Here is a 115,343-nt window from a genome sequence, read left to right as displayed (position 1 = left end):
TGACTATCTTCAAGAATAGTGTTATGATTGCCCGTCATATCTATTTGGTAAATAGCAGTATAACAACTCTCTCGACGAGCATCCACAATTGGCACAATGGCTACTTTCTTGTCGGACGGCTCAACGCTTAAAGCCATTACAGCTAGACTCGAAACAGGATAAACGGGTATATTTTGACTAACTGCCCACATTTTAGCTGCTGTAACACCTATTCTTAAGCCTGTATAAGACCCCGGTCCCATTCCAATAATAATGCCATCAATCTCTTTTGCCGTCACTTGATTGCTTGCTAAAAGCTCTTTAATTTTGGGTAATAATAATACGCCATGTTGCATTTGTGATTGATTGTTTTCAAATGCTATAATGTTTTGATTGTTAAACAAGGCTAAACTAAGTAAATTTGAAGATGTATCAATGGCTAATAAACGCATATGATCGCCCCTTTCATTTGTCTATCTTATCATAAGCACGCCTATATTTCACTTAATATTTTTTCGTTCATATCGCTCATTTAATAAAAAAACATTGCCAATGCTTTGCACTCTTAACTGCATTTCCTGAAAATACCTGTGTATTTTAGGGTAACAGTCCGTTTGCTTGCATTGACAATGCTACTAAACTTTGTAAACTATCGTTCCATCACTTGACCTTTGATGGCATCCACTAACATTGAACCTGTTTGACCTTCAGAACGTTGATAAACGACATTCCAAACTGGAAGGTAAATATTTATCTCGTCCCATTCTTTATATTTGATATAACATAAAGTCACATGAATAATGGTTGAATTAGACGGCAAGTTCGTCTGAATACGCGTATCGAGTACTTCAATTGCCTCACGTGCTGTGATTAATTTATAAGGTTTATCCTCATCTAAAGTCACAAAATTATGCTGATACGTTTGAGTGTAGGACGCAATATTATAGTTTTCATCTAATTGTAATTTAATCTCAGCACTCCCATCTACAATGGGGGTATTATTAATAGCTGTCATCCAAAAAACAATGGTTCGATTGGTTGGTAAATACCAATATTGCGTATAAGCCCCACCTTCAATAAATAACTCATCATTCAATAAATATTGATCACGAATAAATTTTGCCACTTCGCTTGGTAAAGTGCTTGTTTCAGGCGTTATTTGCCCTTCCATATTTAACGGTTCATCAAAAGTAGCTGTTAATACATTTTCGTCTGAAAAATTCACTTGCTGATGGGTTAATTGATTCAATCCATCACGTAATACGCTATTCTCTTCAGTTTTAATTAAGGTGCCCTCAACTTCTTCTTCATTTAGTGGTGACAACAAAGTGATATCACGAGCTTGAAGTCTCTGTTCAATGCTTTGTTGCTGAAAATCACTTTGACGAATGGTAGTAGATTGAACTTGTTGATAGACTCTAAACCCTAGATAAATATCAAAGATTAAAAAAAACAAGGTTAACATTAACATAATTCGTTTAAAATCCATTGTTTGTCACCTACCTTCTTGTAAAATAGTGACGACTATCACTAATATTCCCCATGGCTTCGAGCTCACCTTCACGAATTTGATCAATTGAATAATAAACATTATTGATTTCAAAAAACCATTTAGGAACAAAGTTCACTTTTTGAAATTCAGACATATTATCTTGCCATTCATAGCCAATCACTACATTGGTAAAATCACTAACAGAATATCCCGCCATATTCAATTCATATGTCAATTCATCCACACTCATCAATTCATATGATCTACTTTGATCGGCGACATGCGCTTCCAAGTAAACCATCGGTAATGCTAAGCGCGTAATAGAAGTAGTCAAATTACCACCACGGAAATAAACACGACTACTAGCATAATGATTAACCGTCGAACTAGAAAAGGTAGGATAACCATCAAGATAACGTTGATAGACAATGGTTGTGCCATTTGACTGGGTTCCAATACGTATCCCGTTTTTCCAATATTCAAACTGACGCATTTGACTATAACTTTGCTCAATTCGTTGTCTATATGTTTTAGCTTCAAACTGATTGGTATTTTTGTAATTAATTCCAAGCATTTGAGCAAAAGGATTAATCTGAAGCTCCATATTTGAGTTGTAATACATAATGGTCCCACTGCTACTGTCTTCATTGGTAGAAACAGAACGCCATGAACGGACATTTCCAAATAAAGAATCAATCACATTAGTTTCAGGAACTAAATTTAAAGTATAAAGTTGACTTGGCATCGTCATGGTTTTTAACGGTAAATAAACATGATTGCCATTACTTAAATTATAGCGTTCAGCAACAATCCATTTCCCTTTTGAAACTCGCGCTATTTTAAAATAATCGTCCGTTGTGTTCCCTTCTGGCAATTTAGCCTTCATATATACTTGTTCAAAAGTATTTAATAAGTAGGCGGTATACTTTTCATTTTTAGGAAAAATAATACGGTTAAATTCAAATTCCGTTTCTTCACTTTCATTTTTAATAAAATTATCCACTAGTTCAAATGGTAAGGCTGTTGAAAATTCAAACTCGACTCTTTCCTGTGATATTAATTCGATATATTGCTCTTCTGGAGGTACCACGATTTTCTCAACTAAGGAGATACGCTTTTGACTTAAACTCGATGCCAGTGAACGTAATCCCGAATAATCATTCAATAAATAGGCATTATCGCCTTCAGAAATAATCACATTGGTCGGATAGATGATTTCTGCTAATTTTACATTAGCCAATTGATAGTAGTCAGAAACTTTATTATTACTATCAATTTGAATATTGACTTGTGCTGTTTCCTGATTAGAAGAGAAACGGGATAATAAAGCATTATTATCAAAAATCAAAATATAACTTAGTAACAAACTCACCACAATTGAGAGCGTTAAAAAGAACGTTTGAAAGGAAAATTTTCTCACGCTTCATCCCACCCTTCTTCATCTGAAAACTCTAGTTCAAATGGCTCATATGGTAATTCTACAAAGAAAGTTGAACCATGATTTTCTTTACTTTCAACCCAAATTTTACCTCCATGCAACTCTATCACTTCTTTAGAGATGGCTAAACCTAGACCGGTTCCCCCTTGGTCTCTTGAACGAGCTTTATCCACTCGATAAAAACGTTCAAACAGATGTGGTAAATCTTTTTGTGGAATGCCTAATCCTTCATCGGTAATACTTAACACAACCGTATGAGGATTATCAACAATTTTAACAATTACTTCCCCACCATCAGGAGAATATTTAATCGCATTGCTCATAATATTATCAATGACCTGTGTCATGCGATCTTGATCAATTTCTAAATATATTTCTCTTGGCGTAAATTGACGTTTAATCGTATATTTTTTCTCCTGTGAATCCAAAGTAAATTCAAAACGATCAACAATATGGTTGACAATCCGTTTAAAGTCAATTAATTCCATTTGAGGCTTAATTTGACCTCCATCAATTTTCGATAAATCCAGTAAGTTGCCAATCATCCGAATCATCCGATTCGTTTCTGATTGAATCACTTCAATAAATTGCGGAGCAATATTTTCATCTTGCCAAGCGCCGTCTGCCAATGCTTCCGTATAACTTTTAACGCTAGTTAATGGTGTTCGTAATTCATGGGAAACATTCGAAACAAATTCTCTTCTTTCTCGATCTGTTTTCTCCTGCTCTGTCACATCGGTCAAAACACAAACGAGTCCGGTTACAAACCCTGTCTCACGACGTATGATTGAGATTTCTCCCTTAAGGATCGTGTCATCTTCACGCTCAATCATTACTTCTTTTTCTCCAGCAAGCAATTCTTTGATGCGATGCGTTTGCTGAATACCTAATAACTCAATAATTGAAATGCCTAAAGCATCTTGTTGATGAATACTCAATAACTCTAATGCACGTTCATTAATTAGCAAAACATTACCACGACGGTCAGTTCCAATAACACCATCTGTCATATGTCTTAAAATCCCGTCTAAACGCTGGCGTTCGGATTCAATGGATTCTTGTCCATCTTTAACTTTAATAGCCAATTCATTAACGGTATTAGCTAATTCACCCAGTTCATCTTTGCCATTGACGGTGGCTGGATAATTATATATCCCATCAGAAATACGCATCGCTTGTTGTCTAATTTGCTCAATAGGATTGGTAATCGCTTGGGAAAGGAATAATGCAATCACGAAAGCGACCCCAATTGCGATAATTGCGGATTGCACAAAAATAACCATAACCGAACGAGTTTGATTGTAAATATTATTCATACTCGCTTCCACCATTACGACCCCTAATAGTTGATTATTATCTTGAGACATGACAGGACGTATTAATAAATAACTACGGTTATTACGTACATAATCATGATACTCTTGGGCATAAGCTTGTCTTGATGTTATAACGGCTAGAGCATTATCATTATCCACTCTTTGCCCCACCGTATTAGCCAGTCCACTTTGATTAATTGCCCTAACATAGCCCTCATTATCCAATATTTGAATTTTCGTTGCTTCGTCGGCCGTAAAAGTAGCTAAGGTCTGAGTTAGCTGTAACTCAATAGTAGTCGTCTGGTTAGGATCACCAGACGACTCTAAAATAGGTCTAACATTATTAATTAAAAAATTCGACTGTGTATTCCACGTTTCTTTAAAAGTTGTGACCGATTGTGATTGTAATTGGTCGATAAAAAAGACCCCAATAAACTGAAATGAAATCAGTAAAATAAAAATAAACAACATCGGTATTTTAAAGTAAATGGATTGAAAAAAACTAAATCCTTGCTTCATACAATTAGTCCTGATCCGGATTCTTTAAGAAATATCCTACACCTCTTCGAGTCACGATATATACCGGATGGCTAGGTGCATCTTCAATTTTTTCTCTTAAACGACGAATAGTCACGTCCACCGTACGCACATCCCCAAAATAGTCATATCCCCAAACGGTTTCTAAGAGATGTTCACGCGTCATCACTTGACCAATATGTTTGGCTAAATAATGCAATAATTCAAATTCACGATGAGTCAATTCAATTTCCTCACCACGTTTAGAAATAATATACGCATCTTGATGAACAATTAAATCTCCGACTACGATTTCATTAGCATTACCAGCCGCATTATCACTTTGTTCACGAGCGCTATGACGTCGTAAGTTGGCTTTTACACGTGCTACTAATTCGCGATTAGAGAACGGCTTAGTTACATAATCATCCGCGCCTAATTCTAAGCCTAGAACTTTATCAATTTCGGAGTCTTTGGCCGTTAGCATAATAATCGGTACACTACTCTCTTTTCTGATTTCACGGCAAACTTCCAAACCATCAATTTTGGGTAACATCAAATCTAAGACAATCAAATCTGGAGATTCATCATGAAACTTCTGTAGTGCTTCTTCACCATCATGGGCAACTTTAATTTCAAAGCCTTCCTTCTCTAAATTAAAAACGATGATATCTGATATTGTTTTTTCATCGTCAACAACGAGAACTTTTTTCATTATCATATCCTCCTCGTAGGATTTAAATTTACTACAATTCCTTTAATTGTTCTTTCATTAAAGGGTTTTATCTCTGTCCATTATAACAACAATTCTTTTTTTTATCTAGATGCATGAATTTTTACCTTTTGAAAAGTGGGTGTATTTTAAATTTTATCTTTGTAAGCTACTTACCCTTGAGTTTAAGAGTGCTCTAATAGACTCTAAAATAAAGAAACACGCAACATAGTCGCATAGCTATGTCACGTGTTATTTACTTATTTAATTAGAATATAATGACCGGTGTTCCTACTTCCACAGTATTGAAAACTTGTACCATCACATCAGGTGGCGTGTTAATACATCCTAAAGATCCGGCTGTTAAGTAAGCATCCCCACCAAAAGAAGCTTGCCAGTTTGCATCGTGAATTCCTTGACCGGTGTCATCAAATGGCATCCAATAAGAAACGGGTTGGACATAATCTTTTTGAGTATGGACATTATATCCCTTTAATTCAGTATCCTTTTCTTTATTCCAAACAGCATAAGCACCAGGTACAGTATCTGCTGTTCCGGTTCTACCCGTCACAACTGGTGTCGAAATAACTTGAGTGCCGTCTACGTAAACAAACATCATTTGATTGGCGATATCAATCTCAACATAAGTACTACCGATGTCATTTGTACCATCTGTTGAATATCCTGACCCTACGATTGCCGGTGTTCTGGTTACTTCTTGACCTGCAGCTAAATCAGCAGCAATTTGCGCAGCTTCTGATTCACTGTCAATCGACCAACCTAAAGTACCCGGTTGCACGGTGACGGTTCCACTTAATGTACTTGCGAACTCACGCGGTTTATTAAAAGTCGCATATTTATCATTAAGCGTTGACACATATTCTTGAACTAATGCTTGGTCTACGACAATTTGGTTACTTTGATCGAAATAAATCCATTTAATAATTTCTTCTTTCGGGATCGTAACGGTATCTCCCGCAATTTCTAAATTGATTTTAGTCTCAATATAAGAATTGATTTGATCCATAAAGCTCGTGATTTTTTCACTCTCACTAGTTATATCTGGTTGTAAATAAGCAGTATTCAATTCAACAGTCGTTTGTCCTGACTGTAATCCTTCAACGACCATTTGTTTTACTAAGTCTAAATCAAGTTGATTACCTACCGTTTCAGGCTCAACATAATAGCCTCTTGCATCGGTATATTCAATATATGCATCAGTAGAAGCCGTACGTTCACTATTGTTTAAGCCAATTGCAGCCAAAGCTTCGGTTAAAGCAGCGTCATCAATTTTTACATTATTCATTAATAAATTATCGTATTCCACCGATGAGAAATATCCTGCTAACCATTGTGATGGATCTTGAGCTTGATAAGCAGCGGTTAACACTTCATCGGCATTAATTTGCCCATTTAATTGTGCTAAGGTAAATTTACCTAATTCTTGACCATTTTCAGTTAATGTAATTTCCTTTTTACTTAAATCATCAGATATTTTTTGCTTTGCTTCTTCTAATGTTAAGTTACTAATATCAACCGAGCCAAATGTGGTATTCGCTTGGAACTTCTCAGCATAATAGCCAATTCCAGCCCCATAACCAATTCCCAACAATAAGACTAAAGCGATACTCGTAAAAAGTAGCTTTTTCATATCGTTGCCTCTTTTCTTTCTTGTTTCATTTTAAATAATAGCATAGAAATGTGAAAATATTTTGAATTTTATCGTAAGTATTCAAATATATATTAGAATAACTTACGAAGAGCTGCTGCTACTCCACCTTCATTATTACTCGCCGTTTCATATAAGCAAAGTTCTTTTATCGCCGGCGAAGCATTGCCCATCGCAACCGAATGTTTAACCCATTTTAACATTTCAACATCGTTTTGTTCATCACCTATGGCCATTATTTCAGTTCTAGTAATACCAAGGTCTTCGCTCAAAGCTTTTAACGCTGTCGCTTTATTCGTATCATTTGATAAAAATTCAATAATGATTGGTTGACTACGAACGACATCGAAAGCTGCTTTTATTTCTTGGGTAAGTAACTCATTCCAGGCATCAAGGTCTGCTTTTGGTCCTAAGACCATCATTTTAAAAATACCTTCCACTTGGTCAAAATCTGCTTGAGAAATAAATGTAATAGGCGTTGCCAATGTTTCAGCATCTTTTTGTACAAATTCACTTGGAGTTTGATCACCAATTAAAAAAAGATTTTCTTGATCAAATGCTACTAATTGCAATGTATCAAAGCGACTTTCAAAGAAAAATCGCACTAATTTTTGGCGGCTCTCAACGGATTGATAAGTGGCCGCCACGACATCATATCCTGGTAAACGATGTGTCGCCGCACCATTTTGAATGATTGCATACTCATTCTCATGTCCAAAATCAATTTGATCGATAAAGCGTCGGGTTCCTGGTAACGTACGTCCAGTACAAATGACCACTTTAATCCCCTTATCCATAATATGATGAACCGCTTCGATATTAGCGGCGGGAATTTCTTTCGTATCTGTTAAAAAAGTACCATCTAAATCAATTGCCACTAACTTAATATTATCCATTATACTTCCGCTTCCTTTCTAACCATCAATAAGCCATCTCCTAAAGGAACTAAACATGAACGATGTGTTTGATCGGATAAAACGGTATCCAGTAATTCATTTAATTTACGATGAATTTTACGAACACGTTTTGGTATGTCTGCTTCGTCATCTAAAATAGTGCCACCTTGGAAGACATCATCGATAATTAAGACGCCGCCCATTTTTAATAGGCGCATGCATTCAGGATAAAATTCAATATATTTCGCTTTAGCACTGTCCATAAAAATTAAATCATAAGAACCTTCTAAAGTTGGTAACACATCATTCGCATCACCTTCGATTAAAGTAATGCGGTCACTCAATCCAATTTTTTTGAAATTTTCTTTGGCTCTTTCATACATTAATTCATAGCGATCGATGGTTGTTAAATGCCCATCTGCTTGTAAGTGTCTAGCCATTAGACTGCCTGAAAAACCAATCGCTGTTCCGATTTCTAAAATATCTTTTGGTTGAATGGTTGCACAAAAAAAGTCGATAAATTTCGCTGTTTCATGAGGAATCACCGGGATACCTCTTTCGTTTGCATATTTTTCAATTTCACCTAACTTACCTTCAAATGGTAATTGAGCACTTCGCATATAATCAACCAGTTCTTTCATGACTACTGGTCGATGCATCATTTCGTTTAACATTCGTTGCCTCTTTCTTTATTTATTCATCTATATTGTACACTCCCTAGAATAAGATGTAAAATAAGGTTCCGTTTTCAAGACAAAAGAAATTGGGAGTGGATTAGAAGTAGAACATCGATGAATTCTGCCTCCAGGTGACCACCCCCATAATGGGTTTCATTTAATATTAATAAAGGATAGATGATTGATATACAGTATTAGGAGCTAATGCACCCATACTGCCAGTTACTATCTCATCACTTTTCTTTGGCTACTTCAGCCTTTTGCATGTCAATCATTTGATTTAATTGTTCTAAATCTGACACTGCAATTTCAACGGAAAACCCTACTTTACCTGCACTAAATACAATCGACGTATGATTATCTATCGATTGGTCAAAAGTCGTAAAAAAAGACTTCTTCATGCCAATCGGTGAACAACCGCCATGAACATATCCCGTTAAAGGTAAGAGTTCTTTTTCTTTAATCATTTCGATTGACTTCTCATTGACTGCTTTAGCTGCCTTTTTTAAATCTAGTTCATGCGTTACGGGTACGACAAACACATAGTGTGCTTTTGATTTCGCAACCGTCACCAGTGTTTTATAAATTGGTAATTCACTGGCTGCTTTTTTATTAGTAAATTCATGAGGTTGATAAGCTATTTGATGTTGCTCTAACAATCTCATCACATTGGTTTTATGTTGTTTTGACAAATTTAACCCTTCTTACTACTTTTCTTATTGGACGACATCGCGTTTAAAAAAGCTGTCAATTGTTGAAAGGCTACTTCATTATTATCTGTTCTTTCCAGCAATTCAATTACTTGTTGTGTATATTGTAAAACATCTTCACCCATTAAATTGCGTAATTTCCAAATATGTTGTAATTTTTCTTCAGACATTAAAAGTTCTTCTTTACGTGTACCAGAACGCAAGATATCCACCGCAGGAAAAATTCTTCTTTCTGCCCATTGACGCGATAGATGTAATTCCATATTACCGGTCCCTTTAAACTCTTCATAAATAACATCGTCCATTCGGCTACCAGTGTCAACTAATGCGGTTGCTAAGATCGTTAACGAGCCACCGTTTTCAACATTACGCGCAGCTCCAAAGAAGCGTTTAGGTAGATAAAATGCCGCAGGATCTACCCCACCACTTAAAGTACGACCACTTGGTTTGACTACTAAATTATAAGCTCGTGCCAAGCGAGTAATACTATCCATCAAGATCACGACATCACGTCCATCTTCGACTAAACGCATAGCTCTTTCTAACACGAGTTCACTAATCCGAACATGATTTTCTGGTAATTGATCAAAGGTTGAAGATACTACTTCTCCTTCAACACTGCGTTCAATATCCGTTACTTCTTCAGGTCGTTCATCAATTAAAAGAACAATTAATTCTGTATCGGGATAATTGCTTGTAATCCCATTCGCAATTTCCTTCAAAACGGTTGTTTTACCTGCTTTGGGTGGCGAAACAATAATACCACGTTGCCCAAAACCAATAGGCGCTATAATATCAATCATTCGATTAGCAATCCATTTAGAACCACTTTCTAATTTTATTTGATGATCCGGGTAGATGGCTGTTAAACTTGGAAAATGATCGCGATTTTTAGCCTCTTCAGGATTTTTACCATTCACTGAACTTACTTGCATTAAGCCAGGATAACGTTCATTAGATTTTGGTGGACGTGCTGGTCCTGCTACTTTATCTCCATTTCTTAAATCAAAACGTCTTATTTGAGAACTAGAGATATAAATATCTTCTTGACTGGGAGAAAAATTGATAGGTCTAATAAAGCCAAAGCCATCGCCGCCTACAATATCCAAGACCCCTTCAACTTGATAAAAACCTTGTTTTTCTTCTTGTGTACGCATAACTGCGAGTGCAAGTTCTTTCTTACTAAGTTGACTGTAGTTCGGTATCTCTAATTCTTTCGCATAAACATATAACTGCTTTACTTCCGCAGCTATTAATGTTTTTAGTGAAAATGCATCTGACACTATTTTTCCTACTTTCTTAATCTTCAATCATTTGAATATCTGCGCCTAATGCTTGTAGCTTACCAACAATATTGGTATAACCTCTTAAGATATTATCCACTCCTGTGATAATGGTTTCACCTTCTGCTATTAAGCCCGCAATAACTAAACTTGCTCCCGCTCTTAAGTCACTAGCTTTCACTTGAGCGCCAGTTAATTTACTTGGTCCTTCAAGGCGAATCATATCCCCGTCAACGCGAACATTTGCTCCCATACGGTTTAATTCAGGAATGTGTTTGACTCGTGCTGGGTAAATAGTATCCATAATCGTACCATGACCATTGGTAATCGCCATTAACGGTGTAATTGGTTGTTGTAAGTCCGTAGCAAAACCAGGATAAGGTAATGTTTTTAAACTCACCATTTTTAAATCTTTTGAAGGATGAACGTAAATGCTATCTTCAAAAATATCTAATTTTACGCCCATCTCAATTAACTTCGCAATAAAACTTTCTAAATGTTCATAAATAACATTGTTTATTTTAATTCCTTCGCCCATTGCGACTGCTGCCGCCATATAGGTACCTGCTTCAATTCGGTCAGGAATAATGGTATGAGTCACACCATTTAACTCTTCTACTCCATCAATTCGGATTTCACTCGTACCTGCTCCACGAATTTTAGCACCCATTTTATTTAATAAAGTAACCACATCAATAATTTCTGGTTCTCTGGCTGCATTTTCAATAATGGTGCGCCCTTGTGCTCTAACCGAAGCCAAAATAGCATTGATAGTTGCACCCACTGATACAACATCCATATAAATTCGAGCACCATTTAAGCCTTCTGGTGTGGATAAGGTTACGACACCATATTCATCATTAACATCTGCTCCTAAAGAACGAAATGCTTTAATATGTTGATCGATCGGACGTGGTCCTAAAAAACATCCCCCTGGTAATCCAATCACCCCTTCACCAAAACGTGATAAAGTAGCGCCCATAAAATAGTAGGATGCGCGTAAACTTTGAATTTTTCCAGTAGGCATTGGAATTGAAACAATATCAGTCGGGTCTATTTTTAAAACATTATTTTCAAAATGCGTTTTAACGTTAAAATCATTTAAAATTTCTATTAATGAGTGTACATCTTGAATATCTGGAACGCCTTCTAATGTCACTTCAGAATTAGCCATAATAGCAGCTGGAATTAAAGCTACTACACTATTTTTTGCTCCATTGATTGTAATTTCACCTTTTAAAGGTTTTCCTCCATGAATGACTAGCTTTTTCATTGATTGTGCTCCTCTTTTAGTTCTTTTCCTTTGTTTGTTGTAATAGTAAAGTAATTTGTTGTTTTATTTGTTCAATAATGGTTCTTTGTAACGGATGAGTTAGTCCTACTTCATCATATAAATCTAATAACACTTGATGAACTTGCAATGGTGTCCGTTGTATACGATCCACAAAGAATTGTTGATTAACGGTTAATACTTCATGGGCAACTAGATTTCTTAAATACTTTTCAATCTTACGCATCGTAGAGGCCAGTTCAATTAAGTGCTCATTTGATGAATTAGCTTCGATTAATTTCATTAAATGACTAGAACTCACATAGTGGTCATAATTGAAATAGTTCCCGTAATACTTTTTCCAAGTATCAGCAATAATATTAGGATGACTTTCAATTTTATTTTGTGACCATTGAAGCCCTCGATACAGATGTGCACCACTAGTTGTCTCTTTTTTTATTGGTTGAATATATTCCGCAAGATTTGGTAAAAAATCACGTTCAATTGCAATCCGAAAAACATCGACCAATAATGGAGTCAGTCCTCTTAAGTAATCACCGTACTCCTGTCGCTTCAATTGCAAGGTCAGTGTTTGTAAGTAATAATAGGTTTTACGTTCTAATTGGGATGCATCTAAAACACCTTGAAACGGAGTGTTTTGTGCAAGTTTTTTTACATTTTCATTGTCCACTTGTAAAATAGCATTGGCTAACTGGACTAATAATAAAATCTCGTCTTTACCATCAAAAGCCAACTGCTTTATTTCAAGTTCTAACGCTTGAAAATGATCATATTTTAAGAGGGCCAACAATACATCGTGATGATGTCTTTGTTTTTGTGTTATTTCATCCATTTGGATGCCTCCTAATTCGTATTTATTTTAGTTTATCATAAGTCTAAAAACATTCATACTTTTTGATTTTATCAAAAATAATCTTGCTTGTATAGGCTAAAGACAGGCAAAAAGGGGTTAGCAAAAAAGTCTAACCCCTTTTTAATCATTTACACATTAATTGTTTAAGAACGCCCTTTTTTAAAATAAATCCAAATACGATTAAATAACGACACAATGACAAAAGCTGCCACAAACATCAAGGTAATAGAGGCACCCGGAGGTGTATCCCACTGATAAGATAAGGTAATACCTGAGAAAACACCAATAACATTAATAACAATCGCAATGATAATCGTTTTTAAAAATGAATTGGATACTTTAATCGCTGTCGCAGAAGGAATCACGATTAAAGCAGATACTAATAGACTGCCTACAATCGGCATCATGATACTAATTGCTACCCCTGTAATCACAGAAAATAGAATTGAAATTAATTTAACAGGCAAACCGGATGTTTGTGCAGTCGCCTCATCAAATGTTAAAACATAGAGTGGGCGTCTAAAAATAGTATATAGTATCACTAACCCAATGGCTAAACCAATTAATAATTTTACTTCTTGATCGGTAATTAAAATAATCGATCCAAATAAGTATTGCTCAATACTAAAAGAAGCGGCATCAGGATTTAAATTGACTAGTACTAAAGCTACTGCCATCCCAGTCGCTGTCATTAAAGCCACCGAAACTTCTGAAAAATCACGATATGCCATTCTTAAATATTCAATCAGAACGGACGCTATCACCACCACAATTAAAGTAGTATAAGTCGGTGCTACTTTAAGCAATAGACCTAACGCTACTCCTGCTAAAGAGATATGGGCCAAGGTATCAGCTAATAAAGACTGACGTCGTAGAATTAATAATAATCCTAGTATGGGCGTAATCAATGAAATAGCGGCACCTGCTAGAAATGCTCTTTGGATGAAGTCATACTGAAACATCTCCATGGTGATGTCCCCTCCCCTCTAATTAATCGTATTTCGCGATCAAAATAACCTTCAATTTCTTTATCAGCATGCGTCACCATCAATATCGCTTTGCCATGCGCTTTACAACTATGTTGTAATAATTGATAAAAAGAGCGTCTCGATTCGACGTCCATTCCGGTCGTCGGTTCATCTAATACAAAAAAATCAGGGTCTGTTGCAAAAACACGCGCCAAATTAATTCTTTGTTTTTGTCCTCCTGATAATTCGCCAACTTTTTTATTAGCTAAATGAGCCATCCCAACTGCATTCAAAGCTTTTTCTACATGTTCTAAATCATTGGCATCTAATTTTTTAAACCAGCGATTTTTACTATAACGTCCTGATTCAACTAACTTTTGAACGGTCGAAGGAAAGCCAGCATTAAAAGCGGCCACATTTTGGGGAACATAGCCAATCGATAATTTTTCACCTTCGGCATTGACATCAGACAATTCAATGGTTCCAGTGGCGGGTTTCAATAAACCTAAAATATTTTTAATTAAAGTGGATTTGGCTGCCCCATTTTCACCGGTTAATATTACGAATTCTCCTGCATCAACATGAAAATTCACATTATGGAGGACTTTTTCTTGATCATAGTAAAAAGATAATTCTTTTACCGTTAATAGTCTCATTGCTTGCTCCTATCTTATATTAATCTTTTTGCGAAAATTTGTAACTATTACTTTTAACAGATATATGATAAGAGTTCTTCTTATGAATGTCAAGAATAATCTTTGATTTAATTCACCATCTAGTAGTAGTATCGATCCATCAATGATGCAGAAATAACGTTCAAACTGATACTACTTTAGATATTGAAGGCTCTTATATTCATTAAACTCAAATACAATTTATGATATCACTCCGGGAGTGGACAAGAAGTAGAAAATAAAACCATGCGTAACCGAAATTACACATGGTCTAATCTTTTTTATTTGGCGAGCTACTTAATAATCATAATTCAAATTAAGTTGCTACCCGATTCGATTTTGCAAACATTATAATAGATTAAAAGATTATTCTGCTGCAGTCGTTTCTTCTACAGTTTCATCTGTCGCAGTTTCTTCTGCTGCAGATTCGTCTGTTGCAGATTCGTCAGTTCCTGATTCAGCATTTTCATCCATTGCTGATTCTTCGGCTGATTCTAAATCTTCACCTAAATCTTCTAATTCATCGGCAGCTTCTTCTGGTGAAGAAGGTTGTTGTACTTCTACTGCTAATGCTTCCTCTGGTACTGTTACTTCTTGCGGAACATTATGCTCACTAAAGTTCAACTCTACATGAACTGAGAAGCTTTGTGGCATTCCACTTTCTGCATTTTCAGCAAGCTCTTCTTCGCCCATGAAGTCTTGCATATTAACTGTTAGATCCATTAGAAGTTTTGAAATGAATTTCGTTTCTTTATTGTATGAAACTTCAATAACAGGTTTCATTTGTAAGAATTTTGCTAATGATTCACTATTGAACGATTTATCTAATTGAGCACGTGATTCTTCGTCAAGTGCTTCACCAGATTGTTCCTCCATATTAGCAATCGTATCTTCTTTAACTTTCTCTAAGTCAACTAATGCATCCATATCATTCCACATTTCTTCTGCATTAATGTCTTGTTTTAATGTATAAACATAATCGGTGTCTGTTTCGGTTACGTCCATATATTTGCTAGTAAACTCTGTTGTTTTTTGTGGGTCTACATTACTTGATTGGCTATAAGCATCTTGGAAACTCTTAATCATATCGGCTTCTAATGTTGTGAAATCATAAGCAGTCCAATTAATTCCAGATCCTGCTTCACCTTCCATTGTTCCGATATAAGCAGTACTATTTTGATAAAATGCTTTTAGACCAATTTCTTGTCCACCTAAAAACAGACTTGAAACATTTCCTTCAAAACTACCTTGTAAAGGAATACCATTAAAGGTACCGTTAAAATTTAATTGCCCCATATCAGCTGTTTGATTATCAGAAACTGCCGATACTTTAATAAAGCCATCCCATTTTACAGATTCAAAGTGTTTATTAGCTTCTTGAATTTCAGTTAAAACATTTTCATCAATTGTTGTTTGCGCCATAGTTGTTGTAGCAACTGGCCCAGTGAATAATAACGTCGAAGCGGCTAATGCAAAAAATTTCTTCATTGTTTTCTTCATCTTAAATTCCTCCTTAGAAATTCTAACCTAAGTATAGCATAAGTTTTTTGCTATCTTCTACTAATAACACTTGAGATACTATGATTATTCACTAAAAACAGCAAAAAAGAGGCTGGGCAAAAGCTTTTTAAATTCTGTTCAGCCATATCTATTTAATTCAAAGCGCAGTGGTTGAGTGGTCTCAAATGGCGTCTAAACGACTTGTTTGAGACCTACTCAACTGTGCGGGGGTGGGCAGACGAAGCGAAAATTATTTAATTTTCTACTTCTTGCCCACTCCCTATTTCTTAAATCTTTATTCAATAATTTGGATTTTTTCCTGGTAATCTTGCCAACTTGGTGGTATCATCGCTTCTTCTTCATCGACACCTTTAGCACTTACTTTATCAAATAAAATTTTGATTGTTTGAAATAACAATTTAAAATCGAATGCTAATGAATAATTTTTGATATAAAGTAAATCAAAGTTCAGTTTATTATTGAAGTCTGTACTGTACTTACCGTAGACTTGTGCATACCCTGTAATTCCTGCTCGTACATGATGACGTAGAGCATAGTAAGGGTTAGCCTCTTTAAATTGGTCTACAAAGAATGGTCGTTCAGGACGAGGGCCAACTAAAGACATATCGCCTTTTAAAACATTTAATAATTGTGGTAATTCATCAATTCGCGTACTGCGAATAAATTGTCCCACTTTTGTCACACGACTATCATTCGATGTTGCTAAAACAGGGCCTGAATCTTTTTCAGCCGCTGCATTCATCGAACGGAATTTTAAAATATTAAACGTTCGGTGATCCATTGTGATACGTTCTTGCTTGTAAAATATTGGTCCCGGTGAATCTAGTTTGATTGCAATCATCGTAATCAACATAATCGGCGCTGTCACAGCAATTAACACTAAGGAAACAGCAATATCAATCATCCGCTTTACAAATGCTTCTTCAGCCGGTATGGTAAACGGTGAAACTTCGATGATACTTTCATCTTCAAAATTCATAATATTAGGATTAACCATCATTAAGTTCTCAAATTCAGTACTAATAAATAATTGTTTATTTTCTTTCATTAAGTACTCAAAAATTTTTAAGCGTTCTTTTTCATCAATATGTCCCGTTACATATACAATATCGACTTCATCAGCTAATCTTTTTACATTTTGATAATAATTAGATAAAGCTACATGGGTTACTTTATGACGAGGACTATCCATTAAATCAAAATTATGAACCGCTTCTAAAACCCGTTCATTCTTCCCTACTATTAGAATTCTTTTTTGTCCTCTTAACTTATGATATAACAAATAGACACCGTAGTTATAAAGAAACATCACAATCGAACCGATTAATAAGTTCCATAAAACAACGGAACGAGGAAAAGTTAACCAACTTCCTGCATAAGTCAAGGCCATTAAATAAACAGTTAACATAATTTGACTTAAAATTGTAAAAAATAATATGTCAATTTTGGATTTATTATAAAATATATAGGTACCAAATAATATATTAATGATGATAAAACCGATAACAATCCAAGGATAACTGCTTTCAAATGCTAAAAAGTTACGCGCAGGAATTTTCCCCATGAATTTAATATAAAAGGAAATGTAGATAGCGATTAGGCTTACTAAAGAACCCACCGTTACCGCACCAAATTTGATTAGCGTATTCCATTCATAGCGGCTTTTCATAAAATCATCCTTTCTTTCTTTTTCTATCTGTCTTATTATAACGATATTAGATAAAATTATCTAGTAGTTGTTATTTTAATCAAAAAAGCTGAGTTATTGCTATATCTTCCATCATTCATCTAGACAAATAATGAAAGTTTATAGAATAACTCAACTATACAAGTGATTAATCCGTCAACTCTTCTAATACCTCTTTCATTGGAACATACGCTTCCGTTTCTTCATCATATAAATTATAAAGCGTTTCTACGGTAAGATCTGGATCTAATTGCACTAGTACACCACGAATACGACCATTTTCAACATGACTTGTCGTTAATACGTACTCATTAGCACGTACTGAAACTTTTTCATCATCTTCTGGCACATAACCAATTTCATAAATAATCGAACCGGCAATTGTGTCCACTTCTTCATCACTTAAACTTTGATTAAAGTAATTATTAAATTTATCAATCGATAAGCCACCATTAATATAATAATTTTGGTCATCTATTTTGCGGATATCTCCAGCATTCCCCATATCGGTCTCGTCTTCAATTTCTCCAACGATTTCTTCTAGTAAATCCTCTAAGGTCACAATTCCTTCGACTCCTCCATATTCGTCTCGTAAAATAGCCATATGGGTTTGTTCACGTTTAAATTCAACAAGTAAATCATCAATATAAATCGTTGACGGAACGAATAGTGGTTCGCTGGCGATCTCTCTAAATTCAATATTATCAAAACCGACTTCACGGGCTGCCTTCATCACATTTTTCATATGAATAACTCCGATAACATTATCCTTTTCAGTTTCGTATAATGGAATACGGGAGAACGGACTAGATAATAAAGTGTTTAAAATATCTTCTTTAGAATCTTCAATATCTACCATTTGTGTATCGGTTCTAGGCACCATTACTTCACGGGCTAACTTACTATCTAAAGATAAGACACCTTCTAACATCGTCAATTCAGTAGCATCTATCGTTCCTTCTAAACGACTTTCGGCCAAGATTGCTCGCATCTCATCTCGCGTATATTTTTCTTCTTCTTTTGAAAAATCAATCGGTGTCACGCTTCTAAGTAATCCTGTTGAAGCAGACAATAAGCTTACAAATGGTTTAAATACTGTTTGAACGAATTGAATGGTCCCTGCGGTCCACATCGCAATTTTCTCGGGCATTTGCAGCGCCACTTGTTTTGGAAATAGTTCTCCAAAGACTAATGTAATATAAGATAAAAGTATCGTCACTAAAACAATTGCCAGTGTATTAACACCCGGAAATTGCGGTATCCACTGAGCAATATATTTAGCAAAACTTGTCGCAGCCGAAGCAGATGATAAGAATCCTGCTAAGGTAATTGCTACTTGTATCGTCGCTAAAAAATCTTCTGATTTATCTAATAATGCTTGCACTTTAACTGCACGTTTGTTACCTTCTTCAACTAAATTATCGATTTTTTTACGATTCAATGAAACAAAAGCCATTTCACTAGCGGCAAAAAATGCGTTTATTGCAGTCAGTATCAGAATAGTTAATATCTGACTAAATAATGAATTCCCCGAGGGGTCCATATTTGTTCTCTCCTTTGTGTATTAAAATATATAATATAAAACAATAATAATCTTTTTTTATTGAAAAATCAATTTTTTTAAAGAGAGTGGATATTAAAAATAAAATGTTATGATATTCGTTTCAATTACCCACTCTAACAGTGTTTGATAGATACCAAATTTGTCTTTAAAAGATGTTATTAATACGATTCTGCCATTACGTGGATGTCATATTTTTGTTGGCAGATAATGAGTCAGTTTCTAAACACAATTCTTTTAATTTTAATATGCTCTTGCTAACCATACCGTATGTTTTGCAGGTTGGCCTGTTACGATACAGGTCGTTTTTTCCTCAACTTGACCTGCAAATGGAATATTACGGGTGGTAAATCCGGTTAACTCTTTAATTTTAGCTTCACTTTCTTCAGTACCATCCCAGCCAGCTAATACCCAGCCTGGCAATTCTCCAGCTGCGCGTTTTGTTTCAATATGTTCGACTAATTCATCAAGCGTATTAATATTTGTATGATAATTTGCTTGATTCATCGCCCGCGCTGTTGTTAACAAACGTGTTTGCATGGTTGTTAATTCACTTTCAATCGTCTCAATAAAGTCAGCGAAGGGGACAACTTTTTTATCACTCTCATCACGTAATTTAATGATTACTTGCTCATTTTGTAAGTCTCTTGGCCCACACTCAATACGTAAAGGCACTCCTCTTAATTCCCATTCATTAAATTTATAACCTGGTGAATTATCAGTATCGTCTATTTTAGTACGAATCCCTTTAGCTTTTAACTGAGTATTCAATTCCTCAATTTTTTCTAAAATTGCGGGATTTTTTTGCCATGGTCCAACTGGTACTAATACAACTTGAATTGGCGCCACTTTTGGTGGTAACACTAATCCTTGATCATCACTATGCGTCATAATCATAGCACCAATTAAACGGGTTGAAACACCCCAAGAAGTAGTATAAGCATAAACGTGTTCATTATCGGTATTTAAATAACGAATATCAAACGCTTCTGCGAATTTTGTTCCCATATAATGAGAGGTACCTGCTTGAACAGCTTTTCCATCTTGCATCATTGCTTCGATTGAATAAGTATTTTCAGCACCGGCAAAACGTTCTGAAGGCGTCTTTTCACCTGCCACTACTGGAACCGCTAATAACTCTTCGACAACTTCACGATAAATAGTTAACATTCTCATTGTACGATTTTTTGCTTCTTCAGCTGTCGCATGTGCAGTATGTCCTTCTTGCCATAAAAACTCAGACGTACGTAAAAACGGTAAAGTTTTCTTTTCCCAACGAAACACATTGGCCCATTGGTTAATTTGCATTGGCAAATCACGATAAGATTGAATCCAATTACTATAGGCATCGCCAATAATCGTTTCGGATGTTGGTCTTAAAGCTAAACGTTCTTCTAAAGGTTCCCCTGCAGCTTCCGTTACCCAAGGTAATTCCGGACTAAATCCTTCGATATGATCTTTTTCCTTACTAAAGAAAGTTTCAGGAATTAGCATTGGGAAATAAGCATTGCGAACACCCTCTTCTTTAAAGCGAGCATTAAAAGCGGCTTGAATATGTTCCCAAATTTCGAAACCATCCGGTTTAAAAATCATACATCCTCTAACCGGTGAATAATCCATTAAATCTGCTTGTTGAATTGTTTGTAAATACCATTTTGAAAAATCTTCTTTACGTGTTACCATTTTTTTGCTCCTTTTTTAAAATATAAAAATAGCTGTTTCATCCTGTGTTAAGGACGAAGAACAGCTACTCCGCGGTACCACCTTATTTGCTATAAAGCCAACTCTTTGCCGATAAGGGGGCGACCCAAATACACATTATAGTAGGTTCTTTTAGGGGACATTAGTTGCTTGCAGCCGGGACAACCTCTCTTAAAATGCCGAAACTAAAATACTAGTCTATATCACCTTTATTATAGCTACAAACTTACTAAAAAACAAGAACATAATATTACTTCGAGCAGAAGGAAGTGGACCGGCAGTAGAAAAGCAATTGGTTTTCGCTTCGTCTGTCCACCCTCGAAAAAAATGAGTAGGTCTCAAACAAGTTCATATGACGCAGTTTGAGACCACTCAACCACTGCGCTATAAATAAAAGAGTTTGATTGAAACAAAATTATTATATTTTTCCCAGTCTCCTAAACAATTCAAGTAATGCGTGCTATGCATCCTCATGCCGCTTTTTAAAAACAACTTTTATTGTTTACTCGCTTTTATTTGATTTATTCTTTCGGACTCATTGCGTTCACTAACGATTGATAATCGCATCGCCAGTATCGTTAAGTTTATAAGTATCCAGTAAGCCCATCTTATTTAGTGGCCAATAAATAACATTGGCTTCACCAACAACACTCTCAATGTCGACAAAGCCAAAATCACGTCCGTCTATTGATTTTTGACGATTGTCTCCCATTACAAATATTTTTCCTTCTGGTACTGTTGTTGAACCTGTGATTTGTTCCAAAGTAAAGTCACTGGTAAAGTTGCCGTTAAATTCATCTTGTTTCGCCTTTAAATAAGGTTCATCTAAAGCTTTCCCATTAAGAATCAATTGATCATTATTCACTTCAACAGTATCACCTGGCAAGCCGATAACACGCTTAACATACATTTTTTCTGGATTGTTTGGCGCGTTGATTATGACCACATCAAATCGATCAACTTCTCCTAACTTCCACATAAATAATCGTTCTCTATCAGCTAAAGTATAATCCATCGAAGGTCCATCGACCATGAACGGTTGTAAAGCCACTTGTTGGACTCCCCACACAATCGCAAAAACAATGGCAAAGGTATATAAAGTACTCACAATTTCACGTAATATTACTTTTATATCCATCTTAATACCTCAAATCTAAATTAGTTTCTATATTTTTTAACTTGATTATGAGTTAAAATCAATCCAACTATTGTTTACTCGCTTTTATTTGATGTATTCTTTCGAACTCATTGCGTTCACTAACGATTGATAATCGCATCGCCAGTATCGTTAAGTTTATAGGTATCCAGTAAGCCCATTTTATTTAGTGGCCAATAAATAACATTGGCTTCACCAACAACACTCTCAATGTCGACAAAGCCAAAATCACGTCCGTCTAATGAATTTTGACGATTGTCTCCCATTACAAATATTTTTCCTTCTGGTACTGTTGTTGAACCAGTGATTTGTTCTAAAGTAAAATCACTGGTAAAGTTGCCGTTAAATTCATCTTGTTTCGCCTTTAAATAAGGTTCATCTAAAGCTTTCCCATTAAGAATCAATTGATCATTATTCACTTCAACAGTATCACCTGGCAAGCCGATAACACGCTTAACATACATTTTTTCTGGATTGTTCGGTGCGTTGATTATGACCACATCAAAGCGATCAACTTCTCCTAACTTCCACATAAATAATCGTTCTCTATCAGCTAAAGTATAATCCATCGAATGTCCATCGACCATGAACGGTTGTAAAGCCACTTGTTGGACTCCCCATACAATCGCAAAAACAATGGCAAAGGTAAATAAGGTACTCACAATTTCACGTAAGATTACTTTTATATCCATCTTAATTCCTCAAATCTAAATTAGTTTCTATATTATTTTAACTTGATTATGAGTTAAAATCAATCCAACTTATGACCGACTAATACTGTACAATCGAGCGTTATTTGATTAGACAACGATTGCACAAGCTGTTCCTTTTGTTCTTCACTCAGTTGCCACGCTAATGGTGTCATTTTTAATAAAGCTTGCTTATCTTGATAAGAAAGATGAACTTTATCATGAATGAGATAGCGGTGACAATCAGGAAAATGGTGTGTAAATACTTCTAAGACTTTGGAATTATCATAAACCGTCGGCTCTACTAAATGATATTGTGCTAGTGCTTCGCGCACTTCCACTAAATAATTCGTATTGGGAATGACTTTAATAACTAGGCCATGTGGCTTCAAAATTCGTTTGAATTCTTGATAATTAGCTGGCGAAAGTATTGAAAAAATAATCTCTGCTGTTTCATCTTGAATCGGTAAATTAGCTAAATCAGCAATTATTGAAAAAATCGCTCCGTTATACTCTGTTGCCAATTGAATACCATCTTTCGCTAAATCTACCCCGATGAATGCGGTACTCTTAGGCAGATATTGTCGCATACGCATCAAATGACTCCCTTCACCACTTCCAGCATCTATTACTAATGTTGGTGCTTTAGTCAATTGAGTTGAAATAATCGTGTCAAATTGACGATGCAGCGCATCATATAAGGCAGTATTTTGAATGATGTGTCTTCTAGCGTTAAATAATTCCTTATCATACTTTGTTGGTGATAATTTCGTTTTTGATAAGTAATAATAACCTTGCTTAGCGCCGTCAAAGCGATGGTGATGAGGGCAAACAAAACTACTATCCTCTTGATGAAGAGGTAAACCGCAGTGAATGCAAGCACCCCAATCTTCAATTGGCCAACTGTGTAACCATTGTGTTGTTAATTGTTTTTTTGATAATTTCATTTGTTTTTCCTATCTTTATGTATGAAAAAGGGCCGGGACTCCCAGTCCTAGCCGTTTTTTCAACTATCTAATTTAGTCTTCTAAACCACGAACTTCACGAATAACATCCGCAATACGATGAACATAATTAGCACTTTTTTCATCGGTAGAAGCTTCTGCCATTACCCGTAACAATGGTTCTGTTCCACTAGGACGAACTAAAATACGACCATCACCGTTCATTTCCGCTTCCACTTCTTCAATCACTGCTTTGACAGCTGGTTCATCCATTACGGTATGCTTGTCACGCACACGAACATTCACTAATAATTGAGGAAAAATCGTTACTTCAGCAGCCAGTTCAGATAATGATTTACCTGTTTCTTTCATTACATATAGTAATTGAATGGCAGAAAGTAAGCCATCACCGGTAGTATTTAAATCTAAAAATACAATATGTCCAGATTGTTCCCCACCTAATGTATAGCCACCATTACGCATTTCTTCCACTACATAACGGTCACCCACAGCTGTTTTTAAAGCAACCATGCCGGCTTCTTCAACTGCTTTATGGAACCCAATATTACTCATAACAGTTGAAACAATGGTATCATGAGCTAAACGTCCTTTAGCTTTTAAGTGTTTACCACAGATGTACATAATTTTATCGCCATCCACAATCTCACCATTTTCATCAACAGCAATTAAACGGTCACCGTCCCCATCAAATGCTAAACCAACCATCGCTTTTTTCTCTTTAACAAAGTTTTGTAAAGCTTCTGGATGAGTAGAACCTACACCATCATTAATGTTAACACCATTTGGACGATCACCCATGGTATAAAATTCTGTTTCTAAATCAGCAAATAATTGACTGATTAATGGTGAAGTCGCACCATGAGCAGCATCAATACATACTGTAATCCCCGATAAGTCATTAGGAATTGTTGTTTGTAAAAATTGAATATATTTGCTTGATGCTTCATTAAATTCTTCTAAAGTTCCTAAGCCATCGCGACTTGGACGTGGCAAGGTATCTTCATCCGCATCTAATAAGGCTTCAATTTCTAACTCTTGATCATCTGATAATTTAAAACCATCCGCACCAAAGAATTTAATGCCATTATCTTGTGCGGGGTTATGAGAAGCACTAATCATAACACCTGCCACCGCACCTTGTGTACGAGTTAAGTATGCAACCGCTGGCGTTGGTACGACTCCTAATTGCATTACCTCAATTCCAATTGATAATAATCCTGCAATTAAAGCATTTTCTAGTAATTGTCCTGAAATTCTTGTATCGCGCGCTACTAATACACGTGGATGCTCAATATTATCTGCGTGTTGACGTAATACATATCCACCAAAACGTCCTAATTTAAATGCTAATTCCGGTGTTAATTCCTCATTTGCGACACCGCGTACCCCATCAGTACCAAAATATTTTCCCATTATATTGCTCCTTTTATCGCTATTATTCTATTTTATTCATTATTTGTACGATTACTTTGCGTTGTTTCTTCTTCTGTTACTGTCGTTTGTTCATTCGTTGGTGATGTTTCAACGGGTGCTGTTGTTTCTTCCGCTGAAGATGGTTGTGAAACAGTTGTTTCATTAGACTCTACATCGGTCTCCGTCTGCAGATTATTGACTGTGACGGTTACATCGACCGTCTCGGGTGAAACACTAATGCCATCTATTAGCTCAATGACACCTAACACATTACCACTCGTTACTAAGTCTGAAACATCTACAATCACATTCAAACTGTCAATATTTGCTATATTATTCCCGCTAATCGATACTGTCTGGAGATTCGATAGTGTATAGTGATATTGAAAGCTTTCATTTTCACCAACCGGTACAATGTTTAACCCTACCGTTTTGGTTTTTTCTCTTAAATTGACCGTTGCTGTAATTTCCGTTTCTGATGGATTAACATCCAATGGATTACCATCCTTATCTAAAATTTGAACCCGATAATTTTTTGTAAAGGAGGTACTTTGTGGTTTATCCGCAAAAATTTGAATTAAAACGCGTGCTACCTTATTGATTTCATCGGCTGAACCCGACAAGGTTACTTCATTAATATTTAATTCAACGCTATCTATTTCAAAACCTGCTGCCAAAGTCCCATCAGCAATTTCATACTCAACTGGTTGCGTTAAAGTCTCTTTCGTAGAAATCGTGCCATAAAATAAATCGGGTGTCACTTTATAAACAATTGAATCGGGTAAACCAATTACTTCAAAACGAATTGATGAGACTCCTGCTTTTTTGCCAACTAAAGATTCTGTTTGAACGGTTATATCTTCTTCAGAAATTTGATTAATGATATTTTTAGGACCACTTAATCGCACAGATACGGTTTCAGGCATCCCGCTAACAAAAGTCCCTTCATCATGTTCACCTAAATGCACCGGTACGTTCGAGATGGTTACTATTGAATCGATACTCGCTGAATTATTATTCAATGCCAGAGAGGATAGTGAGTTATTTTCGTTCGCTACCGATACAAATAATACTAAGGCAAAGAATAATGAAATTAAGCCTACCATCCAATTATTATCAAATAAACTATTTTTCATTATTGATCACCCCTTTGAGAAAAACCATTCAGAAAGAACTCTTTGATTAGCATAGGTAGAGATTTTTCTTCATCATCTTCGTCATCAACGGTTAAATATTGGGTTAATAATTGATGCAGTTCCTCATTCGACACATCTCGATGGAGATGGTCTCGTTTGACCAATGAAATAGACCCTGTTTCTTCTGATACAATTAAAGTCAACGCATCGGTCACTTCCCCTAATCCTATCGCTGCACGATGCCGCGTCCCTAATTCTTTGGGTATTAATGTACTCTCTGAGAGAGGTAAATAACTTGAAGCTGATGCCACTCGATAATCAGATATGATTACCGCCCCATCATGTAAAGGGGTATTTGGAATAAAAATATTAATCAGCAATTGATTACTTACATAGGAATCCATTTCAATTCCGGTATTAATATACTCTTCCAAACTATCTTCTGCTTCAATCGATATTAACGCCCCGATTTTACGTTTTGACATATATTGCACTGATTTTTCTAAATCTGTGATTAACTTATCACTAGGATTTTGCATACTTTTACGATTACGGAATAAGTTTTTCCCTAAGCTTTCCAACGCTTTTCTAATTTCAGGTTGGAATAAAATAATCAAGGCTACTACTCCCCATGAAATTATTTGATTTAATAACCAGTCTATGGTCTGCAACCCCATCAATGAACTGAATGCTTTCGCAATAAAAACGATGGCTATTCCTTTTAATAAATTCATCATGCGAGTTCCTCGCGCCCATAAGAGAACTTGGTATATTAGAAACCAGACAATGACAATATCTAAAATCTTAGCCAATGTTTGATTTCCCATATAACGTACTATCCAATCTATCAATCGCGTCACCGCCCCCTTAATTCTCGTTTAATTATATCACAAATCATTTCTTTGTGTGAAAATTTGTGTAAAAAAAAAGACCGGTCAGTATCATTTTGAGCAGACTCCCAAGGTTAGACCAAAACCTAAGACCTTTGGGCATCACTTCAATTCTGTCCCGTCTTATATTATTAGCATATGACACATCAATAAATGACAATTTCTTAAACTTGTTGAGAAGCCAACTATACTACAATCGCCATCCGAAGAGACGATCTATCTGTGGTCTATTTCTTAATTAATCCCTTAGGTTAATGGTGATGATGCGAAGGATTGCGACGTAAAGAAAAATGCTCTGGTACTTCATCTCTACCGCCTTTGACAAACGGATGGCACCTTAAAATTCGAGCAATCCCCATCATAAGCCCTTTGAAAGCACCATGTTTTTCTACCGCTTGTAACATATAACTGGAGCAAGTGGGATAATAACGACAAGAAGGTGGCTTCATAGGTGAAAGGTAAGTTTGATAGAATTGTACTAATTTAATAATGATTCGTTTCAATTATAATCGACTCCTAACCCCATAATGTGCTTGCAAAGCGAATAATTTCAGCCCAGGCATAAGTAAATACAAATAATGAAATAGGTCGACATAATAATACTAGTATGAAAAATCGTTTAAAAGTTAATTTCGACATTCCTGAAATCATACAGAATATATCATCAGGAAAAACTGGTAAAATAAACCCAATAATTATCAACCGCTCGAAAGCTTTGCTATCGCCAATTTTGCTGATATATTTTTCATATTGTTCATCAGAAATAAAGGCTTTAACTACCGATTCACCAAAACGTCTCCCTAGATAAAAATTGATGCAAGATCCTATTAACATTCCGGTAACATTACATAAAAAACCTAGCCAGGTTCCGAAAACCAAATTCCCGATGACGTTCGTTAACCCCATCGGAATGATTGGATAAATTGTTTGCGTAATTTGTAGGAAAATAAACACGATAGGTCCAATAATCCCTAACTTTTCTAATAATTCATTAAATCCGCCGCCTGGCTTAAAAAAAGAAGACTGTGCAATAAAAAAGGAGGCGATAACGGTAAAAATAATGCCCACAATTGTCGTATATCGAATTAATGAGCGCTTTTTTTTAAGTGAAATTAATGACATGCTGTACCCCTTATATTCAGTGTTAACGTAAGTATATCAATAAAAACCAGATGATGTTATCCGTCTCTAGTCTCAAATATTTTAGTTTTAAGACCCTTCGACTTTTAAACAATGAATGTTCCCCTTTTTTGTATTATAATAATCTTTATAATAAAAAAGGAGGAATCCCTATGCTTCATTATACACGCATTGAGAGCTTGATGAAAGCTATAAAAGAAAATCATTACACTGATTTAATAATTAGTAATCCCACGACGATTGCCTACTTAACAACTTATCAAAACCTTGATCCCGGTGAGCGGTTATTTATTCTACACCTGAATGAGAAAGGATCTATCACTCTTTACCTCAATCGACTATTTCCAGAGCCACCATCTCTTGCTTTTGATTGTAATATCATTTGGTACCGTGATGGCGAAAACATTATTGAAGAAATGGTCAAACATTTAAATAACAATGGCAAAATTGGTGTCGATAAAGATTGGCCGAGTCATTTCTTATTAAGCTTAATGGAACAAATGCCTCACGCTCAATTTAAGAATGGGAGTCCATTAAGTGATCGGCTACGTTCTATTAAATCGAATGAGGAGCAAGAAATGATGGCTGAAGCTTCTCGTTTGAACGACCAAGCAATGGAGTATCTCATTCAATTGGTTGCAAAAAGATTACCCGAGACTGAAATGGTTACTTTATTAAAACAAAAATACCAGGAACTTAATTGTGATGGTTTTTCATTTGAACCTATTATTGCCTATGGTGCCAATGGCGCTGATCCTCATCACACCACGAATAATGACCAACCTAAAATTGGCGATAGTGTCGTCATTGATATTGGAAGCTTTTATCAAGGCTATGCTAGTGATATGACTCGTACTGTTTTTTATGGCGAACCAAGTAAAAAAGCTCGTGAAATTTATGAACTAGTTAAAAAAGCCAACCTAGCGGCCATCAACCAAGTTAAACCTGGCGTCACTTTCGCCTCTATTGACCAGGCGGCCCGTAAAGTCATTGAAGAAGCAGGCTATGGTCAATACTTTACCCATCGAACTGGCCATAGTATCGGAATCGAAGTCCACGAACCGGGTGATGTGGGGGCTTTTAATCAAGATATAGTTGAAGTAGGCAATGTTTTCTCAATCGAGCCTGGTATCTATCTTCCCGGCGAATTAGGGGTTAGGATAGAAGACTTGGTCATTGTCACTGAAGAGGGTTGCCGTGTAATAAACAAAGTCACTAAAGACCTGATCAGCTGTCAACCTTCACTCCCTTAATCTCTTATAAATAAGTAACGCTAAAATACTTAAATAAAATTATAACTTATGCGCTTGATAACGGATTGTTTAATCGATACTTTTATTTAAACAATGACAACTTTATTGTCTATCGCTACAATCCTGCTTACCCAAGCGAGTTTTTTTATTGTTTTTATGTCACCTTTTATATTTATTAGGTTGACACAAAAGGTGTTTTCGATTATTCTATCGTTATTAAGACAAAAAAGGAGTGAACCTCAATGTCAACACGACAAAAAGTGTTAGATTTTCTAATGGAGGCCGCACCTGAACCTATCTCTGGACAGCTTATGGCTGATCATTTAGCCTGTTCTCGAAATGCAATATGGAAAGCGATTGAACAATTACGCTCTGATGGCTATCAAATTGATCAGCAAGGCCGAAAAGGATATGTTCTCGTTGATAGTGTCAATCACTTAGAATTAACTCAGCTAAAGCAACGTTTGGCGACGATTTGGCCAGAGTTAGCCATCACCTTTGAAGAAAAGGTGAGTTCAACTAATGACTTAGCTAAAATTCATGCCACTCAATCTCCCTCTATACCTGGATTATTTATTGCCACAGAACAGACAAAGGGGCGCGGGCGACACGGGCGTAGTTTTATGTCTTCGTTAGATCATGGTCTATATTTATCCTTAGTTTTTAACCCCAAAGTAGATTCTTTAAATGATATTACTTTATATACCACGCTAGCGGCAGCGGCTATGACTAAAGCTATCAGTCATTATACTGCTAGTCCCCTTGAAATCAAATGGGTCAATGACTTATTTTATCAAAATAAAAAAGTGGCAGGAATTCTATGTGAGTCGATGATTGATTTAGAGTCACACCAAGTAAGTTCTATTATTATAGGAATTGGTTTGAATTTAGCCGGCAATTTCGAAAAAGAATCTGAAGAAATCAAACAAGTTGCCGGAACAATTTTCGGTGATGCTATCCCACCAAATTTTAATTATAATCAGATGTTATCTCTGTTTATTGAGTCCTTTTGTGAATATGAACAAAACATTGATAAACGAGAACATCTTAACTATTATCAAGAACGTTTGTTAGGATTGAACCAGAAAGTATCTTACCTTCAAAACGGTCAAATACAAAGCGCGATTATTCGTGGAATCGATAAAGATGGACATTTATTAGTCGAACATGATAATCACAACATTGAAGCACTAATCGGTTCTGAAGTTCATTTTTCTAGTTCACAATTTAGTAAGTAAAAAGGAGTTATTTTATGAAAACAAGAGATATTACTTTAATGGCAGTTATGTTGGCACTATTAATTATTTGTTCCCAAATCGCGGTTCCCATGTGGCCAGTAGCCATCACTTTACAAACATTCGCCGTATTATTAATCGGCATGCTTTTAAATCCTAAACAAGCTTTAATTGTAACGACATTTTATATGATTCTAGGATTAGTTGGGTTACCAGTTTTTAGTGGTTTTTCGGGTGGTTTTAATAGCTTTTTATCACCATCATTTGGCTTTATTATCAGTTTTATCCCAGCTTCGTTTGTCACTTCATTGCTATCACGTAAATCAAACAGTTCATTAAAACAATTCATCATTGCTGGCATTGTGGCGACGATTGTTATTTATGCGATTGGGGTACCTTACTTAGGCTTTATCCTCAATCAAGTTCTTAATTTATCTAAATCTGTTGCTCAAATTATGCAAATCGGTATGACGCCATTTTTAATCGGGGATTCAATTAAATTAGTGTTCGCTAGTTTAGTCGCTGTAAGATTAACTAAAATCGTCAGATTAAATTATAAACCACTATAATCCGACCATTTTTATTGGCATTCAAATTGAACCTTCTTCATCGTACGATGGCGAAGGTTTTTTATGATACAATAATTGAAAATAATGGCTCTTTGTCAAATGGTGTAAGAGGCTGGACATAAACTTGATAAATTCAGTCAAAATTATTGTTCGTTAATTAACAGCGCAGTGGTTGAGTGGCATCAAACTGCGTCTTAATGTAGCGATATTAATCTTGAAAAATTCAATCGAATTAATGCACGTTAATTTATAGCGCAGTGGTTGAGTGGCCTCAAACTGCGTCTTTCGACTTGTTTGAGACCTATTCAACTGTGCGGGGGTAGGCCAACGAAGCGAAAATCATTCGATTTTCTACTTCTTGCCTACTCCCCCACACCAAAAAATATAGAGCCAAAATAATTCACGATGAGGAGAATTATATGAAAAACATTATATGCTGGTTTTGTTGGACCTGGTCCATGCTATTATTCTTTCCAGTAACTATTGATGCAACCAATGACGATTTAGTTGCTTGGGTCATTACGGACTTACACTATTTATCTGAGAGCCTGCATGATGAGGACGGTGAAGCTTATCAACATATAAAAAACACGGGTGCCAGAAAAGACTTTGATTATGGTGCTGAACGCATGCAAGCTCTAACCCAAGAAATTGCCCAAGAAAAACCGGATGTCCTAATTGTTTCTGGTGATCTCACCTTAAATGGGGAGTACCAAAGTATGCTAGACCTAGCCGAATATTTTAAAAATATAGAAGCATTAGGTACCGATGTGTTTATCATTCCTGGCAATCATGATATCGCAAGTGGTTGGGCTCGTGAATTTAAAGGAGAGACTTTTATCAAAACGAATCAAGTCTTGGCTCACGAATTTGCGACAATATTTAATGAGTTTGGCTATCAAAAAGCTATTAGCCGAGATCCAGATAGCCTAAGCTATGTAGCTACTATTAACCATAACTACTGGTTACTGATGCTTGATAGTAATCTATATAGTGATGTTCACGGCGTTGGCGCTCCTAAAGTCAACGGATTACTTAGCCAAACGACGCTCCAATGGATTGATAATATTTTTCAACTAGCACAAAAGAAAAATAAGCGCATCATTCCCGTGATTCATCATAATACCGTTACACATTATCAAGCTTTAGAAGCTAACTATACTTTAGACAATGCTGATGAATTACGTGACATCTTATTTAAATATGGTACTCCCTTTACATTAAGTGGCCATATTCATGCTCAACATTATGCGACGATAGAGTCCGCTAATCATAAACTAATGACCGACATTGTAACGGGGGCATTTGCTTCATATCCATCCTATATCTCGAAAATATCCTTTACAGATAATGCGATTACTTACCAAGCAGAACCCTTAGCGATGACTGATAATGCTATTACCAACTCCATTATCAACCCGCAATTACGAGATTATTCAAACTACATGAAACATTTATTCGACGATAGTAGTCACAAAATGGTCTATGGCGAAATGATTGAAGGCGGTTGGTATCAAGAAAATGATCCACTATTAGAAGAAGTGGCACAATATGTCGCAGCACTTAATTTAGCTTTTTTTGCAGGAAAACCAATCAATATTTTGGATTTACAAGACATTCCAAACATCGAAAAAATTCAACAGCTTATCGATGATAATGCAACAACTTTTTTCAAAGACTATCTTAAAATGATTCTCGATAATCAAACGGACTACACCGAATTACGTAATATACATTGGTAATCAACAGATACATTTTTGAAATTTGCTAAACGATCACAATTCAATTCTCACAATATTGAATCAATATTAGGTAAACGGTATAATAACATTGTAGGTAAAAAATTTTAGGAGGCTGCATATGCAATTTAACATTTCATGCGTCATCCGATCTTTTGTCAATAACGCAATTGAACAAGGTTGGATTGATTCTTTAGACCGGATATACACCACTAATCGTCTTATGTCTCTCATTCAAATCAATGAATTAGAAGAAGGTGTAAGTGATTCTAATGACTTACTTTCCTTAATGGATCAATTAACTCAGTATGCCATTGAGAAGGGAATCATCGAAAATATCGGCTATCAACGAGAACAATTTGAAGCAGCTGTAATGGATTTATTGACACCCTCTCCTTCACAACTAAACAATAAGTTTTGGGCGTTATATCAAAATAATCCTGCGGATGCAACGGATTATTTTTATAAACTCTCTAAAAGTAATGACTATATTAAAACTCGAAACATTGCCAAGAATATCCAATTTAACGCACCATACAAAAATTATGGCAATTTAGATATTACCATTAACCTTTCGAAACCAGAGAAAGATCCAAAAGAAATTGCTTTAGCAAAAAATGCTAAACAATCTAATTATCCTTTATGTTTACTTTGTATGGAAAATGAAGGGTATCAAGGACGAAATAATCACCCAGCCAGACAGCAACATCGTCTTGTTCGCTTAAATTTGAATAATCGTCACTATGGAATGCAATACTCGCCTTATGTTTATTACAATGAACATAGTATTTTTTTAAGTGAAGAGCATACCCCTATGAAAATCGACCGCAAAGCGATGGACAATTTATTAGCGATTGTTGAACAGTTACCACACTATTTCGCTGGTTCAAATGCTGATTTACCAATTGTAGGGGGATCAATTTTAGCCCATGACCATTATCAAGGGGGCCGTTATACCTTCCCTATGGAAAAAGCGAATGCCTATCAAACAATTAAATTGAACGCTTTTCCTTCCCTAAAAGTGGAATTAGTTGAATGGCCAATGTCCGTTATTCGTCTAAATGGTGCTAATCGCGATGAAGTCGCAACTGCTGGGGAAGCATTACTTAACTTTTGGCGAAATTATTCTGATGAATCAGTAGATGTTCTTGCTTATACAGACGATACACCTCATAACACTGTAACACCTGTGGCTCGTCGTCGTAATAATAATTTCGAATTGGATATTGTCTTACGTAATAATCGAACTAACGAAGCACATCCGGATGGAATCTTCCACCCACATCAAGACGTCCAACATATCAAGAAAGAAAACATCGGACTAATAGAAGTGATGGGCTTAGCGATATTACCACCTCGTTTAGTCAATGAAATCGATAGTATCAAAGCTTATTTATTAGACCAGGCAGACTTGAATCAAGTGGCTGAATATCACCAAACATGGGCAAAAGAATTAAAAAGCAAAGAATATGATGAAACCACGATTGACCGCTTTATCGAACAAGCAATCACCAACAAATTTGGACGTGTGCTTGAAGATGCAGGTGTCTTTAAACAAGATGAATCTGGGCGTCAAGCCATGCTACGTTTTATCGATGCCTTTAATCAACAATAATTACCACTAAAATAAGACGCATACTATTAAGAATGCTTTAAGCCAGTATCTTTTTATCTAGCTTATCAACTCAAAATAGCATGCGTCTTTTGCTTTTAAATTATATTAGAACGGCGCGCTATCTGGATGAGTCGCACCACTCATTCCAGCAAGATTTTGTAATACTAAGGCATCTTCTTCAGAAATCTCAATGCCTTCTAATTCGAGATTTGATTGAATATTTTTGGGATTAGTCGATCGTGGTAAAGGAATACAATCGCGGTCAATCACCCAACGTAAGGCTAATTGCGCTGCCGTACAATCATATTTTTTAGCCATTTCGAGCACTGTTTCATTGCTAAATAGTTCGCCCGCACCTAATGGACTATAAGCTTCTAATTCTATCACATGTTGACGACAATAGTGAATTAATGCCTCAGGATAGATAGTGTCAAATTATTGTTGGTTTTCCTCTACCATACTTTTTCCTATTTCTCTGAACCCAATTTTATGGATTCCATATTTTAACCGATAACCTTGATAGCGAGTCTCCAGCGGCATGGTACTTGCGTCTAGCGAGACTGGATTGGCTATAGGGGATGTGCCTTCCTAAAGACCTCCAAATCCTCCCATGCCGCCGGAGGCTCGCTATCAAGCACTCACTTCATTACCTTTAGCTGTCATTATGAAGACAGGCTTCACTCTATTGAATATTAATAACCAGCGATGGTCCCAAAAGCCTGGCGACTGCGTGTGTTATTGGAATAGTGTAAGATGGCTACTTTACCACTCCAATCATACTGACGAACGTATTTCCGCCCCACACGGCCATCTAATTTCTCTACTCTTCTTTTTCTTTCTTTTGTTTTAATTTGATTTGTTACCCAAGTTTTTAAATCGCCACCATTTAAGTCATAAGCTCGGGCTTTAGCGATGTTTTCTGCTCCTGTTGTACTCCATCCTAGCGGTCGCGAACTTAAACGAGCACTTAACCAATGGCTGACGTGACCTTCGGCACTACAACCGATATATTGAGGGTCCCTTTGTCTTTGAATAGAATCCCAATTGCCTATCAGATAGCGACGGATCGCTGAGTCGCACTTCGAAGTAGTCCTGTAAATAGCCTTTTTCACCTGTATAAAGCCAACGATGTAAAGTGGCGTATAAATGATCATTACTGATACCAACACATGCCTGACGAAGGTATTTAACCGTATGATAAGGGTCAAGAACAAAGCGTGTTTGAGTCGGTAGATAGTCCAACCCTTTCTTAATCCAGTGAGCCCCGTCTCCACTTAAATAAAGGGTCGGACAGGCTGCTAAATCGTATTGTTGGTCGAGGTAGTAATAAACATCTTCCCACAATTCCTCGCTATCTTCGTATAATCCTGTGAAGATGCGACTAATATTTAATTCTTTTCGGTCACTTGAACCTAAATTTTCTTTATATCCTTCGTGAACATAAGCCAAGCGCATTTCCCGATTCTTCCCATCTTGATAAGCTACATGGTCTTCATCGGCTTCAATATAGAGACAGTCTACCTGACGTTTTGCTTCCACCGGCAATGCAACAGAATCCGGGCGATACTTATGCACAATATTCTTGACTGTCTGGCTACTATAAATCCCGATATGTTCGAAGCTATCAATGGCCTCTTGATAAGAATGCTTGCTAGCCTTCTCGTAAATGGATGCTTCTAGATTGACATCCATGCGCTGATGAGGTGTGAGCGATAAGAAATCATCCAATAAATAACAGAACTCACCCGTTTGTTTATCTTTGTAATAACGTCTTGAAAGTTTAATGTCACCAATCAGTGTGGAGATTGTTTTCTCATCATCGCTACGATGAACGCTGTATCTTGCTTTTCTTCCAGGACTTTCAAAGATTGATTCCTCAATTGTTTTACAGAGATCTTCGGCTAAATCAACTGAGAGTTGACGCATCGTATCGCTAATAGTTTTGATGCATGTTGAAAAGTCTACTTCACCTTGAATCGCATTATTATATAAATCTGCCATCATTTCATTAATTTCTTGCATAATTTGTGTTATAATACTCATGGATAATCCTCTACCTTTCTGTGTTTTTTTCCTACTTACAGTATAGCAGAGGATTATCTTTTTTCTTTTAGCTGACCAACAGTTATTTTACACTAAGCTCAGGATAACAACCTGGCGCAATTTTAATTTGGTTTAATACCGGCTTAATACGAGCTGTTTTCAATAATTCTTCAATATGGTGCTCTAAGAAGTTAGAGATACCAATTGAACGAATTTTACCTGCCTCTACTAAATCTTCTAAAGCACGCCAAGTTTCAGCGTTTGCTTCTTTCCATGCATTCTCACCTTTATCGCGAACAGATTGTGGATTTGGCCAATGAATTAAAACTAAATCTAGATAATCCATTTTTAACTTTTCCAAAGACTCGTCAATGCAACGCATGGTATTATCGTAGCCTCTTACAGTATTGACTACTTTTGTGGTTACATATAATTGCTGACGATCAATGCCACTATCTAAAATAGCTTGCCCGACACTTGATTCATTTTGATAACCTTGTGCTGTGTCAATATGACGATAACCTACTTCTAAAGCATATTTGACAGCATTGTACGCTTGTTCGCCTTCTTCTAAGCGCCAAGTTCCAAAGCCAATCATCGGAATCTTTGTCCCATTGTTTAAAGATAATTCTTTTTTCATCTGAACCCTCCTAAAAATTAACGTTGTTAACCATATCATACAATAGATATTCTCTAAATGACAATATTTTATCTTCTTTTATTCATTTGAAATCTTATACTCATTATGATAAATTAGATATTAATTAAAAAAATATGAGAGTGTATTTATTTTACACTTTTTAGAAAGAAGAATGTGTGTGGAATTATCTGAAATAACCCGTCCAGGTGTTGGACAATATATCAGTCAACCGGGAGCTTTAACTTTTTTAGACAGCTCCATTCAAATGTTTAAACAACCTTTAATTATTACTGGTGCGAAAGCTTACCATGCTTTTAATAAATTTTATCCTCAAGGTCGTCGCTATCCTGTTTTATTCTATGATCAGAGTGCTTCCCATGAAAATATTGACAATTTAGTAAACAATGCCCCTCCAGGCACCGATTTAATTATTGGAATCGGGGGTGGTAAAGCACTTGATACGGCAAAAGGCGTTGCTAACAAACTTCAAGTGGAATCTGTGATGATTCCAACTGTACTTGGAACGTGTTCAGCCTGTACACCATTAAGTGTCATTTATCATCCTGATCATACCTTTAAAACCGTTGACTATTATCCCAAAGCTGCTTTCTTAACCATTGTCGATACAAATTTATTAGTAGAATCACCACTAAAATATTTACAAAGTGGCATCGGCGATACCCTCGCAAAATGGTATGAAGCCATTGCTTTAGCAGAAAATTTACCATTACCTTGGCCTACAAACATTTCCCTTGGTCTAAGCAGTGCTCAATTATCAAGGGAAACTCTGTTAAATGATGGTGCTAAAGCGATCGAAAGTTTACAATCTAATCAAATATCAGATGCGTTTCAACGAATTGCAGATACTATATTTTTAATCGCTGCTAGTGTAGGTGGCTTTGCTGGATCATATGGACGAATCGCGGGGGCTCATGCTGTTCATAATGGGCTCACACTCCTACCTGAAACGGCTTCAATTGAACACGGAGTCAAAGTAGCTTATGGTATTTTGGTACAAATTGCTACATTAGGTAATCACGAAGAACTGAATACCCTCTTACCATTTTACCAAGCCAATCATTTTCCAACTACCTTAAAACAACTTGGTGTGATGGAAGATTTACCTAACAAAATACATCAAGTTGCTACATATGCAGCGGCAAATAATGAGAGTTTTATTTTAGCTAAACAAGACCTGACAGCAGACGATATTATCAAGGGGATGACCTATTTAGAAAATTTAGCGTATCATTCATAAATACAATCATTATAATCGCTAAAATCAAAAATGGACTTAACCAACACAGTCTTAGTAACCCTAGCAAAAGTATTTAACTTGTGCTCGTTTGTTACTTCGACTCATGATTAAGTCCCTCTTTATTAATGTTTTTCAATTAACAGTTCTAATTCACCAATACTCTCAACAAAATGAATCTTTTGCCGTTCTTCAACGGTCATGAACCCTTCCTTAACCATCGTATCAAAAAATATTTCTAAATGATTGTAGTAACCATGAATATTCATTAAATAGCACTCTTTGTTAATAAGGTTTAAACGAATTAAACTGATGACCTCGGTAATTTCTTCAAGTGTGCCAGGTCCTCCCGGTAAAGCAACGAAAGCTTCTCCTAATTCAATCATCTTTATTTTTCTTTCAGACATGGTGTCTACTTCAATAAATTCGGTCAAATTAATATTGGCTACTTCTTTATTGATTCTTGGATAGTAAAATTAAGCTAGAAAAATAAATAGGCCATTTGTATGGTATCCTAAACATAAAATCACATGCTAAGGAAGGAGTACATACAAATGGCTTATACACATCTTACCATGAAAGAATTGATTTGGATAGAAAATTATTACGATAGCGGTAAAAAAGTAACGGATATCGCTAAAAAATTAAATCGGGCCATCCAAACCATTTATAACGTCGTTAATTTTCTTAAAAATAGTGGTAATATTCAGGAATACTACGATCAATATAAAGAGAATAAATCACGCTGTGGTGCCAAAAAGAAGGTCTTTAACACTAAACAAATCACATATATTAAGAAAAAAGTGGACCAGGGGTGGTCTCCTGACGTCATCATTGGTCGGAATGAACTCCCATTAGGATGTACAGCTCGAACACTTTATCGTCGTTTTAAAGACTCGGAACTCTTTGATCCCTCAACTTTACCGATGAAAGGTAAGAGAAAACCTAATGGGTATCAGGAAAAAAGAGGTAAACAACACTTTAGACGCACCATCGAAGATCGTCAAAAAGAAAATCCACAATATGAGAAAGAATTTGGACATCTAGAAGGTGACACGATTGTCGGAAAAGACCATAAGAGTGCAGTCCTAACACTGGTCGAAAGAATCAGTAAACTCATCATCCCGATAAAAATTAACAGTCGCAAAGCAAGTGATGTGCGAATCGCTTGTGATAACTGGTTTGCTTATTTACCGAGAAATTTATTTAAATCCATTACGTTTGATTGTGGAAAAGAATTTTCTGATTGGCAAGCCATTTCAAATGTCAATGACATCAATATTTACTTTGCTGATCCCGGTTGTCCGTCACAACGCGGCTTAAATGAACACTCTAATGGACTACTTCGAAGAGATGGGTTATCTAAGGGGATGGATTTTACCGATATATCGCAGGAAATACTCAGCCAAACAGCTCATTTCCGCAATGAAATTCCACGAAAATCATTAGGTTATCGAACGCCAATTGAAGTTTTTATCGATTGTTGTAAGGAACTTGGATGGATAGATGCTTTCTAATGCACACAATGTGTTTGTTAAGACAGTGAATCCATTGCGTAAGGCACCTGATTGTTAGAGCTTGACTTGGTGCCTAGCCCGGCATGATGATTTGGGGATGCTTTTTGGGTCTCCTACCCAAACCCTTTCCCCAACTCGCTATTCGCGAGTATCATACCGGAGCATCCAAGTAAAGCTCTAACGATTTAATGCATCAATTTGACTCACTACACTTGCCACAAATCTGACTTTGTGGAAACCTTAAAGTTAGTGGATAATTTATACTTGAACTTTCGAACAAGCATTTTAATTATCAATTAAACAAAAAGCAAACGTATTATGTGTTAGGTAAAAATTCTAGCTTAATTTGACAATCAAAAATTAGAAAACTGGGCATGATTCCGATTGCTCGACCACCAGTGTTGATAACGCTATTCGCTAGTACTCCCATCAATCCTTTATTGCCTCCACCATAAATTAATTGATGTTGATGCATGGCAATAAAACGCCCCAAGTCACGAGCAAATTCTTCATAAATTGACTGATTACCAAAATTAGAGCCACAGTACACTGTAATATTCATCGCGATTAATTTCCTTCCAAAAATTCAATTTGTTGATCTTCTAAAGAGCCGATACGACAAACTGAAAAGACCTCTAAACCTTTATCCATTAATTTTTGACGTCCATTTTGGAATGATTTTTCGATACAAATACCAACGCCAGCTACTTGGGCCCCCGCTTGCTCTACTAAATCAACTAAACCAAGCGCTGCTTCGCCATTCGCAAGGAAATCATCAATAATCAATACGCGATCATTTTCGTTAATATATTTTTTTGAGATGATGACACGATTGGTCACATTTTTGGTATAGCTATAAACATTGGTCTCATAAAAATCTTTATTTCCTAATGTTGATGGCTGTGTTTTTTTTGCGAATAACATTGGAACTTTAAAGTGTGCAGCCGTAATAATAGCCGGTGCAATACCAGAAGCTTCAATTGTTAGTACTTTGGTGATACCTTCTTGACGAAAATGATAATAGAAATCAATCGCAATTTCTTGCATGATTTCCGGATCGATTTGATGATTCATAAACGAATCCACTTTAATTACATTATTTGGTAAAATAATGCCATCTTTTAAGATGCGTTCTTTTAAATAACTCATTAATAACCCTCCATTTTTTAACATATCTATTATACCGAACCTTATCAAAGTTGCTATCATTTTTCAAAATTTTTAATATAAAAAAAGAGGAACGTTCGTCCTCTTCAAAATTCAAAGTTCTGATTATCATTGCCTCTTAAATGGATCCTCTTGATACTCTACTCGCATCATATAGAGTCCTTGTGGTGGAGCTGTCGGTCCTGCTTGATTTCGATCTTTAACTGAAAGTAATCTTTGTAATTCGTCTACCGGTTTCAAACCATCACCAATTTGTAATAAGGTGCCCACTAAAATACGAATCATATTATATAAGAAGCCATCTCCGTAAAAGCGAAAAACCAGTTCATTTTGCTTTGTATCTAAATTTACTTCCGCTTCATAAATCGTTCTAACTTTATATTCTTTATCTGTTTTAGTTGAACAAAAACTCGTAAAGTCATGTTTTCCGACAATTGTTCGAATTGCTTCTTGCATCACATCTAAATTAAATCGATAGGGATGGTGAGTGGTGTACAGGCGTTTAAATGGATCGGGGAAACGATTAATATCTACGCGATAACAATATTCTTTCGCCGTTGCCATATAGCGAACATGAAAGTCTTCTGCCACCTGACTGGCATCAATCACACGAATAGAATCGTCTAAAATACTATTCAATGCCCGGATGAGCGCATCAGGTGCGATATTAGCTGGATAATCGAAAGAAACGACTTGTCCAAGTGCATGTACGCCAGCATCTGTTCGACCAGCGCTAGATGTAGGAATATGCTCTCCCTTCGGCAATTTCGCCATTAATCTCAACGCTTTTTCTAATTCCTCTTGAATCGTATTGCCATTCGGCTGAATTTGATAACCAGCATAACCGGTCCCATCATATTGAATTTTAATGATATATTTCGGCATGCTAATCCCCTATAGATAAATTCTAATCAAGAATAATAGCGCAGTAACCACGATAAATGCCAATACTGCAATCAGATCATTACGCGTATACTCTAAATGACGGAATTTCGTTCGACCTTCACCACCACGATATCCTCTCGCTTCCATCGCAATCGCCATTTCCTCTGCACGATTAAATGCAGAAACAAATAGTGGAACCAAAATAGGTATAATCGCCTTCATGCGATCGACAAATCCACCTTGATCAAATTCTACCCCTCTTGATCGTTGAGCATTCATAATTTTTTGAGCTTCATCAATTAAAGTAGGCACATATCTTAAAGCAATCGATAACATAAGCGCAATCTCATGTGATGGAAAACCAAAGCGGGATAAAGGTCTTAACAAATGCTCAATACCGTCGGTCAATTCAAGCGGTGCCGTCGTTAAAGTCAAAATCGTCGACATCATAATAATGAGCACTAGACGCATAAAGATATAAAACGAATTTAATAAGCCCAAAGAGGTGACCGTGAAAGGTCCCCATTTGAAATAAACTTCTCCACCAGTTGTAAAAATCATTTGAAATATTACTGTAAATACAATAATCCACAACATTGGTTTTACCCCATTAATAAAAACGGATAATTTAATCCCAGTTAACGATATGGTTAATAATGTAAACAATAATAACAATAAGTAGCCCCAAATATTGTTGGCCAGGAAAATAATGGCAATAAAATAAAAACTTCCTAAAAGTTTCGTTCTAGGATCTAAACGATGAATCCAGGAATCGGATTGAATATATCTCCCTAATAATAATTTATCAAGCATCTTTATTCTCCGCCTCCTTCATCTTAATTAAAACATCCACTAATTCCTCCACACTTAAAGGATGAACCTCATAATCAACCCCTAAATGTTCCTCAATTTTTTTAATAAACGACAAAGTTTGAGGCAACCCCAATTGAAATTCATCTAACCAAGCTTCATCTTCAAATATTTCTCTTGGCGTTCCTTGACGAATGACATGCCCCTTATTTAAAACAATCACATGCTCAGCATATTTTACAACATCTTCCATATGATGCGTGACCATCACCATGGTTAAAGACTGTTCTTTTTGCAAACTAACAAACATCTCGAGCATATCGAAATGCCCTTGTGGATCTAGTCCTGCGGTCGGTTCATCTAACACCAGAATTTCCGGCTCTAATGCTAGCACACCCGCAATGGCAACACGACGCATTTGTCCTCCAGACAAATCGAATGGCGAGCGATCAAATAAATTTTCATTTAAACCGACTAATGCCAATTTTTCACGAGCAATCGACTCAGCTTCTGCCTCTGTAGCACCAAAATTTAAGGGACCGAACATCACGTCCTTTAAGACGGTCTCCTCAAAAAGTTGTGCTTCCGGAAATTGAAAAACAACACCCACTTTTTTACGTAAGGCTTTTAATGATTGATGTTTCGAATCAGCTGTTACTCGTTCACCTGCAACTGTCACTGCCCCTTCTGTTGGTCTAACTAGAACATTCAAATGTTGCAATAAGGTAGACTTTCCAGAACCTGTATGTCCAACAATAGCCGTAATTTTATTGGCTGGAATTTCTAAACTAATATTGTGTAATGCCTTGTATTCAAATGGCGTATTAGCATTATAGGTATAACTTACTTGGTCAAATACGATGTTGTTAGCCATTCAAATAACTCCTCTTCTGATAAATACTCTTTTGGCACTTCAATTCCTCTTCGTTCTAACTCCATATGAATTTTTTGAGCAAAAGGAATATCTAAGCCCATTTTGATAAGCTCATCACCTAAAATAAAAATATTATATGGATCATCTTGACGAACTAGTTTTCCTTGGTTCATAACAATAATACGATCGGCATTACTTGCCTCATCGATATCATGCGTTATCGAAATTACCGTTAAATTATATTTCTCTTTAATAGCTTTCACTGCTTCAATGACTTCTTTGCGACCTACAGGATCTAACATTGCTGTCGCTTCATCTAATATAATAACCTCTGGTCTTAAAGCTAATACTCCTGCAATGGCGACTCTTTGTTTTTGTCCACCTGAAAGGCGAGCAGGTTCGCTTTTTTTATACTCTGTCATTCGAACTTGTTCTAAAGCCTCTTCGATACGTGCAATCATTTCATCACGTTCTACTCCATGATTTTCTAGCCCGAATGCAACATCATCTTCAACAGTTGCCCCAACAAATTGATTATCTGGATTTTGAAATACCATTCCTACTAATCTTCTAATATCCCAAACTGATTCTTCGTTTAATAAAAGCGAATTGATATAAACTTCCCCAGCTTCAGGAACTAACAATCCATTAATTACTTTAGCAAGTGTAGATTTCCCTGAACCATTTGGTCCAATGATAGCTACCCATTCATTTTTATTGATAGATAAAGAAACATTGTTTAGAGCGAGTTGTTCACTTTCAAAATATCGAAAAGTTAAATCTTTTACTTCGATAGCCTTTTCTGTCATATTTGTTGCTCCTTTACTTTGTCATTTTCATAATGCCTATTATATCATAGAATGATTATCCTTAGGGAATTTTGGACTTTTTTATCAGAAAAAGGTAAAAAAAATGCGGAAAAATCCGCAAAAAAAAAGCTTTTACGATGAATAGCACTCGGCTAGGAAAATTTATCCTAGCCATATATAATACATTTGTATTATGTGCTACAGAGCTAGACCAATGAATGATTCATCAATCATAACGCTCCCCATCATAAAAGTTATCTACATAAAGCTTGTTATTAAACTAATTCTAAAATAACAACTGGTGCGCCATCTCCACGACGAGGTCCTTTTTTAAGGATGCGTGTGTAACCACCATTACGATCTTCATAGCGAGTAGCATATGTGTCGAATAAACGTTGTAATACGCGTTCAACCACTACTTCTTCATCTTCAATACGTGCGTCTGCAATTTCATTACGTAAGAAAGCAGCTGCTTGACGACGAGATGCTAAATCACCACGTTTAGCTAAAGTAATCATTTTATCAACAAATTTACGAACTTCTTTAGCACGTGCTTCAGTTGTTTCGATACGTTCGTTAATTAAAACATCTGTAGTTAAATCACGTAATAAAGCTTTACGTTGAGCACTTTTACGTCCTAATTTACGGTATGCCATACTTGGTCTCCTCCTTTACATTATCAAAATTCTAGTCATCTTGACGTAGACTTAAATCTAAATTCTCAAGTTTTTGTTTTACTTCTTCTAATGATTTACGTCCTAAATTACGAACTTTAATCATTTCAGCTTCTGTCTTGTTAGTTAACTCTTGAATTGTATTAATTCCTGCACGTTTTAAACAATTATATGAACGAACAGATAAATCTAATTCTTCAATCGTCATGACTAACATTTTTTCTTTCTCAGCTTCTTCTTTTTCAACCATGATTTCAGTTTGGCGTGCTTCATCATTTAAGTTAACAAAGATATTTAAATGCTCAGTTAAAATTTTCGCAGCAAGACTTAATGATTTTTCAGGACTAATTGAACCATCGGTCCAAATATCCATCGTTAATTTATCATAGATATTTTTTTGTCCAATACGAGTATTTTCAACTTGATAATTCACTTTTTGAATTGGTGTGTAAATTGAATCAATTGGCAATACTCCAATTGGCATATCTTCACGTTTATTATGTTCTCCACGAACATATCCACGTCCAGTCGATACATTGATTTGCATGTTTAATTCGGCACCTTCAGCTAAAGTACAAATATATAAATCTGGGTTTAAAATTTGCACTTCATTATCATGGATAATATCAGCAGCTGTAACAGTTTTAGGGCCCACAACATTCAATTCAACAATTTTTGGTTCGTCTGAATGTAGTTTTAATGCTAACTGTTTTAAGTGAAGAATCATCGTTGGGACGTCTTCTACAACGCCATTAACGGTAGCAAACTCATGTAATACTCCATCAATTTGGATGCTTGTAACAGCAGCTCCTGGTAACGAAGATAACAAAATACGACGTAATGAGTTCCCAAGGGTAGTTCCATATCCACGTTCTAGTGGCTCAATCACGATCTTACCAAATTTGGAATCGTCACTGACTTCAATCGTTCTAATTTCTGGCTTTTCAATCTCGATCATTGGTTAATATATCCCCTTTCAAAACGTTCAAATTGTAATGATAAATCGTAGCATTACATGTAGCTTAATGAGCTAACTCATTATACACGGCGGCGTTTTGGAGGACGGCAACCGTTATGAGGAATTGGTGTTACATCACGAATAGCAGTAACATCTAATCCAGTAGCTTGTAATGAACGAATCGCTGATTCACGACCAGCACCTGGGCCTTTAACAGTTACTTCAACTGTCTTCATACCATGTTCCATAGCTCCTTTAGCTGCTACTTCTGATGCCATTTGAGCTGCGAATGGAGTAGATTTTCTTGAACCACGGAATCCTAATGACCCAGCTGAAGACCAAGAAATTGCATTACCATTAACGTCAGTAATCATTACAATAGTGTTGTTAAATGTTGAACGGATGTGTGCTACACCTTTTTCAATATTTTTTCTCACACGACGACGGCGACGAACTTGTTGTTTCTTTGCCATGAACTATTTACCTCCTTCTTACTAAATTTTATTAGTTACTTTTTCCTGTGACCATTTTCTTAGGTCCTTTACGAGTACGTGCATTATTTTTGGTGTTTTGTCCACGAACTGGTAAATTACGACGATGACGGAAACCACGGTATGAACCAATCTCTTGTAAACGTTTGATGTTTAAAGAAACTTCACGACGTAAATCTCCTTCGACTTTAATTCCGTCAACTATAGCACGGATACGATCTAATTCATCGTTTGTTAAATCTTTAACACGAGTATCAACTGAAACATTCGCTTCAGCTAAAATTTTCTCTGCAGTATTTTTTCCAATACCATAAATATAAGTTAAAGAAATAACTACACGTTTTTCACGCGGAATATCTACTCCTGCAATACGAGCCATATTTAAGTATACCTCCTTTTCTTAACCTTGACGTTGTTTGTGTTTTGGATTTTCGCAAATTACCATAACTTTTCCATTACGTTTGATAACTTTACATTTTTCACAAATTGGTTTTACTGATGCTCTTACTTTCATATTAATTTCCCTCCTTAAATTTTAACCTAATGGTTATTTAAAGCGGTATGTAATTCGACCACGTGTCAAATCATATGGAGAAAGTTCAATCGTAACTTTATCCCCCGGTAAGATTCGGATGTAGTTCATACGAATTTTACCTGAAACGTGGGCTAGAATTTCATGCCCATTCTCTAATTCAACCTTAAACATTGCATTCGGTAAAGTTTCAATGACTGTACCTTCAACTTCAATTACATCATCTTTAGCCATTCATACTTCCTCCTCTTACCTTTAATTGATACTGATAATTATTATAACAAACTCTCTATTTTTCTAAAATAGTACGAACTTCACGATAAACATCTTCAATAGCTTGAGCACCGTTAATGGTATATAAAATTCCACGTTGGTTATAATAATCAAGTATTGGTCGAATTGATTCCATTTGGAGATTTATACGATGAGCAACCTTTTCAGGTTTGTCATCTTCTCTTTGATAGAAATCTGTTGAACCACATTGATCACAGATACCTGCTTCTTTAGGCGGATTATATAGCTTATGATATGTAGCACCGCATTTACGGCAAATGATTCTACCACTCAAACGATCTTTTAATACTTCTTGATCCACATCGATATAGATGACGGCATCGATTTGAGTATTTAATTCTTCTAAGTTAGTATCTAAAGCTTCTGCTTGAGCACTTGTTCTTGGATAACCATCTAACATGAAACCATTTTTGGTTACATCAGATTGAGTTAATCTTTCACGAACAATAGCATTTGTAATATCATCTGGAACTAAATTTCCATGATCTGTATATGATTTTGCTTTTAAACCCAATGGGGTTTCATTTTTAATTGCTTCACGGAATATATCTCCTGTTGCAATATGAATCATATCATAGTCTCGAGAAATATATTCACTTTGAGTTCCTTTACCAGCACCTGGTAAACCCATTAATAAAATATTCATTGATTTTATGCACCCTTTTTTATAATTGTAAAAATCCAGTGTAACGACGTTTAGCCATTCGACCTTCAATTTGTTTTGCTGTTTCGATTGCAACACCCACTACGATAAGTAAACTTGTTCCACTTAAGGCAATATTACTTGGAATGTTCCATAAAAATCCACCAACAATTGGTAAGACAGCAATTAATGTTAAGTATAATGATCCTAAACCACTCAATCTATTGATTGTTCTTGTAAGGTAATTTTCAGTATCATGTCCTGGACGAATACTTGGAATATAACCACCTGATTTTTGTAAGTTTTCAGCTACTTTTTCAGGATTAACTTGAACTAATGAATAGAAATACGAAAATACAATTAATAAGAACGTATAGAAGATTGCTCCATATACATGTTGTAAGTTAAATAAATTATAGACAACTTCTTTCCATCCACCATCATTGGCAAAATTTAGATAGTTCATAATTGTTGCCGGAGTGGTCAGAACAGATGATGCAAAGATTACTGGAATTACCCCAGCAGAATTAATTTTTAATGGTAAGTGTGCGGTTTGTTTAGCTCCTGAAGCTTTCTTTGAGTAGTGAATTGGAATACGTAATTGAGCACGTTCCATTATAACTACAATAACAATTAAAATGATAAAGACTAAAATTAACAATCCTAATAACATTAAGTTACGGTTTAATTCTTTTCCTGCCCCTTTTAAATAAGTTTGGAAATAAGAGATAAACTGTTGTGGAACCTCTGCTACGATACCGGCAAAAATAATCATTGAGACCCCATTACCAATACCATTGCGAGTTATTTGTTCTCCTAACCACACTAGAAACATGGTTCCAGCTGTTAAAACTAAAGCGATTGTCAAATATGTAGTCATTGTAGCATTTTTTACTAGGCCCAAGCCAGATAATTGGTTAAATCCAGCGGATAAACCAAAGGCTTGAATAAAGCCAAGAACAATTCCTGTGTAGGTTGTTGCTTGATTCAATTTACGACGACCGACTTCACCTTGTTTTGCCCATTCAGTAAATTTCGGGACAATATCCATTTGCAATAATTGAATAATAATTGACGCAGTGATATAAGGAGAGACACCTAAAGCGAAAATTGAATAACGTTTAAGCGCTCCTCCACCAAAAGTATTAAGTAAACCTAATACTCCGGTTGACGCTATTTGTTGAATGGCCGAAGCATCCACACCAGGAACTGGAATATGAGAACCTAATCTGAATACTGCAAAAATGAAAAGCGTGAAAAGAATTCTACTACGAATTTCTTTGCTCGCAAATGCATTTTTTAAGTTTGTAAACATATTAGATCACCTCGATAAATCCACCAGCTGCAGTGATTGCTTGTTCTGCACTTTTGGAGAATTTAGCTGCATGTACAGTTAATTTTCTTTCCAGTTGTCCTTCACCTAAAATTTTAACACCTGATAATTCATTCTTAATGATTCCTGATTCAATTAATAATGCTGGTGTTACTGTTGTGCCATCTTCAAAGCGGTTTAATGTTTCAACGTTAACAATCGCATATTCTTTACGATTAATGTTTGTGAATCCACGTTTTGGTAAACGACGGAATAATGGTTGTTGTCCACCTTCGAATCCTAAACGTACCCCACCACCTGAACGTTGTTTTTGTCCTTTTTGACCACGTCCAGCTGTTTTACCGTTACCAGAACCTTGTCCACGACCAACACGATTACGTTCTTTACGTGATCCAGCTACAGGTTGTAATGTATGTAGTTGCATTCTTGGGCACCTCCTTATTTTAAATTATATAATTAAGCTTCTTTAACTTCTACTAAATGACTAATTGTACTAATCATTCCACGAACTGCCTCATTGTCAGGTTTAACAACTGTTTTATAAGTTTTAGTTAATCCTAATGCTTTTGCAGTAGCGATATGATTTTTAGGACGTCCAATTAGGCTACGTTTTAATGTAATTTCAATATTCGCCATTAAATTGTCCTCCTAACCTAATATTTCTTCAACAGATTTCCCACGTAATGCGGCAACTTCTTCTGCAACTTTTAATTGTTTTAATCCTTCAATAGTTGCAGAGATCATGTTAATAGGTGTATTAGAACCCAATGATTTAGATGTTACATCGGCAACCCCTGCTAATTCAATTACGGCACGTACTGGACCACCAGCAGCAACCCCAGAACCGGCAGTAGCAGGTTTTAATAACACTTTACCACCACAGAATTCACCAATAACTTCGTGAGGAATTGTAGTTCCAACAGTCGGAACTTCGATTAAATTCTTTTTAGCATCTTCGACAGCTTTACGGATAGCTTCTGGAACTTCTTGAGCTTTACCAGTACCAAATCCTACATGTCCGTTACGGTCACCAACAACTACTAATGCAGAGAAACGTAAACGACGTCCACCTTTTACTACTTTAGTAACACGGTTAATCGTAACTAAACGTTCTTCTAAATTTTCTAAGTTAGCTGGATTAATAAATACCATGAATCGATATCCTCCTTCTTTTAAAATTCTAAGCCGTTTTCACGTGCAGCTTCAGCTAAAGCTTTAACACGACCATGGTAAATATATCCTCCACGATCAAATACGACAGCTTTAAGTCCTTTTTCTGCTCCGCGTTCAGCAATTAATTTTCCAACTGCAGTAGCTTGTTCTACTTTAGTTCCTGAAATTGATTCTTCATTACTAGAGGCACTTGCTAGCGTCACACCCGCTACGTCATCAATTAATTGAGCGTAGATGTGTGTATTCGAACGGAATACATTCAAGCGTGGGCACTCAGCAGTACCAGAGATACGGTTTCTTACACGAGCGTGGCGTTTTTTACGCAACTTATTTTTATCTGGTTTAGTAATCACAATTTTCACCTCTTATTAAAATATATGAATAAATGATATGTAAGACAGGCTTATTATTTACCTGTTTTACCTTCTTTACGACGTACAAACTCGTCAACATAACGGATACCTTTACCTTTATATGGTTCAGGTGGACGTACGCCACGAATGTTGGCTGCTAATTCGCCAACTTTTTCTTTATTGAATCCTTGTACAATAATCGTTGTATTGTTTGGTACTTCGAATCCAACACCTTCAGATTCTTCGAACTCAACTGGATGTGATAAACCTACGTTTAAAGATAATTTCTTACCAGATTTTTGAGCACGGTACCCAACACCGATTAATTGTAATTCTTTTTTGAAGCCTTCAGAAACACCAACGATCATATTGTTTACGATAGAACGTGTTGTTCCGTGTAATGAACGATTAGTTTTTGAATCATTTGGACGAGTGAAAACTACTTCATTTTCTTTAACTTCTACTTGGATATTTGGTACTAAATCGCGAGTTAATTCGCCTTTAGGACCTTTTACAGTCACTGTATGACCTTTTACTTCAACGGTTACGCCTGCTGGAATTGCTACTGGTTTATTACCGATACGACTCACAGGGCTGCACCTCCTTTTATTTTATAATTAATTTTTTAAAATTACCAAACATACGCTAATACTTCGCCACCGATACCTTCTTTACGAGCTTGTTTGTCTGTTACAAGTCCGTTTGAAGTCGATACGATAGCAATACCTAAACCATTTAATACTTTAGGTAAATCTTCATTTTTAGCATATACACGTAAACCTGGTTTAGAAATACGTTTAATACCTGTAATAACTTTTTCATTATTACGACCGTATTTTAATTGGATTTTTAATTCGTTTTGTTTGCCATCTTCGATTACTTCGTATCCTTTGATAAAACCTTCATTTTTTAAGATTTCAGCAATGGCAACTTTCATGTTTGAAGATGGAGCAGAAACAGTTTTATGACCCACACGATTCGCATTACGAATACGGGTTAAAAAATCTGCAATTGGATCTGTCATAACCATAATTTGTTTACCTCCTATATTAACTTTTAAAAATTACCAGCTAGCTTTTTTAACGCCAGGAATTTGACCTTTATAAGCAAGTTCACGGAAGCAAATACGGCAAAGTTTGAATTTACGGTAAACTGAGTGTGGACGTCCACAACGTTCGCAACGTGTATACTCTTGCACTTTAAACTTAGGTGTACGTTTGTTCTTTTGAACCATTGATGTTTTAGCCAATTAAATTCGCCTCCTTAATTATTTTTTAAATGGCATGCCTAATTCTTTTAATAAAGCATGACTTTCTTCATCTGTTTGAGCGGTAGTTACAATAACAATATCCATACCACGCACTTTATCTACATTATCATAATTAACTTCTGGGAAAATTAATTGTTCTTTAACACCTAAAGTATAGTTTCCACGACCATCAAAGGCTTTATTTGAGATACCTTGGAAGTCACGTACTCGAGGTAAAGAAACAGTGATTAATTTATCTAAGAAGTCATACATTCTTTCGCCACGTAAAGTAACTTTTGCACCAATCGGCATACCTGCACGTAAACGGAAACCAGCGATAGATTTTTTCGCTTTTGTAACAATTGGTTTTTGACCTGTTAATAAGGTTAATTCGTCAACAGCTTTTTCTAAGTTTTTAGCATTAGAAACAGCGTCACCAACACCCATGTTAACAACGATTTTTTCAACTTTTGGAACTTGCATTACTGATGTATAACCAAATTGTTCAACTAATTTTGGTGTTACTTCTTCAGTAAATTTAGTTTTTAAACGATTTACCATAAATTATTTTTCCTCCCTTCTTAGATTAGTTAATTGTTTCGTTTGATTTTTTAGAATAACGAACTTTTTTACCATCTTCGAAGCGGTATCCAACACGAGTAGCCTCTCCTTTAGAGTCTACTAATTTAACATTAGATACGTGAATTGGTGCTGGGAATTCTTCGATTCCGCCTGTACCAGTCTGTGATGGTTTAACATGTTTTTTAGCAAGATTTAAGCCTTCAACTACAACTTGATCTTTCTTTGGTAAAGTTTTTAATACTGTACCTTGTTTACCTTTATCTTTACCAGTTATAATTTGAACTTTATCGCCTGTTTTGATACGCATAATTTGGTTTCCTCCTTCGTTTAGTATTACAGAACTTCTGGAGCTAGTGAAACAATCTTCATGTAGTTGTTATCACGTAATTCACGTGCAACTGGACCAAAGATACGAGTACCACGAGGGCTCTTATCATCACGAATAATTACACAAGCATTTTCGTCAAACTTGATATAAGAACCATCTTTACGACGTGCTCCTGATTTAGAACGAACGATTACAGCTTTAACAATGTCACCTTTCTTAACAACTCCACCGGGTGTTGCATGTTTTACCGACGCAACAATTACGTCACCGATATTAGCTGTTTTACGACCAGATCCACCTAAAACTTTTATTGTTAAAACTTCACGTGCACCTGAGTTGTCGGCAACTTTTAATCGACTTTCTGTTTGAATCATTTTCGATTTCCTCCTTCCAGATTAACTGTATATTAGATGATTACTGCTTCTTCAACAATCTCTAATAAACGGAAGCGTTTCGTAGCAGATAATGGACGAGTTTCCATGATACGTACGATGTCGCCTTCTTTTGCACTGTTTAATTCATCATGTGCTTTATATTTTTTAGAGTATTTTACACGTTTACCATATTTAGGGTGTGTTTTACGAGTATCTACTTGAACTGTGATGGTTTTATCCATTTTGTCAGATACGACACGACCTTGGTATACTTTACGTTGATTGCGTGTTTCAGTCATTGTTTATGTGCCTCCTTTTGCCTGTGGTTACTTAGACAACTCTTGCTCACGCAAGACTGTTTTGATACGAGCAATAGATTTACGTACTTGACGTAAACGGGCAGTGTTTTCTAATTGTCCTGTAGCTAATTGGAATCGAAGGTTGAATAATTCTTTTTTGAATTCTTGTTCTTTCGCTACCATTTCAGCAGTGGATAATTCTCTAATTTCTTTAATTTGCATTCGATTCACCACCATATTCTTCACGTTTTACGAATTTTGTTTTGACAGGTAATTTGTGAGACGCTAAACGGAATGCTTCACGTGCAACTTCTTCACTTACCCCAGCAATTTCAAATAAGATTTTGCCACGTTTAACTGGTGCAACCCATCCTTCGGGTGCCCCTTTACCAGAACCCATACGAACTCCGATAGGTTTAGATGTATAAGATTTGTGAGGGAAGATTTTGATCCATACTTTCCCACCACGTTTCATAAATCTTGTCATCGCGATACGTGCTGCTTCAATTTGACGGTTGGTAATCCATGAAGATTCTGTTGCACGTAATCCATATTGACCAAAGTCTACATTTTTTCCACCTTTTGCTTCTCCGCGCATTTTCCCACGGAACTCACGACGGTGTTTTACACGTTTTGGTACTAACATTGATTAGTTCCCTCCTTTCTCAGAATTGCGTTGTGGTAAGATTTCACCACGGCAAATCCATACTTTAACTCCTAATTTTCCATATGTTGTATCTGCTTCTTCCCAAGCATAGTCGATATCTGAACGTAATGTATGTAAAGGAACAGTTCCTTCAGAATACATTTCTGTACGGGCCATATCTGCTCCGTTTAAACGTCCTGAAACCATTGTTTTAACTCCTTGTGCTCCAGCTTTCATAACACGTTGGATTGCTTGTTTTTGTGCACGACGGAATGCAACACGGTTTTCTAATTGTTTTGCGATATCTTCTGCAACTAATTTTGCATCTAACTCAGGTTTTTTAATTTCAACAATGTTAATGTGAACTTTTTTGCCTGTTAATTTATTTAATTCAGCACGAATTGCATCGACTTCTGAACCACCTTTACCGATAACCATACCTGGTTTAGCAGTATGAATTGAAACAACTACACGATTAGATGCGCGTTCAATTTGGATAGTTGATACAGAGGCCTCTGATAATTTGCTTAATAAGAATTCGCGGATGCGTAAATCTTCGTGTAAGAAGTCTGCATATTGCTTATCTGCATACCATTTAGCATCCCAATCACGGATTACGCCTACACGCATACCAATTGGATGTACTTTTTGACCCATTAATTAAGCCTCCTCTTTTTCTGATACCACGATTGTAATGTGGCTTGTACGTTTGTTAATTGGTGAAGCTGATCCTTTTGCACGAGGACGGAAACGTTTCATAGTTGGTCCTTCGTTTACATAAGCTTCACTTACATATAAGTTTTCTAAATCTAAATCATAATTATGTTCAGCGTTCGCGATTGCAGATTTTAAAACTTTTTCAACTACAGGAGATGCTGATTTTGGGGTATATTTTAAAATAGCCATTGCTTCTCCAATTTTTTTACCTCTGATAAGATCGACTACTAAACGAACTTTACGAGGCGCAATACGAACTGTTTTTGCGATTGCTTTTGCAGATGTAATTTGTTCTGACATCTTAGTTCCTCCTTAATTAACGTTTCTTAGTCTTTTTGTCATCGGCAGCATGACCTCTATATGTACGTGTTGGTACGAATTCGCCTAATTTATGACCAACCATATCTTCTTGTACATACACTGGTACATGTTTGCGTCCATCGTATACTGCAATAGTTAACCCAATAAAATTAGGGAAGATTGTAGAACGACGAGACCATGTCTTGATTACTTGTTTTTTACTGCTTTCGTTTTGCTCTTCAACTTTTTTCATTAAATGGGCATCAACGAAAGGTCCTTTTTTCAAACTACGACTCACAGTGTGTAGCCTCCCTTCGATTTTTTCGAAACTGTCTATTTATTATTTTTTACGACCACGAATGATTAACTTGCTAGATTTTTTCTTAGCATCACGAGTTTTCATACCAAGAGCTTTTTTACCCCAAGGAGTTAATGGTGCTGGACGACCGATTGGCGCACGACCTTCACCACCACCGTGTGGGTGATCATTAGGGTTCATTACAGATCCACGTACTTCTGGACGTTTAGATAACCAACGAGAACGACCTGCTTTACCAATGTTAATTAATTCGTGTTGTTCATTTCCTACTGTACCTACTGTTGCACGACAAGTAGATAAAATCATACGTACTTCACCTGAATTTAAACGAACTAAAGTATATTTTCCTTCATGTCCTAATACTTGTGCGCTTGTACCAGCTGAACGAATTAATTGTCCACCTTTACCAGGTTTTAATTCGATGTTATGAACAACTGTACCTACTGGAATGTTTGCTAATGTTAAAGCGTTACCGATTACGATATCCGCATCGTCTCCAGATTGGATTTTTTGTCCTACTTTAAGACCTTTTGGAGCAAGAATATAAGTCTTCACTCCATCTTCATAATGGATTAAAGCGATGTTTGCTGAACGGTTTGGATCGTATTCGATTGTTGCAACTGTACCAACAACACCGTCTTTATTACGCTTGAAGTCAATAACACGGTATGCACGTTTGTTACCGCCACCGTGGTGACGAACAGTGATTTTACCTTGACTGTTACGACCAGCTTTTTGTTTTTGACTAGTTAATAAAGATTTCTCTGGTTTTGAAGTTGTGATTTCTGAGAAATCGTAGCCTGTCATATTACGACGACCATTAGAGGTTGGTTTGTAATGTTTAATAGCCACTTAAATGCCCTCCTATTTTACTATATTTACTAATTATTATTCAGCTTCTGAGCCAAATAATTCGATTGTTTTTGAATCAGGTGTTAATGTTACGATAGCTTTTTTATACTTACGAGTGAAGCCTTGGTAGCGGCCCATACGTTTTAATTTACCATCAACATTAACAGTGTTTACTTTAGCAACTTTAACTCCTTCGAACATTGCTTCAACCGCTTGTTTAATATAAGTTTTGTCTGCACGGCGATCAACTTCGAAAGTATATTTATTTTCATCCATTAAGCGCATTGATTGCTCAGTAATAACTGGACGTAAAATCACTTCTGATAATTGCATTATGCTAAAGCCTCCTCTACTGTAGAAAGTGCAGCTTGTGTAAGAATTACTGTATCGTAATTCATGACATCTAATACGTTAACGTTATTGTCGTCAATGACTTTAACAGTATTGATGTTACGAGCTGAATAAAACGCATTAGTGTTTTCTCCTTCTAAAACTAATAAAGTTTTAGAATCAACATTAATGTTATTTAAGAATTGTTTGAACTCTTTTGTTTTTGGTGCGTCAAATTGTAATGAATCAACTACAATTAATTTGCCGTCTAATACTTTTTGTGATAACACAGATTGTAAAGCTAAACGACGAACTTTTCTTGGTAATTTATAACTATATGAACGAGGTGTTGGACCAAATACAGTTCCTCCACCAACCCATTGTGGTGAGCGAATAGAACCTTGGCGCGCACGACCAGTCCCTTTTTGTCTCCATGGTTTACGTCCTCCACCACGCACTGCACTTCTATTTTTCACAGCGTGTGTTCCTTGACGTAATGATGCACGTTGCATGATAACCGCATCGAACATAACTCCTTCGTTTGGTTCGATACCGAAGACAGCTTCGTTTAATTCGATTTCTCCCGCTGTAGAACCATCTTGTTTAAATAATGTAACTTTTGGCATTTTATCTCGTTCCTCCTTCCTCGATATTATTTAACTGATTTAATAGCTTGTTTAACTTCTACTAAAGATTTTTTAGCTCCTGGAACATTACCTTTAATTAAGATAACATTGTTTTCAACGTCAACTGAAACAATTTCTAAGTTTTGAATTGTTACACGATCGCCACCAGTTTGTCCAGGTAATTTTTTACCTTTAAATACTTTAGAAGCATCTGACGCCATACCCATTGATCCAGGACGACGGTGGAAACGAGAACCATGTGCCATTGGTCCACGACTTTGGCCGTGACGTTTAATTACACCTTGGAAACCTTTCCCTTTAGATGTTCCTGTTACATCGACGATGTCACCCACCGCGAATGTTTCTACTGTGATTTCTTGCCCTACTTCATATTCTCCAAGCTCAACATCACGAAATTCGCGAATGAAGCGCTTAGGAGTAGCATTTGCTTTTGCTACATGACCTTTAGCAGGTTTGTTTGTTAATACTTCACGTAAATCGCCATATCCTAATTGGACAGCTTCGTATCCGTCAGTTTCTACTGTTTTTACTTGTAAAACTACGTTTGGAGCAGCTTCAACAACAGTTACTGGAATTAATTCACCATTTTCAGTGAAGAATTGAGTCATTCCTACTTTTGTTCCTAAGATTCCTTTGGTCATGAGTACACCTCCGTTTTATTTTATTTTTATAATTTAATTTCTACATCCACACCACTTGGTAAGTCTAATTTCATTAAAGCATCTACTGTTTTAGCAGTTGGCTCAATAATGTCGATTAAACGTTTGTGTGTACGCATTTCAAATTGCTCACGAGAATCTTTGTATTTATGTGTCGCACGAATAACAGTATATAAAGAACGTTCAGTTGGTAATGGAATTGGTCCAGCTGTTTTCGCTCCTGTTCTTTGTGCTGATTCTACGATTTTGTTCGCTGATACGTCTAAAGCTCTATGTTCATAAGCTTTTAAACGAATACGGATTTTTTGTTTTGCCATTTTGTTTCCTCCTTCGTCAAATTTAATTAATATGACTTGCTCCACAAGAATTTCTGACTAACTAAGCCGTGGCAACTCACCCTAGTGTGTCACAACCTCTCGCTTCATTGCCGTCTCCCCTCTTAAATAGGGGGCCTGTTTTAGAGCATAATAATCCCTATAAATAGGCACAGCTATTATTATACGGAAAACAATGTATAATAGCAAGGCCTTTTTTAAACTTTTTTTGTGATTTCGTTTTCAATTTTAATCAAATAAAATAAGCCTTTTACATGGCTTATTTTATTTGATTTATTCACTTTTTTCATTTAGATCTGTTTCATTATTTAAAGCCCGATCTGCTTTTTCAAGTTGTTTGGCAGCAAAGTCTCTTCCACCCAATCCAAAGGCTAAAGCAAATGCAACTGCAAATGCACCAAGCAACATAGTAAAACTAGTATTGACAATCGTTTGTGCAAATTTTAATTGATCCAAGGTCATGAAAACAGCAAAAATAATAACCCCGTATCGAATGAATTCTCCAAACAGTTTACTGCCCGATACTTTCGCTAAAAATGTAGCCAATACATTTCCTCCAATAATCCCTACTGCTAAGATAATAACTGAGCTCACAACAGCCGGCAAGTAGGCAATAATCGAATTACCAATTGAGTTTAATACATCTAATTGTAGAACCGAAATGGCTTCAACTAGGAAAAATATCATCAATACCGCTTGAATAATTTGAGCCGATACATTTGAAATCAAAATACTCGTTTCGCCTTTAAAGTTTAAATATTGAGAATATTTATCAATACCTGAAGTTTTCAACATACTCTCAATTAAGTCAGCGACCAATTTAGCAATAAAATTACCAATGATTACAAGAACTACCGCAGCCAATACATTCGGTATGACACTCACAATTTGATTCAGAACAGATACAATGGGATCTGAGATTGTTGATACTCCTAATATTTGTAAAGCTACCGTAATGATAGGGATGTAAATTAAAACATATATAATAGAAGATAAAACATCAGCTAACCGAGTTTCTGTTACAAATTCTGCTGTTTCCTGCTGTCCGATTAACTTTCTATACCAACGATCAACGTCAATTCCTTCGAATAAATTGCGACTTAATTTTTTGATGAATTTACATAAATAGGATCCGATGATAATAATCATCACGGATACTAGTAAATTAGGGATAAAATCCCAAAATTTATCTAACATAATAATAACAGGGTCCGCTACACCAGATAAATTCAAGCCAGTAAATATGAATGGTGTAAATAATAGAATGGTCACAAAATATACCAGAGAACCGATTGTTTCAATAAAGATGTTCGATTCCTCGTCATTCTTCGCCATTCCCCATTTTTGCAATTTGCTATCAAACTCTACTTTATCCAATCCCTTTGTAGTTAATTTTTTTGCTAAAAAAGCCATAAATAAGGCTATGACCAACAGTAGAGCAGCGCCTAAAAGACCTGGTAATGCAGAATATATCTTATTAAATAGTTCATTTATTTTCATATAGGTGCTCCTTTCTAACTTCAACAATTATACCAATACTAACAATAAATTGCTAGTCGTCACGAGGCAAGCATAAACTTTTTAAATTCTGTTTAATCATTGCTCGGTACTTTAAAGCCCAGGGGTTGAATAATCAGGGTCACTTATGTTACCCATACCCTTTGACAAAGAGCCATTTTTTGTATCGATAGAGAAAGTGCCTCCTCATTACAGAGAGATTCAACTTTAAGCGAAAAAAAGGTGATTGACCTAAATCAATCACCTAAACAATTTAATTAAAATTATTGAACAACTTTAGTAACAGTACCAGCACCAACAGTACGTCCACCTTCACGGATAGAGAAACGAGTTCCATCTTCAATCGCGATTGGGTGAATTAATTCAACTGTCATTGATACGTTATCTCCAGGCATTACCATTTCTGTACCTTCTGGTAATTCTACAACACCTGTAACGTCAGTTGTACGGAAGTAGAATTGAGGACGGTAGTTAGCGAAGAATGGAGTATGACGTCCACCTTCTTCTTTTGATAATACGTAAACTTCCGCCTCGAATTTAGTATGAGGTGTAATTGTTCCTGGTTTTGCTAATACTTGACCACGTTGGATTTGTTCACGTGTAACACCACGTAATAACGCACCAATGTTATCTCCAGCTTCAGCGTAATCTAATAATTTACGGAACATTTCAACACCAGTTACAGTTGTTTTGCTAATTTCTTCAGCAATACCAACGATTTCAACTTCGTCACCAACTTTAACTTGTCCACGTTCAACACGTCCAGTAGCAACTGTACCACGACCTGTGATTGAGAACACATCTTCAACTGGCATCATGAATGGTTTTTCAGTATCACGAACTGGTTCTGGAATGTATGTATCTACAGCTTCCATTAATTCTAATACTTTTGCTTCATATTGTTCTTCGCCTTCTAAAGCTTTTAAAGCTGAACCAGCGATTACTGGAACGTCGTCTCCAGGGAATTCGTATTCAGATAATAAATCACGAACTTCCATTTCAACTAATTCTAATAATTCTTCATCGTCAACCATGTCAACTTTGTTTAAGAAGACAACCATGTAAGGAACACCTACTTGACGTGATAATAAGATATGTTCACGTGTTTGAGGCATTGGACCATCAGCTGCAGAAACTACTAAGATTGCGCCGTCCATTTGAGCAGCACCAGTGATCATGTTTTTAACGTAGTCCGCGTGTCCTGGGCAGTCAACGTGAGCGTAGTGACGGTTAGCTGTTTCATACTCGATATGAGAAGTGTTGATTGTGATTCCACGTTCTTTTTCTTCTGGAGCGTTATCGATTTGGTCATAAGCTTGAGCTTGTCCGAATCCTTGTTTTGCTAACACTGTTGCGATAGCTGCTGATAATGTTGTTTTACCGTGGTCAACGTGTCCTAATGTACCGACGTTAACGTGTGGTTTTGAGCGGTCAAATTTTTCTTTTGCCATTTTAGTTAATTCCTCCTAAGAATGAGTTCTATTTTTATAGATGATTAATCTATCATAATTATTATACCTAGAAAGGACTATAATTTCAATAATACAGTCCTTCTAGATTTTAGTGTGCTAATTCAGGCTTATTCAGCTGATTTAGTACCGTATTTTGCAATGATTTCTTCAGCAATAGATTTAGGAACATCTTCATAGTGATCAAATGTCATTGAGAATGTACCACGTCCTTGAGTTGCTGAACGCAATGTAGTTGCATATCCAAACATTTCTGCTAAAGGAATCATCCCTTTAACAACTTGTGCGTTACCACGTACTTCTGAACCTTCAACACGTCCACGACGAGCGTTGATGTGACCCATTACATCACCGAAGTATTCTTCAGGAACCGTAATTTCTACGGCCATCATTGGTTCTAAAATAGATGGATTAGCTTTTTTCGCAGCTGCTTTCAATGCCATTGATGCTGCTACTTTAAAGGCTGTTTCTGATGAATCGACATCGTGGTATGATCCATCATACAATTTAGCTTTAATGTCAACTAATGGGAAACCAGCTAACACACCGTTTTCCATTGCATCTTTCAAGCCGGCTTCGACTGCAGGAATATATTCACGAGGAACAACCCCACCAACAATCGCGTTTTCGAATTCGAATCCTTTACCTTCTTCATTTGGTGTAAATTCAATCCATACGTGACCGTATTGTCCTTTACCACCTGATTGACGAACGAATTTACCTTCTGCTTGAGTAGTACCACGGAAAGTTTCACGATATGAAACTTGTGGAGCACCTACAGTTGCTTCAACTTTAAATTCACGTTTCAAACGGTCAACGATAATATCTAAGTGTAACTCACCCATACCAGCGATGATTGTTTGTCCAGTTTCATGGTTAGTTGATGCACGGAATGTTGGATCTTCTTCAGATAGTTTTTGTAATGCAATCCCCATTTTATCTTGATCTGCTTTTGAGTTTGGTTCAATTGCAACTTCAATAACTGGTTCTGGGAATTCCATTGATTCTAAGATAACTTCTTCTTTTTCATCACATAAAGTGTCACCAGTACCTGTATCTTTTAATCCTACTGCTGCAGCAATGTCTCCAGAGAATACTTCTGCAATCTCTTGACGAGAGTTAGCGTGCATTTGTAAGATACGTCCTACACGTTCACGTTTTCCTTTAGTAGAGTTCTTAACGTATGAACCTGCTTCTAAAGTTCCAGAGTAAACACGGAAGAATGTTAAACGACCAACGAATGGGTCTGTCATAACTTTAAATGCTAATGCTGAGAAAGGTTCTGAGTCATCTGCATGACGTTCTACTTCTTCACCTGTATCAGGTAACGTTCCTTTAATTGAAGGAATATCGATTGGTGCAGGTAAATAATCAATTACACCATCAAGTAATAATTGAACCCCTTTGTTTTTGAAAGCTGAACCACAGAATACTGGATAAAATTCTGCTGCTACTGTTGCTTTACGAATAGCTGCTTTTAATGTTGGTACATCAATTTCTTCACCTTCAAGGTAAGCCATCATTAAATCTTCATCTGTTTCAGCAACAGCTTCAACTAATTTACCACGCCATTCTTCAGCTAATTCTTGGTATTCTTCAGGAATATCAATTTCTTCGATATCAGTACCTAAATCATTATTATATAAGTAAGCTCTCATATTTAATAAATCAATGATACCTCTGAAGTTATCTTCAGCACCAATAGGTAATTGAACAGGGTGAGCATTCGCTTGTAATCGGCTATGGATTGTCCCTACTGAATATAAGAAGTCAGCACCGGTTTTATCCATCTTGTTAACGAATACAACACGAGGAACATTATATGCACTCGCTTGACGCCAAACTGTTTCAGTTTGAGGTTCTACACCTGATTGTCCGTCTAATAATGCGACCGCACCGTCCAATACACGTAATGAACGTTCTACTTCGACAGTAAAGTCCACGTGTCCTGGAGTATCGATAATGTTTACACGATGGTTGTTCCATTGAGCTGTTGTTGCAGCTGAAGTAATGGTAATACCACGTTCCTGTTCTTGTTCCATCCAGTCCATTTGAGCTCCACCCTCATGAGTTTCACCAATTTTATGGATACGACCAGTATAGTACAAGATACGTTCTGTCGTTGTTGTCTTACCAGCATCGATGTGAGCCATGATACCGATATTACGTGTTTTTTCAAGAGAAAACTCTCGTTTTGCCATCTGAAATATACCCCTCTTTCATTTTTTGAGTAGATGTCAACAAATGACTGCATTTTACCATTAAATAAAATGCTGTCATTAAAAATTCTAACATAAAAATCTTACCAGCGGTAGTGTGCAAATGCTTTATTTGCTTCTGCCATTTTATGTGTGTCTTCACGTTTACGAACTGAAGCACCTGTGTTGTTGGCAGCATCCATGATTTCACGAGCTAAACGAGTTTCCATTGTTTTTTCACCACGTAGACGTGAGTAGTTCACTAACCAACGAATAGCTAAAGTATAACGACGTTCTGGACGAACTTCTACTGGTACTTGGAAGTTGGCACCACCGACACGACGAGCTTTAACTTCTAATAATGGCATAATGTTTTCAATTGCTTGATCAAAAACTTCTAATGGATCTTGGCCTGTTTGTTCACGGATAATATCGAAAGCTGAATATAAGATTGTTGCAGCTTTACCACGTTTTCCATCAACCATTAAACGGTTAATTGTACGGGTAACTAATTTTGAATTATAAATTGGATCTGCTAAAACTTCACGTTTAGCGATTGCTCCTTTACGAGGCATTCAAAATCCTCCTTTCTGAAATTGTATTTATTTAAGTCTCTATTTTAATTGATTATTTAGATTTAGGTTTTTTAGTACCGTATTTTGAACGGCTTTGAGCACGGTTATTAACCCCTGCTGTATCTAAAGCACCACGAACGATGTGGTAACGTACCCCTGGTAAGTCTTTAACACGACCACCACGAATTAAAACCACGCTGTGTTCTTGTAAGTTATGGCCGATCCCTGGGATATAAGCTGTAACTTCCATTAAGTTTGATAAACGAACACGGGCATATTTACGTAATGCTGAGTTAGGTTTTTTAGGTGTCATAGTACCCACACGTGTACAAACACCACGTTTTTGAGGTGAGAATGTATCTGTTTGAGCTTTTTTGAAACTGTTGTAACCTTTATTTAAAGCCGGTGAATTTGATTTAGTTGATTTTGACTTACGTGGTTTATTAACTAATTGATTAATTGTTGGCATTTAAAGGTCCTCCTCTCTTAAAATCTTAGTCCACACATCCAAGTGTGTCATTTTTGAATAAAAAATTTACAGCAACCTTTGTTGCCTCCTAGTGATAGGGTTTTTAAGCAGTCAGCACGACTGGTATTCAGGAATCTGTCATTAAAAACACCTACATAAACTTATCATAAATTATAGGCGCCGTCAACTAAAAAAACAAAAAAATGAGCACAAATGCTCATTTTTCTATTCTATTTCTTTAACTTGGACTGAATTGACGATTAAATTTCGATTTTTTAGTTTTTCAACTAAATCACTAGGATTATCACTATCAATGTGAATAACGACTCGAATCCCATCCTCTGTATGATACACCACTAAGTTTGTCAGGTTAGAATCTGATTCTAATAGTGCATCACCTATCTCCTCAATAACCCCTCGACGATCTTGTTGCACTGCCACTACGACACTAGAACCTGGAATATTATAGCCTGAGATATCAGCAAAGGCTCTAAAAATATCTTTATCCGTGATGATTCCTTTTATCTGGTTGTTTTCACTTACCACTAATACCCCAATATTTGAATTGCGCATAATGACAGCTGCTTCTTCAAGCAGATGATTAGGTGATATTTGGATAACCTGTTTTTCCATAATATCTTTCACTTTTGTTTTATCCAATAGATAATTGAGTTCAAACTTACTTAAACTTGTCGCACCTGATGGTGAATTTTCAGCAATAATACTGCGGGTAATGAGTCCAACTAAACGCTCGTTTTCTACTACAGGCAAACGATTAATATTATGTTGCTTCATTAAATCATTAGCATCTATAATGGATGCTTCTGGTCCAATTAAAATCAAATTGGTGGTCATATAATTTTTTACATACATCGTTAACTCAACCTCCTAAATAGGCTTTTTGAACTTCATCACTTGCTAATAACTCTTGGCCTGCTCCACTTGAAACAATTTTTCCAGTCTCTAAAACATATCCCCGGTCGGCAATGGAAAGAGCCATTTTGGCATTTTGTTCGATTAATAAAATGGTCGTGCCTTTTTTATTAATTTCCGTGATTATATTGAATATTTCTCGGATAAAAATTGGAGCTAGACCCATTGATGGTTCATCTAATAATAATAATTTTGGTTTTGACATCAACGCTCTTCCCATTGCTAACATTTGTTGCTCACCACCTGATAAGGTCGCAGCGTCTTGATTAATTCTCTCTTTAAGAACAGGGAATCGCTCAAAAACCTCTTCTACTTCCTGCGCTAAGTTTTCTTTATCCTTTCTTAGAAAAGCCCCCATTTCTAAATTTTCTTTAACAGTCATTCCTTTAAATACATGACGACCTTCTGGCACATGTATTAGGCCATTTTTTACAATATTTTGTGGACTCATTTTAAGCAAGTCATTATTGTTAAAAACCATTGAACCCGAAGCGGGTTTTACCAATCCAGAGATTGTTCTCAATATAGTCGACTTTCCAGCACCATTTGCTCCGATTAAGGTGACGATTTCGCCTTCTTTAACTTCAAATGAAACTTGTCTTACCGCTTTAATCATACCATAATTGACAACTAAATCATTTACAACAAGCATTATTCGTCACCTCCTAAATAAGCTCTGATAACATCAGGGTTTTGTTTAATTTCCTCAGGAGTACCATGAGCGATTAAACGTCCATACTCCAATACATATATTCTTTGACAGATTTTCATTACTAATGACATATCATGTTCAATTAAAACAATCGTCAAATCAAATTGCTCTCTAATTTGTGCAATTAACTCGGTCAATTCTGCTGTTTCATTAGGATTCATTCCAGCCGCGGGTTCATCTAAAAATAAAATTTTAGGTTTAGTCGCCAACGCTCTAACAATTTCTAATCGGCGCTGTTGTCCATAAGCGAGATTTTTTGCTTTTTCATTTGCTAACTGATCTAAATTGAAAATCTTCAATAGTTTCATTGCTTCGGCTCTTAAGTTTTCTTCTGTTTGGTAGAATTGATTGGTTCTAAAAATCGTTGAAAATAGCGAATTGCCTTGTTCACGATTCATGGCGACCATGACATTTTCAATTACAGGTTGATCTTTGAATAAACGAATATTTTGAAATGTTCTAGCTAAACCATAACTGCTTATTTTATCCGGCTTTAGTCCATTTAATATTTTCTCCCCTTGATGGGTATGCATTTTCACTTCGCCTTCACTTGGAACATAAACGCCAGTTAACAAATTAAAAAACGTCGTTTTACCTGCCCCATTAGGTCCAATAAGTCCCACTAATTCATTTTTTTCTAAATGCATCGATACATTGGAGACTGCTGCTAAACCACCAAAATTTTTAGTCAACTGATTTACTTCTAATAAACTCATTTAGCTACCTCCTTACGACGATTAAACAAATTAGCAACTATTTGACCGATTCTTAATTCTGAGGTCCCTAACAAACCACCAGGTCTAAAAATCATGATTAAAATAACCGAAAATCCATAAATGATCATTCTTAATTGGCCAAAATCTTGTAAAAATACATTTAATACTCCTAAAATAATGGCGGCTACAAAGGTACCGGTAAAACTACCTATTCCACCAAACACCACAATAATTAAAATATCAATTGATTTAGCAAAAGTATAATCACTCGGTGTCACAATACCAATATAATTCGCTTGTAATGCTCCTGCGATACTGGCAGTGATTGCCCCTATGACAAATGCTAGTACTTTATATTTTGTAACATCAACCCCCATTGCTTCAGCGGCAATTTCATCTTGTTGTATAGCCATTGTCGCACGCCCAGCACTACTATAGACATAATTAAGAATAAATATAGTCGTGATAACTAAAAAGAAATAAACTAATTGCCATGTTGTAACGAGAGGGATTCCACTAATTCCTGCCGGGCCATTGGTTAAATCTCTCATATTATTAATGACTACCCGAACAATTTCTGCAACACCCAAAGTCGCAATAGCTAAATAATCACCTTTTAATCTTAATGTCGGAATACCTACTATTAAAGCTAGTAAAATAGATAAAACAACACCAATCCCCATTCCTACAAACATGCCGATTAAACTATTTTCGAATGATTTACTAATGATGGCACTGGAGTAGCCACCGATTGCGATAAAAGCAGCATGTCCTAAAGAAAATTGCCCTGCAATTCCTAAGACCAAATTCAGTCCGACAGCATAAATAATATTCAACATAATAGTAACCAGAGTAATTTGATAAAAACGATTAATAATGCCTCTATTGACTAAAAATAACAATAATACAAATCCTAAAATTGCGGTCAGTAACCATATGATATTTTTTAAATGTAATCTTTCCATCTTGACCACCTAAACTTTCTCTCTCACATTTTTAACGAATAATCCGGAAGGTAATACTAATAATATAACAATTAACAATCCATAAACAGCCGCATCACGATAGGTCGACCATCCTAAGAAAGTTACAATTGTTTCTAATAAGCCAATCAAATACCCACCAACCATCGCACCTGGAATACTACCGATTCCACCTACCACCGCTGCTACGAAAGCTTTCAATCCATACGTAATCCCCATCGTCGGGATAATTGAGTTATAATAAACACCAACTAATACACCCGCAATTCCTGCTAAACCGGACCCGAGAGCAAACGTAAAAGAAATCACCCGATCGACATTGATGCCCATTAATTGAGCCGCTTCTGCATCAACCGCTACCGCACGCATTGCTTTTCCCATCTTGGTATATTTCACAATGATTTGTAATAAAACCATAAAAATAACGGTTGTGATAAAAACAAGTATTTGCTTAGAATTAATTACCAATCCGAACACTCTATAAATTTGGTTCGTAACGGTACTTGGAAAGGCCTTAACTTCAGGTCCCACGAAATAAATCATTGAATTTTGCAGTAAATAAGATACACCAATTGCAGTAATGAGGGCTGCCACACGTGTTGAATTTCTTAGCGGTTTATATGCAATCCGTTCAATCACCACTCCTAAAATGGCACAAAAGAACATGGCGACAATCATCGCTAAGTAAACATTCATATGTAAAACACTGACCAAATAATATCCAAAGAAAGCTCCCACCATATAGATATCGCCGTGAGCGAAGTTTATTAATTTAATGGTTCCATAAACCATGGTATAACCTAAGGCGACCAACGCGTAAATACTCCCCAGGGCAATTCCGTTTATGAGTTGTTGCATAAATAATTGCATAATCATTAACCCCTTCTTACTATAATTTAATTTGTAGTTGGAGTATACCTTAAAACGGCAATTAATTCAATCGAATTATGAGAAACTTTATCATTTTTAAGAAATAAATCCTTTTCATTTCATTAATTCTTGACTAGACTTCCTTTGTTAAATTTATTACAATAAAGTAAACGTTTTCTTAAGGAGGTTAGAGAATGTCGCATCATATCGTTAATTGTGCTGTCACTATTAGTACTCATCCTTTGTTGCAAGGGACACAATCCAAAATAGGGATTCCAACACATCTACTACTAAAACAAACCTTAGAGGTTTACGCTAAAATTATTGAGCGAGAATTACCAGACCCATCCCACTCAATACCTGTTGATTTTTTAAGCGATTCTATTTTTAAAATCGTCACTGCTTATCAACAAAATCTCATTATCGAAAGCCAATCATATTTTAACGAGTTATTATCTTTTCTAAATCATAATTTCCCTGTAAATTTTCATAAACTCTCTCACCACTACTCTTTTCATCAACAAACGAGACTAGAACAACTGAAAAGTAATGAATTATTAGTAATCCATGAAGATGAGCCTGAATATATTATCCATCAATCATTACTCAATCTCATTGCTTGGTTTCCTTTAACATTAGCCGCTACCTTAAATTTTAAGGTAGAAGGAGTTAATAAAACCATCCCTATTATCAAATCACTTTTAATTGATTGGCTACAAAAACAAGATCGTTTAAAACTCTATAATCTTCAAAGCCTCGAACAGCTTTGTTTACCACTCGACCCTATTGCGGCAGCGCTTATTTTAATGCGGCAGTGCTGAATCATACAAAATACTAAAATAGACATTTTCTACCGTGCTAACTTAAGATAGCGACAAATAGAAAATGTCTATTGTTCTTTATTAATCTTCTGCTGGTAAGACTAGATTTAAAATAACTCCGACAATAGCACTTAAAGCGGTCCCTGATATAGTTAAAGCTGATCCTAATTCTAAAACAGCCCCACCTAAACCAATGACTAACATCGCACTGGCAATAATAAGATTACGTGAGTGATTAAAATTCGTTCTTGCTTTTATCATGACTTTTAATCCATTACTTGCAATAACCCCATATAAAAGGATGGCCATTCCACCCAATACCGCATTAGGAATGGTTGAAATTAAGGCTGTAAATTTTCCAAAGAAACTTAAGATAATCGCAATTACGGCGGCATTTCGAATAACTGACACACTCGCTATTCTGGTCATACCAATAACGCCAGTATTTTCACCATAGGTTGTATTGGCTGGTCCACCGATTAAGGCTGACACAAAAGTTGCTGCCCCATCACCAATTAATGTTCGGTGTAATCCAGGTTTTTGAACAAAGTCATGATTAGTAATTTCGCCTAATACGATATGATCGCCGATATGTTCGGCAACTGTCACGATAGCAATCGGTAAAATTGCCAAAGCTTCTGGTCCAAAATAAAAATTATATTGTTTTAGACTCGAAAAAGAAGTCGCGAACGGTAAACTCAAGTCAGGAATAGCTAGCCATTTGGCATTAACCACTGGAGTAAAATCTACTAATCCAAAAACAATCGCAAAAAGGTACCCTACTATAATGGCAATTAAGAAAGGTACGACTTTAATAAAACCTTTGCCTTTGATAGTAATAAGAACTGATACGCCGAATGTAATCAAAGCAACCACAATATTGCGCCAATCACCATCTTTAACAAACCCTGCATTGGTTACGGCTGAATTCGCTAATCCCAATCCAATTACCATAATCATTGGACCAATTACGACTGGTGGAAGAATTCGATTAACCCATTCGCTACCAATTTTTTTAATTAATACAGCTGTTAAAACATAGACAATCCCTACCAACATAATCCCTGTTTGAGCTGCATCTATTTCACCACCCATTGCTTCCTTTGCTATCGCCATGGCTGATATGTAAGCAAATGATGAGCCAAGATAAACCGGAACTTGCGCTTTAGTTGCAAAGATATAAATCAGCGTCCCGATACCACTAGCAAATAAAGCGGTAGAAACTGACATCCCCAGTATTAAAGGCACCAAAATTGTTGCGCCAAACATTGCAAATACATGTTGAAAACTAAGCAACACTCCAGGTAAAAAGGCCGGCTTTTCATTAACGTCTAATAATAATGGTTTGTTTGTTGATGTCTCCATCTTTCCCTCTTTTCCGCTATTTTCGTAAAAATGCATACAAAAATAGCCCTTATTTTTGGCTTAAGGGCTTATACGATCTAATATCGCTAACTAACATGTAGCCTTAGTATACTCTCGGTACACCTTAAAGTCCTTAAATCTCCAATAGTGTATCATATATTAAAAGGCTTGACTAGTCCAATTATTAATTTAATTTATTTTGACGGATTTTTGCCTGATAATTTCTGGATATACTCATTAACTCGGTAAAGAATTCGTGTGTTTCACTTGCGAGTTCAGGATTTTCTAATCGACTAACTGCTGTTTCAATCACTTTTGATTCTCTACTTGAATCAAGTATATCCATATTCAATCCTATTTTTATCTCAATGACTTCTTCGACCACTTTCATGCGTTCTTCAAATAATTTAACGAGTTGGCGATCAATTCGATCAATTTTAGCACGCTGTTGCTCTAACATTCAATCCCTACTTTCATAATATTTCACTGCCTATTGGGTATCCTACTAACATACAGCTTAAAATCGTCACCACTAGTATCCAAAAACCAAAAATTAATGCTTGGCGGCTTGTCAGCCATCTTTCACCAATTGCAATGGCCACATAAGGCATCGCTGGTGGGGTCATCATCGCCATCGATGACATAAATCCAATAAATACCGCAATTAAAGCTGAATTAGCGCTAAAATCCATGGAATTAGCCAATGCAATGGCCACTGCCGATACAACCGATACGGTAACCAAATTGGAACTTAGGTTTGTTTGTAACCCCGCCCAAATAACAAAAATTAATACTACTACAAATCCTGATAAATTAGTAAAGATAGGAGATATCCCATTGTTTAAGAGTGCTACAATCCCAACATTCTCATTAGCTAGCATACTCCCCAACGCTAAAGTGGCTGCCACCAATAGTAAACTTGGCCAATAAACGCCCTCTTTCATAGCCTTGTTAATATCAAGTAACGGTTTACCTGAAACTCGTATCACTGCTAACATAATCACGCCCATTAAAGGCGGGAACACAATCCCTGCTTGTTTAAAAAAATCTGAGAGCCCAGGCAGAATCATCACAAATAATTCTGGTAACAACCACATCGCTACGACCATTGCAAAAATCGTCACAATCCATTTTTCTTCACGGGACATTTTAGGAATACTTTTTAGTGATTCAAGACGTTGACTTGTGACTTCTGCTAATTCTAATTTCCAAACATATTTTATAAAAATTAATAAAAAGATAAAAATAATGATGCCTGTCGGAATACCAATCATCATGTATTGAAAATAACTTATCGAAGCCTTAAAAGCCGCTTCATACAAACCAATGGCCGTTATCGCAAACACATGATTAATCGGTGTCATTGCAGTCCCTATGGCGATAGTGGTATATAATGTAAAAATCATAATCGCCGCATTGCGATTCCCTTTATCAAATCCGAACTGATGAGCCAATTCTTCAAAAATAGGATACGCAATCATAAACAAAATAGTCGGCGAAATAAAACTGCCTAAACATAACATAACACAATAAAAGGCAATTAATAGTTTCCAAGAGGAGGCTTGGGCCCATCGACTGTGAAGAGCCCATGCAGTCACTCGTTTAATAAAATAAGTTTGCTCCAAGGAATAGGTCAATAAAAAAGTAAATAATAAAAATGCAAAGGTTGCATTGCCAAATGAAAGTGGCAATACGCTATTGAATCCAATCTCTGGTATTAAAGCCATACCTAATAAGCATAAGAGACTTGGCCAATCAATAGCGATAAATAACCACATTAATAAACTACTAATAAAAATGCCCAACATTGAAAGTGTCAAAGGATTCATTCCTAATAAATTCCAACTGAAGTATTGATTACCCAAAATGGTTAAATAAATAATCAAACTAAACAATAGAATCAGTTTTTGCAATAAACTATTCTTTTTCATATATTTTGATTCTCCTAACTTAACAGCATTGCATCTGAAGTTACTGTTTCGCCACTATGTTGCTTAAATAAATCTAATAAATCAATCACGGTCATGTTTTTCTTTTCATGCTCTTTAACATCCAAAATGACTTTTCCATGATGTAACATAATCAATCGATTACCATATTTTATCGCATCCGCCATATTATGCGTAATCATTAAGGCTGTTAAATTCTGTTCGGCAATTATTTTATCGGTTAAGTTTAATACCATTTCACTCGTTTTAGGATCTAAAGCAGCCGTATGTTCATCTAACAATAATAATTCTGGTTCTCTTAAGGTGGCCATCAATAAGGTTAAGGCTTGTCTTTGACCACCTGATAAAAATTCGACATCTGTATTTAAGCGATTTTCCAAGCCTAAACCTAAAGATGATAATTTATTTTTTATAAATTCGCGTTCAGATCGTTTTACGCCCCATGATAAACCACGATTTAACCCTCTACGGTTTGCGAGTGCCATATTTTCTTGAATCGTTAAACGACGTGCCGTCCCCAATTTAGGGTCTTGAAACACATAGCCTATTTTATTAGCTCTTTGATGGTTTGATAAAGTAGTGATATCCGCCTCTCCAATCATAATCGTTCCTTGATCAGGAATATGATGACCCGCAATGGTATTAAGCAAAGTAGATTTGCCTGCTCCATTGCCTCCGATAACCGTTACGAAATCACCTTTATCTAAGGTTAAATCAATTCCTTTTAAAACATGGTTTTCATTCACGGTTCCCATCCCAAAAGTTTTGTGAATATTATTTAAAACTAATTGACTCATTTTGAACGACCTCCATTAGCAATACCTTTTTTCTGTAACTGATTTCTTTGAAACTCAGGTAGATATAACACAATTGTTAGTAAGATTGCTGAGAATAATCTTAAGTCTGTTGCGCGAATACTGATCAATTGCTGATTTAAAATGATGTCAATGATTAAGCGATACACAAAACTTCCTAAAATAAGCGAAATCATACGAATAGCAAGCGGTTTGTTAGGTAAGATGACTTCAGCCACAATAATAGAAGCCAAGCCAATGACAATCGTCCCGATTCCCATACCAATATCACTAAATCCATCTTTTTGAGCAACCAATGCTCCTGCTAACGCAATTAACCCATTACCTAGCATATAACCTAAAGTTTTCATTCTTTTAGTATTAATGCCATTGGCCGAACTCATCGTTTCATTATCCCCAGTGGCTCTTAAAGCTAAGCCAATCTCTGTATTTAGAAAGGTCACTAGTAAAATAATAATAACTGCCAAAATTAATAAAGTTACCACGGTTACACTAAAATTTTTACTCCATCCCGTCGCCTCTTGAACAATTGAATATAAGGTTGATTGACCCAATAAAGCTATATTAGGCCGGCCGGTCATCACATGTAAATTAATGGAATACAACGCGGTTAACAGTAAAATACCGGTCAATAGAGCAGGGATTTTTAATTTCGTATGAATCCACCCTGCAACCACTCCGGCTAAGCCGCCTCCAAAGAAAGCCGCAATGGTTGCAAAAATGGGGTGTACCCCACTGGTGATTAAGGTAGCACAAATAGCCGCACCAAGAGGAAAGCTTCCTTCCGCAGACAAATCAGCTATATCAAGCAAGCGAAAGGTAATATAAACGCCTAAAGCCATAACGGCCCAGACAACACCTTGTGTAAAACTCGATGTAATAATTTCCAACATTTCTTTTTTCCTTCTTTCACATAGTAAATCATTCATTTAATAACTTAAACACAAAAAACGAAGCTGTTTTTATTTTTGGTAGCTGTGCTATCTATAAAAAAGTTTTATATTCTATGTTTTATTGTAAATCATTTGTGGATTAAGTTTCAATATCGAATTGAGATTTTTCCTTTTATTTCATAATTCTCTCAACTTATGCACAACTTTTTCATAAAAAAGCTAGTTATACACAGGTTGTCCACAAGTTGAGAGTAAATTGTTCATAACTTATTTAATGGAATCTGGATCTACGCCAATCGCTTGTGCAAATTCCTCATTTACAATTAATTGTAACTTGTCAGCAGTCTCAATCGGCATATCAGCAGGTTTTAAATCTTCTGAAACTAACTTAATTAACATATTTGCTGTTTGAATGCCGTAATCTTCATAAGAATTAGATAAAGTTGCTAAACCATTTTTTTGCACCACAGAATCGGAAGAACCAATTGTTGGAATTCCGGCCTGTTTGGCTAAATCCCCCACTAATGAGATTGAACTATCAATGGTATTATCAGTGACCATAAACATCGCATCGACTTTTTCAACTAGTGAGCCCATGACTTGAGCAATATCGTTAGTGCTAGTCACTGTCCCTACTTCTACCTTAACACCTTTGGCTTCAAATTCTTCAGTTGCTTTGTCGGTTAACACTACCGAATTAATTTCACTCGAATTAAAAATCATCCCTACTGTTTTAACATCGGGAAAATTATTAAGTAATAAAGCCACTTGTTCAGCAATCGGTGCCATATCGGTTGTCCCCGTTACATTGCGTCCAGGCTTTTCCAAAGATTCGGCTAATCCTGCTTCAACAGGATCCGTAACCGCTGCTATAAAAATAGGTTTAGTTGACTCAACCGTAGCTAAAGCTTGAGCTGCAGGAGTCGCAATAGCAAATAACAAATCATTTTCTCTTGCTAATTTTTCACTCATTGATTGTAAATTTGCCATATCGCCACTTGCGTTTTGCACATTGATTTCTACTCTATCCGCTAATTCAGAGTTTTTTAAAGTTTCCTCAAACCCTTTTAATACCGCATCTAATGCTTCATGTTCAACTGTTTGTAAAACACCAATTTTTATTGTATCCTCGGCAGTTACTCGTTGTAAGGGTAACACGGTTATAAAACTTAATAAAACTAACACCACTAAACTAAATCGACTGAATTTATTGTTTGTTTTCATCATTATTCTCCTACTCTACTTTTAAATTTGTAATATCTATCCCTAATGCTTCCGCAACTTTTTCATTAATAATTAAATTATTTTCGCTCGCTGATTCTACTGGCATTTCTGAAATATTTAATTTTTCTTCTTGCTGTTTAACAACCATCGCTGCCGTTTGTTTACCTAAGTTATAATAATTTAATCCATATGTTACTAATCCATTTTCATTAATCATATCTTCTGATCCACCGACGATTGGTAGCTTGGCTTCGATAGCTAAGTCACCTACTAAGGTCATTGCACTCGCAACAGTATTATCTGTTACAGTGAATATTGCATCCACTTTACTTACTAAAGAACCCATCACCTGACTAATATCATTAGTAGAGGTCACCGTTGCTTCTTCAACCTTCAGCCCTACTTTTGTTAATTGTTCTTTTGCGTGTTCTGCTTCTGATAACGAATTTGCCTCACCTGAATTGTATAAGAGACCGATTGTTTTTGCCTCTGGAGCAACATTTTGTAATAATTTCACTTGCTCTTCAATTGGGGCAGCATCGATAGTACCTGTCACATTTTTACCTGGTTTTTCTAAACTTTCAACCAAACCAGCGCTGACTGGATCCGTCACAGCTGAGAAATACAGTGGTTTATCCCCGGCTACATTGGCTAAAGCTTGTGCTGCAGGTGTAGCAATGGCAAAAAGTACATCATTGTTATTTACTAATTTTTCACTCATAGATTGTAGATTAGCATTGTCAGCAGCCGCATTTAAAAAATCAATTTCAAGGTTTTTGCCCTCTTCATAACCAGCTTCTTTTAATCCATCGATGAACCCTTGATACGTTGCATTTAGAGATTCATGTTCAACATACTGTAAAACACCAACCTTTAAAGTTTCTTCTGCAAGAACAGGTGAAACATACCCTAGTACCAAAGCTATGATTCCTAATAACTTCATTAACTGCACATAATAATAACCTTTTTTCATTTTATTTCCTCCTAAAAATTAAAAGACCTGTTTAGCTAATCTAAACAGGTCTTTTAAGAATCCCTACCAAAACAAAGATGCTTGGATGCTCTCTTATTACGTCCCGCTTAGATTTTTACAACATCTATGCGGGCATCAAAATTTTTCAGCTCCCATAGATACAAACTTTCGTTTCCGGTTTGTACCCATAGTAGATACAAACACTATCTAAAGTAGCTGTAAAAATATGATGCAGTTTGTAATAAGTGCGTATTCATCGTTAACATCACCTTTCTTTTGATTTCTTATTCATAGTTTATTAGATAGAATGATAAAAGTCAATAGTTTTTAACATAAATCTCATTTTATTTTAATTTTGTATCATAAGGCAAATTTCAAGTTTAAATTAGCCAGCGTTCATCATCTCAAATGGTGATTTGTAGTTGAACATTCTTTTCGGATAATGATTAATCCAGTTTTCGATTTTCTTTACTTCTAATTCCGTTACATCTGTTGTTCCTTTAGGTAAAAACCGCCTTATTAGTCGATTGTGGTTTTCGTTTGTTCCCCGTTCATAGGAACAATAAGGATGGGCATAATAAATATGCTCATAAGGAAAGACTTCATGCAGTCTAAAAAATTCAACACCATTATCCGCAGTAATTGATTTAATCGCATACTCATTGAGTATATCTAATAAAGCATTATTGACGGATGCCGCCTGTTTATTTGGAATCAGTCGAATAATTTGATGGCGTGTGCGACGATCGGTTAATACGAGTAAACATTTATTGGTCTTGCGCGTTAGAATCACGGTATCAATTTCATAATGACCGTACTCACCACGCTGATTAATGACTTCCGGACGCATTTCTATAGATTGACCTTTCACTCTAAATTGCGAGCTAGTATTCTTACGTTTTTTCTTTGATTTACGCGGATAAAGTAAGTCATTCGATGTTAAGCCTAAATGTCCGTTATGAATCCAATAGTAAATCGTTGAAACAGGAACGTTGACAAGATTAGAATGAACGATCATTTCTGGTGAATATTTCATTTCGGTCAGAAAATGAACGAGTGTTTCTTTGGTTTCGTTATCAAGTGACACTTTACGGCCACACTTATCGCGCTGATTTAAATACTGAGAATGGGCATACTCAGCAGAATAAATCTTTTTGAAGCGACCTTTTCTCACTTGTTGCAGCACAAACCCTCTTTTGATTTCATTATGAATCGTTTGAGGGGCTTTATCTAGAAGACGGGCAATTTCACGATTAGACTTACCACTACGGTGCCAACGCTCAATATTATGACGATCGTCCAAGGTTAAATGTTTATTTCGGGTCTTGCTTTCTGCTGAAAATGAATTATAATGATGATACATCTTAAAACGTCCTTTATTTTGGTTTGGTTACTACAATAATAACGTTTTGAGATGTTTTTTTCTATACTTTTTTCTATACCGTAGCACTTGACTGAATCGTCGAATCGGGTGCGGGGTCACTCCCCGACCTTCCGCACTACGCTTAAATTTTCGGTCGAGTCATTTAGCTTACCCGATTCTCCCATTAAGTCAAGTGCTACTGTTGTATTGAAAGCCATAAAACAGTTCCCCTCCCAACCGCAACTAGCAGCTTTATTTTCAATCATAAAAAATAGGGAGGATTCACAATTTAAGTGGCTAATTTAATTTTAGAACTTTCAATTTTGTATCATAAGAGCTCTTTTTCATTCGTTAAATCACCTGAATCTTTTAAATTAAACCCATAATTTAATTCGGGTTGCGGTAATTCATATTTAAAATAGACGACGAAGAAATCTTTAACTCTAGCTAATAATTCTCGTGTTTCTCTTTCGAATCGTGTTGAACTTGCTTCATCAGCTGGTATACCAATCGCTTGCATACCAAATCCTTCTGCTAATAATAACGCTCTGGACAAATGATACCCTTGAGTAATAATGATAACTTTTTCTTGATTTAAAACATGCTTTAATCGATATAAACTGTCATAAGTAGAATAGCCTGCATGATCTAAATAGACTTTTTCACTCTTGACCCCTTTACTAACTACATACTTTTTCATTACGGCAACCTCGTTATAGTACATATCCATATGATCACCACTCATAATAATCGGATTATTCGGAAATGCCTGATGAAACGCCACTGCTTTATCTAACCTTAACTTTAAAATAGTGCTAGGAGTGTCTGCATCAATAATCCCAGCCCCTAATACTAATACCGGAACAGATTCATCTTGCATCAACGGTTCTTGTTGAAGTGTATCAATTTCTTGAAAATTCGTCATTCCCTTTGTAATGACCCATCCATTAATCAATATAATGCCTAATCCAACTGCTATCATTCCATATAAAATCAATTTAATAATCCCCTTGATTAATTTCCATACTGTCTTCATATTTTTCCCCTTATTATTAAAAACGAACCTTTCCAAACAATAGTAAGAGTGGGTAACAAACGAAAATATAAATCCCGTTCTCGCTACCCACTCCCTTTTTGATTAAGGCCATTTCAATAGGCATAATTTTATTCAATCATTAAGTTTGATTAAACCAAAGTTTTTTTACCATTGCTAACATCATTGGGGGTAGACCAGAAGTAGAAAAGTGATTGGTTTTCGCTTCGTCTGTCCACCCCCGCAAAGTTGAGTAGACCTCAAACAAGTCATTAAGACGCAGGTTGAGGCCACTCAACCACTGCGCTTTTTATTATCTAGCAATCCTTGATTGAATTTATCATATTTATACCCAATCTCGTTAAGACGCAGGTTGAGGCCACTCAACCACTGCGCTTTTAATTATCGATCGCTTACTTGATTGATTTTATCAAGTTTATGCCAAATCTCATTAAGACTCCGCTTGAGACCACTTTAACCACTGCGCTTTTAATTAACGAACAATCACTTGATTAAATTTATCAAGTTGAGGTCCCGTCTTATCTTATGATGAATTTAGCTCTCACTTGATTTCCCTAAACCTTCAATCAATTCATGACTTATCGCAATAAACTGCTCTAACTGTTCTTCTTTAACGTTTTTAAAGCCTGCTTCAATTTGTTTATTAAATCTTGCATTCGTCACCTCATAGATTTTACGCCCTTCATCAGAGATTTTAATAATTCCATTGCGGCGGTCTTCCTCTAAGGTTTCTCTAAACAACCATCCTTTTGCTAATAAATGTTTAATTGTACGTGAAACGGCTGCGTTAGAAATATTCAGCTCCGTTGCTACTTCAGAAATGGTTTGTTTTTCGTCTTTTTCTTCCAATTCCACTACATAATCTAATAATACAAATTCACTACGAGACATTTCACAACTACTATCAAAAAATTTTCTTCTTATTCGGCTAATATCTAAATTTAGTTTAAATGCCTCTTTAATTAATTCTGCTTTCATGTAATACCTCCAGAATTCCCTCGTCCTTAATAATAAGTTAAAAGTAGGTAAATTTCAAGTAAACTCATATATTCGATAGTGTCAAATTATTGTTGGTTTTCCTCTACCATACTTTTTACTAATTCTCTGAACCCAGTTTCATGGATTCCGTATTTTAATCGATATCCTTGATAGCCAGCCTCTAGCGGCATAATGGGTTCTGGAAGTCTTTAGGGAGGCATTCCCTATAGCCAATCCAGTCTCGCTAGACGCCAGTACCATGCCGTTGCTCGCTATCAAGCATTCACTTCATCGCCTTTAGCTATCATTATGAAGACTGGCTTCAATCTACTATATTTCAATAACCAGCGATTGTCCCAAAAGCCTGGCGACTTCGTGTGTTATTGGAATAGTGTAAGATGGCTACTTTACCATTCCAATCATACTGACGGGCGTATTTCCGTCCCACACGGCCATCTAATTTCTCTACTCTTCTTTTTCTTTCTTTTGTTTTAATTTGATTTGTTACCCAAGTTTTTAAATCGCCACCATTTAAGTCATAAGCACGGGCTTTAGCGATGTTTTCTGCTCCTGTTGTACTCCATCCTAGCGGTCGCGAACTTAAACGAGCACTTAACCAATGGCTGACGTGACCTTCGGCACTACAACCGATATATTGAGAGTCCCTTTGTCTTTGAATAGAATCCCAATTTCCTATCAGATAGCGACGGACCTTTTGAAGCGTTTGTTTCGAAGAGTCGGGTAGCGACGGATCGCTGAGTCGCACTTGGAAGTAGTCCTGTAAATAGCCTTTTTCACCTGTATAAAGCCAACGATGTAAAGTGGCGTATAAATGATCATTACTGATACCAACACATGCCTGACGAAGGTATTTAACCGTATGATAAGGGTCAAGAACAAAGCGTGTTTGAGTCGGTAGATAGTCCAACCCTTTCTTAATCCAGTGAGCCCCGTCTCCACTTAAATAAAGGGTCGGACAGGCTGCTAAATCATATTGTTGGTCGAGATAGTAATAAACATCTTCCCACAATTCCTCGCTATCTTCGTATAATCCTGTGAATCTGCGACTAATATTTAATTCTTTTCGGTCACTTGATTCTAAATTTTCTTTGTATCCTTCGTGAACATAAGCCAAGCGCATTTCCCGATTCTTCCCATCTTGATAAGCTACATGGTCTTCATCGGCTTCAATATAGAGACAGTCTACCTGACGTTTTGCTTCCACCGGCAATGCAACAGAATCCGGGCGATACTTATGCACAATATTCTTGACTGTCTGGCGACTATAAATCCCGATATGTTCGAAGCTATCAATGGCCTCTTGATAAGAATGCTTGCTAGCCTTCTCGTAAATGGATGCTTCTAGATTGACATCCATGCGCTGATGAGGTGTGAGCGATAAGAAATCATCCAATAAATAACAGAACTCACCCGTTTGTTTATCTTTGTAATAACGTCTTGAAAGTTTAATGTCACCAATCAGTGTGGAGATTGTTTTTTCATCATCGCAACGATGAACGCTATATCTTGCTTTTCTTCCAGGACTTTCAAAGATTGATTCCTCAATTGTTTTACAGAGATCTTCGGCTAAATCAACTGAGAGTTGACGCATCGTATCGCTAATAGTTTTGATGCATGTTGAAAAGTCTACTTCACCTTGAATCGCATTATTATATAAATCTGCCATCATTTCATTAATTTCTTGCATAATTTGTGTTATAATACTCATGGATAATCCTCTACCTTTCTGTGTATTTACCTACTTACAGTATAGCAGAGGATTATCTTTTTTGCTTTTAGATGACCAACAGTTATTTTACACTAAGCATATATTCTGACATCAGACTGTTACATAAATGTGATACAAGTCTCCGTAAATTTCTGTTAGAATATAGTGTGATACATAAATAGAAAGGTGTTACTATGAAAAAACTTATTTTATTACTATTAACGGTTATCTTAGCCGGTGTATTATATATAAACTTTATTCCTCAATCTTTCAATTCAAATGAAATGAAAGAGGAACAAACCACATTAAGCGATAATAACAATGGATCGCAAGTCGAAATCGTCTCTGATAATCAAACAGAAGCTGAGGCCACTATAACTTCTACTGAAGCTGATGCGATCAAGCCATCTGAGGCTGAAACGACAGTAGACTCTTTATTTAACGAATCGATTATTAATGACCGAGATTTTCCTCAAGCAAATGTACCAGAAAATCTGCTAAATGTTGATATTTATACAGCTATTAACGAATACTATATCGCTAATTATTCAAAAGAAGAAAAAACTGCCAATCAAACAGCCTTAACTGATGTCGAATTGGATAACCTAGCAGAAGTATTAAATCAAAAAGATGCATTAAGTGGCTTAGAATTAACCGTTGACCAGGTCACAATGAATCTTGACGATGAAAAAGTTTATATACCTAGAGTCATTGTTCCTGTAACTTATGAAAATGCTCAAAGGATTGCTGAAGATCATGATATTAACATCCTATCAGACGTTATGACGGAAATTGGTAATCGATTAATAATGATTGCTTATTATAATCCTCAAGAGAAAGAACTCTATGTTTATCATTTAACCAATTGGACTAAACCACTCTTTACATATACTCAAGAGTAACTCTGGATATAATTAAGACCTTAGATGTTAGAATAAAACTAACATTTAAGGTCTTTTTCTATCTACTGATTCCGAAGTTTTATTTAACTAGACTATCCACTAAACTATTCTAAAGCCTTACGATAATCAGCTACTAATTGTTCACTCATAATAATTTTTTGGGCTGCTAACTGAGCCACTATTTCATTATCTGAAAGTTCTTGTGGTGCATTCTCAATAATATTAGCCATAATTTCTTTAATATTAACAGTATTAAGTCCTCCACGTCCTTGATGATGAGTAACATTAATTAAATCCGTTAATGGAATAATGCCAAATTTGATTTCAAGGTTTTTATTCGTAACGACTAAGTGAGCCAGCGCTTCTGGTATATCCAAATCTCTCGCTAAATCTTTAATTAAATAAGGGCGTTTCTCGTTTTTTATTTCCATTAAATAATCTTTTTGGGCCAATACTAGTGCTTTAACTGCTGCTAAGACTAATTGTTCACGAACACGAAGATTATAAGCTAATACTTGGAAATTTTCTCGATGAGCAGTGATATATTCAAATAATTGCGTATCATTTTGGAGAGCCATCTCATCGTAATATTTTTGATTAAAAATAATTCTTGGATAATATTGACGATTATAACGTAGTTCAATATCATCTTGATTATAACGAACCGAAACATCTGGGATAAGATTCACTTTATCCGCTTTGTCAAAAACGGCTGCTGGTACAGGTCTTAAAGAATGAAAATAATTTAAGCCGGCTTCAATTTCCTCATTAGGTAAACCACTCACTTGATGAATGCTTTCAACATCTTGCTTTGAAACTAAATCAAAATACTCTTCTAATAAAAGATATGCAATATTAGGAGCATGACTATCTTGCTCTGTTTGCAACATTAAGCATTCTTGTAAATCATATGCCCCTACACCTGCTGGTTCTAACTGTTTGAACAAAGTCATCGCATCAAGAACTAAAATATCATCTTCATTCAGTTTTGTTGCTAACTCTTGATAATTATAAGGTAAATAACCTTTCTCATCTAGATAGTCCACTAATCTTACCATCACATCCCGTATCGGTGTATGGCGATACATCATAATTTGCTCAAATAAAAACATAATCAAGCTCTGTGCCATCCCAGGTGAATTACGCTCTACCTCATTTTCTATATGTTGGTAATTAGCATTTTTTATTGTGGATACTCGTGTCTCAAGTGCATAATCAATTTCTATAAAAGGATTTTCTATAATGGCTTCTTCAATATAATAGGTTAATTGTTCTGTATTCAAATCTAAAATTTCATATAACTGATCTGTATTTGGACTTTTCTCAATATTGTCTTTTAATAGCTCGTTTGTCGTGATTTTTGATAATCTTTGCCACTTTTCTTTTAATCTTTTTTCCAATCATAACACCTCTATTCCATAATTACATTTTCTCAATCAAAAAACCGGTCTTACCAGCGTTAAGGCTATCTCCCTTTCACGTGGAAAAACCGGTTATTAGCTGTCTTGCAAATAATAACGAAGTTATTAAATATCTGTATTAAAAGTATCTCCATGTTGGAAGTCAGCATATTCAAAACCTCTTAAAAACCAAGTTCTTCTTTGCTCTGAACTTCCATGTGTAAAGCTATCAGGCACTACGTATCCATAAGCTTCTTTTTGTAAGGTATCATCGCCAACACTATGAGCAGCTTGTAATGCTTCCTCAATATCGCCCATTTCTAGTAAACCTTCTTGTTTTACATAATTTGCCCATGCTCCCGCATAATAGTCTGCTTGTAATTCCAAACGCACTGTTAAATCATTAGCTTGTTTGGTAGACATTCTTTGACGAACACTATTATAATCATCCATCGTACCCACAAGTTTTTGAACATGGTGTCCTACTTCATGCGCGATGACATAAGCCATTGCAAAGTCACCGGGCGCATTGTACTTAGTGGTTAAATCCCGATAGAACTGTAAGTCAATATACACTGTTTCATCAGCTGGACAATAGAAGGGACCTGCTTGAGCACTACCGACACCACAACCACCAGTGGAAATACTGTCTGTATAAATAACCAGACTAGGCTCACGATAAGTTTTACCCATTGAGTCAAACATACTATGCCAGTAGTCTTCCGTCGTTGCTAAAACCGCTTGGAAAAATTGCACTTCTTTATCTGAAGCATTTAATGTCTGACCATCCGTATTGGTACTATTGATTGAGTTATCAACACTCACTTCTTCTGAAGGTATGATATCTCGATTATAAATCGTACTATTATTTAGATTTCCCAATCCACCTGAACCTAAAAAAGTAAGCAATAAGAACAAACCTAACAATATGAGTTTCATCCTACCTGAAGTACGAGACAATAATAACCATATTAAGCCGCCACCTAATCCCCCGCCAGAAGAACGCCCTCTACCAAAGCTACCTGGAAAAGAAGTTCCTCTAGATTGATTACGGCGGTCCTCGACATTCCTACTCTTTCGAACATCTTCCCATTTCATATTAATTTCCTCAATTCTTTAAATATTCCTTTATCATCATTTTACCATATAAGCTAAGCGTGTACTAACTTTTTATGACTTTTTCATAGATAAAGTCATTCATTATATACCCTTCGCCAATATCTACGTATCGTTCCCCCACTTTAGTAAAACCACGATGCTCATATACAGCAATAGCCAAATGATTCCCTTGATTAACATTCAAAAATAATGTTTTTCCTTTACCTAATGTTTCGTACCAATCAAAGACGGATGACATTAACCCCTTACCGCGAAAAGATTGACTTAAATACAATTTACTAATATAAATTTTTTCTCCTTGGTCTTGGAATGCAGTATAACCTACGGGCTGGTTATTATACTCTAAAAAATAATAATGCACATCGTCTTGAATTTCTTGCGTTATATTATCGATTGATTGGTAGTGTCGCATCATATACGCCACCTGTTCCTCCCCAATGATTGGAGTGAATACTTCCTTCCAAATTACCGAGAGTAGCTCAAATAGTTGTTCTATTTCTTGTGGTGATTTAACTTCTTTGATTTGTAACATACCCCTCTCAAGTCCTTCCTTTTTAAATTTCTTCTTTTAAATAATTCATAAAATAATTCACCATCGCTAACCCTTTATGCGTGATCACATTCATTAAAGGATGGAGTATTCTTTCGGTCACCATTGAAATCATCATCGTGATAACAAAAACTAATATAGCTGAAAGTATTCCCCCACCTATCATTTGGAAAAAACCGTTAAAACGTTGATTGTCAACAACGCCCCAAATAATTGGTCGCATTATCGGATGTTCGTGAATTAGATAGACGGTAAAGGTTAATCCACTTAAATAATTAACAACAGGAGAAATAAAAACTTTACTTTCCTTGGCATATAAAAATAAACTGAAGCTTAAAATAACAGTGAGCAAGCCATTTTGTCGCAATTGTATGAGCACATCATTTAGCTTTTCTGGAACAAAGTGACTCACTAAGTGAAACCAAATAATGGATAAAATCGTTATTGCGAGCGTTGTTAACCCAACCATCTCCCAAGGCACTCGCGATAATTTATCACCAGTATATAATTTTATATAGCTTACAGCTAAATATAAAAATACAAACCAAGTAAAATTAATTAAACCGATTGCCGCTAAATTTAAACTCGGTAAAACTATCCACAGGATAAAAAGTGTCCATAAAATGAATTCTAACCCGTTTTTCCCGACTAAACTTATGAGTTTATTTAAACCCGGTATGAAAAGTAAAAGTAAAATATAGGTTGTAGCAAACCAATAGGCATCGGGAAAGGGGAAAATAGATAAATAAACATCTTTTTTATCTAAATGAAGAAAGTAAGCCGCAATCGCGAGAATCCCAATGGAATAAAGCCAAACCTGAACGCCAATTCTGATTACTCGTTCAATTTTGAAACTTTTACCCACTAAAAAATAGGCACCAATCATCACAAAAACATTTGAACCTAATTTTCCACCAATTCTTAAAATATCTAAAGCTATTTGTTCAATCGTTGAATAACTAGGCGACTCATACGTCCCATGTACTGCGAAATGGCTACCAACTATTAAGAACATTGAAAATATTCTTAATAATTCAAAATTTGATTGTCTTTTTTGACTCATGCTATGCCTCCTTAAATCCTGTCTATTATATCAAAACTTCATTCTGATTACCTTTTAAAAGCATTCTGTCCTCAATTATGTAAAAATTAATAATACTTTTATAAGAAATTACCACTACTATGTGCGATAAAAAAGGTCATTGCCTCATTCGAGATAATGACCTTGTCTTTTGACGGATTGGACTTTCTGCCCAGTCTCCTGTCTTTTATATAGAATGAATTGGATTTTCTGCCTAATGCATGACTTTTGTGTTTGCATTATTAGCGAAAATGGCAATGGATATCATGATCATTCAAGATACCAATTGCTTGCAAATAAGAATAAACCGTCACACTGCCTAAGAATTTAAAGCCTCTTTTCTTCAAGTCTTTCGTCACTTCATCACTTAAGTCAGACTGAGCCAGCAGAGGTTGACCTTGTTCACGCACAAGGGTTTTGCCATTTGTAAAAGACCAAATGTAATGATCGAAACTACCAAATTCATTTTGAATATTTATAAATGCTTGAGCATTATTAATAGCGGCTCTAATTTTTTGTTGATGACGTATAATACCTTCATTGCTCATTAAAGACTGAATTTTCGATTCATTATAATGAGCGATTTTATGATAATCAAAGTAATCAAAGGCTTGGTCAAAATTATCTATTTTTGATAAAACGAGCTGCCACGATAAGCCGATATGAAAAAGTTCTAATATTAACCAGCGAAATAATTGTTGATCATTGTGCTCTGGCTTTCCCCAAACCTCATCATGATATTGAACATAATAATCGGGCTTTCCTTCAATCCAATGACACCTTGAAAGATTATTTGTTTTCATGCTCATTATGGTTCATTTCTGCTAAAGCTTCCTCATCGAATGAAAACTGATTCGCCAAATCATCCTGTTCTGCTATTTCTTCCTCTTCAAAGCTAATCCCTAAGTTATGAATAGCTTCTTCTAGTTCACGCTTACGTTTCATTAATGTATCTTCATCTTTTAATGCCATTTTGTCACTCTACTTTCACATAAAAATTTTGTAAAACTCCGTCACGATAATATAAACAATATAAAACACACTGACTTCCTTTGTTAATAATAAGATTGCCAAAAATTCTCTTACCACTGCATAAGGCCAGGATATGATGGCGGTTTTTGACCCTATATACCGGGCTACTACTTGGTATTTTCTGGCGAAAAACGAAGTGCGAGGTAAATGATAAGTGCTCGTCACAATGACAAGTGATCGATCCTTACCCAAATGTCGGATTAACGGCTTGGTAAATTGAATATTTTCAGCTGTATTACGAGCTGATTTTTCTAAAATAATTTGAGACTTGGAGATGCCTTGTTTCATTAAATAATGGGCCATCACTTCCGCTTCAGTCATCCCATTAGCTGCTGCATTGCCACCTGACACCAAAAAATAAGTTTCATTTTGTATTACTGAAGATAAAGAGCGATAAAAGGTAATCGCTGAATTTAAACGATGTTTTAAATCAGACTTTACTTGCCCTTCATCATTAATATCCGTCCCTAATACAAAAATTAAATAGGGCTTCTTCTTTTTATAACTGACTTTTATTAGCCAACTAATCAATAAATAACTAATAAAAAAAGCTGTAAAATAAATCGCAATGGAACTATATAGACTAATAATAATTGTTAATTGAACATCACGGATATTAACAAGATTATACAAGCTATAGACAAAAAATGCCAAAATGACACTCGCTAAAATAATACTAAGTGCCCGTCCAAAATAGGATATCGATTGTTTCGTTTCCCTTAGTAAAATTAAAATGCCTAATGCTAATAAGATAAACGGAACGATTGCTAACAAAACTGCACTTACCAAATATAGAAAGTACCTTAGTATAAAAATAGGCAACCAATTACTCATTTGAAATAATGCCATAATCAAACTTGTCAAACTAAAAATAGCACAAAAAGCAGGTGAAATCGATAATTTTTGATGAGAAAGTGCATATATTCCGATAACTAAAAAAATAAATGCATTAATCCAGTATAACACTTCCTCCCCCCTCTAATGATTGACATCTGTAGGATTATGATACGCTTGGTAGACCAATTGTTTTCTTAACCCATTTAATTTCGCAACCTCTTTAATAGCTTCCATTGATGAAACCCCATATTCTGCTATCCATTGGTCCACTTGTTCCTTTAATGGCAATTCAAGATCAATGACAACAGAATTGACCGCTGTAACACCTCGTCCACCTTCAACTAATAAAACAAATTCTCCTTTTATTTCATTATGTTCTAAAAATTCCAGTATCTCAGACAGCTTTCCTCGTAAATATTCTTCATATTGCTTTGATATTTCACGCGCTAACACAATTTGAGTGTCTGCTGATAAATATTCAGCTATTCTTTTGACGGTTTTTTTTAAACGAAAGGGTGACTCATAAAAAATGGCTGTTTCGTTTCTTTGGCCAATAAGAATTACTAAATCCTTTTGTTCCTTCGTTTCGCGTGGAAAAAAACCATAATATGTAAATCTTTCCGCATTAAGTCCTGAAGCAACAAGAGCGGTAATCGCAGCATTCGCACCTGGTAACGCTATGACCGAAATATTATGTTGAATAGCTGCTTGTACGAGCGGATGACCAGGATCATTTATTAACGGCATCCCTGCATCCGAAACCAGTGCTAAGTTTTCGCCTTGAACTAATCGCTCAATCAATTGTATCACTTGATTTTGACTACTATGCTCATGAAAACTCATCATTGGTTGTTTAATTTCAAAATGATTTAACAATTTAATCGTACGACGAGTATCTTCAGCTAAAATTAAGTCAACCTGCATTAAGGTATGAATGGCTCGAAACGTCATATCTTCAAGATTGCCAATAGGAGTCGGAACTAAATATAGTTTGCCGTTACCATCAAGATAACTCTTTTGTTGATTCATCTTCTGCTTCCTCCTGACCGTTGACTAAAACAAAGGTGCCATTGCTATAATCTTGAACACCTGCTGCTTTTAAATACTGCTCTTTTTGCATACGCGTTTGTTTTTTAAAATGATATTCTTGCGACATTGCTTTCTGTTTCGTTGACCATCGTTCTGCATAAATTAGTTTTACAGGTTGCCTTTTTTTAACGCGTGTATATTTTGCGCCCTTACCCGTTTGATGTGCTAAAAGTCTCTTGGACAAATCATTTGTATAGCCACCATATAGCGTATTATCCTGACAATATAAAACATAGAAAAAATGTGTGTCATTCTCCAAAATAAATAGCCTTCATTTCTGGAGTATATTCTCCGTTTTCTTGATGAACTATGAGGGGTGGCTCAATCCGAATGCCCCGTCGTCCGCCTCGATAAATTGCTTCAATCAACACGATATTCGCTAACGCTCCGACTTTGGGATACGCAAACTTAATCCTTTTTACTGAAAAACCATGTTGTAACAAGCCCTCCATTAAATCATCCAAACGTTCGGGACGATGGACAATATATAAACGCCCTTTGTCTTTTAATAGTTTGCTCGCCTTAAATAACCATTGCTCCATTGTGAGCGACACTTCATGTCTTGCTAGATGGTGACTGGTTAAACGATGGATTTCTTTGGAATTTTCTAATAAGAAATAGGGAGGATTGCAGGTAATAAAATCATAATCCGCATTCCCATGTGGAAATTCATTTAAATCGCCTTCGTGTATCGTAATCTGATTTTCAAGTTGATTGAGTTCAATACTTCTACGAGCCATTTCGACTAATTCTGATTGCAGTTCAATGCCCTCTAGTGGATTAGTCGTTTTAGCACTTAAAATAATCGGGATAATACCATTGCCTGAACAAAAATCAAGATATTTAAATTGTCGCTTTTGCGGCAGATTAACAAAATCCGCTAAAAGAACCGCATCTAAAGAAAAGGAAAAAAACTTTTTGCTTTGAATGATTTTTCTATTTTCTCTAAATAAAAAATCTATTCGTTCAAATTCTTTTAATTCAACCAATCATGTCACCCTTTTGTTAATCGCATTAATACATCTTGACAAAATAAACAATCTTCCGAAGACTGACGACGTTTCCCAAATAATTCATGACATACATGAATACCATCATCATAAAAACCTTGTAGACGATCTTTACCACTAATATGCTGTTCCTCGATTGGGGTATCTTCCTCTTGAGTCGTTGATTCATTTACAAGCTTTTGTAACTGATCTTCAAGATTATGATTCAACATCCGCAATCGATTATTCTCTTCTTTCAACTCTAATACAACTTGTGTCAATTGAAGAATATTATTTTGATATTGTTGCTGTTGGTTTTGAATATTATTAATTAATTCTTGTATATCTTGATGTATCATCATTCTCCCCCTCTCTATTTAATCAGATTTAAAACAATCCGTTCTAATACTAATTGAGATGAAACATTCGCATTAAGATATTCTTTGGCTTCAATTAACTGTTGATTAATGGCTAACAAGTCTAGTGTTGAAATCGCATGTTTTTCAATAATTGATTGTAACCAATTCAGTGAAACACTTTTTTCAGTTGAATTAGAGAAAGTATGTAATAAAGTTTGATGATTTAATAAAGTTAAATAGTCTAAACCTAAATCAATTTTTTGAGTGGTTAAAATGGACTTCATGCGTATAGGAATTAGCGCAAAGGCTAAAGGTGATTTCGTTAGCAGTAACTGATAAAACTCATTGAGCCCCTTAAACCATTCTTCTAATTCTACTGGATCAAACTCTCTTAACACCTGACTCGTGGTCCCTGGTAATAAAGACAAAACTTTTTGATAATTTTTGGCTATTTGTACATCTGAAAAATCATCTTGAAAGTCATTCGTAAAAATAATATTTTGTGCTCGTGAGCGAATGGTCGGCAATAACGAATCCACTTCAATCACATCTAAAATAATGTAAATTTCACTATTTGGTTCTTCCAATATCGTTAACAGTGCATTTGAGGCAGAAGGATTCATTAAGTCAGCTTGATGTATAATCGCCATTTTAAAATCAAATTCAACCGGACTGCGATTAAGCCAATTACGCAACTCTCGGATTTGATCAACTTTAATATTTCTACCATCTGGTTCTAAATATAAAACATCCGATATCTGGTTATCTATTACTCTTTGACATTCATTACACTGACAACAAGGTTGCCCCACTTCTGAGAAGTTAGGGCAAACCATAGCTTGAATCAAAGATTCTATTACTGTATTTTTTGCCTGTAAATTATCTCCCGAGAAAATATAGGCATGGCACAAATGCTGCGACGATATTTGACGGTAGAAATAGTGGCTAAGTTGTTCCTCCACCTTCATTAGAAACGATGGAACGCATCAATCGGTAATACAAATACTGTTGCGCCTCCTACTTTCACTTTTACTGGATAAGATGCTGTCACATCTAAACTTACGTCCAAGTTGACTGGTGAAGAAATAAATTGCTCGCGCGATTGACAACTATTTTTTATAATGTCCAATACTTCATCCACACGATCCTCTTCAATCCCTACCATAAAAGTAGTGTTTCCTGAACGTAGAAATCCACCGGTTGAACTTAATTTAGTTGCCCGAATATCTGCTTCATAAAAAGCATCACTTAAAATATTTTTATCTTGATCTTGAACGACCGCAATCACTAATTTCATCATGTTAACTTCCCCCTTATTGTTTTTCGACTAATAACTTTTCAATTTTTCCTAAACTATCTTGGACAACCGCATCTATTGTTTGAGTTCCATCAATTACTTGAATTCGTTGGTGTTCTTTTGCTAGTGTGAGAAAAGCATCACGAACTTTATGATGAAAATCGATGGCTTCTCGGTCTAAACGATCAAATTTCTCGTCTTTACGACCTTGGTGTATCCGCTCTAATCCAACTTCTGCTGGAACATCAATTATTAAAGTTAAATCTGGTAAATGGCCTTCGATAGCAAATTGATTAATTTCCCAGATAGAGGCCATTGCAATATCTCGGGCTAAACCTTGGTAGGCTAAGGAGCTATCAATGAAACGATCGCAAATGACAATTTTATCCGCTTCAAGTGCCGGTAACACAATTTCTACTAAATGTTGTCTTCTTGCAGCAGCAAATAATAATGCTTCCGTACGTTTATCCATCTCTATATTGTTAACATCAAGAATGACATTCCGAATTTGTTCAGCTATATTACTGCCACCTGGTTCTCGTGTCACCACAATATCCTGATGACCTTTTGCTTCTAGTTCGCGAACCAAATGTTGAATAACTGTCGTTTTTCCCGCACCTTCAGGTCCTTCTAATGTAATAAAATATCCTTTTCTCAATGATACTCTCCTTATAACTCTCGACGACCCTCAATAGCCCTAAACAAAGTCATTTCATCAGCATATTCAATGTCACTACCAACTGATAACCCATGAGCTAATCGTGTCACTTTAATTCCTGCTGGTTTTAATAGTCGTGATAAATACATAGCCGTTGCTTCACCTTCTGCTGTAGCATTGGTTGCCACAATCACTTCTTGAACTGTATCATCTTGTAATCTTTGAATCAACTGAGTGATATTTAAATCATCGGGCCCAATCCCATCCATCGGTGACAAGACGCCATGTAAGACATGATAAACCCCTCGATATTCTTGCATTCTTTCTAATGACATAATCGCTCTTGTATCTTCAACTACCAAAATCACCGAACGATCCCTTGTTTCATCCTGACAAATCGGACATGGATCTGAATCTGTAATATTGCCACAAACACTACAATACATTAAATCACGTTTAACACTGATTAAATTTTGGGCAAACTCCGTTACTTCTCGCTCATCCATTTCAATTACATAGAATGCTAACCGTGCTGCTGTCTTCGCACCAATTCCTGGTAATTTAGTAAAACTATTAATTAATTTAGCAATAGGTGCTGGGTATTGCATCAATGACATCCTCTCTAGAACGGTAAGTTCATTCCTTTAGTATATTTACCTAAACGCGCTTCTGTCGTTTCGTCAATTTCATTCATTAAGTCGTTCAATGTCACAATCAATAAATCTTGTAACATTTCTGGATCGTCTGGATCGATTAAGTCGGATGAAATTGCTAAATCCGTTACTTCTTTTTTGCCATTCATTTTAATAGTTAATAAACTATTGGCATCACTTTTTTCAAAAATAGTTTCTTCAATGTTTTTTTGTTCTTTAGTCATCTCTTTTTGCATTTTTTGGATTTTCTGCATCATTCCTTGCATATTTCCCATATTGCCCATTCCTCTTGCCATTATTTGGCCTCCTTTACTTATTAATATTATATCAAATTATTGATTATATATTGCTTTAAAACACTTATTTTAATCAAATAATGATAATATTAGTCTTCTTAAAAATTATATCATAGTCTATGACTTAATAAAATTACCTACTTACCTAATTTACAAAGAGAACGATTTTATAATTGAATCAGCATGCAATTCATCGTTAAACCTGCAGCCGTGCCGATAAGTAAGATTAAATCTCCTTCTTTAATTTCTTCTTGATCCATCGCTAAACCTAATGTATAAGGAACTGAGCCTGAAACCATATTGCCTAGCTCCTCAAAATAATTGATAAGTTGTCCTTTTTTTAATTTTAATTTTTTCTCAACGATGAACAGAGCACGAGAAGCTTGGTGAGGAACAATTTTTGAGATATCTGCCAACTGAATATTATTATGTTGCAACGTTTCCTTTAACATCTTAGGTAGCTTATTTAAAGTCAGCATTAGGACAGTTTTTCCATCCATATCAAATAAGAAATCTTCTTTTGTGTCTTCGGAATAGAGTGAAGGACCATAGGCCGTGAGCCCTCCTCTAATTTCAGTAGTATGAGCACCTTCAGACCAAGTCTCTTGTTTAGAATATAAGATGCCTTTATTTTCTTTAGTAGATTCGACAATAAAGGCTACTCCACTGTCACTAAACAGGCGATAACTCTCTTCTTGATTGGGATTAATAAAATGGGATACTAAATCCCCCGATACGATTAATATTCTTTGGTATAACTCCGTTACCAAAAAAGAACTCGCTACGTCTAGAGCGGTGATAAAAGAGGTACAAGTCGTGTTCACATCCATACAAGGAATACCAGAATGAGGAGCAATTCTCTCTTGTAATAAGGCTGCTGTGCATGGAATCATTTGCACCATGCCCGCACTGGCAACGATAATCAAATCAATATCACTCATCTCGATTCCAGCCTTTTCAACCGCTTCCCGACTGACTTTTTCATACATATCTAATTGATACGAATTCTTGGCACGATAAGGATGCCACCATCTTGAACCATCCTTGAATTTAATTTCATCAGGTCCTTTGGTGTAAGCATAACTTCTAATCTTCATTCTTCTCATAAGTAATCTCCCCTCTATATTGGACTTGAGCTAATTTTTGTGATCTCATCCCTCTTTCAAAAGGATAAATCAAAACTTGTAAGGGTTGAACATTAAACTTTTCAAACAAATTATTAAATTCTTCTTGAATCGATTGATCGATGACCTTACATTCATTAGGTTGTTCATATTCAACTTCACAAATAATTACATTTTGATATTGAGTGACACGATAACGACTTATCCCCTTAACAAACAACATTAACCTACGAATAAAATCAGCGTATATTTTAACTTTGTCTCCTTGTGAGTTAAATAGCCAAAACGCATCATCTTCACGTCCTTCTATTTTTTCAATCACCGTCAACGGCGAGCCACATGAACAAGGTTCTCCTATATGGAGGATGTCATTTAATCGATACCGAATCACTGGTTGAACTGTTCGATGTAAATCGGTAATGATTGGGATAAAGCGCTGTTTATCTAGCCACTCTTTCTCAAAATAGACGATGTCTTCACATAAATGAAAACTACCGTGTGGACAAGTATAGGCTAAAAAACCTTCTGTACATTGATAAACTTGACTAATAAAAGGCACTTTAAAAAATTGTGCTAACAATGCTTTTTGTTGTTCTTCTAATACTTCGGCTACGCTGATTACAAGATCTAGTTTTTTAAAAGGAGATTTTTCAAAATAATGACGGATATCATATAAAACAGATGGTGGTGCAATAATAATATTAGGGTCTTGCTTTTGCAAATGTTTCATTAACAGTTTAAAATCTTTTTCTAAATCATAGTAATCTAATCTCAGACCCGGTTTATTTAAAGAAGAATATAAATTATTATTGGCTCTCATAAAGAGGGCAATATTATTGCCTAACCATTTCTTTTTAGGTAGTAATTTTGCTAGTGCATTAGCCGCCCACAAAGCCTCTTCCCCTTTAGATAAGGTATATAGCCCACGATGGCCACTCGTTCCAGATGACAGTCCAACTGAGATTCCTTGATAACGCGATTCAAATTCACGGGTCTTTTCCCCCTGTAAAGCCAACTTCATGGCTAGGTCCTTTTTTAGACCCCTGGTATTTATTTGATCAAAATGTTCCATCCATTGTTGTTTTTTCATAACTGGAAAATCAAGCAAAACTCTCCCTTTATAGGGTTGGTAATAAGGAGATTGTTGCGTCACTTGCTCGAGTTGTCGCTCTAATTTAGTTTGCTGTAATTGTTCTAATTGCTCACGTTTTAAATGTGACAACTGGTACCTAGTAAAAATAAATTCTTTAATAAATTTCAATAACATATTCTTCTCCTAAAACAAGCGTGATTCTGACTGATGATCATGGGTCAGCTCAATTCGATACCCCTTTTCTGACAGCAGGGATAATTTTTGATTCGTTTCTTGATATTGTTGCCAATTATTCTGTATCATTCGTGCTGTGAATGTATATCTTTTCAATTCTTCTGATGACATCCAATCTTTACGCCAATTAGCATCAATCGCTAAAATTATTTTTTTTTGCGGAAAAAATATTCCCATCATTTGGCAACTATGACCACTCAAATCTAATGCAATCATCTCATTATTTAAAGGACAAGCATTAAAAGATATCCCTTCTATCTCTAATCGCTTTGAATAATTTAGGGTGGTGATGTTGGGTGATAGTGCTCCGATCATCGCTTCCTTCATTGGTTTAATCCGTTGCCATCTTAATAATTGACGATAGGCTACTTCCGTCATGATCCAATGAGCATGGTGAAAACGATAAAGATGACCAATATGATCTGGATGCACATGAGTTAAATAAACCGTCTTGATATCCGCAGGTGTTATGCCCAATTTATCGAAAGCACTGATAAGATCTAACTGATAAGGTTCAATCGTCATAATTTTGCGATAAATCGCCAAAGCCCAGTGCCGTTTTAAAATCCCCTCACTATAACCACAATCCACCATCGACCATTGATTTTGCGTTTTAATTAAAAAACAACTGGCTGGAAAAAATATGGGGGTGGGAGTTGCTTTGTTGCGAATAAGATTTTCTTTGACATAACAACCACCTATATGCACTCTATAAATAGCGTCGATACCACTCACTATACTCACCTATTTTCTCTTCTAATCTCACAATGGGTTGATACCCCAATTCCTTTTTAGCTTTTTCAATTGATAATGTTTGTGAAAAAGCAATGGTTGATAATGTATATAATGTTAATGGCGGTTCTTTTGATTCGGGATATAACGTTTCTAACAACCGCGCTAATATCGATAAAAATTGATAAGGAATTTTACGAAATTTAGGCGTTAAATTAAATTGTTGGTAGAGCATCTCAATAAGGCTTTGAAAGGTTATCGGATTGCCATCCGTAATATTATAAATTCCGTTATCCACTTTTGATTCAAGAGCTAAAATACATGCATGAACCACATTTTCAATACAACTCACATCCATTAAATTTTGACCACTATTAAACAACGGAATGCCTAGTTTTTTCTCAACTTTAATTAATCTCGGTACAACACTCGTATCTCCCACTCCAATCAATGCTCGTGGTCGAATGATGTTGAATGATAAATTTGATTTTTGCACAATCATTTCAGCTTGTTTTTTCGTTTCAATATAATAATTTAAGGGTCTGATTGAGGTGATGTTGGTGGTTTCTTCTACAAAGGTTTGATCTTTTAACTGGGCATAAACACTAGGCGAAGAAATATGTACAAAGCGCTTCACTTGATGCTTTTGACTTTCTATCATTAAATTTTCAGTTGCTAAAACATTTGAATCATAAAATGATTGATACGTGCCCCACGCTGAACTTTTAGCAGCACAATGAATAACATATTTGATTTCATTTTGATTAAATAGAGACGCTACCTGTTGTTTATCACTTAAATCGATTGCTTGATACGGTATCATATCGTATTTAGGTTGCGTTCTTGAGATACCGAGGATGTTTGCTCCATTTTTTACTAATGTTTTGGCTAGCTCTCCCCCTAAAAACCCTGAAACGCCTGTTATTAATATCATCATTTCGCTCCTCTTAGAATACCTTCCACTATGTTTAATAAATTCTGTTCTGTGTCATACTCCATTAATTTATTTTGAAGTTGATAAAGCCTTGTCCAATCGTAAACATTTGCTTGTCGTATCGCTTGCGTCATCTCTTCAGCATCTTTTATACGGATACTGGCACCAAAATAATCTAATCTAGCAGCAAAGTCAAACTGATCCCACACTTGCGGAAAAACAATACTAGGAACCCCCCATTTAATACAGTCATAAGCAATCCCAATACCACCATGATGAATCACCAAATCAAATTGACTAATATTTTCAGAATAGGATAAATAACCAAATCTAATTAAATTATCTCCCATCCAAACGGGTTCATTTTCTGATAAATCTAAATTACCATCTGAAAGTACAAATAAGTATTCAGGAAACTGTTTAATGAGGGTAGCATATTGTTCCTTTAACTGATCGTTCATCCCTTCCAATATCGTGCCAAATGTAAAAAAGATGTATTTTTTAAACCCACTAGGTAATTTACGCTCGCCATTTTTCACACTCACTGAAGGAATACTGGGTCCAATATGATGAAGATACGCTGGTAAATGAGTATTAAATTCAATTTCTTTCATCCCTAAACCTAGCACCATCTGATTTGAATAATAATTTTCACTGCCATCTGGTCGATAGACACGCCAACCATGCTCTTTAAAAATTCGCCTTCTACCGTACCAACGTTTAATGTTTTTTAATATTATCCAGCCCATTCGATTGCGTAACGCTCCCAACAAGCCTTTTTGTGGATAAAGCCCTCCCAAAAAATAGGGAACATCTTGCCAAGGATTATTCGATTCGATAATTTGATGTGATGGTAAATCTGTTATAAAAGGAATCTTTAATGTTTCACATGCATAACTAGCAAATAAGGTCGAAAAATCATGAATACACAATGCCGGTTGTTCTTTTTTTAATATCGTTAAAAATTCAATATAGGCTTCAATCAAGAAAGTATCCATAGCACTTAAAGTATTAAACATTCTTGATAGTGAATGTTTGATTCGCTTATCTTGGGCAATTTTGATAAGAGTTTGGAACTCATCCTGAAAATCGTCTAATATCGTAACACATCTAAGCCCAAGAGATTCGATCAACTTTTGCTTTTCTTTCGTTGTGACCATTACTACTTCATAACCATTCCTTTGTAGCATTTGCGCCAATCCAATTTGTGGATTTAAGTGACCTGCTAATGGAATACTGACAAAAAGTATTTTTGCCAAACTGATTCCCCCTTTCTTTCTCTATATATAAAAAAAGAGCTAAGTAAATAATACTCAACTCTTAATCTCAACTAATTTTAGCCTTGATATGTCATCTAAATATAACTAGTTCAATAAGTTTTTGATTTAAAATTGAGGTTTTGTTTTTGATTCATTCATTATCTACTTAACCTTCACTACAAATAGCATTACTCAATATTACTTATAAACTAATTTTAGCACATTATATTCCTTAAATTCCATGATTAACTCTGACCCACAAGTTATCGAATAAATATTAAGTTATTTAATTTGAAGAAAAAACTACTTGAGTGAGATCCTAAACATTACACCTCATACTTAAATAGAGTAACCACAAATGACTCACACATCTAACCATGAAGGAATAAATTTGAATAAAGGTATATATGCAAAAATAACCAAGAATATCTCATTATTTTGAAATATGTCTCGGTTATTTTGGGACTTTTCCTAATCTCTCTTTTAATATTATGCAGTTTATTTATCGTAATAGATATTAATATTATCTTCACCAAAAATTTGAATAGCCTGAGTGACTGAATCTGGTATTTCTGATTCCGCTTCATCTTTTGCTAAATCATCTTCATTCGATTTTGCTTCTGATAAGCGTTTTTGTTTAAACGCCTCTTGGATTGAAACGGCTGGTTCACCTAGTTCGGCTTCTCTTTGAGCTAATTCATCTGGGGTTAATGGCTTTGATTCCTCATTCATTTGGTCAAGGTAATGATCAACCCTCATCAGCCCCTCTTGTTCAGAACGCGACATAGTTGCAGGGGCATTTTGACCGACATTCTTTTGACCAACATTCTCTTGTGCAGATTGATTGTCAGAGTCTGCTTGAAAATGATCCACACCCTCCGGTTTTATTTTGGATGTGGGTTCTTGGTGCATTGAATGTTCTCTTAAGGGGTTACCACCATTTTTTTCTCTTAAGATTTTATAATCATTGCGAACGGTTCGCCATTCACTTTCAATAATATAGACAAAAACCATTGATTCGCCTAATCGTTTCTCTGCCACATTAATGAGCTGTTGTTCCAAAGCTTGATCATGTTGTACTAAACCACAAAAAGCAGCATTCGAAAAACTAATTAAGGCAACACCCGGACCTGCCGCCAGTGGTACGGTACCATTAAACTTCACTCTCTCTTGAGGAGCAATCATTGATAAAATCATCGACCATTCCTGTTTTAATCGAGTAATATGTGCACGCGTTGCTTGGTCCAATACATCATAAATTTTTTCTGTCATTTGCTGATATTCTTGTTGTGCTGTTTGCGGTCGTACTCTTGGTGCTTCAAAGCGATTTGACTGTGGTGGCGTTGGTGCCGTTTGTTTTAATTGTTGCTCTAACGCATTTATTTTTTCTTCTAAAGCAATAATTTTATTGTTTAACTTTATAACCGCTTCAGAATGGGTGCCCTCATCACTCTTTATTTCAGCATTTTGAGCTAATTGGACTGTAATTACTTCTAAATATAAATCTGGTTGGTTGCTGAATCGCATTTGATTTTGTGCTTGATTCAACTGATCAATCATTTTGAAATAAAAATTAACCTCTACTTTTGCTAACAAATCTGTTAATTCTTCATTTGACAGTAAGGTATAATTTTGTTTGGTATGAGCTGATAATAAAATATCTCGAGCAAATAAAATTAATTCTTCAATAAAACGGCTTGCTTGCTTTCCCTTTTGACTAGCATCTTGAACTATTTTTAATGCATCATACCCTTCACCGGCAAAAACATCTTCAATATAGCGGACATACTCTTGATGACTGATGCTACCAGATACTTGTAAGGCTGACTCGATTGTTAAATCTTCACGGTATGATAATGCTTGGTCTAATAAACTTAAACTATCACGCATCCCACCATTCGCTGTCCTAGCAATTATTTCTAAAGCTTCAATTTCATAGTTAACCTGATTATGATTTAATATATACTCCATTCGCGCAATTAAATCTTGATTATGAATGCGTTGAAAATCAAATCGTTGTGTTCTTGAAATAATTGTTGCTGGAATTTTATGTGGTTCCGTCGTAGCCAATATAAAAATAACATGACTCGGAGGTTCTTCTAATGTTTTTAATAAAGCATTAAACGCTCCTGTCGTTAGCATGTGCACCTCATCGATAATATAGACCTTATACTTCGCAATCGTCGGCGCATATCGAACTTTATCGCGGATATCACGGATTTCTTCTACACCATTATTACTTGCCGCATCTATTTCAATCACATCGGCTGCTTGACCTCGTGTTATAGCTTGACACACTTCACATTCATTACATGGATTCCCGTTTTGAGGATTTAAACAGTTGACGGCCTTTGATAATATTTTTGCCGCACTCGTCTTACCGGTTCCTCTTGGTCCAGTAAACAGATAAGCATGACTCAATTGTTGATGACTCACTGCATTGGCCAGTGTTTCGGCTATCATCTTTTGTCCTACCAATTCATCAAATGATTGTGGGCGCCATACCCTATATAGGGCTTGATAACTCATCTATTTTCCTCCTCTTTGATTATTACACCTTCTCATTATATCGAAACAACCGTTTAATTTCTAGTTAATTAGGAAGGGATAAAGTATAATATAATCAAAAAACAGGAGACATTTAAATGACCTTATTAGATAAAATTAAAGAAAAATATGCTCAACATCCTGAAATGCCCTATATTAGTCCAGAACGTAATTTAGCTGCTTGGCTTGAAGAAGTCGACACATCCAGTAATAAATTAGTACCCAAACGCAATATGATTCGGCTAGATGGAGGGTATTTACCAGGCCATATCATTATTCTTTGGCGAGTACAATTTGGCACCTACACCAATGAAACGGTTATCTCAAAATATTTTGAATATAAATATGGTATAGATGCAAAGAAAGAAATGGACACTTTAATACAAGATGGCTATGTAATTGAATTAGGTGCACTGGAATCTCTCGAATTCCAAACAGCTGGTCAATTAAAAAACTATTTAAAGAATAAAGGTATACATGGCCTTAGCAAGATGACCAAGGCACAATTAGTTGAAGCAATACAAGAACACTTTCCTGAAGAAGAATTAGGAGAATTATTTACGATTAGAAAATATAAATTAACTAATAAAGGAGAAAAATTACTAACTAAATACCCTGAAATCATTGATAAACACCCAAAGAAAAAGTTTTAATATAAAAAAGTTTCGATTCTACTTTGATGTTTCCCAGACAAAATAAACTAGGAAATAATTCATGCCTGTTCATGAAAACAAAGTAAATCGAAACTGTTATTGTAAGGATGCTTTAATATATTTTAACGAATAATATTGCCTCCACTAGTTTTCATAAATTGTTCAACTTGATCAGTTGTAAACCAATTAGCATCTCCAAAAATAGTATGTTTTAGAACAGACGAAGCCATTGCAAATTCTACCAAAGATTGGGGGTCTCTATGTTTTATTATTCCATCAATAATTCCGGCAGCGTAAGCATCACCAGCGCCTACCCTGTCTACTACGTATTGAATCTGGTGTTTTTTTGAATGAAAAACTCTTTTCGTCTCAGAATCATAATAAAAGCCTGTCAACTGGTAAGCATTAGGTGTCATTGAAATACGATTTGTCCCAAAAATAGCTTCTACATTTGGATATTTTGAGCTATTTGATCCAAAAACTTTTCTGAATTTGACTCATCTTCTATTTCAATATCCATAAAATGTTTCGCATCTAATTTATTCGCAGATAAAACATCTACATATAGTAGCACTTTTACAAATGCCTGTTTTGCTTCTTCTTGACTCCATAACCCACTACGATAATTCATATCAAATACAACTTTAATTCCTTTAGATTTAGCAAATTTTATTAATTCTAATAAATATTCATGCCAAAATTCACTTAGTCCCAGAGTTATTCCTGTCGTATGAAAAATATTGATTCCATCAAATAGACTCTCCAAATCCCATTCTCGTTCCTTCATATTAGCAATTTCAGAAAAAGCTCAATCATAAACAACGGTACTAGCTCTTAAATCTGAACCAACCTCAACATAATAACTTCCTAACCTACCACTACCTTTGGAAATAATATATTGAGTATCGACACCTACCGCATTTAATTCATAATAAATATTTTGAGCTAATTCATTAGCGGGTACTTTAGTAGCATATCGAACCTTATTTCCTACATTGCTAAATTGTGAGCAACATTCGCCTCTGCTCCACCAAAAACAACTCGTAATTCTGATAAGTGTCGCAGGCGTTCATTGGGGGTTGTGGAAAGTCTTAGTAAAGATTCGCCCAGAGTTAACACTTTGACCATTGCTTCATCACTCCTAATCATCTTTTTAATCCCATTCATTTCTTTTTGGGAATGTATCTCTTTATAAATAATATACGAATTAAGTATACTTAATTGTAAACGCTCTTTCAAGATAACATAGAGAAAAAAGAGTGGATTGGGAGAAAAAACAAATTTTACTCTTTTCCACTCTTAATAAAATATTATTAATCTTCTCTTTTATTGTCTTGAATAATTTGGTGCTTCTTTTGTGATGCTAACATCATGTGGATGAGATTCAATTAATCCAGCGCCACTCATACGTATAAATTGAGCTTCTTCACGTAATTCACGTAAATTAGCCGAACCAGTATAACCCATTCCGGAACGTAAACCACCTATCATTTGGAAGACAATATCGGCTACGCTACCTTTATAAGCCACTCGCCCTTCAATTCCTTCTGGAACTAATTTGTTTGCTTCGTTTGTCGATTGGAAATAACGATCACTTGAACCTTTTTCCATCGCAGCTAAGCTACCCATACCACGATACGTTTTAAAACGACGACCTTGATAAATTTCAAATTCTCCTGGAGATTCATCAGTACCTGCTAACATACTACCTAACATGACCGCATGACCACCCGCTGCAATTGCTTTTACGATGTCACCAGAATATTTAATGCCACCATCAGCAATTATCGCTTTATTATATTCTTTTGCTGCTGATGCACATTCATAAATAGCAGTTAATTGAGGAACGCCAACACCTGCTACGACACGTGTGGTACAAATTGAACCTGGTCCAATTCCTACTTTAACAATATCAACGCCTACTTCAAATAATTCTCTCGTTGCTTCAGCGGTTGCGACATTGCCGGCAATAATCGTAACATCTGGAAATGCTTGACGGATTTCTTTAATCTTACGAATGACCCCTGCACTATGACCATGAGCTGTATCAATAACTAATGCATCGACTTGTTGTTTAATAAGGGCTTCTGCTCTTTCAAAGGTATCACTTGTAATTCCTACAGCAGCCGCTACTAATAATCGTCCATGTTGATCTTTCGCAGCGTTCGGAAATTCAATTACTTTTTCAATATCTTTAATAGTAATTAGTCCAGATAATTTCCCTTGATCATCTACTAATGGTAGTTTTTCAATACGATGTTCATATAATATTTTCTCTGCGGATTCTAAAGATGTTCCAATTGGTGCGGTCACTAAATTGTCTTTCGTCATATAATCTCCAATTGGTAAATCATAATCTTCAATAAACTTCATATCACGATTGGTAATAATACCCACTAACAATTTATCTTCCATCGATTTGACAATTGGAACCCCACTGATGCGATATTGTGACATTAAATTTTCTGCTTCCGCTAGTGAATGACTGGGTGTTAAGTAAAATGGATCTAAAATAACGCCATTTTCCGAACGTTTAACTTTACGTACTTCATGTGCTTGATCGCTAATGGACATGTTTTTATGGATAACACCTAAACCACCCTGACGTGCCATCGCAATTGCCATTTTTGAGTCGGTCACAGTATCCATACTTGCACTAATAATCGGAATATTTAGCTTTAAATTAGGAGCTAGCTCCACCTTTAAATCGACATCATTTGGTAATACTTCGCTTTTTGCTGGTACTAATAAGACATCATCAAATGTATAACCTTCTCTAGTAAATTTTGTTTCCCAATTGGACATTTTATACCTCCTCGAGTTTATTGTATTATAGACTATCACTCACGGATAATTTTTTCAAGACTTTTTTATCAAATAAACGAAATTTAATTTAATTTTAATGATTATCTTTCGATTTTGCAAAAAACATTTTCCATTCTATATTGGACATAATCTATAAATTTTTTCTTAGCAAATACTTTCATGAGTGGGCAACAAGTTGAAAATTAAATAATTTTCGTTTATCCTCCCCAACATAGTCGAGAGTGATCAGGAAGTAAAAAGGATTCATCGCATGTTTGGATGTCCTTTTCATTCAAGCAAATTTATAGGAAACATCCATATTTTATACTTCTCACCCTCTTCATATAAATAACAAGATGAGACCAAGCAAAAATTCTGTTTCTGCTTAGTCTCATCATTCATGCGTCTTTAGAATACGCCACCTTTAATATTCAATACTTTTTTAATGTAAAATCGCGCTATCATAGTAACGGCACCTATTATTAATAAGGCAACAGGCGGTAAAATAGGATTAATGATACTTGGCGCAAAAGCTGTTACTAAACTGACTGCAGCCACCCAACTAATCATTGCTAAAGTTGACATTCCAAAATATTTAAAATATCCTTTTTCTCCCTTAGGTGCATCAGGTTTTGGTAAATTTCTTGCTATTAATAACATTGCAAACCCAGCTACAATATAATTCACAATTAAAGTTAATAAGCCAATTCCAGTAATACTTGGAGTTTTAGAAGTCATCAATGATAAACCGGTCATTAAGGTATAAATTGATCCTAATAATAAGGCACCGTCAAGCCCAATTTTCCAAGGTTCAGATGGTGTATTATCATCAACTTTTTCAGTTGGAAAATGTTGTTGCTTAATAATTTCAACACATTCGGTTGGCGTTCCATACAAATGTTTCGCAGTTTGTCCGGTTTTTTGGCCTTGAATTAAAGTATCTGCAATTTCATTAATAACTGCTTTAAAAGTAGTTCCTTCCTTATCGATACTTTCCAATTGTTTTTCAACAGATAATAAATATTGTTGATTTTTCTTAGTTATCTGATTAAATGTAGCTAAGTTTATCCCCGGAATAATTGATGATTGATTTTCATTGTTATCTGCTAATTGTTCTTTATAATCTGATGATAACTCACCATTTTGTTGAGCTTCTTCCATTGCTCCTGCTGGCTCTAACTCTGCCTGGGAGGTGCTTTCAGTAATTGCTTCTGCTACATTTTCTTTCATTTCAGATTCTGAATTTTGATTTAATTTTTCTGTCATCGATTCTTCCTCCATTATACGTTAAAGCGGAAAAGCATAATATCGCCATCTTGGACTACATATTCTTTACCTTCCGAACGATATTTACCTGCTTCACGTGCTTTTGCGACACTTTGATATGACATTAAATCATCGTAAGATAATGTTTCTGCACGGATAAATCCACGTTCAAAATCAGAATGAATAATGCCTGCTGCTTGTGGGGCTTTCATTCCTACTTTAAAAGTCCAGGCTCTTACTTCTTGCTCACCTGCTGTAAAATAGGTTGCTAATCCTAATAAACTGTAGGCTTTTTTAATTAGACGATCTAAACCAGATTCCGTCATACCATAATCTTCTAAGAAAATTTGTTTTTCTTCATCATCTAGCTCGGCAATTTCTTCTTCTAATCGTGCACAAACAGGTACAACTTCAGCGTCTTGAGTTTTAGCTAATGCCACTACTTGTGCTAAATATGGATTACCAGTAGGGTCAGCTACTTCATCTTCACCAATATTTGCGACATATAACATCTTTTTGCGAGTCAATAAAAAGAGGTTATGGACATATGGTAATTGTTCATCATAAAATTCAACGGTATTAGCCAATTGATTGTTTTCCAATGCCTCTTTTAATTTTTCTAAAACTTCCATTTCCGCTACGGCATCTTTATCTTTTGTTTTAGCAATTTTAGCTACTCGAGCCATTCGCTTTTCAACAGTATCTAAGTCAGCAAAAATTAATTCTAAATTAATGGTTTCAATATCGGAAATCGGATCAACTTTTCCAGATACATGTGTAATATTGCCATCATCAAAACAACGAACTACTTGACAGATAGCATCTACTTGACGGATATGACTTAAAAATTTATTACCTAAGCCTTCGCCCTTACTTGCTCCTTTAACAATTCCGGCAATATCTGTAAATTCAAATGTTGTCGGAACGGTTTTCTTAGGGCGTACTAATTTAGTAATATCGTTCAAACGATGATCAGGCACTTCTACCATCCCCACATTAGGTTCAATTGTAGCAAAGGGGTAATTTGCAGCTTCTACTCCCGCCTTTGTAATTGCATTAAATAAGGTTGATTTACCGACGTTTGGTAATCCAACGATTCCAGCTGTTAAAGCCATTCTTTCACTCTCTTTCTATTCACTCACTTGTTCTTCATGTTTTTGAAGAATCTTTTTCATTTTTTTCTCAAAATCTCGTCGTGTCATCGTAACAATATGCCCACAATGTTCACATTTGATACGAATATCCATGCCCATACGAATTATTTGCCAACGATTCGTTTGACAAGCATGTGGTTTGCGCATTTCAACGATATCTAGTTTATCATATACTTTATTTTCCATTCAATGCTCCTATAAATGAATATTTAATAAATCTAAAATTCTGATTAAATCGGACTGAGATAAAAATTCAATTTCTATTTTACCACGGTCCCCTTTTTGATGCACAGTAGCTGAAGTCCCAAAATATTCTTGCATTCTTTCTTCTACTGCTAAAATATGTGTTGGCTTACTTGCTGGCTTGTTTTTCTCATCTTTTTTTTGAGGTTCATCTTTTTTTTCATTTAAACTTTGAACCAATTCTTCTAATTGTCTCACCGTTAACTGATCTTTTACTACTTTTTCTGCAATAGCTACCACTTTACTCTTATCCTTTAAAGCGAGTAATGTTCTAGCTTGTCCCATTGAAAGTGAATTATCATTTAACAATTTTTTGACTGTTTCTGGTAGTGCTAATAGACGTAAATAATTGGCTATATAGGGACGACTTTTACCCATTCTTTCTGCAACTTCAGCTTGGGTTAATTTCAATTTTTCCATTAATACATTATATGCTTCTGCTTCTTCCATTGGACTGAGGTCTTCACGTTGTAAGTTTTCCAAAACAGCAATTTCAATCATTTGTTCTTCATCAATTTGACGAACAATGGCAGGTATTGTCTCTTTACCAGCTAATTGGCTAGCACGAACTCTTCGTTCACCTGCAATCAATTCATAGCCTTTAATAGTTGAACGACGTACTATAATCGGTTGAAAAACACCAGACTGTTTGATTGAGTCTGCTAATTCTTGTAAAGCTTTCTCATCAAAATTTTTACGAGGTTGATAAGGATTGCTTCGAATATCGGAAACTTTTAATTCAACTACTACTTCATTATCATTAGGTGTTTCTTCAAAAGTTGAAAACAAGGCATCCATTCCACGGCCTAACCCGCCTTTTTTAGCTTTATTAGCCATTTGCTAAAACCTCCTTTGCTAATTCAGTATACATCTCTGCTCCTCTTGAACGTGGATCATAGTCAATGATTGATTGTCCATAAGAGGGTGCTTCTGATAAACGAATATTTCTTGAAATAATGGTATTATATACTTTTTCTTGGAAATATTTTTTAACTTCTTCAACCACTTCATACCCTAGATTGGTGCGGGCATCTAACATTGTCAGTAAAACACCTTCAATACGAAAATCTGGATTATAACTGCGTTGCACTAAACGAATCGTATTGAGTAATTGGCTTAAGCCTTCTAATGCATAATATTCAGCTTGGACAGGTATTAATATCGTATCACTTGCTGTGAAGGCATTAATCGATAATTGACCAAGGGAAGGCGGGCAATCTACCAATATATAATCATATTGATCACGAAGTGGTTCGACCGCATTTTTTAATCTTGATTCACGGTTGGGAACACTCGCGAGTTCTAATTCTGCTGCTGCTAATTGAATGGTTGAAGGCACTATATACAGTCCTGCTCTAGAGGTTGGAAGAACACATGATTCCATTGGGATTTCATCGACTAATATCTCGTAAAGACTATTAATAACATCTGCTCGCTCTACTCCTAACCCACTGGTAGCATTTCCTTGGGAGTCTGAGTCAATAATCAAAACTTTTTTCCCTAATGCAGCTAAAGCTGCTCCTAAGTTTACTGTAGTAGTTGTCTTACCAACTCCACCTTTTTGATTACCCACTGCAATCATTTTTCCCATTATGTATTTCCTCCTTTATTTAATTGGTTGTTTCAATGGTTTTCCTGGCTTTCTTGGATATTTCTTCGGCGTATCCAAGGTTTTTCTTATTTTAATAAAGGTTCTTTCACTCTCTTCAAAAGGCAAAATATCCTCTACAACTGTTTCTAATTTAGCCCCTAAAACAGAAATGGCTTTTTGAGCTTCTTGTAATTCAGTATCCGATTTGGCCGCTTTTAATGCAATAAAATAGCCACCTTTTTTTACTAATGGTAAACAAAATTCTGATAGCACATTCAATGAAGCGACTGCTCTAGCTGTTGCGATATCAAATTGTCCTCTAAAATCAGGATTTTGACCAAAACCTTCGGCTCTACCATGTAATGCTTTAACGTTTTCTAAACCGAGTTGTTCGGTTAGGATTTTTAAAAAATTAATTCGTTTATTCAAAGAATCTATAATCGTAATGTCAAGCTCAGGCTTAATAATTTTCAACGGTATACTTGGAAAACCAGCGCCTGCTCCGACATCTACTAGCTTAATTTGATAATCTGCTAATGGCAATTCCCAAAGTACCATAATACTATCAAAAAAATGTTTGAGATAGACCTCTTCTTTTTCAGTAATCGCTGTTAAATTAATTTTTTCATTCCACTCAACTAATAATTGATAATATGTTTCAAATTGGTCAATTTGAGTAGGTGTTAATTCAATTCCTTTGTCCTTTAGCATCGCGATAAATAATTCTTGGTTCATCAAAATAACCCCTCTCTTTTCGTGAAACATTTTATGTTCCACACCATTATAACTTTAACTGAAATCAAGATGAATATCAACCTCTTTATTTTATCTATATTCATTTTAAATGTAACTATTTCTTTATTTAAAAGCTAGCTTAACTTTATATTCAAATATCGAAGATTTAAACTACAAAAATAAAGAGTCAACCATCAGTGTTCTTGTCCACATAGGAGTGCGATTTAATGATTTAAATAAAAAAATAGAGAGTCAGCAATCTTCAAAATCCTTACTAACTCTCTCATTTTGTAATTTTTCTACTCAAGGTTCAATTGATATCCTTGTCTTTGAACAACACGTAATAATTCCGCTCTTAATTTTGGTGCGGATTGATATTTGGCTACCACTTGATTGGTAAAACTATCTACTCTGCGATTTTTATCACGAGTATCGTAATATTCTTGCATCTGTTGATCATAAGCCGCTAAATCAACTACTATATCATCTCGTTTTGGATACTCATTTTCACCTAATTTTAGCTTAAGATTCATTCTAGGTTTTAATTGTGGTTCATCATCTGGATAACCAAAACCAAGTCCTAATATAGGAAAAGTTAATTCTGGTAAATTAAATAAATTAACTACTGCTTGCGCATCGTTTAAAATACTTCCAAAGTAAACAGCCCCCATTCCCAATGCTTCAATGGCATTGGTAGCATTTTGGGCTGCTAAATAACTATCGGCTGCTCCTTGAAAGAAAAAGTCCATCGAACGATAACTTTCTCCTTGATATCCTTTGGCTTTGGCAATAGTAGCATTACGATAGTTATCAATTACAAAAATAAATAATTCTGGTACTTTTGTAATATAGGCTTGTTTAGTGATTTCAGCTAGCTTAGATCGCTTTTCTTGATCAGTTACTCGAATAATTGAAAAAGCTTGTAATGCATTACTACTAGCGGTTTGATTGATCACTTCTAAAATAGTATTCAATTGTTCTGGCGCTACTTGCTTATCTTTAAAAAAACGAATTGTCCGATGATTTAATTGCTTTTTAATCATTTCATTCATATTCTTCACCTCATAAAATGAGTGTAAACTCTCGCATGTTGAACTGTCAACTACAAGCCTCCTCTATACTTATAATGTTTTTAATGGTATATTACTTATATCAGTCATCAAAAATACTATAACAGAGTAGAGAAATTGCGTTAAGTGCTATCAGATGGAATGTTGCTGTTAGACGAAGAGTATGCTCGCGGTAATTTCTCGCATTCGCTGCTTAATTGTAGCTCTCTGTCTCAAAGGAGAGTTTTTATGGAAAAAATATTTAACAATAAGCGACATCAATTGTCTGCTTTTCAAATTTCACTCTTAGGAATTATTTTAGGCTTAAGAATTGCATTGGGATTTTTACCATCAGTGAAAATTGAACCTTTTGTTCAATTTGGTTTTGGTTTCATTGGTGCTGGTTTATCAGGAATTCTATTTGGTCCATGGTACGCACTTATTATTGGGATTTTCAACGATATTATTGGTGCCCTCTTGACCGGCCAGAACTTCTTTTTTGGTTACACACTTAGTGCAGCCTTAGGAGGTTTCATTTATGGTTATGGTTTTTGGCGTCAAAAGATTACTTTAAAACGAGTCTTTTTAGTAGTGCTTGTTATTACTTTATTCGTAAATTTAGGTCTCGGTTCTTTATGGGTTCGAATGATGACTGGAAAAGCTTGGGAAGTATTCATGGGAATGCGTATTATAAAAAATACTATTTCTTTATTTTTAAACACTGCCATCCTTTATTCCCTATTTAACCATCCGATTATTAAAAAATATATTCAACAATATCAATTTTAACAACCTATCTGATGACTGATTATTAACATTCAAAAATTTAGGAGGGAATAGGCAATATGTAGAAAATTAGCTGATTTTCACTGCGTCTGTTCACCCCACATATTGAGTGGTCTCAAACTGTGTCTTAATGACTTGGTTGAGGCCATTTAACTTTTGTGCTATCAATTAAATCGTTCAAACTAAACGATTTTTTAAGTTTTGTTCTAGCCTCCTCATTTCTATCTCTTTAGGATTTCGGACTCTTTAAAAATGGGTTTCGTTTTGGGAGTGGACAAGAAGTAGAAAACCAAATGATTGTCCTTCGTCTGCCCACCCCCGCATATTGAGTGGTCTCAAACTGTGTCTTAATGACTTGATTGAGGCCATTTAACCACTTCGCGATAAACTAAATGACTTAGATCCAAAAACTTTTAAGTTTTTACTTTGTCTTTATGATAAAATAAATCTAACTATTAATAAAGGAAGAAGGCAAAATAATGAAACAAATCGCCATTGTTGGTGGTGGTATTGTTGGATCTACCGCTGCATATTACTTAACGAGGTCTGGTTACCATGTCACGCTCTTCGATGAAGGGACAGGTCAAGCTACCAAAGCAGCTGCCGGAATTATCTGTCCATGGTTTAGTCAAAGACGCAATAAACCTTGGTATCATCTTGTGTCAAAAGGCGCTGAATTTTATCGTCAACTTATAGCGGATTTATCCAGTGATTCATTTGATGTTGCTAACATTTTTGAAGAACAAGGAACGTTACTCATTCGCAAATCAGAAAAAGCCTTGAATCGTGACCAGAAAGCTGCGAAAGAAAAAAGAAAAGACTCTCCAGCTATTCAAGAAGTTAAGACTGTCTGGAATGATAATCTAAAAGATTACTGTCCCCTATTGGAAACAAATTTAAATGCTACGTTTGTGACAGGTGGCGCCCGTGTAGATGGACTTGGTTTAATCAACACCTTACATGCCGCTATTCAAAAATTAGGTGGGACGATCTACTATGAAACAGCTCAATTAAGATCACCCGATACACTCTCCTCACCTTCTTTAGGACAAAAACAATTTCAAGCAATCTTATTAGCAGCAGGAGCGTGGTTACCCAATTTATTAAATCCTTTAGGATACACAGTCGATATTCGACCTCAAAAAGGACAGCTCTATACGATTCAAAATAATCAATGGCAAAATAACCAATGGCCTGTTATTATGCCCCCAGGAAAAATAGATATTATCCCTAATAAAAAAGGGGAAATTGTACTCGGTGCTACTCACGAGGATGATCAAGGTTTTGACCTGACCGTTGATGCTTCAAAATTAAAAGAATTAACAGCTGAAGCTAAATTATGGATACCTAGTATTGATCAGTATCAGATTAAATCCACACGTGTAGGAACACGTGCTTATACGTCTGATTATTCCGTTTTAGTAGGACAAGTACCCGAAACCCATACTTTATGGGCCATTTCTGGACTCGGCTCATCTGGTCTCACTAGTGGTCCTTATTTAGGATATCAATGGAGTCAGTTGATAATGAATGGACAATGGGATATCAATCCCAATGACTACCCTATTGAAAAATATATTACAAAGTAAATTTATAATCTTTATTAATAAGGATTGGCACCTTTTTAAATGAAATTATTTCAAATTTATGGTATAGTTGACACACATTGAAGAATTTAGGAGGGGAAAAAATGTGGAAAGAGTTTAAAGAGTTTATTGCTAATGATAATATTTTACAATTAGCAACTGCTGTTATTATGGGTACTGCTTTTACTGCAATTATTACTAGTTTAGTTGAAGATATTTTTATGCCAATCATTGTCGCCATCACGGGTCAAGCTGACGTTTCAGGTATTGCTTTAAAAATTGGAAACACTACTTTAGGTGTTGGTAACTTTATTCAAGCTATTATTAATTTTCTTTTAATCGCAGCTTTCTTATTTATGGTTATTAAAGGTTTAGAAAAAGTTCAAAGACCTAAACCTGTTGAAGAAGGTCCGGCTGCACCAACTGAAACTGAATTATTACAAGACATTTTAACCGAATTACGTAAAAAATAACTCTATAAAAAACGTTGTGAACCATTTTCTGCTTCACAACGTTTTTTATCTTATATTCTTAAAAATTGGCGCATCGAACGACGGGCTCCAAAAATACCTAAAATGATTCCTATAATCAATATGCCGATTCCAATATATATCAATAATGGCATCGTTGGTAAAAATTGGATATTTACCATTCCAAAAATTTGTCCCGGTACGCGACGAACAGCTTCGTAAATAGCATAGAGTATACCAAAGGCAATGCCTGCGCCCAAAATACCGATAAAAGCTCCTTCGTAAGCAAAGGGTGCTCGGATAAAGCTATTTTTGGCTCCTACTAAACGCATAATCTCAATTTCTGTCTGTCTGGCAAAGATTGTAAGACGAATCGTATTA

At 35.7% G+C, this 115,343-nt stretch carries 134 protein-coding genes and 1 riboswitch (2 of these 135 cut by a window edge); of the genes, 13 read left to right on the top strand and 121 right to left on the bottom strand.

Annotated elements, in window-relative coordinates; all coding sequences use genetic code 11:
* The 26 genes from tsaB to CYJ72_RS07365 form a co-directional block, all read right to left on the bottom strand.
* Window positions 1-431: the 5' portion of a tRNA (adenosine(37)-N6)-threonylcarbamoyltransferase complex dimerization subunit type 1 TsaB gene (gene tsaB, locus CYJ72_RS07490; RefSeq protein ID WP_066123477.1), read on the bottom strand. Its footprint begins 319 nt before the window's first position; only the first 431 of its 750 coding nucleotides appear in the window; it begins with the start codon at window positions 429-431; its stop codon lies beyond the left edge, outside the window.
* Between the two features lie 197 nt (window positions 432-628).
* A complete protein-coding gene (gene yycI / locus CYJ72_RS07485) occupies window positions 629-1,468 on the bottom strand; it encodes a two-component system regulatory protein YycI (RefSeq protein ID WP_284629003.1) in 840 nt (279 codons plus the stop codon).
* A 10-nt stretch (window positions 1,469-1,478) separates the two neighbouring features.
* On the bottom strand, window positions 1,479-2,891 hold the full coding sequence (gene yycH, locus CYJ72_RS07480) for a two-component system activity regulator YycH (protein ID WP_101813123.1): 1,413 nt from the start codon (window positions 2,889-2,891) through the stop codon (window positions 1,479-1,481).
* On the bottom strand, window positions 2,888-4,744 hold the full coding sequence (gene walK / locus CYJ72_RS07475) for a cell wall metabolism sensor histidine kinase WalK (protein WP_101813124.1): 1,857 nt from the start codon (window positions 4,742-4,744) through the stop codon (window positions 2,888-2,890). The genes yycH and walK overlap by 4 nt, the downstream gene beginning before the upstream one ends.
* Before the next feature lie 4 nt (window positions 4,745-4,748).
* The gene (yycF, locus tag CYJ72_RS07470) at window positions 4,749-5,462 is read right to left on the bottom strand and encodes a response regulator YycF (RefSeq protein ID WP_180764762.1); all 714 of its coding nucleotides are present in this window, start codon (window positions 5,460-5,462) and stop codon (window positions 4,749-4,751) included.
* A gap of 259 nt (window positions 5,463-5,721) precedes the next feature.
* The gene (locus CYJ72_RS07465) at window positions 5,722-7,104 is read right to left on the bottom strand and encodes a L,D-transpeptidase family protein (RefSeq protein ID WP_101813950.1); all 1,383 of its coding nucleotides are present in this window, start codon (window positions 7,102-7,104) and stop codon (window positions 5,722-5,724) included.
* 92 nt (window positions 7,105-7,196) lie between these two features.
* Complete coding sequence (locus CYJ72_RS07460; RefSeq protein ID WP_101813951.1) at window positions 7,197-8,018, bottom strand: Cof-type HAD-IIB family hydrolase; 822 nt, start codon at window positions 8,016-8,018, stop codon at window positions 7,197-7,199.
* Complete coding sequence (locus CYJ72_RS07455; protein ID WP_284628993.1) at window positions 8,018-8,692, bottom strand: O-methyltransferase; 675 nt, start codon at window positions 8,690-8,692, stop codon at window positions 8,018-8,020. Before CYJ72_RS07455 ends, CYJ72_RS07460 begins: the two co-directional genes overlap by 1 nt.
* A 236-nt stretch (window positions 8,693-8,928) precedes the next feature.
* Window positions 8,929-9,387, bottom strand: coding sequence for an aminoacyl-tRNA deacylase (locus CYJ72_RS07450; RefSeq protein WP_101813952.1), 459 nt, complete (start codon window positions 9,385-9,387; stop codon window positions 8,929-8,931).
* Window positions 9,388-9,389: 2 nt separating this feature from the next.
* Window positions 9,390-10,688, bottom strand: a complete 1,299-nt coding sequence (gene rho, locus CYJ72_RS07445) for a transcription termination factor Rho (protein ID WP_284628990.1) — start codon at window positions 10,686-10,688, stop codon at window positions 9,390-9,392.
* A 16-nt stretch (window positions 10,689-10,704) separates the two neighbouring features.
* Entirely contained in the window at window positions 10,705-11,961 is a 1,257-nt protein-coding gene (murA, locus tag CYJ72_RS07440; RefSeq protein WP_066123445.1) for a UDP-N-acetylglucosamine 1-carboxyvinyltransferase, read from the bottom strand.
* Window positions 11,962-11,977: 16 nt separating this feature from the next.
* On the bottom strand, window positions 11,978-12,811 hold the full coding sequence (locus CYJ72_RS07435) for a hypothetical protein (RefSeq protein WP_066123442.1): 834 nt from the start codon (window positions 12,809-12,811) through the stop codon (window positions 11,978-11,980).
* A 164-nt stretch (window positions 12,812-12,975) separates the two neighbouring features.
* Window positions 12,976-13,800 (bottom strand): metal ABC transporter permease, encoded by an 825-nt coding sequence (locus tag CYJ72_RS07430; protein ID WP_078755504.1) that lies wholly within the window; start codon window positions 13,798-13,800, stop codon window positions 12,976-12,978.
* Window positions 13,758-14,456 (bottom strand): metal ABC transporter ATP-binding protein, encoded by a 699-nt coding sequence (locus CYJ72_RS07425; protein ID WP_066123438.1) that lies wholly within the window; start codon window positions 14,454-14,456, stop codon window positions 13,758-13,760. The genes CYJ72_RS07430 and CYJ72_RS07425 overlap by 43 nt, the downstream gene beginning before the upstream one ends.
* A 384-nt stretch (window positions 14,457-14,840) precedes the next feature.
* Window positions 14,841-15,974, bottom strand: coding sequence for a hypothetical protein (locus CYJ72_RS07420; RefSeq protein WP_101813955.1), 1,134 nt, complete (start codon window positions 15,972-15,974; stop codon window positions 14,841-14,843).
* A gap of 295 nt (window positions 15,975-16,269) precedes the next feature.
* The gene (locus CYJ72_RS07415; RefSeq protein WP_066123433.1) at window positions 16,270-17,664 is read right to left on the bottom strand and encodes a sugar transferase; all 1,395 of its coding nucleotides are present in this window, start codon (window positions 17,662-17,664) and stop codon (window positions 16,270-16,272) included.
* Window positions 17,665-17,830: 166 nt separating this feature from the next.
* Window positions 17,831-19,225, bottom strand: coding sequence for a hemolysin family protein (locus tag CYJ72_RS07410; protein WP_066123430.1), 1,395 nt, complete (start codon window positions 19,223-19,225; stop codon window positions 17,831-17,833).
* A gap of 261 nt (window positions 19,226-19,486) precedes the next feature.
* Window positions 19,487-20,926: a proline--tRNA ligase gene (gene proS / locus CYJ72_RS07405; RefSeq protein WP_066123429.1), complete on the bottom strand. Its 1,440-nt coding sequence runs from the start codon at window positions 20,924-20,926 to the stop codon at window positions 19,487-19,489.
* Between the two features lie 565 nt (window positions 20,927-21,491).
* On the bottom strand, window positions 21,492-22,082 hold the full coding sequence (lepB, locus tag CYJ72_RS07400) for a signal peptidase I (RefSeq protein ID WP_101814094.1): 591 nt from the start codon (window positions 22,080-22,082) through the stop codon (window positions 21,492-21,494).
* A 119-nt stretch (window positions 22,083-22,201) separates the two neighbouring features.
* Window positions 22,202-22,792 carry a signal peptidase I gene (gene lepB, locus CYJ72_RS07395; RefSeq protein ID WP_284628965.1) on the bottom strand — a complete coding sequence of 197 codons (591 nt, stop codon included), beginning with the start codon at window positions 22,790-22,792 and terminating at the stop codon, window positions 22,202-22,204.
* A 59-nt stretch (window positions 22,793-22,851) separates the two neighbouring features.
* Complete coding sequence (locus CYJ72_RS07390) at window positions 22,852-23,736, bottom strand: methyltransferase domain-containing protein (RefSeq protein WP_276647397.1); 885 nt, start codon at window positions 23,734-23,736, stop codon at window positions 22,852-22,854.
* A 72-nt stretch (window positions 23,737-23,808) separates the two neighbouring features.
* Entirely contained in the window at window positions 23,809-25,167 is a 1,359-nt protein-coding gene (gene glmM, locus CYJ72_RS07385) for a phosphoglucosamine mutase (RefSeq protein ID WP_284628961.1), read from the bottom strand.
* A 32-nt stretch (window positions 25,168-25,199) separates the two neighbouring features.
* Complete coding sequence (locus tag CYJ72_RS07380) at window positions 25,200-26,303, bottom strand: CdaR family protein (protein ID WP_101813172.1); 1,104 nt, start codon at window positions 26,301-26,303, stop codon at window positions 25,200-25,202.
* Window positions 26,303-27,154 carry a diadenylate cyclase CdaA gene (cdaA, locus tag CYJ72_RS07375; RefSeq protein ID WP_284628958.1) on the bottom strand — a complete coding sequence of 284 codons (852 nt, stop codon included), beginning with the start codon at window positions 27,152-27,154 and terminating at the stop codon, window positions 26,303-26,305. The genes CYJ72_RS07380 and cdaA overlap by 1 nt, the downstream gene beginning before the upstream one ends.
* 290 nt (window positions 27,155-27,444) lie before the next feature.
* Complete coding sequence (gene yidD, locus CYJ72_RS07370) at window positions 27,445-27,696, bottom strand: membrane protein insertion efficiency factor YidD (RefSeq protein WP_066123409.1); 252 nt, start codon at window positions 27,694-27,696, stop codon at window positions 27,445-27,447.
* Between the two features lie 13 nt (window positions 27,697-27,709).
* Window positions 27,710-28,315: a TVP38/TMEM64 family protein gene (locus tag CYJ72_RS07365; RefSeq protein WP_066123407.1), complete on the bottom strand. Its 606-nt coding sequence runs from the start codon at window positions 28,313-28,315 to the stop codon at window positions 27,710-27,712.
* Between the two features lie 170 nt (window positions 28,316-28,485).
* Between CYJ72_RS07365 and CYJ72_RS07360 the strand changes: the two genes are divergently transcribed.
* From CYJ72_RS07360 to galT, 5 genes are all read left to right on the top strand, one after another.
* Window positions 28,486-29,586 carry a M24 family metallopeptidase gene (locus tag CYJ72_RS07360; protein WP_180764765.1) on the top strand — a complete coding sequence of 367 codons (1,101 nt, stop codon included), beginning with the start codon at window positions 28,486-28,488 and terminating at the stop codon, window positions 29,584-29,586.
* A gap of 242 nt (window positions 29,587-29,828) precedes the next feature.
* Window positions 29,829-30,824 (top strand): biotin--[acetyl-CoA-carboxylase] ligase, encoded by a 996-nt coding sequence (locus CYJ72_RS07355; RefSeq protein ID WP_284628954.1) that lies wholly within the window; start codon window positions 29,829-29,831, stop codon window positions 30,822-30,824.
* 14 nt (window positions 30,825-30,838) lie between these two features.
* On the top strand, window positions 30,839-31,390 hold the full coding sequence (locus tag CYJ72_RS07350) for a biotin transporter BioY (protein ID WP_066123400.1): 552 nt from the start codon (window positions 30,839-30,841) through the stop codon (window positions 31,388-31,390).
* A 419-nt stretch (window positions 31,391-31,809) separates the two neighbouring features.
* Window positions 31,810-33,132, top strand: coding sequence for a metallophosphoesterase (locus CYJ72_RS07345; RefSeq protein WP_284628950.1), 1,323 nt, complete (start codon window positions 31,810-31,812; stop codon window positions 33,130-33,132).
* A 118-nt stretch (window positions 33,133-33,250) separates the two neighbouring features.
* A complete protein-coding gene (gene galT / locus CYJ72_RS07340; protein ID WP_066127131.1) occupies window positions 33,251-34,744 on the top strand; it encodes a UDP-glucose--hexose-1-phosphate uridylyltransferase in 1,494 nt (497 codons plus the stop codon).
* A 105-nt stretch (window positions 34,745-34,849) separates the two neighbouring features.
* On the opposite strand, the gene CYJ72_RS07335 is transcribed toward galT, so the two are convergent.
* From CYJ72_RS07335 to CYJ72_RS07325, 4 genes are all read right to left on the bottom strand, one after another.
* On the bottom strand, window positions 34,850-35,152 hold the full coding sequence (locus tag CYJ72_RS07335) for an aldo/keto reductase (protein WP_284630887.1): 303 nt from the start codon (window positions 35,150-35,152) through the stop codon (window positions 34,850-34,852).
* Between the two features lie 284 nt (window positions 35,153-35,436).
* Window positions 35,437-35,856: a UPF0236 family transposase-like protein gene (locus CYJ72_RS11670; protein ID WP_285255746.1), complete on the bottom strand. Its 420-nt coding sequence runs from the start codon at window positions 35,854-35,856 to the stop codon at window positions 35,437-35,439.
* On the bottom strand, window positions 35,741-36,787 hold the full coding sequence (locus CYJ72_RS07330) for a UPF0236 family transposase-like protein (protein WP_431606491.1): 1,047 nt from the start codon (window positions 36,785-36,787) through the stop codon (window positions 35,741-35,743). The genes CYJ72_RS11670 and CYJ72_RS07330 overlap by 116 nt, the downstream gene beginning before the upstream one ends.
* Window positions 36,788-36,869: 82 nt before the next feature.
* Entirely contained in the window at window positions 36,870-37,427 is a 558-nt protein-coding gene (locus CYJ72_RS07325) for an aldo/keto reductase (protein WP_431606490.1), read from the bottom strand.
* 178 nt (window positions 37,428-37,605) lie between these two features.
* Here CYJ72_RS07325 and CYJ72_RS07320 point away from each other — a divergent pair, with 178 nt between their 5' ends.
* Entirely contained in the window at window positions 37,606-38,685 is a 1,080-nt protein-coding gene (locus CYJ72_RS07320; RefSeq protein ID WP_066127170.1) for an iron-containing alcohol dehydrogenase family protein, read from the top strand.
* Between the two features lie 122 nt (window positions 38,686-38,807).
* Here CYJ72_RS07320 and CYJ72_RS07315 read toward each other — a convergent pair whose 3' ends face one another.
* Window positions 38,808-39,143: an LOG family protein gene (locus tag CYJ72_RS07315; RefSeq protein ID WP_284630886.1), complete on the bottom strand. Its 336-nt coding sequence runs from the start codon at window positions 39,141-39,143 to the stop codon at window positions 38,808-38,810.
* Between the two features lie 93 nt (window positions 39,144-39,236).
* Here CYJ72_RS07315 and CYJ72_RS07310 point away from each other — a divergent pair, with 93 nt between their 5' ends.
* Window positions 39,237-40,199, top strand: coding sequence for an IS30 family transposase (locus CYJ72_RS07310; protein ID WP_101975427.1), 963 nt, complete (start codon window positions 39,237-39,239; stop codon window positions 40,197-40,199).
* Window positions 40,200-40,515: 316 nt separating this feature from the next.
* Here the strand turns inward: CYJ72_RS07310 and CYJ72_RS07305 are convergent, their stop codons facing one another.
* From CYJ72_RS07305 to CYJ72_RS07085, 45 genes are all read right to left on the bottom strand, one after another.
* On the bottom strand, window positions 40,516-40,761 hold the full coding sequence (locus tag CYJ72_RS07305) for an LOG family protein (protein ID WP_284628947.1): 246 nt from the start codon (window positions 40,759-40,761) through the stop codon (window positions 40,516-40,518).
* Window positions 40,762-40,766: 5 nt separating this feature from the next.
* On the bottom strand, window positions 40,767-41,348 hold the full coding sequence (locus CYJ72_RS07300) for a xanthine phosphoribosyltransferase (protein ID WP_066124337.1): 582 nt from the start codon (window positions 41,346-41,348) through the stop codon (window positions 40,767-40,769).
* Between the two features lie 126 nt (window positions 41,349-41,474).
* Complete coding sequence (truA, locus tag CYJ72_RS07295; RefSeq protein ID WP_284628943.1) at window positions 41,475-42,251, bottom strand: tRNA pseudouridine(38-40) synthase TruA; 777 nt, start codon at window positions 42,249-42,251, stop codon at window positions 41,475-41,477.
* Window positions 42,252-42,260: 9 nt separating this feature from the next.
* The gene (locus CYJ72_RS07290) at window positions 42,261-43,064 is read right to left on the bottom strand and encodes an energy-coupling factor transporter transmembrane component T family protein (RefSeq protein ID WP_066124341.1); all 804 of its coding nucleotides are present in this window, start codon (window positions 43,062-43,064) and stop codon (window positions 42,261-42,263) included.
* Window positions 43,057-43,935, bottom strand: coding sequence for an energy-coupling factor ABC transporter ATP-binding protein (locus tag CYJ72_RS07285; protein ID WP_284628940.1), 879 nt, complete (start codon window positions 43,933-43,935; stop codon window positions 43,057-43,059). Before CYJ72_RS07285 ends, CYJ72_RS07290 begins: the two co-directional genes overlap by 8 nt.
* The gene (locus tag CYJ72_RS07280) at window positions 43,905-44,744 is read right to left on the bottom strand and encodes an energy-coupling factor ABC transporter ATP-binding protein (protein ID WP_284628938.1); all 840 of its coding nucleotides are present in this window, start codon (window positions 44,742-44,744) and stop codon (window positions 43,905-43,907) included. The genes CYJ72_RS07285 and CYJ72_RS07280 overlap by 31 nt, the downstream gene beginning before the upstream one ends.
* 275 nt (window positions 44,745-45,019) lie before the next feature.
* Window positions 45,020-45,400 (bottom strand): 50S ribosomal protein L17, encoded by a 381-nt coding sequence (rplQ, locus tag CYJ72_RS07275; RefSeq protein ID WP_066124348.1) that lies wholly within the window; start codon window positions 45,398-45,400, stop codon window positions 45,020-45,022.
* Between the two features lie 31 nt (window positions 45,401-45,431).
* Window positions 45,432-46,376 (bottom strand): DNA-directed RNA polymerase subunit alpha, encoded by a 945-nt coding sequence (locus CYJ72_RS07270; protein WP_066124350.1) that lies wholly within the window; start codon window positions 46,374-46,376, stop codon window positions 45,432-45,434.
* Between the two features lie 80 nt (window positions 46,377-46,456).
* Window positions 46,457-46,849 (bottom strand): 30S ribosomal protein S11, encoded by a 393-nt coding sequence (gene rpsK / locus CYJ72_RS07265; protein WP_066124351.1) that lies wholly within the window; start codon window positions 46,847-46,849, stop codon window positions 46,457-46,459.
* A gap of 31 nt (window positions 46,850-46,880) precedes the next feature.
* Window positions 46,881-47,246, bottom strand: a complete 366-nt coding sequence (rpsM, locus tag CYJ72_RS07260) for a 30S ribosomal protein S13 (protein WP_066124353.1) — start codon at window positions 47,244-47,246, stop codon at window positions 46,881-46,883.
* A 21-nt stretch (window positions 47,247-47,267) separates the two neighbouring features.
* Entirely contained in the window at window positions 47,268-47,381 is a 114-nt protein-coding gene (gene rpmJ / locus CYJ72_RS07255) for a 50S ribosomal protein L36 (RefSeq protein WP_022155406.1), read from the bottom strand.
* Between the two features lie 33 nt (window positions 47,382-47,414).
* On the bottom strand, window positions 47,415-47,633 hold the full coding sequence (gene infA, locus CYJ72_RS07250; protein WP_023391463.1) for a translation initiation factor IF-1: 219 nt from the start codon (window positions 47,631-47,633) through the stop codon (window positions 47,415-47,417).
* A gap of 55 nt (window positions 47,634-47,688) precedes the next feature.
* The gene (locus tag CYJ72_RS07245; RefSeq protein ID WP_101813077.1) at window positions 47,689-48,339 is read right to left on the bottom strand and encodes an adenylate kinase; all 651 of its coding nucleotides are present in this window, start codon (window positions 48,337-48,339) and stop codon (window positions 47,689-47,691) included.
* Window positions 48,340-48,358: 19 nt separating this feature from the next.
* Window positions 48,359-49,651, bottom strand: coding sequence for a preprotein translocase subunit SecY (gene secY, locus CYJ72_RS07240; protein ID WP_284628927.1), 1,293 nt, complete (start codon window positions 49,649-49,651; stop codon window positions 48,359-48,361).
* A 1-nt stretch (window position 49,652) separates the two neighbouring features.
* A complete protein-coding gene (rplO, locus tag CYJ72_RS07235; RefSeq protein ID WP_066124358.1) occupies window positions 49,653-50,093 on the bottom strand; it encodes a 50S ribosomal protein L15 in 441 nt (146 codons plus the stop codon).
* A 32-nt stretch (window positions 50,094-50,125) separates the two neighbouring features.
* Window positions 50,126-50,305, bottom strand: coding sequence for a 50S ribosomal protein L30 (gene rpmD / locus CYJ72_RS07230; RefSeq protein WP_066124361.1), 180 nt, complete (start codon window positions 50,303-50,305; stop codon window positions 50,126-50,128).
* A 12-nt stretch (window positions 50,306-50,317) separates the two neighbouring features.
* A complete protein-coding gene (gene rpsE / locus CYJ72_RS07225) occupies window positions 50,318-50,821 on the bottom strand; it encodes a 30S ribosomal protein S5 (RefSeq protein ID WP_066124363.1) in 504 nt (167 codons plus the stop codon).
* A 20-nt stretch (window positions 50,822-50,841) separates the two neighbouring features.
* Window positions 50,842-51,195, bottom strand: coding sequence for a 50S ribosomal protein L18 (gene rplR, locus CYJ72_RS07220; protein WP_078755479.1), 354 nt, complete (start codon window positions 51,193-51,195; stop codon window positions 50,842-50,844).
* Between the two features lie 53 nt (window positions 51,196-51,248).
* Window positions 51,249-51,785: a 50S ribosomal protein L6 gene (gene rplF / locus CYJ72_RS07215; RefSeq protein WP_066124368.1), complete on the bottom strand. Its 537-nt coding sequence runs from the start codon at window positions 51,783-51,785 to the stop codon at window positions 51,249-51,251.
* Window positions 51,786-51,826: 41 nt separating this feature from the next.
* Complete coding sequence (gene rpsH, locus CYJ72_RS07210) at window positions 51,827-52,225, bottom strand: 30S ribosomal protein S8 (protein ID WP_066124370.1); 399 nt, start codon at window positions 52,223-52,225, stop codon at window positions 51,827-51,829.
* 33 nt (window positions 52,226-52,258) lie between these two features.
* A complete protein-coding gene (locus CYJ72_RS07205) occupies window positions 52,259-52,444 on the bottom strand; it encodes a type Z 30S ribosomal protein S14 (protein WP_066124372.1) in 186 nt (61 codons plus the stop codon).
* 18 nt (window positions 52,445-52,462) lie between these two features.
* Entirely contained in the window at window positions 52,463-53,005 is a 543-nt protein-coding gene (gene rplE, locus CYJ72_RS07200; protein ID WP_284628918.1) for a 50S ribosomal protein L5, read from the bottom strand.
* Between the two features lie 25 nt (window positions 53,006-53,030).
* Window positions 53,031-53,333, bottom strand: coding sequence for a 50S ribosomal protein L24 (gene rplX / locus CYJ72_RS07195; RefSeq protein WP_066124377.1), 303 nt, complete (start codon window positions 53,331-53,333; stop codon window positions 53,031-53,033).
* A 26-nt stretch (window positions 53,334-53,359) separates the two neighbouring features.
* Window positions 53,360-53,728 (bottom strand): 50S ribosomal protein L14, encoded by a 369-nt coding sequence (gene rplN, locus CYJ72_RS07190; protein ID WP_066124379.1) that lies wholly within the window; start codon window positions 53,726-53,728, stop codon window positions 53,360-53,362.
* 32 nt (window positions 53,729-53,760) lie between these two features.
* Window positions 53,761-54,027, bottom strand: coding sequence for a 30S ribosomal protein S17 (gene rpsQ / locus CYJ72_RS07185; protein WP_066124382.1), 267 nt, complete (start codon window positions 54,025-54,027; stop codon window positions 53,761-53,763).
* 27 nt (window positions 54,028-54,054) lie between these two features.
* On the bottom strand, window positions 54,055-54,249 hold the full coding sequence (rpmC, locus tag CYJ72_RS07180; RefSeq protein ID WP_066124384.1) for a 50S ribosomal protein L29: 195 nt from the start codon (window positions 54,247-54,249) through the stop codon (window positions 54,055-54,057).
* A complete protein-coding gene (gene rplP / locus CYJ72_RS07175) occupies window positions 54,239-54,673 on the bottom strand; it encodes a 50S ribosomal protein L16 (protein WP_066124386.1) in 435 nt (144 codons plus the stop codon). The genes rpmC and rplP overlap by 11 nt, the downstream gene beginning before the upstream one ends.
* Window positions 54,674-54,676: 3 nt before the next feature.
* The gene (gene rpsC / locus CYJ72_RS07170) at window positions 54,677-55,330 is read right to left on the bottom strand and encodes a 30S ribosomal protein S3 (protein ID WP_066124388.1); all 654 of its coding nucleotides are present in this window, start codon (window positions 55,328-55,330) and stop codon (window positions 54,677-54,679) included.
* 3 nt (window positions 55,331-55,333) lie between these two features.
* Window positions 55,334-55,690, bottom strand: a complete 357-nt coding sequence (gene rplV, locus CYJ72_RS07165; protein ID WP_066124391.1) for a 50S ribosomal protein L22 — start codon at window positions 55,688-55,690, stop codon at window positions 55,334-55,336.
* A gap of 16 nt (window positions 55,691-55,706) precedes the next feature.
* Window positions 55,707-55,988 (bottom strand): 30S ribosomal protein S19, encoded by a 282-nt coding sequence (gene rpsS / locus CYJ72_RS07160; protein WP_066124393.1) that lies wholly within the window; start codon window positions 55,986-55,988, stop codon window positions 55,707-55,709.
* A 42-nt stretch (window positions 55,989-56,030) separates the two neighbouring features.
* Complete coding sequence (gene rplB / locus CYJ72_RS07155) at window positions 56,031-56,861, bottom strand: 50S ribosomal protein L2 (RefSeq protein WP_066124395.1); 831 nt, start codon at window positions 56,859-56,861, stop codon at window positions 56,031-56,033.
* A gap of 36 nt (window positions 56,862-56,897) precedes the next feature.
* The gene (locus CYJ72_RS07150) at window positions 56,898-57,194 is read right to left on the bottom strand and encodes a 50S ribosomal protein L23 (protein WP_066124396.1); all 297 of its coding nucleotides are present in this window, start codon (window positions 57,192-57,194) and stop codon (window positions 56,898-56,900) included.
* A complete protein-coding gene (rplD, locus tag CYJ72_RS07145) occupies window positions 57,194-57,817 on the bottom strand; it encodes a 50S ribosomal protein L4 (protein ID WP_066124398.1) in 624 nt (207 codons plus the stop codon). Before rplD ends, CYJ72_RS07150 begins: the two co-directional genes overlap by 1 nt.
* Before the next feature lie 26 nt (window positions 57,818-57,843).
* On the bottom strand, window positions 57,844-58,479 hold the full coding sequence (gene rplC / locus CYJ72_RS07140; RefSeq protein ID WP_066124400.1) for a 50S ribosomal protein L3: 636 nt from the start codon (window positions 58,477-58,479) through the stop codon (window positions 57,844-57,846).
* A gap of 26 nt (window positions 58,480-58,505) precedes the next feature.
* The gene (gene rpsJ / locus CYJ72_RS07135) at window positions 58,506-58,814 is read right to left on the bottom strand and encodes a 30S ribosomal protein S10 (RefSeq protein WP_066124402.1); all 309 of its coding nucleotides are present in this window, start codon (window positions 58,812-58,814) and stop codon (window positions 58,506-58,508) included.
* Window positions 58,815-59,105: 291 nt separating this feature from the next.
* Window positions 59,106-60,332 (bottom strand): mechanosensitive ion channel, encoded by a 1,227-nt coding sequence (locus tag CYJ72_RS07130; protein ID WP_101813080.1) that lies wholly within the window; start codon window positions 60,330-60,332, stop codon window positions 59,106-59,108.
* A gap of 281 nt (window positions 60,333-60,613) precedes the next feature.
* Entirely contained in the window at window positions 60,614-61,801 is a 1,188-nt protein-coding gene (tuf, locus tag CYJ72_RS07125; RefSeq protein WP_066124406.1) for an elongation factor Tu, read from the bottom strand.
* Window positions 61,802-61,929: 128 nt separating this feature from the next.
* The gene (gene fusA, locus CYJ72_RS07120; RefSeq protein ID WP_101813081.1) at window positions 61,930-64,020 is read right to left on the bottom strand and encodes an elongation factor G; all 2,091 of its coding nucleotides are present in this window, start codon (window positions 64,018-64,020) and stop codon (window positions 61,930-61,932) included.
* 101 nt (window positions 64,021-64,121) lie between these two features.
* A complete protein-coding gene (gene rpsG / locus CYJ72_RS07115; protein ID WP_066124410.1) occupies window positions 64,122-64,592 on the bottom strand; it encodes a 30S ribosomal protein S7 in 471 nt (156 codons plus the stop codon).
* A 52-nt stretch (window positions 64,593-64,644) separates the two neighbouring features.
* On the bottom strand, window positions 64,645-65,061 hold the full coding sequence (gene rpsL / locus CYJ72_RS07110; RefSeq protein WP_066124412.1) for a 30S ribosomal protein S12: 417 nt from the start codon (window positions 65,059-65,061) through the stop codon (window positions 64,645-64,647).
* Between the two features lie 225 nt (window positions 65,062-65,286).
* Complete coding sequence (locus CYJ72_RS07105) at window positions 65,287-65,934, bottom strand: CBS domain-containing protein (protein ID WP_284628897.1); 648 nt, start codon at window positions 65,932-65,934, stop codon at window positions 65,287-65,289.
* A gap of 7 nt (window positions 65,935-65,941) precedes the next feature.
* A complete protein-coding gene (locus CYJ72_RS07100; protein ID WP_066124416.1) occupies window positions 65,942-66,646 on the bottom strand; it encodes an ABC transporter ATP-binding protein in 705 nt (234 codons plus the stop codon).
* Window positions 66,646-67,422, bottom strand: a complete 777-nt coding sequence (locus CYJ72_RS07095) for an ABC transporter ATP-binding protein (RefSeq protein ID WP_066124418.1) — start codon at window positions 67,420-67,422, stop codon at window positions 66,646-66,648. Before CYJ72_RS07095 ends, CYJ72_RS07100 begins: the two co-directional genes overlap by 1 nt.
* The gene (locus CYJ72_RS07090) at window positions 67,419-68,387 is read right to left on the bottom strand and encodes a branched-chain amino acid ABC transporter permease (protein WP_066124419.1); all 969 of its coding nucleotides are present in this window, start codon (window positions 68,385-68,387) and stop codon (window positions 67,419-67,421) included. Before CYJ72_RS07090 ends, CYJ72_RS07095 begins: the two co-directional genes overlap by 4 nt.
* Window positions 68,388-68,396: 9 nt before the next feature.
* Entirely contained in the window at window positions 68,397-69,275 is an 879-nt protein-coding gene (locus CYJ72_RS07085; RefSeq protein WP_066124421.1) for a branched-chain amino acid ABC transporter permease, read from the bottom strand.
* 194 nt (window positions 69,276-69,469) lie between these two features.
* Here CYJ72_RS07085 and CYJ72_RS07080 point away from each other — a divergent pair, with 194 nt between their 5' ends.
* A complete protein-coding gene (locus tag CYJ72_RS07080; protein WP_101813084.1) occupies window positions 69,470-70,096 on the top strand; it encodes a hypothetical protein in 627 nt (208 codons plus the stop codon).
* Between the two features lie 81 nt (window positions 70,097-70,177).
* Here CYJ72_RS07080 and CYJ72_RS07075 read toward each other — a convergent pair whose 3' ends face one another.
* The 11 genes from CYJ72_RS07075 to CYJ72_RS07025 form a co-directional block, all read right to left on the bottom strand.
* Entirely contained in the window at window positions 70,178-71,461 is a 1,284-nt protein-coding gene (locus tag CYJ72_RS07075) for a uracil-xanthine permease family protein (RefSeq protein ID WP_284628890.1), read from the bottom strand.
* 184 nt (window positions 71,462-71,645) lie between these two features.
* The gene (locus tag CYJ72_RS07070; RefSeq protein ID WP_066126697.1) at window positions 71,646-71,921 is read right to left on the bottom strand and encodes a chorismate mutase; all 276 of its coding nucleotides are present in this window, start codon (window positions 71,919-71,921) and stop codon (window positions 71,646-71,648) included.
* A 13-nt stretch (window positions 71,922-71,934) separates the two neighbouring features.
* The gene (locus CYJ72_RS07065; protein ID WP_066126699.1) at window positions 71,935-73,392 is read right to left on the bottom strand and encodes an SLC13 family permease; all 1,458 of its coding nucleotides are present in this window, start codon (window positions 73,390-73,392) and stop codon (window positions 71,935-71,937) included.
* Between the two features lie 14 nt (window positions 73,393-73,406).
* Window positions 73,407-74,207 (bottom strand): ABC transporter ATP-binding protein, encoded by an 801-nt coding sequence (locus tag CYJ72_RS07060; RefSeq protein ID WP_066126701.1) that lies wholly within the window; start codon window positions 74,205-74,207, stop codon window positions 73,407-73,409.
* A complete protein-coding gene (locus tag CYJ72_RS07055) occupies window positions 74,204-75,118 on the bottom strand; it encodes an ABC transporter permease (RefSeq protein WP_245631302.1) in 915 nt (304 codons plus the stop codon). Before CYJ72_RS07055 ends, CYJ72_RS07060 begins: the two co-directional genes overlap by 4 nt.
* 267 nt (window positions 75,119-75,385) lie before the next feature.
* Window positions 75,386-76,345 (bottom strand): ABC transporter substrate-binding protein, encoded by a 960-nt coding sequence (locus tag CYJ72_RS07050; protein WP_284628882.1) that lies wholly within the window; start codon window positions 76,343-76,345, stop codon window positions 75,386-75,388.
* Between the two features lie 7 nt (window positions 76,346-76,352).
* On the bottom strand, window positions 76,353-77,315 hold the full coding sequence (locus CYJ72_RS07045) for an ABC transporter substrate-binding protein (protein ID WP_257876912.1): 963 nt from the start codon (window positions 77,313-77,315) through the stop codon (window positions 76,353-76,355).
* Window positions 77,316-77,700: 385 nt separating this feature from the next.
* Window positions 77,701-78,678 carry an IS30 family transposase gene (locus tag CYJ72_RS07040; protein WP_284628878.1) on the bottom strand — a complete coding sequence of 326 codons (978 nt, stop codon included), beginning with the start codon at window positions 78,676-78,678 and terminating at the stop codon, window positions 77,701-77,703.
* Between the two features lie 328 nt (window positions 78,679-79,006).
* A complete protein-coding gene (locus tag CYJ72_RS07035) occupies window positions 79,007-79,714 on the bottom strand; it encodes a SanA/YdcF family protein (protein ID WP_101813087.1) in 708 nt (235 codons plus the stop codon).
* 552 nt (window positions 79,715-80,266) lie between these two features.
* A complete protein-coding gene (locus tag CYJ72_RS07030; RefSeq protein ID WP_066125436.1) occupies window positions 80,267-80,710 on the bottom strand; it encodes a MarR family winged helix-turn-helix transcriptional regulator in 444 nt (147 codons plus the stop codon).
* 337 nt (window positions 80,711-81,047) lie between these two features.
* Window positions 81,048-82,439 carry an ISLre2 family transposase gene (locus CYJ72_RS07025; RefSeq protein WP_284628873.1) on the bottom strand — a complete coding sequence of 464 codons (1,392 nt, stop codon included), beginning with the start codon at window positions 82,437-82,439 and terminating at the stop codon, window positions 81,048-81,050.
* A 194-nt stretch (window positions 82,440-82,633) separates the two neighbouring features.
* Between CYJ72_RS07025 and CYJ72_RS07020 the strand changes: the two genes are divergently transcribed.
* Window positions 82,634-83,341, top strand: coding sequence for a hypothetical protein (locus CYJ72_RS07020; RefSeq protein WP_066125438.1), 708 nt, complete (start codon window positions 82,634-82,636; stop codon window positions 83,339-83,341).
* Window positions 83,342-83,445: 104 nt separating this feature from the next.
* On the opposite strand, the gene CYJ72_RS07015 is transcribed toward CYJ72_RS07020, so the two are convergent.
* The 22 genes from CYJ72_RS07015 to dnaX all read right to left on the bottom strand — a co-directional run bounded on the left by CYJ72_RS07015 (window position 83,446) and on the right by dnaX (window position 102,606).
* Window positions 83,446-84,741, bottom strand: coding sequence for an RNA polymerase factor sigma-54 (locus CYJ72_RS07015; protein WP_066125440.1), 1,296 nt, complete (start codon window positions 84,739-84,741; stop codon window positions 83,446-83,448).
* Window positions 84,742-84,867: 126 nt separating this feature from the next.
* Window positions 84,868-85,839, bottom strand: coding sequence for a KPN_02809 family neutral zinc metallopeptidase (gene ypfJ / locus CYJ72_RS07010; protein WP_066125441.1), 972 nt, complete (start codon window positions 85,837-85,839; stop codon window positions 84,868-84,870).
* A gap of 64 nt (window positions 85,840-85,903) precedes the next feature.
* Window positions 85,904-86,392, bottom strand: coding sequence for a GNAT family N-acetyltransferase (locus tag CYJ72_RS07005; protein WP_066125443.1), 489 nt, complete (start codon window positions 86,390-86,392; stop codon window positions 85,904-85,906).
* Window positions 86,393-86,414: 22 nt separating this feature from the next.
* Window positions 86,415-87,473, bottom strand: coding sequence for an acyltransferase family protein (locus tag CYJ72_RS07000; RefSeq protein WP_066125445.1), 1,059 nt, complete (start codon window positions 87,471-87,473; stop codon window positions 86,415-86,417).
* 260 nt (window positions 87,474-87,733) lie between these two features.
* On the bottom strand, window positions 87,734-88,300 hold the full coding sequence (locus CYJ72_RS06995; protein ID WP_101812876.1) for a DNA-3-methyladenine glycosylase I: 567 nt from the start codon (window positions 88,298-88,300) through the stop codon (window positions 87,734-87,736).
* Entirely contained in the window at window positions 88,281-88,463 is a 183-nt protein-coding gene (locus CYJ72_RS06990) for a hypothetical protein (RefSeq protein ID WP_066125448.1), read from the bottom strand. The genes CYJ72_RS06995 and CYJ72_RS06990 overlap by 20 nt, the downstream gene beginning before the upstream one ends.
* Before the next feature lie 15 nt (window positions 88,464-88,478).
* Entirely contained in the window at window positions 88,479-89,489 is a 1,011-nt protein-coding gene (locus CYJ72_RS06985) for a YdcF family protein (protein WP_101812877.1), read from the bottom strand.
* Window positions 89,490-89,501: 12 nt separating this feature from the next.
* The gene (gene rsmI, locus CYJ72_RS06980) at window positions 89,502-90,389 is read right to left on the bottom strand and encodes a 16S rRNA (cytidine(1402)-2'-O)-methyltransferase (RefSeq protein ID WP_284628865.1); all 888 of its coding nucleotides are present in this window, start codon (window positions 90,387-90,389) and stop codon (window positions 89,502-89,504) included.
* The gene (locus tag CYJ72_RS06975) at window positions 90,364-90,708 is read right to left on the bottom strand and encodes a GIY-YIG nuclease family protein (protein ID WP_066125454.1); all 345 of its coding nucleotides are present in this window, start codon (window positions 90,706-90,708) and stop codon (window positions 90,364-90,366) included. The genes rsmI and CYJ72_RS06975 overlap by 26 nt, the downstream gene beginning before the upstream one ends.
* A complete protein-coding gene (locus tag CYJ72_RS06970; RefSeq protein ID WP_101812879.1) occupies window positions 90,698-91,438 on the bottom strand; it encodes a tRNA1(Val) (adenine(37)-N6)-methyltransferase in 741 nt (246 codons plus the stop codon). The genes CYJ72_RS06975 and CYJ72_RS06970 overlap by 11 nt, the downstream gene beginning before the upstream one ends.
* 5 nt (window positions 91,439-91,443) lie before the next feature.
* The gene (locus CYJ72_RS06965; protein ID WP_066125458.1) at window positions 91,444-91,797 is read right to left on the bottom strand and encodes an initiation control protein YabA; all 354 of its coding nucleotides are present in this window, start codon (window positions 91,795-91,797) and stop codon (window positions 91,444-91,446) included.
* Window positions 91,798-91,811: 14 nt separating this feature from the next.
* Complete coding sequence (locus CYJ72_RS06960) at window positions 91,812-92,765, bottom strand: hypothetical protein (RefSeq protein ID WP_284628859.1); 954 nt, start codon at window positions 92,763-92,765, stop codon at window positions 91,812-91,814.
* Window positions 92,765-93,094 (bottom strand): cyclic di-AMP receptor DarA, encoded by a 330-nt coding sequence (locus CYJ72_RS06955; protein WP_066125477.1) that lies wholly within the window; start codon window positions 93,092-93,094, stop codon window positions 92,765-92,767. Before CYJ72_RS06955 ends, CYJ72_RS06960 begins: the two co-directional genes overlap by 1 nt.
* Window positions 93,095-93,110: 16 nt before the next feature.
* Window positions 93,111-93,752 carry a dTMP kinase gene (gene tmk, locus CYJ72_RS06950; protein ID WP_284628857.1) on the bottom strand — a complete coding sequence of 214 codons (642 nt, stop codon included), beginning with the start codon at window positions 93,750-93,752 and terminating at the stop codon, window positions 93,111-93,113.
* 11 nt (window positions 93,753-93,763) lie between these two features.
* The gene (gene recR / locus CYJ72_RS06945; RefSeq protein ID WP_066125465.1) at window positions 93,764-94,360 is read right to left on the bottom strand and encodes a recombination mediator RecR; all 597 of its coding nucleotides are present in this window, start codon (window positions 94,358-94,360) and stop codon (window positions 93,764-93,766) included.
* Between the two features lie 14 nt (window positions 94,361-94,374).
* Window positions 94,375-94,689, bottom strand: a complete 315-nt coding sequence (locus CYJ72_RS06940) for a YbaB/EbfC family nucleoid-associated protein (RefSeq protein WP_373276902.1) — start codon at window positions 94,687-94,689, stop codon at window positions 94,375-94,377.
* A 179-nt stretch (window positions 94,690-94,868) separates the two neighbouring features.
* The gene (locus CYJ72_RS06935) at window positions 94,869-95,807 is read right to left on the bottom strand and encodes a 3-oxoacyl-[acyl-carrier-protein] synthase III C-terminal domain-containing protein (RefSeq protein WP_284628852.1); all 939 of its coding nucleotides are present in this window, start codon (window positions 95,805-95,807) and stop codon (window positions 94,869-94,871) included.
* Window positions 95,788-97,092: a F390 synthetase-related protein gene (locus tag CYJ72_RS06930; RefSeq protein ID WP_284628850.1), complete on the bottom strand. Its 1,305-nt coding sequence runs from the start codon at window positions 97,090-97,092 to the stop codon at window positions 95,788-95,790. Before CYJ72_RS06930 ends, CYJ72_RS06935 begins: the two co-directional genes overlap by 20 nt.
* A 9-nt stretch (window positions 97,093-97,101) precedes the next feature.
* Window positions 97,102-97,896 (bottom strand): MBL fold metallo-hydrolase, encoded by a 795-nt coding sequence (locus CYJ72_RS06925; protein WP_284628848.1) that lies wholly within the window; start codon window positions 97,894-97,896, stop codon window positions 97,102-97,104.
* A complete protein-coding gene (locus tag CYJ72_RS06920) occupies window positions 97,862-98,821 on the bottom strand; it encodes an NAD-dependent epimerase/dehydratase family protein (RefSeq protein ID WP_066125474.1) in 960 nt (319 codons plus the stop codon). The genes CYJ72_RS06925 and CYJ72_RS06920 overlap by 35 nt, the downstream gene beginning before the upstream one ends.
* Window positions 98,818-100,077: a glycosyltransferase gene (locus CYJ72_RS06915; protein ID WP_066125476.1), complete on the bottom strand. Its 1,260-nt coding sequence runs from the start codon at window positions 100,075-100,077 to the stop codon at window positions 98,818-98,820. The genes CYJ72_RS06920 and CYJ72_RS06915 overlap by 4 nt, the downstream gene beginning before the upstream one ends.
* A gap of 498 nt (window positions 100,078-100,575) precedes the next feature.
* Window positions 100,576-102,606: a DNA polymerase III subunit gamma/tau gene (dnaX, locus tag CYJ72_RS06910; protein WP_284628841.1), complete on the bottom strand. Its 2,031-nt coding sequence runs from the start codon at window positions 102,604-102,606 to the stop codon at window positions 100,576-100,578.
* A 116-nt stretch (window positions 102,607-102,722) separates the two neighbouring features.
* Here dnaX and CYJ72_RS06905 point away from each other — a divergent pair, with 116 nt between their 5' ends.
* Window positions 102,723-103,277, top strand: coding sequence for a hypothetical protein (locus tag CYJ72_RS06905; protein WP_066127088.1), 555 nt, complete (start codon window positions 102,723-102,725; stop codon window positions 103,275-103,277).
* Window positions 103,278-103,399: 122 nt separating this feature from the next.
* Here CYJ72_RS06905 and CYJ72_RS06900 read toward each other — a convergent pair whose 3' ends face one another.
* The 11 genes from CYJ72_RS06900 to CYJ72_RS06850 form a co-directional block, all read right to left on the bottom strand.
* Entirely contained in the window at window positions 103,400-103,693 is a 294-nt protein-coding gene (locus CYJ72_RS06900) for a PfkB family carbohydrate kinase (RefSeq protein WP_066126173.1), read from the bottom strand.
* Between the two features lie 29 nt (window positions 103,694-103,722).
* Window positions 103,723-104,064: a PfkB family carbohydrate kinase gene (locus tag CYJ72_RS06895; protein ID WP_066126171.1), complete on the bottom strand. Its 342-nt coding sequence runs from the start codon at window positions 104,062-104,064 to the stop codon at window positions 103,723-103,725.
* A 203-nt stretch (window positions 104,065-104,267) separates the two neighbouring features.
* The gene (locus CYJ72_RS06890) at window positions 104,268-104,426 is read right to left on the bottom strand and encodes a hypothetical protein (RefSeq protein WP_157064794.1); all 159 of its coding nucleotides are present in this window, start codon (window positions 104,424-104,426) and stop codon (window positions 104,268-104,270) included.
* Window positions 104,427-104,603: 177 nt separating this feature from the next.
* Window positions 104,604-106,082 carry an IMP dehydrogenase gene (guaB, locus tag CYJ72_RS06885; RefSeq protein WP_066126169.1) on the bottom strand — a complete coding sequence of 493 codons (1,479 nt, stop codon included), beginning with the start codon at window positions 106,080-106,082 and terminating at the stop codon, window positions 104,604-104,606.
* Window positions 106,083-106,490: 408 nt separating this feature from the next.
* The gene (locus CYJ72_RS06880) at window positions 106,491-107,348 is read right to left on the bottom strand and encodes a DUF1129 domain-containing protein (RefSeq protein ID WP_066126167.1); all 858 of its coding nucleotides are present in this window, start codon (window positions 107,346-107,348) and stop codon (window positions 106,491-106,493) included.
* Window positions 107,349-107,362: 14 nt separating this feature from the next.
* Entirely contained in the window at window positions 107,363-108,463 is a 1,101-nt protein-coding gene (gene ychF / locus CYJ72_RS06875) for a redox-regulated ATPase YchF (RefSeq protein WP_066126165.1), read from the bottom strand.
* A gap of 15 nt (window positions 108,464-108,478) precedes the next feature.
* Window positions 108,479-108,688: a DUF951 domain-containing protein gene (locus CYJ72_RS06870; protein ID WP_066126163.1), complete on the bottom strand. Its 210-nt coding sequence runs from the start codon at window positions 108,686-108,688 to the stop codon at window positions 108,479-108,481.
* A 9-nt stretch (window positions 108,689-108,697) separates the two neighbouring features.
* Window positions 108,698-109,582 (bottom strand): ParB/RepB/Spo0J family partition protein, encoded by an 885-nt coding sequence (locus CYJ72_RS06865; protein WP_066126162.1) that lies wholly within the window; start codon window positions 109,580-109,582, stop codon window positions 108,698-108,700.
* Complete coding sequence (locus CYJ72_RS06860) at window positions 109,575-110,336, bottom strand: ParA family protein (protein ID WP_066126161.1); 762 nt, start codon at window positions 110,334-110,336, stop codon at window positions 109,575-109,577. Before CYJ72_RS06860 ends, CYJ72_RS06865 begins: the two co-directional genes overlap by 8 nt.
* A gap of 15 nt (window positions 110,337-110,351) precedes the next feature.
* Window positions 110,352-111,071, bottom strand: a complete 720-nt coding sequence (gene rsmG / locus CYJ72_RS06855) for a 16S rRNA (guanine(527)-N(7))-methyltransferase RsmG (protein WP_284628826.1) — start codon at window positions 111,069-111,071, stop codon at window positions 110,352-110,354.
* 299 nt (window positions 111,072-111,370) lie between these two features.
* Window positions 111,371-112,123, bottom strand: coding sequence for an NADPH-dependent oxidoreductase (locus CYJ72_RS06850; RefSeq protein WP_276645953.1), 753 nt, complete (start codon window positions 112,121-112,123; stop codon window positions 111,371-111,373).
* A 120-nt stretch (window positions 112,124-112,243) separates the two neighbouring features.
* Window positions 112,244-112,335: riboswitch (THF riboswitch) on the top strand.
* A 34-nt stretch (window positions 112,336-112,369) separates the two neighbouring features.
* Between CYJ72_RS06850 and CYJ72_RS06845 the strand changes: the two genes are divergently transcribed.
* The 3 genes from CYJ72_RS06845 (at window position 112,370) to mscL (ending at window position 114,965) form a co-directional block, all read left to right on the top strand.
* The gene (locus CYJ72_RS06845) at window positions 112,370-112,909 is read left to right on the top strand and encodes a folate family ECF transporter S component (RefSeq protein WP_066126155.1); all 540 of its coding nucleotides are present in this window, start codon (window positions 112,370-112,372) and stop codon (window positions 112,907-112,909) included.
* Window positions 112,910-113,385: 476 nt separating this feature from the next.
* Window positions 113,386-114,495, top strand: coding sequence for an NAD(P)/FAD-dependent oxidoreductase (locus CYJ72_RS06840; RefSeq protein WP_066126154.1), 1,110 nt, complete (start codon window positions 113,386-113,388; stop codon window positions 114,493-114,495).
* Window positions 114,496-114,596: 101 nt separating this feature from the next.
* Entirely contained in the window at window positions 114,597-114,965 is a 369-nt protein-coding gene (gene mscL, locus CYJ72_RS06835) for a large conductance mechanosensitive channel protein MscL (RefSeq protein ID WP_066126243.1), read from the top strand.
* A gap of 50 nt (window positions 114,966-115,015) precedes the next feature.
* Here the strand turns inward: mscL and ftsX are convergent, their stop codons facing one another.
* Window positions 115,016-115,343, bottom strand: partial view of a permease-like cell division protein FtsX gene (ftsX, locus tag CYJ72_RS06830; RefSeq protein ID WP_284628820.1) — the 3' portion only. It continues 563 nt past the right edge of the window; only the last 328 of its 891 coding nucleotides appear in the window; its start codon lies off the right edge, out of view; its stop codon occupies window positions 115,016-115,018.

This window comes from Globicatella sanguinis, from assembly GCF_002847845.2.
Taxonomy (GTDB): Bacteria; Bacillota; Bacilli; order Lactobacillales; family Aerococcaceae; genus Globicatella; species Globicatella sanguinis.
The sequence above is the reverse complement of the archived record's forward strand: the minus strand, read 5'-3'. Positions and strand labels throughout refer to the sequence as shown.

Bases quoted from the DNA above. Each gene is read 5' to 3' on its own strand.
- rplX (WP_066124377.1), bottom strand. From the start codon at position 53,333: ATGCGTATCAAAACAGGCGATAAAGTTCAAATTATAACTGGTAAAGAT.
- CYJ72_RS06955 (WP_066125477.1), bottom strand. From the start codon at position 93,094: ATGAAATTAGTGATTGCGGTCGTTCAAGATCAAGATAAAAATATTTTA.
- CYJ72_RS07350 (WP_066123400.1), top strand. From the start codon at position 30,839: ATGAAAACAAGAGATATTACTTTAATGGCAGTTATGTTGGCACTATTA.
- rpmJ (WP_022155406.1), bottom strand. From the start codon at position 47,381: ATGAAAGTAAGAGCATCAGTAAAACCAATTTGTGAAAAATGTAAAGTT.
- galT (WP_066127131.1), top strand. From the start codon at position 33,251: ATGCAATTTAACATTTCATGCGTCATCCGATCTTTTGTCAATAACGCA.
- CYJ72_RS06900 (WP_066126173.1), bottom strand. From the start codon at position 103,693: ATGACACCTAATGCTTACCAGTTGACAGGCTTTTATTATGATTCTGAG.
- mscL (WP_066126243.1), top strand. From the start codon at position 114,597: ATGTGGAAAGAGTTTAAAGAGTTTATTGCTAATGATAATATTTTACAA.
- CYJ72_RS07380 (WP_101813172.1), bottom strand. From the start codon at position 26,303: ATGAAAAATAGTTTATTTGATAATAATTGGATGGTAGGCTTAATTTCA.
- murA (WP_066123445.1), bottom strand. From the start codon at position 11,961: ATGAAAAAGCTAGTCATTCATGGAGGAAAACCTTTAAAAGGTGAAATT.
- CYJ72_RS07000 (WP_066125445.1), bottom strand. From the start codon at position 87,473: ATGAGTCAAAAAAGACAATCAAATTTTGAATTATTAAGAATATTTTCA.
- CYJ72_RS07050 (WP_284628882.1), bottom strand. From the start codon at position 76,345: ATGATGAAAACAAACAATAAATTCAGTCGATTTAGTTTAGTGGTGTTA.
- lepB (WP_284628965.1), bottom strand. From the start codon at position 22,792: ATGGATATAAAAGTAATCTTACGTGAAATTGTGAGTACCTTATTTACC.
- CYJ72_RS07360 (WP_180764765.1), top strand. From the start codon at position 28,486: ATGCTTCATTATACACGCATTGAGAGCTTGATGAAAGCTATAAAAGAA.
- rsmI (WP_284628865.1), bottom strand. From the start codon at position 90,389: ATGAATCAACAAAAGAGTTATCTTGATGGTAACGGCAAACTATATTTA.
- CYJ72_RS07245 (WP_101813077.1), bottom strand. From the start codon at position 48,339: ATGAATATTTTATTAATGGGTTTACCAGGTGCTGGTAAAGGAACTCAA.
- CYJ72_RS07075 (WP_284628890.1), bottom strand. From the start codon at position 71,461: ATGGAGACATCAACAAACAAACCATTATTATTAGACGTTAATGAAAAG.
- rplD (WP_066124398.1), bottom strand. From the start codon at position 57,817: ATGCCAAAAGTTACATTATTTAAACAAGATGGTTCTACAGCGGGAGAA.
- CYJ72_RS06965 (WP_066125458.1), bottom strand. From the start codon at position 91,797: ATGATACATCAAGATATACAAGAATTAATTAATAATATTCAAAACCAA.
- ychF (WP_066126165.1), bottom strand. From the start codon at position 108,463: ATGGCTTTAACAGCTGGAATCGTTGGATTACCAAACGTCGGTAAATCA.
- glmM (WP_284628961.1), bottom strand. From the start codon at position 25,167: ATGGGAAAATATTTTGGTACTGATGGGGTACGCGGTGTCGCAAATGAG.
- truA (WP_284628943.1), bottom strand. From the start codon at position 42,251: ATGCCGAAATATATCATTAAAATTCAATATGATGGGACCGGTTATGCT.
- walK (WP_101813124.1), bottom strand. From the start codon at position 4,744: ATGAAGCAAGGATTTAGTTTTTTTCAATCCATTTACTTTAAAATACCG.
- CYJ72_RS06895 (WP_066126171.1), bottom strand. From the start codon at position 104,064: ATGAAGGAACGAGAATGGGATTTGGAGAGTCTATTTGATGGAATCAAT.
- CYJ72_RS06840 (WP_066126154.1), top strand. From the start codon at position 113,386: ATGAAACAAATCGCCATTGTTGGTGGTGGTATTGTTGGATCTACCGCT.
- rpsC (WP_066124388.1), bottom strand. From the start codon at position 55,330: ATGGGTCAAAAAGTACATCCAATTGGTATGCGTGTAGGCGTAATCCGT.
- CYJ72_RS07325 (WP_431606490.1), bottom strand. From the start codon at position 37,427: ATGAAAAAAGAATTATCTTTAAACAATGGGACAAAGATTCCGATGATT.
- CYJ72_RS06995 (WP_101812876.1), bottom strand. From the start codon at position 88,300: ATGAGCATGAAAACAAATAATCTTTCAAGGTGTCATTGGATTGAAGGA.
- CYJ72_RS07060 (WP_066126701.1), bottom strand. From the start codon at position 74,207: ATGAGTCAATTAGTTTTAAATAATATTCACAAAACTTTTGGGATGGGA.
- CYJ72_RS07020 (WP_066125438.1), top strand. From the start codon at position 82,634: ATGAAAAAACTTATTTTATTACTATTAACGGTTATCTTAGCCGGTGTA.
- rpmD (WP_066124361.1), bottom strand. From the start codon at position 50,305: ATGGCGAATATTGAAATTACATTAAAACGTAGCCTAATTGGACGTCCT.
- CYJ72_RS07300 (WP_066124337.1), bottom strand. From the start codon at position 41,348: ATGAGTTATTTAAAAGAACGCATCTTAAAAGATGGCATTATTTTACCA.
- CYJ72_RS07285 (WP_284628940.1), bottom strand. From the start codon at position 43,935: ATGGCTAACAACATCGTATTTGACCAAGTAAGTTATACCTATAATGCT.
- rpsJ (WP_066124402.1), bottom strand. From the start codon at position 58,814: ATGGCAAAACAAAAAATCCGTATTCGTTTAAAAGCTTATGAACATAGA.
- CYJ72_RS07090 (WP_066124419.1), bottom strand. From the start codon at position 68,387: ATGGAAAGATTACATTTAAAAAATATCATATGGTTACTGACCGCAATT.
- rpsL (WP_066124412.1), bottom strand. From the start codon at position 65,061: ATGCCAACAATTAATCAATTAGTTAATAAACCACGTAAGTCAAAATCA.
- CYJ72_RS07095 (WP_066124418.1), bottom strand. From the start codon at position 67,422: ATGAGTTTATTAGAAGTAAATCAGTTGACTAAAAATTTTGGTGGTTTA.
- CYJ72_RS07330 (WP_431606491.1), bottom strand. From the start codon at position 36,787: ATGAGTATTATAACACAAATTATGCAAGAAATTAATGAAATGATGGCA.
- CYJ72_RS07130 (WP_101813080.1), bottom strand. From the start codon at position 60,332: ATGAAAATAAATGAACTATTTAATAAGATATATTCTGCATTACCAGGT.
- CYJ72_RS07040 (WP_284628878.1), bottom strand. From the start codon at position 78,678: ATGTATCATCATTATAATTCATTTTCAGCAGAAAGCAAGACCCGAAAT.
- rpsE (WP_066124363.1), bottom strand. From the start codon at position 50,821: ATGGTATTTATTAATCCAGCTAACTTAGAAAATTTAGAAGAACGTTTA.
- rpsH (WP_066124370.1), bottom strand. From the start codon at position 52,225: ATGGTTATGACAGATCCAATTGCAGATTTTTTAACCCGTATTCGTAAT.
- CYJ72_RS07430 (WP_078755504.1), bottom strand. From the start codon at position 13,800: ATGGAGATGTTTCAGTATGACTTCATCCAAAGAGCATTTCTAGCAGGT.
- CYJ72_RS07390 (WP_276647397.1), bottom strand. From the start codon at position 23,736: ATGAAATTATCAAAAAAACAATTAACAACACAATGGTTACACAGTTGG.
- CYJ72_RS06850 (WP_276645953.1), bottom strand. From the start codon at position 112,123: ATGAATGAAATGATTAAAAAGCAATTAAATCATCGGACAATTCGTTTT.
- fusA (WP_101813081.1), bottom strand. From the start codon at position 64,020: ATGGCAAAACGAGAGTTTTCTCTTGAAAAAACACGTAATATCGGTATC.
- CYJ72_RS07290 (WP_066124341.1), bottom strand. From the start codon at position 43,064: ATGCTTGATAAATTATTATTAGGGAGATATATTCAATCCGATTCCTGG.
- rplO (WP_066124358.1), bottom strand. From the start codon at position 50,093: ATGCAACTACATACATTACAACCTGTAGCTGGATCACGTAAAGAACGT.
- rplN (WP_066124379.1), bottom strand. From the start codon at position 53,728: ATGATTCAAACAGAAAGTCGATTAAAAGTTGCCGACAACTCAGGTGCA.
- rplC (WP_066124400.1), bottom strand. From the start codon at position 58,479: ATGACCAAAGGAATCTTAGGAACAAAAGTAGGAATGACTCAATTCTTC.
- CYJ72_RS06865 (WP_066126162.1), bottom strand. From the start codon at position 109,582: ATGGCTAATAAAGCTAAAAAAGGCGGGTTAGGCCGTGGAATGGATGCC.
- CYJ72_RS07055 (WP_245631302.1), bottom strand. From the start codon at position 75,118: ATGTTGGAAATTATTACATCGAGTTTTACACAAGGTGTTGTCTGGGCC.
- yycI (WP_284629003.1), bottom strand. From the start codon at position 1,468: ATGGATTTTAAACGAATTATGTTAATGTTAACCTTGTTTTTTTTAATC.
- CYJ72_RS07310 (WP_101975427.1), top strand. From the start codon at position 39,237: ATGGCTTATACACATCTTACCATGAAAGAATTGATTTGGATAGAAAAT.
- CYJ72_RS07280 (WP_284628938.1), bottom strand. From the start codon at position 44,744: ATGACAGAAAAGGCTATCGAAGTAAAAGATTTAACTTTTCGATATTTT.
- CYJ72_RS06905 (WP_066127088.1), top strand. From the start codon at position 102,723: ATGACCTTATTAGATAAAATTAAAGAAAAATATGCTCAACATCCTGAA.
- tuf (WP_066124406.1), bottom strand. From the start codon at position 61,801: ATGGCAAAAGAAAAATTTGACCGCTCAAAACCACACGTTAACGTCGGT.
- rpsK (WP_066124351.1), bottom strand. From the start codon at position 46,849: ATGGCAAAGAAACAACAAGTTCGTCGCCGTCGTCGTGTGAGAAAAAAT.
- CYJ72_RS06930 (WP_284628850.1), bottom strand. From the start codon at position 97,092: ATGTTATTGAAATTTATTAAAGAATTTATTTTTACTAGGTACCAGTTG.
- CYJ72_RS06990 (WP_066125448.1), bottom strand. From the start codon at position 88,463: ATGGCATTAAAAGATGAAGATACATTAATGAAACGTAAGCGTGAACTA.
- guaB (WP_066126169.1), bottom strand. From the start codon at position 106,082: ATGTCCAATTGGGAAACAAAATTTACTAGAGAAGGTTATACATTTGAT.
- infA (WP_023391463.1), bottom strand. From the start codon at position 47,633: ATGGCTAAAGATGATGTAATTGAAGTTGAAGGTACAGTCATTGAAACT.
- CYJ72_RS07355 (WP_284628954.1), top strand. From the start codon at position 29,829: ATGTCAACACGACAAAAAGTGTTAGATTTTCTAATGGAGGCCGCACCT.
- CYJ72_RS07005 (WP_066125443.1), bottom strand. From the start codon at position 86,392: ATGTTACAAATCAAAGAAGTTAAATCACCACAAGAAATAGAACAACTA.
- rplE (WP_284628918.1), bottom strand. From the start codon at position 53,005: ATGGTAAATCGTTTAAAAACTAAATTTACTGAAGAAGTAACACCAAAA.
- CYJ72_RS06940 (WP_373276902.1), bottom strand. From the start codon at position 94,689: ATGGGCAATATGGGAAATATGCAAGGAATGATGCAGAAAATCCAAAAA.
- secY (WP_284628927.1), bottom strand. From the start codon at position 49,651: ATGTTTACAAACTTAAAAAATGCATTTGCGAGCAAAGAAATTCGTAGT.
- CYJ72_RS07080 (WP_101813084.1), top strand. From the start codon at position 69,470: ATGTCGCATCATATCGTTAATTGTGCTGTCACTATTAGTACTCATCCT.
- CYJ72_RS07465 (WP_101813950.1), bottom strand. From the start codon at position 7,104: ATGAAAAAGCTACTTTTTACGAGTATCGCTTTAGTCTTATTGTTGGGA.
- recR (WP_066125465.1), bottom strand. From the start codon at position 94,360: ATGCAATACCCAGCACCTATTGCTAAATTAATTAATAGTTTTACTAAA.
- CYJ72_RS07270 (WP_066124350.1), bottom strand. From the start codon at position 46,376: ATGATCGAGATTGAAAAGCCAGAAATTAGAACGATTGAAGTCAGTGAC.
- CYJ72_RS06870 (WP_066126163.1), bottom strand. From the start codon at position 108,688: ATGGAAAATAAAGTATATGATAAACTAGATATCGTTGAAATGCGCAAA.
- CYJ72_RS07455 (WP_284628993.1), bottom strand. From the start codon at position 8,692: ATGTTAAACGAAATGATGCATCGACCAGTAGTCATGAAAGAACTGGTT.
- CYJ72_RS07365 (WP_066123407.1), bottom strand. From the start codon at position 28,315: ATGTCATTAATTTCACTTAAAAAAAAGCGCTCATTAATTCGATATACG.
- rpmC (WP_066124384.1), bottom strand. From the start codon at position 54,249: ATGCAAATTAAAGAAATTAGAGAATTATCCACTGCTGAAATGGTAGCG.
- CYJ72_RS07425 (WP_066123438.1), bottom strand. From the start codon at position 14,456: ATGAGACTATTAACGGTAAAAGAATTATCTTTTTACTATGATCAAGAA.
- rplV (WP_066124391.1), bottom strand. From the start codon at position 55,690: ATGTCAGAACAAATTACATCTGCAAAAGCAATCGCAAAAACAGTTCGT.
- CYJ72_RS07345 (WP_284628950.1), top strand. From the start codon at position 31,810: ATGAAAAACATTATATGCTGGTTTTGTTGGACCTGGTCCATGCTATTA.
- CYJ72_RS07025 (WP_284628873.1), bottom strand. From the start codon at position 82,439: ATGAGTATTATAACACAAATTATGCAAGAAATTAATGAAATGATGGCA.
- CYJ72_RS07105 (WP_284628897.1), bottom strand. From the start codon at position 65,934: ATGTATGTAAAAAATTATATGACCACCAATTTGATTTTAATTGGACCA.
- rplP (WP_066124386.1), bottom strand. From the start codon at position 54,673: ATGTTAGTACCAAAACGTGTAAAACACCGTCGTGAGTTCCGTGGGAAA.
- lepB (WP_101814094.1), bottom strand. From the start codon at position 22,082: ATGGATATAAAAGTAATATTACGTGAAATTGTGAGTACTTTATATACC.
- CYJ72_RS07030 (WP_066125436.1), bottom strand. From the start codon at position 80,710: ATGAAAGCAGAATTAATTAAAGAGGCATTTAAACTAAATTTAGATATT.
- CYJ72_RS06845 (WP_066126155.1), top strand. From the start codon at position 112,370: ATGGAAAAAATATTTAACAATAAGCGACATCAATTGTCTGCTTTTCAA.
- yycF (WP_180764762.1), bottom strand. From the start codon at position 5,462: ATGATAATGAAAAAAGTTCTCGTTGTTGACGATGAAAAAACAATATCA.
- CYJ72_RS06890 (WP_157064794.1), bottom strand. From the start codon at position 104,426: ATGATTAGGAGTGATGAAGCAATGGTCAAAGTGTTAACTCTGGGCGAA.
- rsmG (WP_284628826.1), bottom strand. From the start codon at position 111,071: ATGAACCAAGAATTATTTATCGCGATGCTAAAGGACAAAGGAATTGAA.
- CYJ72_RS07305 (WP_284628947.1), bottom strand. From the start codon at position 40,761: ATGAATATTACAGTGTACTGTGGCTCTAATTTTGGTAATCAGTCAATT.
- CYJ72_RS06935 (WP_284628852.1), bottom strand. From the start codon at position 95,807: ATGAGAAGAATGAAGATTAGAAGTTATGCTTACACCAAAGGACCTGAT.
- CYJ72_RS06960 (WP_284628859.1), bottom strand. From the start codon at position 92,765: ATGAAGGTGGAGGAACAACTTAGCCACTATTTCTACCGTCAAATATCG.
- CYJ72_RS07035 (WP_101813087.1), bottom strand. From the start codon at position 79,714: ATGAAGACAGTATGGAAATTAATCAAGGGGATTATTAAATTGATTTTA.
- dnaX (WP_284628841.1), bottom strand. From the start codon at position 102,606: ATGAGTTATCAAGCCCTATATAGGGTATGGCGCCCACAATCATTTGAT.
- rplQ (WP_066124348.1), bottom strand. From the start codon at position 45,400: ATGGCATACCGTAAATTAGGACGTAAAAGTGCTCAACGTAAAGCTTTA.
- CYJ72_RS07100 (WP_066124416.1), bottom strand. From the start codon at position 66,646: ATGCTTGTTGTAAATGATTTAGTTGTCAATTATGGTATGATTAAAGCG.
- rpsQ (WP_066124382.1), bottom strand. From the start codon at position 54,027: ATGACTGAAACACGCAATCAACGTAAAGTATACCAAGGTCGTGTCGTA.
- CYJ72_RS07415 (WP_066123433.1), bottom strand. From the start codon at position 17,664: ATGAAAAGCCGCTATGAATGGAATACGCTAATCAAATTTGGTGCGGTA.
- CYJ72_RS07150 (WP_066124396.1), bottom strand. From the start codon at position 57,194: ATGCAATTATCAGAAGTGATTTTACGTCCAGTTATTACTGAGCAATCA.
- rpsG (WP_066124410.1), bottom strand. From the start codon at position 64,592: ATGCCTCGTAAAGGAGCAATCGCTAAACGTGAAGTTTTAGCAGATCCA.
- rpsM (WP_066124353.1), bottom strand. From the start codon at position 47,246: ATGGCTCGTATTGCAGGAGTAGATATTCCGCGTGAAAAACGTGTAGTT.
- proS (WP_066123429.1), bottom strand. From the start codon at position 20,926: ATGGTAACACGTAAAGAAGATTTTTCAAAATGGTATTTACAAACAATT.
- CYJ72_RS06860 (WP_066126161.1), bottom strand. From the start codon at position 110,336: ATGGGAAAAATGATTGCAGTGGGTAATCAAAAAGGTGGAGTTGGTAAG.
- CYJ72_RS07435 (WP_066123442.1), bottom strand. From the start codon at position 12,811: ATGGATGAAATAACACAAAAACAAAGACATCATCACGATGTATTGTTG.
- CYJ72_RS07410 (WP_066123430.1), bottom strand. From the start codon at position 19,225: ATGGACCCCTCGGGGAATTCATTATTTAGTCAGATATTAACTATTCTG.
- CYJ72_RS07460 (WP_101813951.1), bottom strand. From the start codon at position 8,018: ATGGATAATATTAAGTTAGTGGCAATTGATTTAGATGGTACTTTTTTA.
- CYJ72_RS07420 (WP_101813955.1), bottom strand. From the start codon at position 15,974: ATGAAGAAAACAATGAAGAAATTTTTTGCATTAGCCGCTTCGACGTTA.
- CYJ72_RS07065 (WP_066126699.1), bottom strand. From the start codon at position 73,392: ATGAAAAAGAATAGTTTATTGCAAAAACTGATTCTATTGTTTAGTTTG.
- CYJ72_RS07085 (WP_066124421.1), bottom strand. From the start codon at position 69,275: ATGCAATTATTTATGCAACAACTCATAAACGGAATTGCCCTGGGGAGT.
- CYJ72_RS06880 (WP_066126167.1), bottom strand. From the start codon at position 107,348: ATGACAGAAAAATTAAATCAAAATTCAGAATCTGAAATGAAAGAAAAT.
- CYJ72_RS07045 (WP_257876912.1), bottom strand. From the start codon at position 77,315: ATGAAAAAAGGTTATTATTATGTGCAGTTAATGAAGTTATTAGGAATC.
- CYJ72_RS07070 (WP_066126697.1), bottom strand. From the start codon at position 71,921: ATGTTAGAGCAACAGCGTGCTAAAATTGATCGAATTGATCGCCAACTC.
- ypfJ (WP_066125441.1), bottom strand. From the start codon at position 85,839: ATGAAATGGGAAGATGTTCGAAAGAGTAGGAATGTCGAGGACCGCCGT.
- CYJ72_RS06920 (WP_066125474.1), bottom strand. From the start codon at position 98,821: ATGATGATATTAATAACAGGCGTTTCAGGGTTTTTAGGGGGAGAGCTA.